Genomic DNA, 111,596 nt, shown 5'->3' on the forward strand with positions numbered 1-111,596 from the left:
CGCCGGGTCGAGGGCGCCTTCAGCGTCATCGCCATGACCCGCACCAAGCTGATCGGCGTGCGCGACCCGCTGGGCGTGCGCCCGCTGGTGTTGGGCCGCATCGGCGACGAGGGTTTCGTGCTTGCCTCCGAAACCTGCGCGCTCGACATCATCGGCGCCGAGTTCCTGCGCGAGATTGAGCCGGGCGAAATGGTGGTGATCTCCAAGGGCGAGATCGAGTCCTCGCGCCCCTTCGGTCCCTCGACGGGGCGCTTCTGCATCTTCGAGCATGTGTATTTCTCGCGTCCCGATTCGATCATCGGCGGCCGTTCCGTCTATGAGACCCGGCGCCAGATCGGCGTGGAACTGGCCCGCGAGGCGCCGGTCGAAGCCGACCTGGTCTGCCCGGTGCCCGACAGCGGCACGCCGGCCGCCATCGGTTATGCGCATGAAAGCGGCATCCCCTTCGGCATGGGCATCATCCGCAACCAGTATATGGGCCGGACCTTCATCGAACCGACCGAGCAGATCCGAAACATGGGCGTGCGGCTGAAGCTCAACGTCAACCGCGCGCTGGTCAAGGGCAAGCGCGTGGTGCTGGTGGACGATTCGGTGGTGCGCGGAACGACCTCGCGCAAGATCAAGGACATGATCCTGGATGCCGGCGCGGCCGAGGTGCATTTCCGCATCGCCTCGCCGCCGACTGCCTGGCCCTGCTTCTACGGCGTGGACACGCCCGACCGCGAAAAGCTGCTGGCCGCGCAGATGTCCGAGGAAGAGATGCGCGAATGGATCGGCGTCGACAGCCTGGCCTTCGTGTCGCTTGACGGGCTTTATCGCGCCGTGGGCGAGGCGCGGGGCCGCAACAGCGCCTGCCCGCAATATTGCGATGCCTGTTTCTCGGGCGAATATCCGGTGGCGCCCTTCGACCAGCTTGAACGCGGCTTCCGCATGAAATCCGATTGCGCCGCGCATCCGGTCACCGACCACGCGGCAGAGTGATCCGTCCGCGGCCGGGACGCGGGGCCATAAAAAAGCCGGGGGCTCGATGCTCCCGGCTTTTTTCGCTTTCGCGACCTGCGGCCTGCCGGTTCAGATGCGGCCGATCTGTTCGGGCAGGATGACGGTGAAGCGGCTGCCCTTTCCGCGCTCGCTTTCGATGCGCAGGCGGCCGCGATGCCGGTTCACGATATGCTTGACGATGGCCAGGCCCAGCCCGGTGCCGCCCTGCTCGCGCGAGCGATGCGTGTCGACGCGATAGAACCGCTCGGTCAGGCGCGGCAGGTGCTGCTGATCGATGCCCTCGCCCTGGTCGGCGACGGAAACCGCCCAGGCCGGGCCGCGCAGCACCGGCTCATGCGCCAGCCGTTCCAGCGTCACCGTCGCCACGCCGCCACCGCCGCCGTATTTCAGCGCGTTCTCGACCAGGTTGTGAAACACCTGAACCAGTTGGTCGGCGTCGCCCGGCACCGGCACCTTGCCGGCTGCGCCCTGCAATTCCAGCCGCACCCCGGCCGCGGCGGCGGCGGGCGTCAGCGTTGCCACGACGCTGCGCAGCAGCCCGGCCAGGTCCAGGTTCTGCGCCGGGCGGCGGCGCTCGTCCTGCTCGACGCGGCTCAGCGACAAGAGGTCGGCAACCAGCCGGTTCATCCGCCCCGCTTCGCGCTCCATGATGTCGAGAAAGCGCGCACGCGCGGCGGGATCGTTGCGGGCCGGACCGCGCAAGGTCTCGATAAAGCCCATCAGCGCGGTCAGCGGCGTGCGCAGTTCATGGCTGACATTGGCGACGAAGTCGCGGCGCATCTGCTCGGTTTCCTCATCGCGCGAGCGGTCCTCGATCACCACGGCCGCACCCAGCAGCCCCGGCGCCTGCAAGGCCGTCACCGTCACCTCGCAAAACACGCGTCGGTCGGCCGCGCCCAGGGTGACGTTCAGCCGCGCCCGTTCCTGCCCGGCCAGCACGGCATCCAGCGCGGCATTGACCTCGGGGTGGCGCAGCACGGTGACGAAGGGTCGCCCGCCCGGCACCGCACCCAGAAGCGCCTCGGCCGGCTCGTTGGCGCCCAGGATGCGCGCCTGCCGGTCGACGACCAGCATCGCCACCGGCACGGCCCGCAAAAGCGCATGCAGCCGCGCCTCGATCATCCCCGGCCGGCCTGCACCAGCCCCTGCCGAAAGCGGGCGGCGTTGCGGTTATAGCCTTCGGCCGATTTCAGCAGTTGCGCCCGCGCCGCCTCGTCCAGCTCGCGCACGATCTTTCCGGGCGCGCCCATGACCAGAGAGCCGGGCGGGATCACCTTGTTCTCGGCAATCAGGGCTCCGGCGCCGATCAGCGAGCCGGCGCCGATCCTCGCCCCGTTCAGGATGATCGCGCCCATGCCGATCAGCGCGCCTTCCTCGATGGTGCAGCCGTGCAGGATGGCGCGGTGACCGATGGTGCAGTTCGCGCCGATGCTCAGCGGATAGCCGATATCGGTATGGCAGACCGTCAGGTCCTGCACGTTCGCATTCCGGCCGACGCGGATTTCCTCGTTGTCGCCGCGCAGCACGGCGCCGAACCAGACGCTGGCGCCCGGCTCCAGCACGACCTTGCCCATCAGCTGCGCATCCGGCGCCACCCAGGCGTCCTCGGCGATTTGCGGCGCGATACCGTCCAGTTCCCAGATCATGCGCTTTCCTCCTCCATGAGCGCCCGAACGAAGGGGCCAAGCCCCACCTGCCGGGCGCGGCGCATCCGCTCGGCCCGCAGGATGGTCTTCAGCGCCTCGGCGCTGCGGTCCAGGTCGTCGTTGACGATGACATAATCGTATTCCGCCCAATGGCTGATTTCGTCGCGGCTTTTGCGCATGCGGCCGGCGATCACCTCCGGCGCGTCCTGCTGGCGCGAGATCAGCCGGCGCTCCAGCTCGGCCAGGCTGGGCGGCAGCACGAAGATCGAGATGACATGTCCGCCAAGGCCGGACGCGCGGATCTGCTGGCCGCCCTGCCAGTCCACGTCGAACAGCGTGTCGCGGCCGGCGCGCATCGCCTCCTCGACCGGGCCGCGCGGGGTGCCGTAGAAATTGCCGAAGACCTCGGCATGTTCCAGCATCTCGCCCGCCGCGACCATGGCGCGGAACTGCTCGGCGGTGCGGAAATAGTAATGCTCGCCCTCGACCTCGCCGGGGCGCGGCCTGCGGGTGGTGGCCGAGACGGAAAAGCGCAGGCCCGGATCCCAGTCCATCAGCTGCCGCGCCAGCGTCGATTTGCCCGCCCCCGAGGGCGAGGACAGGATCACCAGAAGTCCGCTGCGCTCCATCTCCATCCGCCTTGTCCCCTGCCGTTCCAGCGCCGCCTGAATGGCCCTGCCCGCCAGCAGGGTCAAGCCCCGCCCGGCGGCGGGCGGGGTTTTAACCATTGGTCAAGAAATCGCTCGGCAGCCGGAAAGGAAAGGTCTAGGTTTCCGCCAGGGGTTTGCTTCGCGAGTGACAGGTAAGGCCGGGACGGATGTCGGACGATCACGGACAGGACGGGGATTCCCCGCGCAGGCCCGATTTTCCCCGGAACCGGCCGGGAAAACTGCTGCATCTCGCCGATTATGAGCCCGTGCAGATGGACCGTATCCTGGGCGAATTGCGCGGTTACTGGGAGGGGTTGCGCCATGGCCGCGCCATTCCCGACCGCGCCGATGTCGAGCCGCGTGGCATCCGTCGGGCGCTGGATTACGCCTTTATCCTGGAGCGCATCGCACCGGGTGCGGCCCGGTTCCGCCTGGCCGGACGCCATCTGGTCGACCTGATGGGGATGGAGGTGCGCGGCATGCCGCTTTGCGCCCTGCTGCACACCAGTTCGCGTGGCCGGTTGTCGGATGTGCTGGAAAGCGTGTTTCGCGGCCCGCAGATCGCCGAGATCGTACTCGACTCCCCCGCCGGCTATGGCCGGCCGGCGCTGAGCGGCCGGATGCTGCTTTTGCCGCTGCGCTCGGACCTGGGGGACGTGACGCGGGCGCTTGGCTGCCTGATCGCCGAGGGCCGGATCGGCGAAGCCCCGCGGCGCTTCGACCTGCGGTCGGACGCGGAATTCCCGGTCATTCCCGGCGCCAGGGTGCTGGAGCCTTCGCCTTCGTCGCCGGGATTCGCCGAGCCTCCGCCGCGCTGGGGCGGCACCCCGCCGGCCGAACCGCCGTCCAAGGACGCAAGCCCCGAGGAACGCCGTGCCCGCTTTCATGTCGTCAGCAGCGACAAGCCGCCTGGCATCGGCTTCTGACCCGGCGTGGCAAGGCGCGCGCCGGATCGCCGGCATTCCCCGGCCGGCGCGCATGAAAAAGGGCGGCCGGGTCCAAGCCCAGCCGCCCGCTTCTCCGGCTTGCAGGCGGTCAGCCCGCCTTGGCCTGCTTGCTCGCGCCGTTGACGCGGCGGTTGCGCAACTCCTCGGCCACCAGGAAGGCCAGTTCCAGCGACTGGCTGGCGTTCAGCCGCGGATCGCAGGCCGTGTGATAGCGGTTCGACAGATCCTCGTCGGTGACGGCGCGCACGCCGCCGATGCATTCGGTCACGTCCTGGCCGGTCATCTCGAAATGCACGCCACCGGGGATGGTGCCCTCGGCGCGGTGGACGGCAAAGAATTCGCACACCTCGCGCAGCACCGAATCGAAGGGCCGGGTCTTGTAGCCCGAAGCCGACTTGATGGTGTTGCCATGCATCGGATCGCAGGACCACACGACATTCGCGCCCTCTTCGCGCACGGCACGGATCAGCCGCGGCAGATGGTCGCCGACCGAACCGGCGCCGAAGCGCGCGATCAGCGTCAGCCGGCCCGGCTCGTTTTCCGGGTTCAGCTTGGCGATCAGCGCCTTGAGGTCGCTGTCGCTGATCGAGGGGCCGCATTTCAGCCCGATCGGGTTCTGCACGCCGCGGCAGAACTCGACATGGGCACCGTCCACCTGGCGGGTGCGGTCGCCGATCCAGATCATGTGGCCCGAGCCCGCGACCGGCAGGCCGGTGGTCGAATCGATCCGTGCCAGAGCCTCTTCGTATTCCAGCAGCAGGGCCTCGTGGCTTGTGTAGAAATCGACCTTGCCGAGGTCATGCGCGGTTTCCGAGGTCACGCCCGCCGCCGCCATGAAGGCCATCGCGTCGCTGATGCGCTCGGCGATATCGCGATAGCGCGCCGCCTCCTCGCCGCCGGTGAAATCGCTGATCCAGCTTTGCACCCGGTGGATGTCGGCATAGCCCCCGGTCGAGAAGGCGCGCAGCAGGTTCAGCGAGGCCGCCGCCTGGGTATAGGCCGCAAGCATGCGCTGCGGATCGGGGATGCGCGCCTCGGGCGTGAAATCGAAGCCGTTGATGATGTCGCCGCGATAGCTGGGCAGTTCCTGCTCGCCCATCTTCTCGGTCGGGGCCGAGCGCGGCTTGGCGAACTGGCCCGCCATGCGGCCGACCTTGACCACCGGAAGCTGCGCGCCCCAGGTCAGCACGACTGCCATTTGCAGCATGACCTTGAACGTGTCGCGGATGTTGTCGGCCGAGAATTCGGCAAAGCTTTCCGCGCAATCGCCGCCCTGCAGCAGGAAGGCGCGGCCGGCCGCGACCTCGCCCAGCGAGGCTTTCAGGCGGCGCGCCTCGCCGGCAAAGACCAGCGGCGGGTATTTGGCCAGCTGCGCCTCGACGGCGGCGACACCGGGCTGGTCGGGATAGTCAGGCATCTGGACGCGCGGATAGGCGCGCCAGCCACGCTTGTCCCATGCCTGTGCCGGGGTCGCGGAACTGGAATTCGTCGGTGCCATGATCCTATCCTTCATGCAATCTGTGCCTGCCATATAGAGGTTGTATGCCCAAAGGAAAAGCCTTGCGCGCGCCACGATTGCCTGCTGATCTGCCGCGGATTCCAGACGCGCGACCGACATGCCAGACCTCGATCCAGCAACGCCCCCCGTCCCGGGGCAGATCACGGCGCCTTCCGGGGCCCAGGCGCTGCGCTATGTCTTCCTGTTGCTGGACCGTTTCACCATGGTTTCCTTTGCCGCCGCCATCGAGCCTTTGCGGCTGGCGAACCGGCTGGCCGGGCGCGAACTTTACCAGTGGCGGCTGATCGGCGAACAGGGCGAGACCGCGCTTTGCTCGAACGGTGCGCGCATCCTGCTGGACGGCCCGCTGTTTGAAACCCGGCGCGACGACACGGTGCTGGTCTGCGGCGGGCTCGACGTGGCGCGGGCCGCGACGAGGCCGGTTCTGGCCTGGCTTCGGCGCGAGGCGCGGCGCGGCACCCGGATCGGCGCGCTGTGCACCGGCGCCTGGGTCCTGGCCGAGGCCGGGCTGCTCGACGGGCGCCGCGCCACCATCCATTGGGAAAACCAGGACGGTTTCGCCGAGAAATTCCCCGATGTCACCCTGATCCGCACCGTCTTCGTCGAGGACGGCAGCCGGCTGACCGCCGCCGGGGGCACCGCCGCCATCGACCTGATGCTGCGCCAGATCGCCCGCGACCACGGCGCCGAACTGGCGGGGCGGGTGGCCGACCAGATGATCCATACCGCGATCCGCTCGGAAGAGGACCAGCAGCGCCTGTCCAGCCCGACCCGCATGGGCGCGCGCCATCCCCGGCTGGCGCAGGTCCTGGCCCGGATGGAGGCCAATATCGAAGAGCCGGTCAGCCCGGCGCGGCTGGCCGCCGAGGCGGGCCTGTCGCCGCGCCAGCTTGAACGGCTGTTCGCGCGCTATCTCGGCCGCTCGCCCAAGCGCTACTATATGGAACTGCGGCTGGAACGCGCCCGCCACCTGCTCTTGCAGACCGGGATGAGCGTGATGGAGATCGCGCTGGCCTGCGGCTTCGCCTCGACCGCGCATTTCTCGAAATGCTACCGTGCGACCTATGGCTGCACCCCGTATCGCGAACGCGGCGCGGCGGGCGCCGGCTAAGGCATCTTCCGCTGCGGCAAGCGGCGGATCCGACGCCTTCTCCGGTCGCCAAAACGCTTTTCTTTTCAATCGCGCGCTTATAACCTGTCAGACAGGACAATGTTCCACTCAGGGAGACGACTGATGAAAAAGCTTCTTCTGGCCAGCGCCGCCGGAGCCTTGCTTGCCGGTGCCGCCGGTGCCGAGGAAATCAAGATGGGTATTTCGCTGGGCCTGACCGGCCCCTTGGAATCCATTGCGCCGGCCATGCAGAAAGGCGCGGAACTGGCGATGAAGGAGGTCTCGGACAGCGGCAAGCTACTGGACGGCTCGACCGTGACCCCCGTGGTCGCCGACAACACCTGCATCGATGCGGCCGCCTCGGTCGCCGCGGTCACCCGCCTGGTCACGGCCGAGGGCGTCAAGGGCGTCATGGGCGGCATGTGCTCGGGCGAAACCATCGCCTCGCTCGAACAGGTCGGCGTGCCGCAGGGCGTCGTGATGATCTCGCCCTCGGCCACCTCGCCGGCGCTTTCGACCATCGACGACAAGGGCTTCTTCTTCCGCACCTCGCCTTCGGATGCGCGCCAGGGCGAAGTGATGGCCGATATCGTGCTGGAGCGCGGCATCAACAGCGTCGCCGTCACCTATACCAACAACGATTACGGCAAGGGCCTGGCCGACAGCTTCGCCGATGCCTACAAGCAGAAGGGTGGCGCCGTGACCGTGGTTTCGGCCCATGACGACGGCAAGGCCGACTATTCGGCCGAGGTCGCCGCGCTGGCCGCCGCCGGTGGCGATGCGCTGGTGGTGGCGGGCTATGCCGACCAGGGCGGCTCGGGCATTATCCAGGGCTCGCTGGATACCGGCGCCTTCGAAACCTTCGTGCTGCCCGACGGCATGGTGAACCAGACTCTGGTCGGAAAGTTCGGCGCGCAGCTGGAAACCTCGTTCGGCCAGAACCCCTCGGCCGAGGGCGAAGGGCAGGAGAAGTTCGACGCGCTCGCCAAGGAAGCCGGCTTCGACGGCACCTCGGCCTATGCCGGCGAATCCTATGATGCGTCCGCGCTGATGCTGCTGGCCATGCAGGCCGCCAAGTCCTCGGATCCCACGGTCTACAAGGACAAGGTGATGGAAGTCGCCAACGAGCCGGGCGAGAAGATCTATCCCGGTGAACTGGCCAAGGGGCTGGAGCTTCTGGCCGCAGGCCAGGACATCGACTATGTCGGCGCCACCTCGGTCGAGTTGATCGAGCCCGGCGAAAGCGCCGGTGTCTATCGCGAGGTCGATTTCAAGGGCGGCACGCTGAACGTGGTGGGCTATCGCTGAAGCCCGCAAGCCGGGGAAAGGGTCCGATTTTTCGGGCCCTTTTCATAATTAAAAACAATCCCGAAAGGGAAATTCTTCATGCAACGCATGAAGCAGGGGAGCGCTATGATCCAGGTCCACGACCTGCACAAGCATTTCGGAGGCTTCCGCGCCGTCGATGGCGCCAGCCTGACGATCGAGAAAGGCTCGATCACCGGGTTGATCGGCCCAAACGGAGCCGGGAAATCCACTCTTTTCAACGTGATCGCCGGGGTTTTGAAACCGACTTCCGGCCACGTCACCATGGCGGGCGAGGATATCACCGGCCTGCCGCCGCATGAGCTGTTCCACAAGGGGCTCCTGCGCACCTTCCAACTGGCGCACGAGTTTTCGTCGATGACCGTGCGCGAGAACCTGATGATGGTGCCGGGCGCGCAATGCGGCGAGACGCTGGTCAACACCTGGTTCCGCCGCGGCCGCATCCGCGAGGAGGAACGCGTGCTTCGCAAGAAGGCCGACGAAGTGCTTGAGTTCCTGACCATTTCCCATGTCGCCGACGAAAAGGCCGGCAACCTCTCCGGTGGCCAGAAGAAGCTTCTGGAACTGGGCCGCACAATGATGGTGGACGCCAGGATCGTCTTTCTGGACGAGGTCGGCGCCGGGGTGAACCGCACGCTTCTGGGCACCATCGGCGATGCCATCGTGCGGCTGAACAAGGAGCGCGGCTATACCTTCTGCGTGATCGAGCACGACATGGACTTCATCGGCCGGCTTTGCGACCCGGTGATCGTCATGGCGGCAGGCAAGGTGCTGGCCCAGGGCTCGGCCGACAGCATCATGAAGAACGAGGCGGTGATCGAAGCCTATCTGGGCACCGGGCTCAAGAACAAGGTCGCCGCCGAAGTGGCCGAGGAAGCCGCCTTCGGCGAAAGCCACGGCGCCCAGCCCGGTCTTGGCGCCGAGGCCGGCCGCGGCGGCGACGGCAAGCCAGCGGGGGATATGTGATGGCAGGGCCCTATCTTTCCGCCACCGCCATGCGCGGCGGCTATGGCAAGGCCGACATCCTGAACGGCTGCACCCTGACGGTCGAACGCGGCCAGATCGCCGTGATCGTCGGCCCGAACGGCGCCGGCAAGTCGACGGCGATGAAGGCCGTCTTCGGCATGCTGCACCTGCGCGAAGGCCAGGTGGCGCTGGCGGGCGAGGACATCACCCATCTCAGCCCGCAGGAGCGGGTGCGCAAGGGCATGGGCTTCGTGCCGCAGACCCACAACATCTTCCCGACCATGACGGTCGAGGAAAACCTGGAAATGGGCGCCTTCATCCGCGAGGACGACTACCGCGACACCATGGCCCAGGTCTATGAACTGTTCCCCGCCGTGGCCGACAAGCGCAAGCAGAACGCCGGCGAGCTCTCGGGCGGCCAGCGCCAGCAGGTCGCCGTCGGCCGGGCGCTGATGACCAAGCCCAGCCTCTTGATGCTGGACGAGCCGACCGCCGGGGTCAGCCCCATCGTCATGGACGAGCTTTTCGACCGCATCATCGAGGTCGCCCGCACCGGGATTTCCATCCTGATGGTCGAGCAGAACGCCCGGCAGGCGCTGGAGATCGCCGATATCGGCTATGTCCTGGTGCAGGGCGCCAACCGTTACACCGACAGCGGGCAGGCGTTGCTGGCCGATCCCGAAGTCCGCCGCACCTTCCTGGGGGGCTGAAGATGGATATCCTGAACGCCCTTGTGGCCATCCTGAACTTCGTGGTGATCCCCGCCGCCTCCTACGGCGCGCAGTTGGCGCTTGGCGCGCTGGGGGTGACGCTGATCTATGGCATCCTGCGCTTTTCCAACTTCGCCCATGGCGACACCATGGCCTTCGGCGCCGCGCTGGTGATCCTGATCACCTGGGGGCTGCAATCCATCGGCGTCAGTCTGGGCCCGCTGCCGACCGCCCTGCTCGCCCTGCCCTTCGGCATCGCGCTGACCGCGGTCTTCATCCTGGGCACCGACCGCGTGGTCTATCGCTTCTATCGCAGCAAGCGCTCGGCGCCGATCATCCTGGTCATGGCCTCGGTCGGGGTCATGTTCATCATGAACGGGCTGACCCGGCTGATCATCGGCGTCGACGAGATCCGCTTCGACGACGGCGCGCGCTTCCTGATCACCGTGCAGCAGTTCCGCGCCTGGACCGGGCTGTCCGAGGGCCTGTCGCTGCGCGTCAGCCAGGCGCTGACGCTGGTGGTGACGGCGCTGGCCTGCTGGGCGCTGTTCCGCTTCCTGAACCGCTCGCGCGCTGGCAAGGCGATGCGGGCCTATTCCGACAACGAGGATCTGGCGCTGCTCTCGGGCATCGACCCCGAACGTGTGGTGCGCCTGACCTGGATCATCGCCACCGCGCTGGCGGTGACGGCGGGCACGCTTTACGGGCTGGACAAGTCCTTCAAGGTCTTCAACTACTTCCAGATCCTGCTGCCGATCTTTGCCGCTGCCATCGTCGGCGGGCTGGGCAATCCCCTGGGCGCGGTGGCGGGCGGCTTCATCGTCGCCTTCTCCGAGGTGGCCGTCACCTATCCCTGGCGCAAGATCGCCACCTATCTGGGCTTTCAGCCCGAGGGGCTGCTGCAACTGCTGTCCACCGAATACAAGTTCGCAGTCAGCTTCGTGATCCTGATCGTGGTCCTGCTGTTCCGGCCGACCGGCCTGTTCCGCGGCAAATCCGTCTGAGGAGGGCGTTTATCCATGTCGAATACACGTCAAGCCGAAGCGGTCAGCCCCTGGCGCGCGCCGATCCTGTTCCTGATCCTGGCCGCGCTGTTCCTGGCCGAGGGCAGCTTTCGCAACGCGCTGTTCTCGGGCAGCTGGAACACGGCGCTGGCCATCCTGAACATGGGGCTGATCTCGGCCGTCATGGCCCTGGGCGTCAACATGCAATGGGGCTATGCCGGGCTTTTCAATGCCGGCGTCGTGGGTTTCCTGGCGCTTGGCGGGCTGGCGCCGGTGCTGGTCTCGACCGCGCCGGTGCAAGGCGCCTGGGCGGCGGGCGGGCCGCGGGTGATCCTGGCCCTGCTGGTGGGCCTTGGCACGCTGGTGCTGGCGGCGCAGGTCTGGAAGCGGGTCTCGGGCCTGATGCGGGTGCCGGCGCTGATCGCGGTGCTGGTGCTGGGATTCGTGCTCTACCGCTGGCTGTTCGATCCGGCGGTCATGGCGATCGAGGCGAACAATTCCGCGCGCGCCGGCAATATCGGCGGCCTGGGCTGGCCGGTGCTGCTGTCCTGGCCGGTTGGTGCGCTCTTTGCCGCGGCGGCGGCTTGGGGCGTGGGCAAGGTGGCGCTGGGGCTGCGCTCGGATTACCTGGCCATCGCCACGCTGGGCATCGGCGAGATCATCGTCGCGGTAATGCGCAACGAGGAATGGCTGTCGCGCGGGGTCAAGAACGTCTCGGGCATCCCGCGTCCGGTGCCTTATGAGCTGGAATTGCAGAGCAGTCCCGATTTCGTGGCGCGGGCCGCCGAATGGGGGCTGAGCCCCGCCGTCGCCTCGGGGATCTGGGTCAAGCTGCTTTATGCGGGCCTGTTCGGTGCCGTGCTGCTGGGGTTGATCCTGCTGGCCGAACTGGCGCTGAAATCGCCCTGGGGCCGGATGATGCGCGCGATCCGCGACAACGAGACCGCAGCCGAGGCCATGGGCAAGGACGTCACCCGCCGGCATTTGCAGATCTTCGTCATCGGCAGTGCGGTGATCGGCCTTGCCGGCGCGATGATGGTCACGCTGGACGGGCTTCTGTCGCCGAACAGCTTCAACCCCCTGCGCTATACCTTCCTGATCTGGGTCATGGTGATCGTCGGCGGCTCGGGCAACAACTGGGGCGCGGCGTTGGGGGCGATCCTGATCTGGTTCCTGTGGATCAAGGCCGAAGTCTGGGGCCCCGAGTTCATGCGGCTGGTCACCGGGCCATTGCCCGCAGGCGCATTGCGCGACCATCTGCTGGGCAGCGCACCGCATATGCGCTTTATCGCGCTTGGGGTGGTGTTGCTTCTGATGCTGCGATTCGCCCCACGCGGGCTGGTGCCCGAGAAATAACCAGGCGAAGTCGCGGGGGCTTTGCCCCCGCACCCCCAGAGTATTTGGAAAACGGAGAAAGGCGCATGTCCGCGCCTTTTTTCACGCCGCGGTGAGGGTGATCGGCGTCAGGTCGCCCTGCGCGAAACGGCGCAGCACCTGGGGATAGAGCCGGTGTTCCTGGGTCAGCACGCGGGCGGCCAGCGTCTCGGCCGTCTCGCCGGGCAGGATCGGCACCCGGGCCTGGCCGAGGATCGGGCCGGCGTCGAGTTCCGGCGTGACCAGGTGCACGCTGGCCCCGGCCTCGGCATCACCGGCGTCGATGGCGCGCTGATGCGTATGCAAGCCCGGATATTTCGGCAGGAGCGAGGGGTGGATGTTCAGCATCCGGCCCTCGAACCGCTGCACGAAGTCCGGGGTCAGGATACGCATGAAGCCGGCAAGGCACAGGATGTCGGGCTGCGCGGCCAGCAGGGGTTCCAGCAGCGCTGCCTCGAAGCCCGCGCGGTCTCCGGGATAGGCCCGGTGGTCGATGGCGAAGCTCGGCACGCCCATGGCTTGCGCCCGGGCAAGGCCCGCTGCCTGCGGATCGTTCGAGCCGACGACGACCGGCCGCGCGGGATGCGTGCCGGTCATGGATTCGACCAGCTTGACCATGTTCGAGCCGCCGCCCGAGATCAGGATGGCGACGCGTTTCACCGCAGCCGGCCGCTGTAGCCCACGCCTGCGCCGGGGCTGACCTGGCCGAGGCGGAACACGGTCTCGCCCTCGGCCTTCAGTAGCGCCTCGATTGCGGCGGCACGATCGGCGGCGACGGCCAGGATCATGCCGATGCCGCAGTTGAAGGTCTTGAGCATCTCGGCCTCGGCGATCCCGCCGGCCTCGGCCAGCCAGTCGAATACCGGCGGCAGGCTGAAGCTGTCGAGGTCGACCTGGGCCCCCAGCCCCTTGGGCAGGACGCGCGGCAGGTTTTCCGTGATGCCGCCGCCGGTGATATGGGCCGCCGCATGCACGCCGCCGGCACGGATCGCAGCCAGCACCGGACGCACATAAAGCCGGGTCGGGACCAGAAGCGCCTGACCCAGCGTGCCCATGCCGAAGGGCGCAGGCGCGTTCCAGTCGAGCCCGGCATGGTCTGCCACCCTGCGCACCAGCGAGAAGCCGTTGGAATGCACCCCGTCCGAGGCAAGGCCCAGCAGGACGTCGCCGTCCGCGACGCCCGCCGGCAGGGCCGTGCCGCGCTCCATCGCGCCGACGGCAAAGCCGGCAAGGTCGAAGTCGCCGCGGGCATACATGCCGGGCATCTCGGCCGTCTCGCCGCCGATCAGTGCGCAACCGGAACGGCGGCAGCCCTCGGCAATGCCGTTGATGACCCGCGCCGCCTCATCGACCGACAGCTTGCCGGTGGCGAAATAGTCGAGGAAGAACAGCGGCTCGGCGCCCTGGCAGACCAGGTCGTTCACGCACATGGCGACAAGGTCGATGCCCAGCCCGTCAAGCTCGCCCGTATCGATGCCGATGCGCAGCTTGGTGCCGACACCGTCGGTCGCGGCCACCAGCACCGGATCGCGGTAACCCGCGGCCCGCGGATCAAACAGCGCGCCGAAACCGCCGAGCCCCTCCATCACGCCCGGGCGGCGGGTGGCGGCAGCGGCGGGCTTGATCCGCTCGACCAGCGCATTGCCCGCGTCGATATCCACTCCGGCCTCGGCATAGGACAGGCCGCTCTTGCGCTCGGTCATCTTCGGGATCCCCTTTGCTTTGACGCTCCGATAGCGCAGGCGCGGCGCGCAGGCAATGTATCGGCTGCAGGCGGGATCCGATTCCAGCCGCTCCAGCACCGCGCCCCTGCACGGCGGCGGCTGTTCGCCCGCACCCTGGCGCATTAAGATCAATATGCGACCATAACGAAGCCATGCGGCGAATCAAATGCCTGCCACGCTGAGTCTGATGGGATCCGTGCGCCTGCGCGGCGCCGGCGGGGCGGATCTGACCCCCCGCAGCCAGAAGGCGCGTGGCGCGCTGGCACTGCTGGGCACGGCGCCCGACCTGCGCCTGAGCCGCGCCCGGCTGCAAGACCTGCTGTGGAGCGAGCGGGGCCGGCAGCGCGGTTCGGACAGCCTGCGGCAGATGCTGCGCGAGCTGCGCGCGGCCCTGGGTGCGGAAAAGGACATCCTGCTGGCCGGCGTGGGCTGGGTGGGGCTGGACCCCGAGCGGCTGCGCATCGACCTGACGCCGGTCTATGACGCCGGCGGCGTGCCGATCGAGTTCGCCGCCGATATCGACATTCCCGACCCCGAGTTCGAGACATGGCTGCGCGACATGCGCCTGCGGCTGACGCCGGAAAGCGACGGCCCCAGCGCCCTGCAACGGCCCTTAGCGCCAGTGGCCGCAGCCTGGCATGACACCAGCCCCGCGCCCGGCGACTATGTCGTGGCCTTGCGTCCGGTCGAAAGCAACGACAGCCGCGCCCATGTCATCGGCGAGATGATCGTGAACGAGGCCGCCGCCCGCGCCTGCGAGATGATCCCGGCGGTGCTGGCCGACCGGCCGGACGCACAGGCGCCGCCGACCGGCACGCAGGTCAGCGCGATCTGCTATTCGGCGGGGATCGACTGCTCGCTGATGGTGGTGATGCGCAACATCGCCACGGGCGCGCGCGGCTGGACGCGGCGCTTCACCATCCGCGCCGCCGACGAAACCGCGACCATGCGCCATGCCGTGGCACAGATCGCGGTGGCGCTGCTCGACCGGGCGCGGCGGACCGCGCCGCCGGCGCAGGGGCTGACCTTCCCGGTCTGGGACGTGTTCAGCTACTCCCGCGACCGCCTGGAATCCGCCGACCGCATCCTTGCGTCGCTGCCGCAGGAGCGGCAGAGCGGCGTCGCGCTGGCGCTGCGTTCCTACCTGCGCAACACGCTGATCAGCGAGCGGCTGACCGAGGATCCGGCGCGCTGCTCGGACGAGGCCGAAGCCTTTGCGCAACTGGCCCGCGACCTGGCGCCCGCCAATCCGGCGGTGCTGGCGGTGGCCTCGCTTTCGGCCTCGTGGCGGCGGGATGCGGTGGGGGCGCTGGAACTGGCGCAGGCCGCTTGCCGCAACGATCCCGACAACGAACTGGCTTGCCATGCACTGTCGCAGGCGCTGACCGATGTCGGTCGCGATCTCGAGGCGCTCGAGGCGACCGAACGCGGCGCGCGTGGCGCCCTGGCCGAGCTTGGTCCCGCCTCGTGGCTGATGCGCCGCGCCGTCGTGCAGTTGCGGCTGGGTCGCCTGGGTGATGCCGAGAACTCGGCCGCCGCGGCCTTTGCCTTCGCCCCGGACAACCGGCCCTCGCTGCGTTTCCTGGCGGCGCTGCGCTATCACCGGGGCGACGTGGCCGCTGCCGCCGATGCGCTGCGCCATCTGCGCCGGATCGAGCCAGATTTCTCGCTGGAGCTGATGGCCGACCCGGATTACCCGGTCGCACCGCTGCGCATGGCCAGGTTGATGGGGATCACGCGCTCGGGGCTGTAAGCCCGGCGGCCGTCACGGCGAAACCAGCACCTCCAGCACGACGGGCGCCCTGCCCTCGCCCGGCTCCAGCACCAGCCGCGCACGGCCCGGGGCGATGGCGCAAAAGACCAGCACGCAGGGCGGACCCGCGACCTGTGCCGGCCGTTCGGGGCCGGAAAGGATCGGCGCGCCTACGAGCCGGGCTAACCCGGACGGATGCGGGACCGCTTCGGGAAAGCTTTTCAGGTGCATCTCCAGCCGGTCGCCGCAGCGCAGGGCCACGGGTTCGGAGACATGTTCTTCGTGCAGGATGCAGGTGGTGGGCCGGTGCCGTGCCGGATAACGTAGCGGCGGTGCCCCGGTCGCCATCGCCCGCTGCATGCTGTCGAGCCAGGCCCCGCGCAGCAGCGCCGCCGTCAGGTCGGCACGGTCCAGCCGGGCGCCGGTCAGGTCGGCACGCTCCAGCACCGCGCCCCGCAGGTCGGCATCCGACAGGTCGGCCAGCCCAAGGCTCGCCCGCGACAGGTTGGCGTTGCGAAACCGCGCCCGCGCCGCGCATGCCGACCAGAGGCTGGCATCCGAAAGCTGCGCATCGGTCAGGTCGGCCTCGGTCAGGTCGGCATAGGACAGATCGGCCCCCACCAGCGTCATGCCGGACAGATCCAGCCCGGCCAGGTCGGACCCGGCCAGGTGCAGGCGTCCCATCGTCGCGATGCGCCGGACGATTTCGGCGCGGGTGTATTCCGCCATGCTCCCCCTCTCGGGAATTCCTCCCCATGGCCTTGCCGCCAGTCAAGTGCCCGGAGGCGGCTGCCTCCGCCCCCGGGCTACCGGATCGTCAGTCACCCAGGTCAGACTGGATCCAGTAACGCTTGCGAAAGCCGCGCACGCATTCGATCTCGATGCCCTGGCGGGCGACGAGACGCGCCGTGTTGCTGCGGATTCCGTATCCGATTTCCGTCGTGCCCGGCAGGATGCGCAGGCTGAGCGGCGCCGCCCCGCGCGCCGCCAGATCGCGCATCAGCCGCGCCGAATGCTGCGCCAGGATGCGGGCGATCGTCTGCGGCTCGGGCGTGGGCGGGCCCTCGGGCCGCAGGGGCGCCGGCGGATCGTCGGGCATGCCATGGGGATGGGCGCGGGCCGGCATGCGCTCGGCCACCCGGCGCAGGGTCGATTCGATGCGCAGCACGCTGCCGTCCGGCCGCATCGCCAGCCGCAGGCTGCCGGCATCCGGGGTCAGCACCGGGATACCGTCGATGGACTGGCGGAATTGCACGATGATTTCGTCCAGGCTTTCGGCAGGAGGCTCGTCCAGCCGGCGCAGGCTGGCCGTCGCGGACATGGCCAGCGAGACGCGGTCGAAGACCAGCTCGGTCCCCGGCAGCAGGAAGCCATGGCTGCGCAACGCATTCTGGGCCCGGCTGACAAGCGTGCGGCGCGGCGGCATCTCGCGCAGGCCCCGCCCCGGCGCACCGGGCTCGAACTCCAGCAGGATGCGCCCGTCGGGCCGGCGCTGGAAGCGGACGGGGCCGTGGCTGACCGAGATCGCGCCCTGCGCATCGGCCGCAACCAGGGCCGGGTCCAGTCCCAGGCGCGACAGCACCGCCCTGGCCAGCGCGCGATCCTCGGCCGCCGGGACCAGCCGCACCGCCGCGAACTCGGCCGGCGGCTCGGTCAGCGCCGCCTCGCGCCTGTAAAGCGCCACGGGCGCGTGCCAGCGCCAGGCCCAATATTGCGCCGCACCGCGCTGCGCCCGGAATTGCCGTTCGCCAAAAAGCATGGCCAGCGCCACGTCGCGATCCGGCGCGCAGGCGCAGGCGACCGGGCTCTGATCGGGTGCGATGTCCCAGGCCCCGTCCAGCCATGCCTGTGCGAAGGGCTTGCCCATCTGCCAATGGTGCCAGAAATTCGTGCCATAGCGGCCGGAATCCCAGCAGATCGAGTCGAAGCCGAACAGCATGCGCAAACCCTGGTTGGCCCGCACCCAACTGTGCAGCGGGCTGTAGCCGGGCCCGATCCGCAGCGACTGGCTGGTGGACCAGAACAGGTAGCGCAGCGCACCCGAGCCAAGCCGCATCCGGTCGGAGGTCAGGCAGGCATCCGCCCCGGTCCACAGCGACCCCATCGGCAGGTGGAAGATCCCGTCCTCGTCCATCCGGCCATGCCCGGCATGATAGAACACCCGCACCGAATCCATGTCCCGGCCCGGCGCATGCTCCACCGCCTGCCGGTCATAGATCCAGGATTTCACCGCCCCGTCCCGGCGCCAGAAATCCGGCGTGGCGAAACGATCCACCGCATCCAGAAAACCGCCGGCATCGCGATGGGCGGCATGCAGCGCCCCGGCAGCACGATAGGTCTCGACGCTGCATGCGCCATAGATGCGGCGGCCCCGGCCGGTGCCATCCGCCGTGTCGCCGATTACCGCCTCGGCCGGGTCCAGCGGTGCTTCGGTTTCCAGAGCCTGCCCGGCGCGGACCTGCCGCGCCGCGTCCAGTCCGGGATCCAGTCTGGGAACGAAGTCTTCCATGCCGTCGGCTCCTTGCAGGACACGCGCCGGGCCTTCTGGGGCCAGGCAGGCGGATGCGGTCATATGCTGAACCGAAGCTAGGATGGGCGGCGTGAACTGAACGTGAATCTGCGGTTAATATACAAATCACCCGCGAATCCCGGCAATCTCCCCTGAATAGCCGGGCATGTCCTGGTCAAGTTTAGACGAATCAGGCTCTTTCGCCGGCATCCTCGCGCGGCGCCATGCCGAAGGACAGCTCCCGCGCGGCCTCGATCACCGCATCGGACATGGCGGAAAGCCGGGCATCCGACATGCGCAATGTCGGCCCCGAAACCGAGATCCCCGCCGCCGCCTCGCCGGCAAGGTCGAAGATCGGCGCGGCGATGCAGCGCATGCCGGGCGTGCGCTCCTCGTTGTCCAGCGCATAGCCGCGGGCGCGGATCTGCACGAGATCCTCGACCAGTGCTGCGGGATCGGTCAGGGTCATGTCGGTGAACCGCTCCAGCCGCATCTCGCGCAGCATCCGCTTCAGGTCCAGGGGCCGGGCATGGGCCAGCAACGCCTTGCCGATCCCAGAGGCATGCAGCGCCGAGCGCGTGCCGGGCGGAAAGAAGGCGCGGATCGTCTCATGCGTCTCGGCCTGGCTCAGGAACAGGACCGCATCGCCGTTCAGGATGCCCAGGTTCGCCGTCTCGCCCGTCACCTCCATCAGCCGGCGCAAAAGCGGCCGCGCCCGCTCGACCAGGCCCGAGCGGCGCATGAAGGCCGAGCCGTGCCGGAACGCCGTCGGCCCGACATGCCATGCCTGCGTCTGGCTGTCGCTTTCCGCCACGCCGCGCGCCGCCAGCGTCACCAGCACCCGGTGCACGGTCGAAGGCGCCATGTCCAGCCGCTGCGCGATCTCGGTCAGGGTCAACCCGCTGGAGACCGCGATCAGGTCAAGGATGTCCAGCGCCCGGTCCAGCGCCCGGATGCCGCCCGAATCCTCGGCGCCAAGGCCGCCGGCACGTCCCCTCGGACGGCCCCTTTTGCGGATTTGAACCGACATTCAATTTTTCCTTTCGACAACTTTCTGAGTTTGTTGAAAATCGCTCTTTGGCTTTGGAAAAGAGCAACGATCTGATTCCACGACACTTTAGGTCATTTTTCCGCGATTGCGAAATATTTTTCAGAAAAATTGCATCAATGGACAGCAAAACGTAGCTTGGTCCACAAGCGCAGGAGGAATTGCCATGACCAGCCAGAACCCGATCTTCATTCCCGGCCCGACCAACATCCCCGAGGAGATGCGCAAGGCCGTCGACATGCCCACCATCGACCACCGCTCGCCGGTGTTCGGGCGTATGCTGCACCCGGCGCTCGAGGGCGTGAAGAAAGTCCTCAAGACCACGCAGGCGCAGGTCTTCCTGTTCCCCTCGACCGGCACCGGCGGCTGGGAAACGGCGATCACCAACACGCTGTCGCCCGGCGACAAGGTGCTGGCAGCCCGTAACGGCATGTTCAGCCATCGCTGGATCGACATGTGCCAGCGCCACGGCCTTGACGTGACCTTCGTCGAGACCCCCTGGGGCGAGGGCGTCCCGGCCGACCGTTTCGAAGAGATCCTGACCGCCGACAAGGGCCACGAGATCCGCGTCGTCCTGGCCACGCATAACGAGACCGCGACCGGGGTCAAATCGGACATCGCCGCCGTCCGCCGCGCGCTGGACGCCGCGAAACACCCGGCGCTGCTGTTCGTGGACGGGGTCTCCTCCATCGGTTCGATGGATTTCCGCATGGACGAATGGGGCGTCGACATCGCCGTCACCGGGTCGCAAAAGGGCTTCATGTTGCCGCCGGGCCTGGCCATCGTCGGCTTCTCGCCCAAGGCGATGGAGGCGGTCGAGACCGCGCGCCTGCCGCGCACCTTCTTCGACATCCGCGACATGGCGACCGGCTATGCCCGCAACGGCTATCCCTATACGCCGCCGGTCGGGCTGATCAACGGCCTGAACGCCAGCTGCGAGCGCATCCTGGCCGAGGGGCTGGAGAATGTCTTTGCCCGCCACCACCGCATCGCCAGCGGCGTGCGCGCCGCGGTCGAGGCCTGGGGGCTGAAGCTCTGCGCCGTCCGCCCCGAGCTTTACTCGGACAGCGTCAGCGCCATCCGCGTGCCCGAGGGCTTCGACGCCAACCTGATCGTCAGCCACGCGCTGGAAACCTATGACATGGCCTTCGGCACCGGCCTGGGCCAGGTCGCGGGCAAGGTGTTCCGCATCGGCCACCTGGGCAGCCTGACCGACGCCATGGCGCTGTCCGGCATCGCCACCGCCGAGATGGTGATGGCCGATCTGGGCCTGCCGATCCAGCTGGGCTCGGGCGTCGCCGCCGCGCAGGAACATTACCGCCAGACCACTGCCGCCGCGCAGAAGAAAGCCGCCTGAGGATGAAGGACGCCATGTATATCCCGACCTATGAGGACATGCTGGCCGCGCATGAGCGGATCAAGCCGCATATCCGCCGCACGCCGATCCGCACCTCGGACTATCTGAACGAGTTGACCGGCGCGCAGCTGTTCTTCAAATGCGAGAACTTCCAGGAGCCGGGGGCCTTCAAGGTCCGCGGCGCCACCAACGCGGTCTTTGGCCTGGACGATGCGCAGGCGGCCAAGGGCGTCGCGACGCACAGCTCGGGCAACCATGCCTCTTGCCTGTCCTACGCGGCGATGTTGCGCGGCATTCCCTGCAACGTGGTCATGCCGCGCACCGCGCCGCAGGCCAAGAAGGACACGGTGCGCCGCTATGGCGGTGTCATCACCGAATGCGAGCCCTCGACCAGCTCGCGCGAAGAGACCTTCGCCAAGGTGCAGGCCGAGACCGGCGGCGACTTCGTCCACCCCTACAACGACCCGCGCGTGATCGCCGGCCAGGGCACCTGCGCCAAGGAACTGGTCGAGCAGGTGGACGGGCTCGACGCGGTCGTGGCCCCCATCGGCGGCGGCGGCATGATCTCGGGCACCTGCCTGACGCTCTCGACGCTGGCGCCCGAGACCAGGGTGATCGCGGCCGAGCCCGAGCAGGCCGACGACGCCTATCGCAGCTTCAAGGCCGGCTACATCATCGCCGACGACGCGCCCAAGACCGTCGCCGACGGGCTGCTGGTGCCGCTGAAGGATCTGACCTGGCATTTCGTCAAGAACCACGTCAGCGAGATCTACACCGCCTCGGACGCCGAGATCGTGGACGCGATGAAGCTGATCTGGAAGCATCTGCGCATCGTGATGGAGCCCTCCAGCGCCGTGCCGCTGGCCACCATCCTGAAGAACCCCGAAGCCTTTGCCGGCAAGCGCGTCGGCGTCATCGTCACCGGCGGCAATGTCGATCTCGACAAGCTGCCGTGGAACTGAACCAGAATTGAGGAGAGCCCCATGAACGCGAAAACGGATTTCTCCGGCTACGAGGTCGGCTATGACATCCCCGCCCTGCCCGGCATGGACGAGAGCGAGATCCAGACGCCCTGCCTGATCCTCGACCTGGACGCGTTGGAGCGCAACATCAGGAAGATGGGCGACTACGCCAAGGCCCACGGCATGCGCCACCGCAGCCACGGCAAGATGCACAAGTCGGTCGACGTGCAGAAGCTGCAGGAGTCGCTGGGCGGCTCGGTCGGCGTCTGCTGCCAGAAGGTCAGCGAGGCCGAAGCCTTTGCCCGCGGCGGCATCAAGGACGTGCTGGTCACCAACGAGGTGCGCGAGCCGGCCAAGATCGACCGCCTGGCCCGGCTGCCCAAGACCGGCGCCACGGTGACGGTCTGCGTCGACGACGTGCAGAACATCGCCGACCTGTCGGCCGCCGCGCAGAAGCACGGCACCGAGCTGGGCATCTTCGTCGAGATCGATTGCGGCGCCGGCCGCTGCGGCGTGACCACCAAGGAAGCCGTGGTCGAGATCGCCAAGGCCGCCGATGCCGCTCCGAACCTGACCTTCAAGGGCATCCAGGCCTATCAGGGCGCGATGCAGCACATGGACAGCTTCGAGGACCGCAAGGCCAAGCTGGACGCCGCCATCGCCCAGGTGAAAGAGGCCGTGGACGCGCTGGAGGCCGAGGGCCTGGCCCCCGAATTCGTCTCGGGCGGCGGCACGGGTTCCTATTATTTCGAAAGCAATTCTGGTATTTACAACGAATTGCAATGCGGCTCCTACGCCTTCATGGATGCCGATTACGGCCGCATCCACGATGCCGAGGGCAAGCGCATCGACCAGGGCGAATGGGAAAACGCGCTGTTCATCCTGACCTCGGTCATGTCGCATGCCAAGCCGCACCTGGCGGTGGTCGATGCCGGCCTCAAGGCGCAGTCGGTCGATAGCGGCCTGCCCTTCGTCTATGGCCGCGACGATGTGAAATACATCAAGTGCAGCGACGAGCATGGCGTGGTCGAGGACAAGGACGGCGTGCTCAAGGTCAACGACAAGCTGCGGCTGGTGCCGGGCCATTGCGACCCGACCTGCAACGTCCACGACTGGTATGTCGGCGTGCGGAACGGCAAGGTCGAGACGGTCTGGCCGGTCTCGGCGCGCGGAAAGGGCTACTGATGCTCGTCGTCGCCGAAAAGGAAATCGCGGGTCTGATGACCCCCGAGGCGGCCTTCGAGGCCATCGAGGCGGTCTTCGCCTCGATGGCCCGGCGCAAGGCATACAATTTTCCCGTGGTGCGCGAGGCCATCGGCCATGAGGACGCGCTCTACGGCTTCAAGGGCGGCTTCGACGCCTCGGCGCTGGTGCTGGGGCTGAAGGCCGGCGGCTACTGGCCCAACAACCAGAAGCACAACCTGATCAACCACCAGTCCACCGTGTTCCTGTTCGACCCGGATACCGGCCGGGTCTCGGCGGCGGTGGGCGGCAACCTGCTGACGGCGCTGCGCACCGCGGCGGCCTCGGCGGTGTCGATCAAGTATCTGGCGCCCAAGGGCGCCAGGGTGCTGGGCATGATCGGCGCCGGCCACCAGTCCGCGTTCCAGATGCGGGCGGCGGCCAATGTGCATCGGTTCGAAAAGGTCATCGGCTGGAACCCGCATCCCGAGATGCTGTCGCGCCTTGCCGATACCGCGGCCGAGCTGGGCGTGCCCTTCGAGGCGGTCAAACTGGACCGCCTGGGGGCCGAGGCCGATGTGATCGTCTCGATCACCTCGTCCTTCTCGCCCCTGCTGATGAACGAGCATGTCAAGGGCCCGACGCATATCGCGGCCATGGGCACCGATACCAAGGGCAAGCAAGAGCTGGATCCGGCGCTGGTCGCGCGCGCCCGGATCTTCACCGACGAGGTCGCGCAGTCGGTCAGCATCGGCGAATGCCAGCACGCCATCGCGGCGGGTCTGATCCGCGAGGATCAGGTCGGCGAGCTTGGCGCGGTGGTCGCGGGCGACGACCCGGGCCGCGGGGATGCCGAGGTCACGATCTTCGACGGCACCGGCGTCGGGTTGCAGGACCTGGCGGTCGCGCAAGCGGTCGTCGAACTCGCCAAACACAAGGGGGTGGCGCAAGAGGTCGAGATCTGACCCGTGCCGCTCGCGTCCTGAACAAGGGAGGATAAGGACGTATGCAAGCAGTAGATACCAACCCCGGCTTCGATCCGGTCGAGGAGCGCATCGCCGCCCCTCGACTGCTCGCCTTGGGTTTCCAGCATGTTCTGGTCATGTATGCCGGCGCCATCGCGGTGCCGCTGATCGTCGGCCGCGCCCTGCAGCTTTCGCCGCAAGACGTGGCCTTTCTGATTTCCGCCGACCTTTTCGTCTGCGGGATCGTCACCATCATCCAGTCCTTCGGCGCCACGCAATGGTTCGGCATCAAGCTGCCGGTCATGATGGGCGTGACCTTCGCCGCCGTCGGCCCCATGGTCGCCATCGCCTCGTCGAACCCCGGCCAGGAAGGCGCGCGGATGATGTTCGGCGCCATCATGGCGGCGGGGATCATCTCGATCTTCTTCGCACCGCTGGTCAGCCGGCTCCTGCGCTTTTTCCCCAGCGTGGTCACCGGCACGGTGATCCTGGTGATCGGCGTCAGCCTGATGCCGGTGGGCATCAACTGGATCTTCGGCCTGCCGGTCGGCCCCACGGCGCCGCAACTGGTCGACCCCGCCGCCCAAGCCTGGCTGGAGGCTGCACGCGCCACCGGCGACGTCCCCGAGAGCGTCAAGCTGATGCCCACCGTGGCCAACCCCGAATATGCCTCGCTGTCGCGCATCCTGATCGGCATCACCGTGCTGGCGGCGATCCTGGTGATCGCACGCTATGCCAAGGGCTTCGTCGCCAATATCGCGGTGCTTCTGGGCATCGTCATCGGCGGGCTGCTGGCCGCGGTCATGGGCATGATGCATTTCGACGGCATCGCCGAGGCTGCCTGGTTCGCACCGATCAAGCCCCTGCATTTCGGCATGCCGATCTTTGACCCGGTGATGATCCTGACCATGCTGCTGGTCATGTTCGTGACCATGATCGAGTCCACCGGCATGTTCCTGGCGCTCAGCGACATCTGCGGCCGCAGGATGACGCCCAAGGCGCTCAGCGCCGGGTTGCGCGTGGACGGCCTGGGCACTGCCATCGGCGGGCTCTTCAACACCTTCCCCTATACGTCCTTCAGCCAGAACGTCGGCCTGGTGGGCGTGACCGGCGTGCGCTCGCGCTTCGTCTGCGTGGCGGGCGGCGCGATCATGATCGTGCTCGGCCTGATCCCCAAGATGGGCGCGCTGGTCGAATCGCTGCCGACCACGGTGCTGGGCGGCGCGGGGCTGGTGATGTTCGGCATGGTCGCCGCGACGGGCATCCGCATCCTCTCGACGGTGGACTTCAAGGGCAACAAGCACAACCTGTTCATCGTCGCCGTCTCGCTGGGCCTCGGCATGGTCCCGATGATCGCGCCCGACTTCAACCAGTGGCTGCCGCATTCGCTGCATACGCTGATCCATTCGGGCATCCTGCTGGCCGCGGTCGCCGCCGTTCTGCTGAACTGGTTCTTCAACGGCGCCCCGCATGCGAGCGACGAGGAAATCGCCGCAGCAGCCCACGCAGCCGAGGCGCATTGATGACGAAACGCCTGCTCATCAGGGGCGCCGAGGTGGTGGTCACCATGGACGGCGCCCGGCGCGAGATCGCAGGCGGGGACATCCTGATCGACGGCGGGGTCATCTCCGCCGTCGGTCCGGGTCTTTCCGCCGAAGGCGCCGAGATCGTCGAGGCCGGGGGCTGCGTCGTCACCCCCGGCTTCGTCAACACCCACCACCACCTGTTCCAGACGCTCACCCGCGCCGTGCCTGCCGCGCAGGATGCGGCGTTGTTCGGCTGGCTGCGCACCCTCTATCCGATTTGGGGCCGCATGGGTCCCGAGGATATCCGGCTGTCCACGCAGATCGGCCTGGCCGAACTGGCGCTGTCGGGCTGCACCTGCTCTTCGGATCACCTCTACCTGTTCCCGAACGGCGCCCGGCTCGACGACAGCATCGAGGCAGCCTCGGAAATCGGCATCCGCTTCACCGCCACCCGCGGCGCCATGTCGATCGGCGAAAGCAAGGGCGGCCTGCCCCCCGACGCGCTGGTCGAGGACGAGGCCGCGATCCTCAAGGACAGCGAGCGCCTGGTCGCCGCCTTCCACGACCCGAACCCCGGCGCCATGGTGCAGGTCGGCCTCGCGCCCTGCTCGCCCTTCTCGGTCAGCCGGGAACTCATGCGCGACGCCGCCATCCTCGCCCGCGAAAAGGGCGTGCGGCTGCACACCCACCTGGCGGAAAACGACGAGGACATCGCCTATTCGCTGGAAAACTTCGGCATGCTGCCCGGCGATTACGCCGAAAGCCTGGGCTGGACCGGGGACGATGTCTGGCACGCGCATTGCGTGAAGCTGTCGGACAAGGAGATCGACCTCTTCGCCCGCACCGGCACCGGGGTCGCGCATTGCCCCTGCTCGAACGCGCGCCTCGCCTCGGGCATAGCCCCGGTGCGCCGGATGCGCGACGCGGGCGTGCCGGTCGGCCTGGGCGTCGACGGCTCGGCCAGCAACGATTGCAGCCATCTGGGGCTCGAGGCGCGGCAGGCCATGCTGGTCGCCCGCCTCAAGGACGGCCCCGCCGCCATGGGTGCCCGCGAAGCGCTGGAGATCGCTACGCTCGGCGGCGCCCGCGTGCTGGGCCGCAGCGACATCGGCGCGCTGGAACCCGGCAAACGCGCCGACCTGGTGCTCTGGGACGTCTCGGAACTGCCGGCTGCCGGCCAATGGGACCCGGTCGCGGCGCTGGTCTTCTGCGCGCCGATCCGCCCGCGTGCGGTCTATGTGGAAGGCCGCGCCGTGGTGCAGGATCACCGCCTGCTGACCGCCGATGCGAATCGCCTGAACGAACAGGCCCGCGCCGCCATCGCCCGGCTCGCGGATTGACAAGGAAAGGACGAAAATGCCCGGCTATCTCACCACCCATGTGCTCGACACCGCCAATGGCACGCCCGCACAGGGCATGCGGATCGAGCTCTACCGCCTCGACCCCGAACGCCGGCTGATCGCCGAGACCGTCACCAACCACGACGGCCGCACCGACAGCCACATCCTGCCCGAGGCCGCGTTCCAGACCGGCGAATACGAGCTCGTCTTCCATGTCGGCGCATGGCTCGACGCCCAGGGACACCAGGCCGCGAAGCCCCGCTTTCTCGACCAGGTGCCCTTGCGCTTCGGCATGTCGGAACAGGACCATTACCATGTGCCGCTGCTGATCTCGCCCTACGGCTTCTCGACCTATCGCGGCAGCTGAGCCCCGGCTTTTTTCCGTTTTCCAAATACCCTGGGGGTGAAAGGCCCCTGGGGCCTGAGGGGGCAAGGCCCCCTCTTTTTCATTCCTGCAAGGCTTGGCGAAAGATTTTCAACGCATCGTTAAGACAGCAAGGGGAAATGCGTGAATACTCGCAACCCCGCGAAGCGGCTAGTCTTTCCCCAGCTAGACAGGAGACAAAGTATGTCCGATTTCGCCGTCATCTGGGATTGGCTCGCCTTTGCCATCCGATGGACGCATGTCGTCACCGCCATCTGCTGGATCGGTTCGTCCTTCTATTTCGTCGCCCTCGACCTCGGGTTGCGCAAGGTGCCCGGCCTGCCCCCCGGCGCGCATGGCGAGGAATGGCAGGTCCATGGCGGCGGCTTCTACCATATCCAGAAATACCTGGTCGCGCCCGAGCGGATGCCCGAGCACCTGATCTGGTTCAAATGGGAAAGCTACATGACCTGGATCTCGGGGGCGGCGCTCCTGATGGTCACCTATTGGGTCGGCTCCGAACTGTTCCTGATCGACCCCGCCAAGATGGAGCTGGCGCCCTGGCAGGCGATCCTGATCTCGGCCGGCTCGCTGTCGATCGGCTGGCTGATCTATACCAACCTGTGCCAGTCGAAGCTGGGCGAGACCCCGACCCTGCTGATGCTGATCCTGTTCGGGCTGCTGATGGTCATGGGCTGGGCCTATAACCAGGTCTTCACCGGCCGCGCGGTCATGCTGCACCTGGGCGCCTTCACCGCTACGATCATGACGGCGAACGTGTTCTTCGTCATCATGCCGAACCAGCGCATCGTCGTCGCCGACCTCAAGGCCGGGCGTCCCGCCGATCCGAAATACGGCAAGATCGCCAAGCTGCGCTCGACGCATAACAACTACCTGACCCTGCCGGTCGTGTTCCTGATGCTGTCGAACCACTATCCGCTGGCCTTCGCGACGGAATACAACTGGGTGATCGCCGGGCTGATCTTCCTGATGGGCGTGACCATCCGGCATTTCTTCAACACCATGCATGCCGGCGGCGGTATGCGCTGGTGGACCTGGGCCGTGACCACCATCCTGTTCGTCATCGTCATGTGGCTCTCGACCGCGCCGATGTTCCGCCAGACGCTGGAGGAGGCCGAGGCGCGTGTCCTGACGCCCACGCAGCAGGCCATGGTCGACGTGGCCGGCTGGGACGACGCCTACAACGCCGTCATGGGCCGCTGCTCGATGTGCCATGCCAGGGAGCCCTCTTACGAGGGCATCCACACCGCGCCCAAGGGCGTCCTGCTGGAGACCCCCGACGACATCACCCGCGCCGCGCGCGAGATCTATATCCAGGCCGGCGTGACCGACGCCATGCCGCCCGCCAATGTCAGCTTCATGGAGCCGCAGGAACGGCAGGCGATCATCGACTGGTATCGCAGCCTGCCCAGGACCTTTGCCCTGAACTGACCGATTTGCCCCCGCCCGCCGGATAGGCTAGCAAACCGCCCGGCACCATCGGGGGAGGCAAGCATGGATCGCGGGAATGGCTGGGACGATTCCGCCGAGGCCTGGATCGCCGACATGGGCGAGGAAGGCGATTTCTCGCGCCGCCATGTGCTCGACGCCCCGATGCTGGCCCGCATCCGCGGCCGCGGCTTCCGCAATGCGCTGGACGTGGGCTGCGGCGAGGGACGCTTCTGCCGGATGCTTGCCGCCGAAGGCATCGCCGCGACCGGCATCGATCCCACGCAGAAGCTCATCGAAACCGCCCGCAGCCGCGACGACAAGGGCAGCTACGTGCAGGCGCGCGCCGAGGCCCTGCCCCTGCCCGATGCCGGTTTCGACCTGGTGGTCAGCTACCTGACGCTCATCGACATCGACGATATCCGGGCCGCCATCGCCGAGATGGTGCGCGTCCTGCGTCCCGGCGGCAGCCTGCTCGTCGCCAACCTGAACTCGTTCAGCACGGCGGGCGGCTGGAAGGGCGATCCCGGCTCGGGCTACCTGATCGACAACTATCTGGACGAGCGTGCGGAATGGGTCAGCTGGCGCGGCATCCTGATCCGCAACTGGCACCGCCCCTTCCACGCCTATATGCAGCCGCTTCTGGCACATGGGCTGCGGCTGGTGCATTTCGACGAGCCGGCACCGCAAGGCGGCGATCCCCGGCAGGCCGCGCGCTATCGCCGCGCGCCCTATCTGCATGTCATGGAATGGGTTCGGGGCTGAGGGCCCCTCCGTCCCCGAACGGCGGCTTTCCGAAGCGCCTCGCCCGCGGCGGGCCTGGCTTCGCCGTCCCGATCCGTCCCCTGCGCATCCGGTCGGCAATCCCACCGGTGAAGCCGGCCCGGTTCAGGGGCCGGTCTCGCCTGCCTAATCGCTGAATCCCTCAATCGTCGTCATCGTCGTCGTCGTCATCATCGTCGCGACCACGGCGGCGGCGGCGCCGGGGGCGGTCGTCGTCATCGTCGCCCCAGGAGCGATAGCGGACGGACCGGCGGTCGTCGTCATCCCCGCGCCAGCCGCGATAGGTCCAGCCGTCCAGGCCCGGCAGCAGCAGCCTCTCGATCCCGCCGCGATGGAAATAGCGGGGGAAATCGTCGTCATCGGCCAGGGCCGCACCCGGAAGGATTGCCGTCGAGAAGGTCGCGGCCGTCAGAATCATGCGAAAAGGTGCCATGCGCTTCATCCTTTGATCCAAGGCAACGCCAGAAGGTTGCAAGGGGGTTACGGAACGCCGCGCGGTTTATTCCCGCCGATTTGCGATTTTCGGGAACTCCATCCTCGGCGGGCGGTGGCGGCACGGGAACCAACCCGGCCGGGTCGCGTTCCGCTGACGACCAGAAAGGGAGAGAACAACGATGAAGGGTATCGTCGCCTGGCTCCTGGGCGTTCCGATCTTCGTGATCATCCTGCTTTATCTGACCGGCATCTTCTGACCGGAATTCGATTGCAAGCCATGCGCCCGGGGGCCGCCTCCGGGCGCATCCATGTCCGGGCCATGCAAGGCTGGACGCCCCCGGGCCGCAAGGCTAAGCATGGGCGCCCTGCCACGATCCGGAGCCGCCCCGCATGACCGACACCCTGCTGATGCTCGCCGCCGGATTCTTGGGCGGGATGCTGAACGCCGTCGCCGGGGGCGGCACCTTCATCACCTTCCCCGCCCTCGTCGCCAGCGGCGTGCCGGTGGTCTCGGCCAATGCCACCAGCACGGTCGCCGCCCTGCCGGGCTACCTGTCCGCCGCGCTGGGGTTCCGCCACGAGATCGCGCAGATCGAGCGTGCATTGGTGCTGCGGCTGACCTTCTGGACGCTGACCGGCGGCATCGTCGGCTCCTGCCTGCTGCTGGTCTCGTCGAACCAGGCCTTCGCGGTGCTGGTGCCCTTCCTGCTGCTGGCGGCGACCTCGGTCTTCATCTGGGGCGCGCAGGTGCGGGAATGGGCGGCGCAGCACCGCAACGCCGCGGCACCCTTCGGCGCCGGGACCATGGTGCCGGTCGCGATCTACGGCGGCTATTTCAACGGCGGGCTGGGGATCGTGCTGCTGGCGCTCTTCGCGCTTTGGGGCATGACGCAGCTGAACCAGATGAACGGGCTGAAGAACTGGCTGTCCTTCGCGCTGTCGGTGATCTCCTTCGCGATCTTCGCGGCGGGCGGGCAGGTCGCCTGGTGGCCGGCGGCGGTAATGAGCCTGGGCACTGTCCTCGGCGGCTATCTGGGCGCGCCAGTGGCGCGGCGAATCCCGATCCCGGTGTTGCGGGCATTGATCGCGGCCATCGGCTTTGGCATGACGGCGCTGTTCCTCTGGCGGCTTTTCTGACGCCGGCCCAACCCGAAAGGATTTTCCATGTCCGAGATCAAGCGCATCGAGACCGGCCCCCGCATGAGCCAGGCGGTCGTCCATAACGGCACCATCTACCTGGCCGGCCAGGTCGGCAAACCCGGCGAATCGGTGGCCGAGCAAACCCGCGAGGTGCTGGCCCAGATCGACCGGCTGCTGGCGGAATGCGGCTCGGACAAGACCCGCATCCTGTCGGCGCAAATCTGGCTGGCCGACATGGCCGATTTCGCCGAGATGAACGCCGTCTGGGACGGTTGGGTCGCCCCCGGCCACGCCCCGGCCCGCGCCACCGGCGAATCGGCCCTGGCGACTCCCGACTACAAGGTCGAGATCATCGTGGTCGCGGCGCAGAACTGATCGCCGCCATGACCGAACGCGCGGCGCGCAGGCCGGGAGGCTCGCCGCCGCGCCCCAGCCGCTGCATGGTCAGCGCCATGGCGGCCAGTTGCTCGCTCCGTTCCTCGCCGTTTTCGATCAGCCGGTAAAGCGCCTGCGACATGGGGCCGGGCTGGCAGTTGCGGCCCAGATACTCCGGCACGGCGCGGGTCTCGCTGACCAGGTTGACCAGCGTCACCGTATCGGTCCTGAGCAGGAACCCGATGATCAGCCGGCTGAGCGGCGCCACGTCATAGCCGATCACCATGGGCACGTCGTTCGCTGCCAGATCCAGGCTGACCGTGCCCGAGGCCGCCAGCGCCAGGTCGGCGGCGGCAAAGGCGGCGCGCCTTTCCTCGGGGCTCTCGACCACGACCGGGGCGGTGGGCCAGCGCCGAGCCATGTCGCGCACCAGCCCCGAAACGCCCCGCACGGTCGGAATCACCACGCGAATCTCGGGCACCCGGTCGCGTAGCCGGATCAGCGCCTCGTCGAAGCGGGGGCCGAGCCGGCCCACCTCGGTCCGGCGCGAACCCGGCAGGCACAAGACCAGCGGCGCATCCGGCGCGATGCCGTTCGCGGCACGAAACGCCGCTGCCTCGGCCTCGCCCGCCACCGGCTCGGCGACGATGGGATGGCCGACGAAATCGCAACTCATGCCGGCGGCCTGCATCAGCGGCGGCTCGAAGGGCAGGATCGCCAGCACATGGTCGATCACCTCGGCCATCTTCCTGGCCCGCCCCGGCCGCCAGGCCCAGACCGAGGGCGCGACGTAATGGATGGTGCGCAAATCGGGGTTCAACGCCCGGGCCTGGCGCGCCACGCGCAGGCAGAAATCCGGGCTGTCGATGGTGATCAGCGCATCGGGCCGGGCCTCGGCGACGGCGCGGGCGGTCTCGGCGATCCGGGCCTTGAGCGCGCGGTATTTCGGCAGCACCTCCCAGATGCCCATCAGGCTCAGCTCTTCCATGGGAAAGCGGCTCTCCAGCCCCTGGGCCGCCATGGCCGGACCGCCGACACCCAGGAACGCGGCATCCGGATCAAGCTGCTTCAAGCCGGCCATCAGGGCGCCGCCCAGATTGTCGCCCGAAGGCTCGCCCGCGATCAGGAAGAATTTCATCGCGCCGCTCCGCTTGCCATGCCCCGACATGAGTATTTGAAGAACAGAGAAGCACCCCGGCATTCTTCGTCGGTCAAATACCCTGCTGCCACTCTCGCGGCACCGTCACTTGAGTATTTGGGGAACGGCGAAGCAAGCCTCTTTTCCGTTTTCCAAATACCCGTTCAACCGCGCGCCCAGAGAAACAGCCCCGCCGCCTGGGCGCGGCGCAGCGCCTCGGCCCGGTCCAGCAGGATGACGCTGCCCGCCTCCCAGGCGATGCCGGCCAGCCCGGCCTTGGCAGCCTGGGTCACGGTGTCGGGGCCGATGGTCGGCAGGTCGATGCGGCGATCCTGGCCGGGTTTCGGCGCCTTGTAGAGCACGCCGCCCGCTCCCTTGGGGTCGGGTTTCAGACCCGCATGCAGCTTGGCGAATTCCAGCATGGCCTGGGTGCCCGGCAGCGCTTCCACGGCGAGGCAGAGCCCCTGCGCAACCACCGCGCCCTGGCCGATATCCAGCGCGCCAAGGCCGGCGACGATCTCGGCGGCGCGGGCGGCGTCCTTCTGGTCGCGCTGGCTTGGCTCACCCGACAGCACACCTTCTCCGGGCACCAGTTCCGGCAGGATCTGATCGACAGAACAGATGGATATTCCGGCTTCCTCGAAAACGTCGAGAACTGCGCGCAGCGCCGCGTCGTCGCCCGACTGCATCCCCATCAGGATGCGCGGCACGATGGTCAGGGTGCGCGCGTCGAAAAGCTCCGGCTCGATCTTCGGGCGGCGGATGGCACCGGCAAAGACCGCCTGGGTCACGCCTTGGTCGGCCAACTCGTCCAGAAAGGGCACCAGGCGTTCCAGGCGGAAAGGCTTGGCCTCGACCTGCGGTTTCAGGTTGTCCAGCGCATAGACCAGCGGCTGGTCCAGCGCGGCGGCGATTGCGGGGGCAAGGCTGCCCTCGCCGGCGATCAGGGCGATGCGGCTCATGGATGGGGCGCCAGGAAGCTGCGGTCCGAGGGACCGAGGATGAAGTCCAGAACCTCGCGCACCATCGGGCCATTCTCGGCCTCGGCCAGGTGCCGGGCGGTATCGCGAAAGCTGCCCTGGCCCAGTTGCGCCAGCATGTCGCGCAGCGCATGGATTTCCTCGCGCGAGGCGCCGCGGCGCTTCAGCCCCACCAGGTTCAGCCCGTCCAGATGGCCGCGCGGCCCCTGCACCAGGCCGAAGGGGATCACATCCGCCGTCACCATGGTCACCGCCCCGATCATCGCGCCGCGGCCGATGCGCACGAACTGGTGCACGCCCGACAGCCCGCCGACGATCACGTCGTCCTCGAGCACGCAATGGCCGGCGACCGAAGCGTTGTTGACCAGGATCACCCGGTTGCCGATCTGGCAGTCATGCGCGACATGGCTGCCCGCCATGAAAAGGCCGTCGTCGCCGATCCGGGTGACGCCGCCGCCGCCCTCGGTGCCGGGGTTCATGGTGACATATTCGCGGATGCGGTTGCGGGCGCCGATTTCCAGCCGCGTGCGCTCGCCCCGGAACTTCAGGTCCTGCGGCACCTCGCCCAGCGAGGCGAAGGGAAAGACCACGGTCTCGTCGCCGATCAGGGTCTCGCCCGCCACGACGACATGGGATTTCAGCACCACGCCCCGGCCGAGGCCGACCTCGGGACCGATCACGCAGAACGGGCCGATCTCGCATCCCTCGCCGACCTGCGCGGCGGGGTCCACGACGGCCGAGGGGTGGATGCGGGTTTCAGCCATTGTCGCCACGGTTCAGCATGGCCATGACCTCGGCCTCGGCGGCCAACTGGCCGTTGACGATGGCGCGGCCCTCGAACTTCCAGATCTTGCCGCCGCCGCGCAGGGTCTTCATGTGCAGCTCCAGCACGTCGCCCGGCACCACCTTCTGGCGGAAGCGGCATTTGTCGATGGACATGAAATAGGTGCCCATGCCCTTGTCGGCGAGATTCAGGCTGACGCCGACCAGCACCGCCGCCGATTGCGCCATGGCCTCGATGATCAGCACGCCGGGCATGACCGGCTCCTGCGGGAAATGCCCTTCGAAATGCGGCTCGTTCGAGGTCACGTTCTTGACGCCGACGCAGCTTTCGGCCGGGACGATGTCGCGAACGCGGTCCACCAGCAGGAAGGGATAGCGATGCGGCAGGATGCGCTTGATCATCGCCAGATCGACTTCGGTCGGCGGGATATAGGCGGTCTGGTCATCGTTGGGGGCGGCGGCCATGCGGTCCTCTTGGAATGTTTTCATTTGCCTAGCAACGGGGCGCGGACTTGGCAAGTTTCGCCGTGTCAGGTGCTGCGCAGCCGACCGCGGCCCTCGGCCAGCCAGCCCGCCACCGCCAGCCCGGCGATCAGCGCGAGCCAGGCCCAACCCGGCAGCAGCGGACGATGCGTCATGCCGCTGACCGAGGCCGCTTCGCGCGGGGTGATGGCGATCCAGGGCCCGCCGACACCCTGGCCATGCGCCGGCCGTCCCTCGCGCACGGTGCGCAGGCCGGGCATGCCTTCGGAAAGCCGCAGCACCGCGCCCTGCGTTGCCTCGGCCAGCGGACCCAGCACGGCGCCCGAGGCGACGGTCTGCTCGAATTCGCGCAGCGCCGCGGGGCCGAGCGCCAGCACGCGGCCGATATCGCCCTCTTCCAGCCGGTAGAGCCCCGGCCCGGGCGCCGTCCAGCGTGCGGTGAAGCGGCCCGGCCCGGCTTCGGTCAGCGCGACCTCCTCGGTCTGGCCATCGGGGCGCGTGATGCGCACCGGGCCAGCAGTCACCTTCATCGTGCGGCGGGTGATCGTGACCGCCAGTTCGCCGCTGACATCGGCCAGCAGCGCCTCTTCCTCAAGTTCGGGCTCCTGCATCGACCAATGCGCGATGCGGCGCAGCAGTTCCAACTGCGGCCCGCCGCCCTCGAAGCCGCGACCCCAGAGCCAGACCTGGTCCGAGGTCAGCATCGCCACCCGCCCCTCGCCCACGCGGCTGAACAGCAAAAGCGGCTCGTCGTGCGCGCCGCTCAGCACCACCTGGGCATCGGGATCGGGGATCACCTGCGACATGCGCAGCCAGCGGCCCCAATGGCTTGCCGCATCCTCTGCCGGGGCGCCGGGCAGACCTGCGGTGACCGGATGACGCTCGCCGTCCTCGGTCAGGCGCGGCAGGAAGGGCTCGGCATAGACCCGGCCGGTGGGCCGCGCGGGCAGGATCGCCCCCAGGGGCGACAGGTTCAGGCTTTCCACCGTGGACATCTCGGGCCCCGCCGAGACCAGGATCGCGCCGCCCTCTTCGACATAGCGCCGGATGTTGTCGTAATATTGCGGCAGCAGGATGCCGCGCACCCGGTAGCGGTCGAAGATGATCAGGTCGAAATCCCGGATCCGCTCCATGAACAGTTCCTGGGTCGGAAAGGCGATCAGCGACATCTCATCGACGGGAACCGCATCCATCTTGTCCGGCGGCCGCAGGATGGTGAAGTGGATCAGGTCCACGTTTGCATCCGATTTCAACAGGTTGCGCCAGGTCCTTTCGCCCGCGTGCGGCGCGCCCGAGACCAGCAGCACCCGCAGCCGGTCGCGCACGCCCTGGATCTGCACGGCGGCCGAGTTGTTGCGGTCGGTCAGTTCCGGCACCTCGGCCTGAGGCGCGTCGAACCCGATCGAGACCACGTTCTGCCCGGCATGTTCCGGCACCACCGGCAGGTCCAGCGTCACCCCCGGCGGCAGGTCCAGGCTGCGCATCTCCTCTCCGTCCAGCAGGATGCGAAGCCGGGCGGGGGTCTGCGCCACCTGCGCGGGGACGGCGCCCTGATCCTCGACGCGCAGGCGGATGGTGACGGGCTTGCCGATCAGCCCATAGGCCGAGGCCTCCTCGATCACCAGCCGGCGGTCCCAGTCCTGCGCCTGCCCGGTCAGCAGCACATGCACCGGCGCGGGCGCCGAGGCGGGCAGCATCGGCGCATCATGGGCCAGCCCGTCGGTCACGGCGATGACGCCTGCGACGCGGGCCTGCGGCTCGGCGGCCAGCGCCCGGGTCAGCGCCGTGCCGATCTGGGTGCCGTCCGGGTCGTCGGCAACGGTCACGCGGCGAATCTCGGTATCGGGCAATGCGGAGAGCTGGCGGGTCAGTTCCTCGATCGTGGCATCGGTCTGCTCCGCCCGCCCCGGCAGGGACTGGCTGGCGCTGCGGTCGTCGAGCAGGATCACGATATCCGACAGCTTGTGACGGATGCCCGATTCCAGCGCAGGCCCGGCAAGGGCCGCCGCCGCGGCCAGCCCGGCGATGCCGCGCCAAGCCCAGCCGCGCAAGCCGCGCCACAGCGACCACAGCGCCACCAGCACGCCGAGCAAGGCCAGGGCGCCGACCAGCGGCCAGGACAGCAGCGGATCGAAGGTCAGGCCGCTCATTGCACGACCTCCTCCTGCCGCAGCCGCTCCAGCAGGGCCGGCACATGCACCTGGTCGGATTTGTAGTTCCCGGTCAGCACATACATGATCAGGTTGACGCCGAAACGATAGGTCATCTCGCGCTGGCGCTCGCCCTCGAAGCCCGAGCCGATGCTGAACATGGGCAGGCCATTCTCATCCACCGCCCAGGCCTCGGCCCAGGCATTGCCGCCGATGATGACCGGAGAGACGCCGTCGTTGAGATTGCGAAACGGCACGCCCTCGGCCGCCTGGGCATCGGCCGGGGGCGCCTCGGCCCATATCTCGCGGCCCTGGTAGCGGCCGGGGAAATCCCTGAGCAGGTAGAAGCTGCGGGTCAGCACATGGTCGGCCGGGACCGGCGCCAGCGGCGGGATGTCCAGCGGCGCGGCCAGCGCCTGCAGCGCCGCCGCGCCATCCGGCCCGCCCAGACCGGCGATATCGCCGTCGCGGGTATCGAAGAGGATCATCCCGCCCGAGCGCAGGAAATGGTTCAGCCGCACATAGGCTTGCGGCGAGGGCGGCGCCTGCGCCTCGGTCACCGGCCAGTAAAGGAAGGTCAGCAGCGACAGGTCGTCCTGTTCGGGGTCGATGCCGATGGGCTCGCCCGGCTCGACGGTGGTGCGGGCAGTCAGGACCTGGGACAGCCCGCGCAGCCCGGCTTCCGAGGCGGCATCGACCTCGGAATCGCCGGTGATGACATAGGCCAGCGCCACCTCGTCGGCCGCGCGCACCAGCCGGGGGTCGGGCTCGTCCTGCGCCGAAAGGGCCGTGGCCCAGAACAGCAGGGCAAGGGGGGCAAGCCATCTTCTCATCATGCCATCGCCCTCTGCCTGCCGCGAGCCAGCCAGGCGCTGCCGAGCGCGTCCAGCGCCAGAAGCGCTGCGGCCAGCGCGATCAACCAGCCGCGCAGGTCGAAGCCCGGCGCCTGTGCCCCGCGCTCAATATAGGCGCCGGGCCAGTCGGCCGTCGCGATCGGCCCGCCCGCATTCAGGGCCGCCACCCGCTCGCCGCCGCGATAAAGCCCGGCCGGAGCGCCCGGGGCGGGACCGCGCGCGAAATCGGCGGCGGCGACCGGGACGGTGTCCTGCGGCTCGGTCGTGCGGCCGAAGCCGTCCAGCACCAGTTCGGGCAGCCAGAAGGGCTGTTCGGCGCGATCCGCCTCGGGCGCGCCGGCGCCGACCCGGGCGCTGCGCACCAGCCGGTCCAGCATCTCGACGAACAGGCCCGAGATCGCCAGGTTCGACCATTCCGCGTTGGCCGTGGTGTGAAACAGCACCAGTTGCCCCTGCCCCAGGGCCGCGCGCGTCACCAGCGGCGTGCCGTCCGAAAGCCGGGCGATGCTGCGGTCGGCCAGGTCCGGCGCCGGCTCGGCCAGGAGTTGCGCGCGCACGGTCGTATCGTCCGGTACCGAGAGCCCCGCGAAGGGCCCGTCGGGGGCAAAGGCCGAGATGCCGCGCGGCTCGCCCCAGGCAAGCGCCCCGCCGATGTCGCGCCCGCCGGCGCGCAGCCGCACGGGCAAGAGCGGCTCCTCGGCCAGCCGCTCCGACGCGGCCATGCGCGGCCCGGCAAAGCGGATCAGCAGCCCGCCGCCCTCGACCCATTCGCGCAGGGCCGGCTCATCGGCCAGTCCGAACTGGTCGGCCAGCACGACCACGTCGGGTGAGGCTTGCAGCACATCGCCCAGGCCCCCCTCGATCAGGTCGGTCGAGGGCGCCAGCGCCCGGCGCAGGTAATGCAGCGGCGAGAGCAGCCGCTGGCCCTCGCTGGCGCGGTCGTCGCCGACCAGCGCGACCTTGCGCCGGCGCAGGCTGTCATCGGCCAGCACCACCGCGCCGGCCGAGGCATGGCCCTCGATCTCGAAGCGCGTGATGCGGTTGCGCAATTCGGAGGGCAGGTCGATGGGAACCGGCCAACTGGTCACGCCCGCATCGGCAGAACCCTCGCCGGGCTTCAGCCGCGCCAGCTCTCGCGGCGTGCCCTGCGGGTCGAGGCCGATGGCCAGCACCTCGGCGACCGCGGTCCCGGTCGAGCGCATCCGCAGCGCCGGCTGGTCGCCCGGCACCAGTTCCAGCGCTTGGCGCGGGCCTTCCGGCGGCACCACGGTCACGTTGCCGCGCCCCGAAAGCGCAGCCAGCCATTCCGCCCGCCCCGGATGGTCCAGCCCATCGCTGAGCCACAGCACCGAAAGACCCGCCGGCGCCTCGGCCAGCACCGCCTGAGGATCGGGGGGATAGCGCGTCTCCCATGCCGCGGGGCGCAGGGCCCGCAACTGCGCGGCAAGCTCGGTCGCGGGCAGGAAGGGCAGCACGCCCTCGGCCCGGCCGTCGGCGACCAGCAGCGCCGCCGGCTGTCCCGCCGCCGCCGCGCGATCCAGAGCGCGCAGGGCGCGGGCCTGACGCTGCGGCCAGTCGGGCGCCGCGGCCCAGCCGGCATCCATCACGATCAGCAAAGGCCCCTGCCCGACCTGATCCGGCGCCGGCTTCCAGACCGGCCCGGCAAAGCCCAGGATCAAGGCCGCGATCGCCAGCACCCGCAAGAGCAGCAGCCACCAGGGCGTGTGACGCGCCACCGGATGCGGGTCCCTGAGCCCCAGCAGCAGCCGCGTGCCGGGAAAGCGCACCAGCTTTGGCGAAGGCGGCATGGCGCGCAGGATCAGCCACAGCACCGGCAGCGCGGCCAGCGCCGCGAGGATCCAGGGCGTCAGGAAGCCGAGGGGACCAATGAGCAGCATCAGCCCTCCAGCACCGACCAGAGCCAGAGCAGCGCCTGCGACGGCGGCGCCCCGGTGTCATGCATGCCGAAATGCCAGCCCGCGGTCGCGGCGGCGCGCGACAGCACCTCGCGCCGCTCGGCCAGCCGCGCCAGATAGGCCGTGCGCAGCCCGGCCGCGTCGCGCGTGTCGTGGCGCAGCGCGCCCGAGGCCGAGCGGAACAACACCGCGCCCCGCCAGGGAAAGCCGTCCTCGTCCGGGTCCAGGACCTGCATCAGCACGCCCTGCACGCCCAGGCCGGCGGCGCGGGAAAGGTAGTCCAGCACCGGCTGCGGATCGCCCAGGAAATCGTCGAACAGGATCACCCGCTGGCCGGGACGCAAGGCCTCGGCCGGCGGCGCATCCTCGTCGCGGTCCAGCGCCGGGCGGGCGACCAGCGCCTGGGCCATGCGCTCGGCCTGCAGGCGGCCAGGGCGCGGCGGCTGGCCGGCCAGCGCCACGCGCTCGCCCCCGGCCAGCAGCGCCATGGCCAACGCCAGCGCCAGCAGGTCGGCACGGTCGCGCTTGCCGGGCCGGTCCGTGCCGCCGGTATAGTCCATGCCCGCCGCGGCCGAGACCCAGATCGCCGCCGATTGCGCCACCTGCGCCTCGCGGTCGCGGACGAATTGCGCATCCGAGCGGGCCGAGCGGCGCCAGTCGATGCTGCGCGCCGTGTCGCCGGTGGTGGCGGGACGGTATTGCCAGAAATCCTCGCCCATGCCGGCGCGGCGCTGGCCATGCGCGCCCGGCACCAGCGCCGCCGCCAGCCGCTCGGCCGACAGCATCAGCGCCGGCAACGCCGCCGAGGCGGCCTCGGCCCGGGCGCGAAGCTGATCGGCCGAGGGTCTCACGCCGCCGCCCGCATCCGGTCGTCGAGCAGGCGCGCGATCACGCCCTCGATGGTCTCGCCGCGGGCACGGGCGGCAAAGCTCAGCGCCATGCGATGGCGCAGCACCGGGGCCGCCATGGCCTCGACATCGTCGAGCGTCGGCGCAAAGCGGCCGTTCAGCGCCGCACGGGCGCGCGTGACCAGTGTGAGCGCCTGCGCGGCACGCGGCCCCGGCCCCCAGACCAGCGTATCGGCCATCCAGCCCGGCGCCTCGGGCGCGCCTGGACGGGCCGCGCGCACCAGATCGAGAATTGCATTCAGCACCGTCTCGCCCACCGGCATGCGCCGGATCAGCGCCTGCGCCGCAACCAGCCCGGCCGCGTCGAAGACCGCATGCGCCCGGCCCTCCTCGACCCCGGTGGTGGCCAGCAGGATGGCGCGTTCGGTGTCGCGGTCGGGATAGTCCACGTCGACCTGCAAAAGGAAACGGTCGAGCTGCGCCTCGGGCAAGGGATAGGTGCCCTCCTGCTCGATCGGGTTCTGGGTGGCGAGGACGTGGAAGGGCCGGCCCAGCGGCCGATGCTCGCCGCCGATGGTGACCTCGCCCTCCTGCATGGCCTGGAGCAGCGCGGATTGCGTGCGCGGGCTGGCCCGGTTGATCTCGTCGGCCATCAGGAGCTGGGTAAAGACCGGCCCCTCGATGAAGCGAAAGGCGCGGGTGCCGTCGGGCCGGATGTCCAGCACCTCGGAGCCCAGGATGTCGGCCGGCATCAGGTCGGGGGTGAACTGGATGCGCGCGGTGTCGAGGCCCAGCACGGTGGCCAGCGTATCGACCAGCATGGTCTTGCCCAGCCCCGGCTGGCCGACCAGCAGCGCATGCCCGCCCGACAGGATCGCGGCCAGCACCTGCTCGACCACGGCATGCTGGCCGACGAAGCGGTGCTCGACGCTGGCGCGGGCCTGCGCAAGGCGATCGGTCAGCGTCAAGACTTCGGAAACCAGTTTCTCATTCTCGGCCATGACAATGCCCCGTTTCTGTTCTAGGACAACATAAAGGCAGGTGTGACGGGGTCCACAGGGAATGGAGGAAAAGACTGACAATGCCGTGAGCGATGCGGCCGGAATCGCCGCTGCCGCCAGCCGTGCCTCGAAGAAGGGGCCGCCGCCTGTGCATCTGTGGAACCCGCCTTTTTGCGGCGACCTGGACATGGAGATCCGCGCCGACGGCAGTTGGTTCTACAACGGCACGCCCATCGGCCGGCCCGAGATGGTGCGGCTTTTCGCCTCGATCCTGAAGCGCGAGGGGGATGATTACTTCCTGGTCACCCCCGTCGAAAAGGTCGGCATCCGCGTGGTCGATGCGCCCTTCATCGCCGTCGATGCTGAAATCGGCGAGGACATCGTCTTTACCACCAATGTGGGCGACCGGGTGAGCGCAGGTCCCGGGCATGAGATAGAAATGCGCGGGACGCCGGAAGAGCCCCGGCCCTATGTCCATATCCGCCGCGGTCTTTGGGCGCTGATCGACCGCAAGACGTTCTACCGACTGGCCGATGCGGCTATGCCCGGCGACAACGGGCGTATGGAAGTGCGATCGGGAGGGACGGTCTTTCCCCTGGAGCCCTGACCATGGCGCGATTTGCCGCCAACCTGACCTATCTGTTCACCGAGATGCCCATGTTGCAACGCTTTGCCGCTGCAAGGCGTGCGGGCTTTCACGGGGTCGAGATCCTGTTTCCCTATGACCTTGCCGTCAAGGAGCTGGCCCAGGCCGCACAGGCGGCGGGGGTGGAGTTCGTGCTGATGAACACGCCGCCGCCGAACTGGGCCGGCGGGCCGCGCGGCTTTGCCGCCGAACCGGGCAACGAATCGCGCTTTCGCGACGATTTCGACCGCGCGCTGCGCTTTGGCCGCGCGCTGGGGGTCAAGCATCTGCATGTGATGGCCGGCAAGGCCCGGGGCGGATTGGCGCGACGCACCTTCGTCGCAAACCTGAAATGGGCCTGCGCCCGCGATGCCCGGACCAGCCTGACCATCGAGCCGATGAACCGCCACGACATGCCGGGCTATTTCCTCGACAGCTTCGATCTGGCGGCTGAGATCATGGACGAGGTCGGGGCGCCGAACCTGGGGCTGCAATTCGACGTCTATCAGGCGCAGATGATCCATGGCGATGCGCTGGCGGTCTGGCAGCGCCATGCCGGGCGGATACGGCATGTCCAGATCGCCGACTGGCCCAGCCGGCACGAGCCGCGGCAGGGCGACATCGACTTCGCCGAACTGTTCCGCGCCATCGACGCTTCGGGATATCGCGGCTGGGTCGGCGCGGAATACACCCCCCGCAACTCGACCGAGGCCGGGCTGCGCTGGCTAAGCCTGGCCTGACGCGGGGACACGGGAGGGGCCACGGGTCCGGGGCGCTCGATGGCCCCAGCGACCTCGTGGAAATGTCGCGCCGGACTTCGCGTCAATAGGCCGAACTGCCGGTGCCCGCAGGCAAGGCGCCATAGGGCAGCCAGATGGTCTTGGTGCGGCTGGCCGCGCGCAAGAACTCGCGGCCCTGCGCCTGCGGGCCGCTCCAGTCGCGAGGCTGGGGCGTCCAGACCGGGATCAGGGTTTCGGCCGCGACCCGCTGCACTTCGGCCAGCCCCTCGCCCTGCCCGGCATGCCAGATCGCCGAGACGCCGTCATGGCCCGCCAGCGCCCGGGCAAGGTCGTCGCGCGGGCCGGTGACGATGTTGACCACGCCGCCCGGCACGTCCGAACAGGCCAGCACCTGCGCCAGCGTCAGGGCCGCCATCGGCCGGTCCTGCGACGGGATGGCCACCACCGCATTGCCCATGGCGATGGCCGGCAGCACCAGCGCCATGAAGCCGGCCAGCGGCGCGGCCACGGGCGCGATCAACCCCATCACGCCATGCGGCTCGGGCTGGACGTGGCACAGATGGCCGGGCTTGGCCGAGACCGTCGCTCCATCGTATTTGTCGGCGAAACCGGCATAGAAAAAGCAGCGGCGGATGGCGGCATCGACCTCGGCCGGGCTGGCGAAGCCGGCGAATTCCGCGCGGCGCTGCGCCAGGTTCTCGGCCAGGAAATACAGCACCTGCGCCCGGCCATGGCCGCCCAGGCCCTGCCATTTCGCCAAGCCGCCCTGCGCCGCCTCGACCGCGTTGCGGATGTCCTTGCGGTTGCCCAGCGGGATCAGTTCGTCCTGCGCCGCATAGCTGGCGCCGCCGTCGGGACGCTTCTGCGCGCCGCCGATGTAAAGCTTGACCGTGCGGTCGATCCCGGCGCTTTCCTCGGGCGCCTCGGCCGGGACGATTTCGGACGGCGCCGGATCGCGCTGCGGGGCAACGGGCGCGGCGAGATAGTCCAGCATCCCCTCGCGCCCGCCCTCGCGGCCATAGCCGGAATCGCGCATGCCGCCGAAAGGGGCTGCGGCGTCGAAGAGGTTCGCGCAATTGACCCAGACCACGCCGGCCTTGATCCGTGCGGCGAGATCCGTCGCCACGGTCGCGCTTTCCGACCAGACCGAGGCCGCGAGGCCATAGCGGGTATTGTTCGCCAGATCCACCGCCTCGTCCGGGGTGCGAAAGGTCGAAAGCGTGGCGATGGGGCCGAAGATCTCCTCGATCATGCCGGGGTTGGCGGGCGCGACATTCTTCAGATAGCCCGGCGCGATGAAGCAGCCCGGCGCCGCCGCGCCGCCGACCAGTTCCGCCCCGGCGGCGGTCGCCCGGTCGATCAGCCGCAGGATGCGGTCCTTTTGCACGGGATCGACGATGGCGCCGATATCGGTGGACTTGTCGAGCGGTGCGCCCAGACGCAGCTTCTGCATCCGCGCCCGCAAGAGCGCCTCGAACCGCGCGGCGACCGACTCGGCGACCAGGATGCGCGAGCCGGCGCAGCAGACCTCGCCCTGGTTGAACCAGATCGAATCAACCACGCCCTCGACCGCAGCGTCCAGGTCGGCGTCCTCCATGACGACAAAGGGCGACTTGCCGCCCAGTTCCAGCGCCAGCCGCTTGCCCGAACCCGCGACGGCACGGGCAATGCCGCGCCCGACCTCGGTCGAGCCGGTGAAGGCGATCTTGTCCACCGGCGCCCGCACCAGCGCCGCCCCGGTCTCGCCATCGCCGGTGACGATGTTCACCACCCCGGCAGGCAGGCCGACATGGGCGCAGATCTCGGCGAATGCCAGCGCGGTCAGCGGCGTGTATTCGGCGGGCTTCAGCACCACCGTATTGCCGGCGGCAAGGGCCGGCGCGACCTTCCAGGCCAGCATCAGCAGCGGAAAGTTCCAGGGGATGACCTGGCCGCAGACGCCCAGCGGGCGATGGCCGGGAAACTCGGTCTCGGCCAGTTCGGCCCAGCCGGCATGGTGGTAGAAATGCCGCACCACCAGCGGGACGTCGATGTCGCGGCTTTCGCGGATCGGCTTGCCGTTGTCCAGGCTCTCCAGCACCGACAGGAAACGCTCGCGCTTCTGGATGGTCCGGGCAATGGCATAGAGGAACCGCGCCCGGTCGTGTCCCGGCATGGCGCCCCAGCCGCGCTGCGCCCGGCGGGCGGCACGCACCGCCTTCATCACGTCGCGGGCCGTGCCTTGCGTGACCTGCGCCAGTTCATCGCCGGTCGAGGGATCGCGGCTGGCGAATGTCACGCCCGGCCGGGTAAAGCGCCCGGCGATGAAATGGCCGAAGCTGCCGCGTTCGCGCAGCCAGTCGCGGACGGCAGAGGCATCCTCGGGCGCAGGGCCGTATTCCATGCTTTCCATGATCTCGCTTACCTTCGGCATGTTCACCCCGCGGCCAGACGATGGGCGCCGGCATAGCGCCCGGTGACGTGATGGGAAATCTGCCGCTCGATATCGGCCAGCAGCGAACTGGCGCCGATGCGGAACAGATCGGGCCGCAGCCAGTCGCGGCCCAGCTCCTCGGCCATCAGCACCTGCCAGTTCAGCGCATCCTTGGCGGTGCGCAACCCGCCGGCCGGCTTGAAGCCCACGGCAAAGCCGGTCTGGTCGCGATAGTCGCGGATGGCGCACAACATGACCAGCGACACCGGCAGCGTGGCGTTCACCGGCTCTTTTCCGGTCGAGGTCTTGATGAAATCGGCGCCGGCCTGCATGGCGACATGGCTGGCCCTGGCGACATTGGTCAGGGTCTTGAGCTCGCCCGTCGCCAGGATCGCCTTCATCCGCGCCGAGCCGCAAGCCTCGCGCATCTCGCATATCTCGTCGTAAAGCGCCGCCCATTCGCCGCGCAGCACCAGCGCACGGGAAATCACGATGTCGATTTCGTCCGCGCCCTGGTCCAGCGCATAGCGGATCTCGGCCAGCCGCAGGTCCAGCGGCATCAGCCCGGCGGGAAAGCCGGTCGCGACCGAGGCGACGGGGATCGCGGTGCCCCGCAGCGCCCGCTTTGCCGCCGCGACCATGGTCGGATAGACGCAGACCGCGCCGGTGGTCAGATGCTCGACCCCCAGCGCGGCAAGCTGGCCGGCATCGACGGGCTGGCTCGCCTTGGCGCAAAGCCGCGCCACGCGGTCGGGCGTGTCGTCGCCCGAAAGCGTGGTCAGGTCGATGCAGCGCACCGCGTTCAGAAGCCAGGCCGCCTGCCATTCCTTCTTGAGACTGCGTCGCGCGGCCAGGCTCGTGGCGCGGCGCTCGGCGGCCGGGGTGTTGACCTGGATGTTCTCGAACCAGTCGAGGCGGAAATCGGTGCCGGGGTTCTTGCGCTCCATCGCTCAGCGTCCCCGCAGCCCGTCCCACCAGCGCCGCATGCGGCCGCGTGCCCGGTCGCGGGCCGCGTCGGCGCGGGCGTCCAGCCGGTCCCATGCTTCGTCGGCGGAACGCATGGCGGGGTCGATGGTGCGTTCGCGGAACTGGTTCCACATGCGCCAGAGCAGGAACAGCAGCCCGCCCAGGATCACCAGGATGATCTGCGCCGCCCAGTTGAAGGGCCGCACCTCGGGCCCCGCCACCGGCTTGATCGAGATGGCGTTCGGATAGACCGAGAGCCAGGCGATGCGCCAGCCGTATGAGGTCACGCTGACCCATTCCGGGCTGGCCGCGGTCGAGCGCAGGTCGGTCGCCTGCGCATGCAGGTTCGAGCTGTCGTATTTGAAATAGGGCGGCCAGATCCAGCCGGTATCCTCGTTGCGATAGACATAGGGCTTGCCGTTCGGGCGCACCGTGTCGATGAAGCGCACGTCGCGCTGGCCCTGCGCGTTCTGGACCGTGCCGGTGTCGGGCGAGGCGTAGAAGACCGCATTGGCACCGATGTCGGTCAGCCGGTTATAAGTGTTGGTGATGCGGACCGTCTGCTTCGAGGGCAGCGTGTAATCCAGGAACAGAAAGACCACGATCCCGAAGATCACCCCAAGGACGGTCAGGAACCAGCGCATCGGCGCCCCCTCAATTGTAGTTCACGATCACGATGATCACGACGATCGCGACCACCGGCAGGACCAGCACCAGCCCGACGAGCCGCGCCCGCAGGGTGTTGCTGAACCCCACCATCGAACGCCGCACGAACTCGGCGCGTTCCGGCGAAGCGCCCGCGCGTTCGGGATGGCGGCGATCCCATTCCTTTTCAAGCTCTTCGCGGCGCAGGCTGCGGATATAGATCCAGATCAGCACGTAAAAGATCAGCTCGACGACCAGGACCATGCCGATCAGGCGAAGAAAGGCGATCATCGGGCGGAACCTTCGTTGCAAAGCCTGCCCCATGGAAGGCCCGCGCGTCCCGACTGTCAATGACCCCATTGCCGCGCGGGACGCCGCGGCCTAGCCTTGGGCCATGGACGCGCTTGCCCTCGAGATCGAAAACCGCCGCGACGATCTGATCCGCCTGACGCAGGATCTGATCCGCATTCCGACGCTGAACCCGCCGGGCCGCAACTATCGCGAGATCTGCGAATATCTTCAGGCGCGGCTGGCGCCCCGGGGCTGGGCCTGCGAGCTGATCCGCGCCCACGGTGCCCCGGGCGACAGCGAGGCCTTTCCGCGCTGGAACCTGGTCGCCCGCCATCGGGGCGGCCCGCGCGGCGAATGCGTGCATTTCAACAGCCATCACGACGTGGTCGAGGTCGGCCATGGCTGGAGCCGCGATCCCTTTGCCGCGGAACTGGACGACGGGCGGATCTATGGCCGCGGCGCCTGCGACATGAAGGGCGGGCTGGCCGCCAGCATCATCGCCGCCGAAGCCTTTACCGCGCTTTACCCCGACCATCCGGGCCAGATCGAGATCAGCGCCACGGCGGACGAGGAATCGGGCGGCTTCGGCGGCGTGGCCTATCTGGCAGGCCAGGGCGCCTTTGCCCATGTCGGCCATGTCATCATCCCCGAGCCCCTGCACAAGGACCGCATCTGCCTGGGCCATCGCGGTGTATGGTGGGCCGAGATCGAGACGCACGGCCGCATCGCCCATGGCTCGATGCCCTTCCTGGGCGACAGCGCTATCCGCCACATGGGCGCGGTGCTGGAAGAGATGGAGCGCACGCTGTTCCCGCTGCTCATGACCAAACGGACCCAGATGCCGGTGATCCCCGAAGGCGCGCGCAATTCGACGCTGAACATCAACTCGATCCATGGCGGCGAGCCGGATCTCGGCCCGGATTTCACCGGCCTGCCAGCGCCCTGCGTCGCCGACCGCTGCCGCATCATCATCGACCGCCGCTTCCTGATCGAAGAGGAACTGTCGGAAGTAAAGCGCGAGGTCGCCGCGCTCCTGGAAAAGGTCAAGGCGCAAAGGCCCGGTTTCACCTATGAAATCCGCGACCTGTTCGAGGTGATCCCCAGCATGACCGACCGCGAGGCGCCGGTGGTGCGCTCGACCGCCGCCGCCATCGAGCGAGTGCTGGGCCGCGAGGCCGGCTATGTGGTCAGCCCCGGCACCTATGACCAGAAGCATATCGACCGCATCGGCAAGCTGAAGAACTGCATCGCCTACGGGCCGGGCGTGCTGGACCTGGCGCATCAGCCCGACGAATGGGTCGGCGTGCAGGATATGCAGGATTCCGCTCGTGTCATGGCCCTGGTGCTCGACGACATCCTGCACGGCGCATCGGGGGATTCCCCCGGCCGGCCGCCTGTGGCATGATCGCGCGAAACAACCGAGCAGCCCATGACCCAACGCCTGTCGATCAGCGCCCTCATCTTCTTTATCGTGATGATCCTCCTGGGCGTCTATTTCGCCTATGCGGCGGTGCAGGGCCCCTCGGGCATCCTGCGACGGGTGCAGTTGCAGGCCGAGACGCAGGAACTGATCCAGCAGCGCGACAGGCTGCAGGCCGAGGTCGACCGCATGCGCAACCTGACCCGGCGGCTGTCGGACGAATATCTGGACCTCGACCTTCTGGACGAACGCGCCCGCGACGTGCTGGGCCTGGTGCGCGCGGACGAAATCATCATCCGCTGAGCCTTTCTCGGCTCGTCCCGAATTTCACCGCTCCCCAAATACTCATGCGACCGCGCCGCCGGGCGCCGCGCCCGCGTCTGAGGCGCCCGATCCCCGGTGCCGCCGGCATTGCCCGTGCAAGCGGCTTTTCGCATCAGCCCTCTGGACGGATGCACGAGTCCGGTTTACTTCCCCCGAAAGCTTCGCCTAGAATTAGTTTAACGCTGAACTATCCCCGCCCCGAGGAGGAGGCCCATGGTCAGAAAGCCCGCAGCCAAGCAAAGCACGCCCAACGTGTCCAAGGATGAGCTGCTCAAATACTACCGCGACATGCTGCTTATCCGGCGATTCGAGGAAAAGGCCGGCCAGCTTTACGGCATGGGCCTGATCGGCGGCTTCTGCCACCTCTACATCGGGCAGGAAGCCGTGGTCGTCGGCCTGGAATCCATCGCCAAGGAAGGTGACAAGCGCATCACCAGCTATCGCGACCACGGCCACATGCTGGCCTGCGGCATGGAAGCCCGCGGCGTGATGGCCGAGCTGACCGGACGGATCGGCGGCTATTCCAAGGGCAAGGGCGGCTCGATGCACATGTTCAGCCGCGAGAAGCATTTCTACGGCGGCCATGGCATCGTCGCGGCCCAGGTGCCGCTGGGCGCCGGCCTGGCCTTTGCCGACAAGTATCTGGGCAACGACAACGTCACCTTCGTCTATTTCGGCGACGGCGCCTCGAACCAGGGCCAGGTCTACGAGACCTACAACATGGCCGAGCTGTGGGAACTGCCGGTCGTCTTCGTCATCGAGAACAACCAGTATGCCATGGGCACCTCGATGAAGCGCTCGACCAAATCGACCACGCTTTTCGGCCGCGGCGAAAGCTTCGGCATCAAGGGCGAACAGGTCGACGGCATGGACGTGCTGGCTGTCAGGGCCGCGGGCGAAAAGGCCGTGGCGCATTGCCGCGCCGGCAAGGGGCCATACATCCTGGAAGTCATGACCTATCGCTATCGCGGCCACTCGATGTCCGACCCGGCGAAATACCGCACCCGCGAGGAAGTGCAGAAGATGCGCGACGAACGCGACGCCATCGAACATGTGCGCGAGTTGCTGTTGCAGGGCCAGCACGCCTCCGAAGAGGATCTGAAGGCCATCGACAAGGAGATCAAGGATATCGTGAACGACTCCGCCGAGTTCGCCAAGGAAAGCCCCGAGCCGCCGCTGGAAGAGCTGTGGACCGACATCTATGCCAAAGAAGTGCCGCAGGGCGGCGCCGAAGCGAACGCCTGAGGGGAGGGAACCATGGCAACCGAAATCCTGATGCCCGCCCTGTCGCCGACCATGGAGGAAGGCACGCTGGCCAAATGGCTGGTCAAGGAAGGCGATAACGTGAAATCCGGCGACATCATCGCCGAAATCGAAACCGACAAGGCCACGATGGAGTTCGAGGCCGTCGACGAGGGCATCCTCGGCAAGATCCTGATCGCCGAGGGCAGCCAGGGGGTCAAGGTCAACACCCCCATCGCGGTGCTGGTCGAGGAAGGCGAATCCGTCGATGCCGCCCCGGCGCCCAAGGCCGAGGCCGCACCCGCCGAGGCCAGGGCAGAGGCCCCGGCCGCTCCGGCGCAGGCCGCCGCGCCTGCCCCCGCCCCGGTCGCGGACCTCTCGCCCGACTGGCCGGAAGGCACGCCGATGAAGACCATGACCGTGCGCGAAGCCCTGCGCGAGGCCATGGAAGAGGAAATGAACCGCGACGAGACCGTCTTCCTGATGGGCGAGGAAGTCGGCGAATACCAGGGTGCCTACAAGATCAGCCAGGGCCTCCTGGACAAGTTCGGCCCGCGCCGCGTGGTCGATACGCCGATCTCGGAAATCGGCTTTGCCGGCATCGGCACCGGCGCCGCCATGGCCGGGCTGCGCCCCATCGTCGAGTTCATGACCTTCAACTTCGCCATGCAGGCCATCGACCACATCATCAACTCGGCCGCCAAGACGCTTTACATGTCCGGCGGCCAGATGGGCTGCCCCATCGTCTTCCGCGGTCCGAACGGCGCCGCCGCCCGCGTGGCGGCCCAGCACAGCCAGGACTACGCCGCCTGGTATGCCCAGATCCCCGGCCTCAAGGTGGTGATGCCCTATTCGGCCGCCGATGCGAAGGGCCTGCTGAAACAGGCGATCCGCGACCCGAACCCGGTAATCTTCCTGGAGAACGAGATCCTCTACGGCCGCAGCTTCGAGGTGCCGGATCTCGAGGATTTCACCATCCCCTTCGGCAAGGCCAGGATCGTGCGCCCCGGCAAGGACGTGACGCTGGTCAGCTTCGGCATCGGCATGGCCCACGCGCTGGAAGCGGCCGAGAAGCTGGCCGCCGAGGGCATCGAGGCCGAGGTGATCGACCTGCGTACCCTGCGCCCCATCGATTACGGCACGCTGATCGAATCGGTAAAGCGCACCAACCGCTGCGTCACGGTGGAAGAGGGCTTCCCGGTCGCCTCGATCGGCAACCACCTCTCGGCCTATATCATGGAGAACGCCTTCGACTATCTCGACGCGCCGGTGATCAACTGCACCGGCAAGGACGTGCCCATGCCCTATGCCGCGAACCTTGAAAAGCACGCGCTGATCACCGCCGACGAGGTGGTGGCGGCGGTCAAGAAAGTCACCTACCGCTAAGGAGCGAGCGAGATGCCGACAGAAATCCTGATGCCCGCGCTTTCTCCGACCATGGAAGAGGGCACGCTGGCCAAATGGCTGGTGAAAGAGGGCGACGAGGTCAAATCCGGCGACATCCTGGCCGAGATCGAGACCGACAAGGCCACGATGGAATTCGAGGCCGTGGACGAAGGCAAGCTGGGCAAGATCCTGATCGCCGAGGGCACGGCGGGGGTCAAGGTCAACACCCCCATCGCCGTGCTGCTGGAAGAAGGCGAATCCGCCGACGACATCGGCGCGGCGCCGGCGCCCAAACCCGAAGCCAAGGCCGAGGCCGATGCCCCGAAGGCCGAGGCCGCCGCGGCACCGGCGGCAGCCGCAGCCCCTGCCCCGGCCGCGCCGAAATCGGCCGATGGCGGGCGCATCTTCGCCTCGCCGCTGGCCCGGCGCATCGCGGCCGAAAAGGGCATCGACCTCGCCTCGGTCGCCGGCTCGGGTCCGCATGGCCGCATCGTCAAGGCGGATGTCGAGGGCGCCAAGCCCGGCGCGGCCAAGCCCGCCGCCGAGGCTCCGAAAGCCGCCCCTGCCCCGGCGGCCGCCGCACCCGCCGGCCCCTCCGCGGAAACCATCCTCAAGATGTATGCCGACCGCGAGACCGAAGAAGTGGCGCTGGACGGCATGCGCCGCACCATCGCCGCACGCCTGTCGGAAGCCAAGCAGACCATCCCGCATTTCTACCTGCGCCGGTCCGCAAAGCTCGACGAGTTGATGAAGTTCCGCGCCATGCTGAACAAGCAGCTGGAATCACGCGGCGTGAAGCTGTCGGTCAATGACTTCATCATCAAGGCCTGCGCGCTGGCACTGCAAGAGGTGCCGGATGCCAACGCGGTCTGGGCCGGCGACCGCATCCTCAAGCTTAAGCCTTCGGACGTGGCCGTCGCCGTGGCGATCGAGGGCGGGCTCTTCACCCCGGTGCTCAAGGACGCGCAGCAAAAGACCCTGTCGGCGCTGTCCGCCGAGATGAAGGACCTGGCCAACCGCGCCAAGACCAAGAAGCTGGCGCCGCATGAATACCAGGGCGGCAGCTTCGCTATCTCGAACCTCGGCATGTTCGGGATCGAGAACTTCGACGCGGTGATCAACCCGCCGCATGGCGCGATCCTTGCCGTCGGCGCCGGCATCCAGACCCCGGTGGTCGAGAATGGCGAGGTGGTGGTCCGCAACGTCATGTCGATGACACTCTCGGTCGACCACCGCGTGATCGACGGCGCGCTTGGCGCCCGGTTGCTGGAAGCCATCGTCAAGCACCTGGAAAACCCCATGGGCATGCTGGCCTGATCGCCGGCAAGGACGGACGGACAAGGGGGCCTTCGCGGCCCCCTTTTTTTCGTTTTCCAAATACCCCGCGGGGGTCCGGGGGCGCGAAGCCCCCGGTGCGGCCTCACTCGCCCGCCGCCTCCGGTGCCGCATTCAGCCCGATCCGCCGCCGCAGCCAGCGCGCCACCCGCACCTGCCCGCCATGGATGACCGAGAACAGCGAGGGCACGAACAGCAGCGACAGCAGCGTGGACAGCAGCAGCCCGCCGATCACCGCGATGGCCATGGGCGAGCTGAACTCGGCCCCCTCGCCCGTGCCAAGCGCCGAGGGCACCATGCCCGCGGTCATGGCGATGGTGGTCATCACGATGGGCCGGGCGCGCTTGTGCACCGCATCCAGGATCGCCGCCCGCTTTTCGGTGCCCTGATCCATGGAACTGACCGCGAATTCCACCAGCATGATGGCGTTCTTGGTCACGATCCCCATCAGCATCAGGAAGCCGATCACCACCGCCATGCTGATCGAGTTGCCGGTCAGGAACAGCGCCAGGATCGCGCCGCCGATGGCCAGCGGCAGCGACATCAGGATCGAGACCGGGGTGACGAAATTGTGGAACAAGAGCACCAGCACCACATAGGTCAGGAGCACGCCCGAGATCATCGCCACGGTGAAGGCCTGGAACACCTCGGCCATGATCTCGGCATCGCCCGAGGCCTGGATCTCTGTCCCCGCCGGCAGTTCCACCTGGCCCTGCAAGGCCGTCACCTGCGCGTTCACCGGCCCCAGCAGCGCACCGCCCGCCAGATTCGCCGATACCGTGGTGCGATAGCGCCGGTCATAGCGGCCGATCTCGGTCGCCCCGGCCGAGATCGACACATCCGCCACCACCTCCAGCGGCACCTGCCCGGCCGAGCTTGGCACCCGCAGGTTGCGCACCGTCATCAGGTCGCGCCGGGCGGATTCGTCCAGCCGCACCATGATCGGGATCTGCTTGTCGCCGGTATTGAACTTGGCAAGGTTCGATTCCGTGTCGCCCAGCGTCGCCACCCGCAGCGTCGTCGCCAGCGCGCTTGCGGTCACGCCAAGCTGGGCCGCGACCTCGGGCCGGGGATGGATCTGGATCTCGGGGCGCTGCAGGCTGGCCGAGGATGTCACCCCCTCCAGCGTGGGCAGCGTCTTCATCGCCGCCATCAGCCGCTCGGCCGCATCGGCCGCGCCCTCCTCGCTGTCGCCCAGGACCGAGATCGACAGATCGGCATTGCCCTCCTCATTCTGGAAATTGATCCGCATGTCGGGGATCTGCGACAGGTCGCGCTTCAATTCATCCTCGATCACGAAGCTGGACCGCTCGCGCTCTTCCTTGGGGCCGTAATTGACCATCAGCTTGGCTTTGGTCACGTCGTCCTCGCCGCCATTGACGAAGACCGAGCGCACCTCGGGCACCGCCTTGATGCGCTGCGAGATCATCCGCGCCGCCGCCTCGGTTTCGGAAACCGTCGCGCCGGGCGGCAGTTCGATGCTGATCTGGCTGCGGCCGACATCCGAGGCCGGGATGAACTCGGTCGGCAGCAGCGTGGCGGAATAGATCGAGCCGGCAAAGACCCCCAGCCCCATCAGCAGCGTCAGGCCGCGATGGCGCAGCGTCCAGGCCAGAACCGCCATCAGGTTGCGCAGCACCGGCCCGTCGCGCTCTTCGGGCAGGCGGGTGTTGTCGCGCAGGAAATAGGCCGCCAGCATCGGCGTGATCAGCCGCGCCACCAGCAACGAGAACAGGACCGAGACCGCGACGGTCAGCCCGAACTGCTTGAAATACTGCCCCGGAATCCCGCCCATGAAGCTGACCGGAGCAAACACCGCCACGATGGAAAAGCTGATGGCGATGACGGTCAGGCCGATCTCGTTCGCGGCCTCCATGCTGGCCTCGTAGGCCGGAACGCCCATGTTGATGTGCCGGACGATATTCTCGATCTCGACGATGGCGTCGTCGACCAGGATGCCGGTGACCAGCGTGATGGCAAGAAGGCTGATGCCGTTCAGCGTGAAGCCCAGCCAGTGCATGACGAAGAAGGTCGGGATGATCGACAGGGGCAGCGCCACGGCGGCGATCAGGGTCGCACGCCAGTTCCTCAGGAACAGGAACACCACCACCACCGCCAGCGCCGCGCCCTCGTAGAGCGTCTCCATGGTCGAGTGATAGCTGCCCGAGGTATAGGTCGTCGCATCGTCGATCAGGGTGATCCGGGTGCCGGGATTGCGCGCCTCGATCTCGGCGATGCGGGCCTTGGCGCCGTCGCCCGCCTCCAGGTCGGATTCGCCGCTGGCGCGGAAGACGCCGAAGGCCACCACCGGCTGGCCGTCGAGCAGCGCGAACTTGCGTTCCTCGCTGGCGCCGTCGGTCACGCTGCCCAACTGGTCCAGCCGCACCGTGCGCCCGCCGCCGATCAGGATCGGCGTCGCACCCAGCCGGGCCACGTCGCCCGCCGATCCCAGCGCGCGGATGGAATATTCCGTGCCGGCCAGATCGCCGCGCCCGCCGCCCATGTCGATGTTCTTGGCCCGAAGCTGGTCCGAGATTTCGGCCGCCGTCAGCCCGAAGGCCATGATGCGGTCGGGGTCCAGCTCGACATTGATCTGCCGGTCGGCACCGCCGATGCGGGTGATGCTGGCCACGCCCGGCACTGTGGACAGGTCGCGCGACACCACGTCGTCGACGAAATCCGACAGCCCCTCGATGCTCATGCCGGGGTTGCTGACGGCATAGGTCAGGATCGCCATGCCGCTGACATCGATGCGGTGGATCAGCGGTTCGACGATGGATTCGGGCAGGTCGGCGCGGACATTGGCCACCGCGTCCTTCACGTCGTTCACGGCGCGGTCGGTATCGGTCTCCAGCTCGAACTCGACATAGATCCGCGCCGAACTGTCGGTCGCAGACGAGGTGATGTGCCGGACGCCGGTGATCGAGGCGATGGAATCCTCGATCGGCTGGATCACCTGCCGGGTCAACTCGCTGGGCGCGGCGCCGGGCTGGCTGACCACCACGCTGACCAGCGGCAGGTCGATGTTCGGCATGGCCGTGACCGCCAGCCGGCTGAAGCTGTAGAACCCCATCAGCATCAGCACGAGGAAGATCGCGATGGGCGGCACCGGATGGCGTATGGACCAGGCCGAGAAGTTCATGGCGCCGCCCGCACCTGGTCGCCGCTGCGGAAGAAGGCACCGGCGCGGGCCACGACCGTCTCGCCCGGGGCCAGCCCGTCGAGGATCTCGCGGCGGCCCTGCCAGACAAGCCCGCCGCGGACCTCGCGCGTCTCGATCTGGCCGTCCTTGACCACCTGTACCCGCTCGCCCGAGGCATCGGCAAGGATGGCCGAGGCGGGCACGGTCACCGCCTCGCGGCGGTCGGTGATGATCCATCCGCTGGCGAAAAGCCCCGGCCGCAAGCGCGGGTCGGGGTCCAGCGCGATTCGCGCCGGGCCAAGCCGCGTGACCGGGTCGACGGCGGCCGGCACCAGCCGCAGCTTGCCCTGGACGCGACCAAGGCCGGCGACCTGGATTTCGGCAGCATCGCCGGCTTTCAGCTGGCTCAGCGCGGTTTCGATCACATCGGCCTCAAGCTCGACCTCGCCGCCGGCAATCAGGGTGAACAGCGGCTCGCCGCCACTGCCGGGAATGGCACCCAGCCGGGCGGTCCGCGCCACGACCACGCCGTTGACCGGCGCCGTGACGCTGGCATGGCCCAGGTTCAGTTGCGCGATGCGCCGCGCCGCCGCAGCCTGCGCAAGCGCGGCCCGCGCCACCCCCAGCCCGTCCGAGGCCGAGGCCGCCGCCGCCCGCGCCGAAGCCTCGGCCGCGATGGCCTGGTCCAGCACCGCCTGGCTGGCATTGCCGCTTTGCCGCAGGCTGCGGGTGCGCTCCAACGTCGCCACCGCCTGCGTCAGGCTGGCCTCGGCGCTGGCGATCTGGCTTTCGGCCTGACTGATTCCCGCCTCGGCGCGCTGATATTCGGCCTCGGCCTGAGCCAGTTGCGCCGACAGCACATCCTCGGACAGCCGCGCCAGCACCGCGCCGGCCTCGACGCGGTCGCCGACCTCGGCCTCGAGCCGGGTGATCTCGTGACCCGAGACCAGGGCATGGACCTGCACCTCCTGCCGGGCGACCAGAGAGCCCGAGACCGGCACGCGCGCCTCGATCCAGCCGCGCTCGGCATCGGCCAGCGTCACCACGGGCAATTCGGCTTGCTCGACTGCGCCTGCCGTCTCGGCCATGGCGGCCAGACCCGATCCCGACAGGGACAAGGCAAGCGCCAGAATCGCGATCCGGGTGATCCGGCAGGTTGCCGTCATCGTCCCCTCCAAACCAATCTGCGGCGCAACATAATGGCGCCAGTCGCCGGCAACAATGCCAGCCGGGTTTCAGAAGGAAACGCTGACGCCGGGTAGGTTCAACTCGCCGATCAGCTCACGCAGTTCCTGGCGGGCGGCGATATTCGACATGCTGAGCTGTTCCGTGCCGATATCCTTGAGGTCCAGGAGCGTCAATCCGCGCGGAAACAGCTCGCGAAAGATCACCCGCTCGGAAAAACCGGGCGCGACGCGAAAGCCGATGCGCTTGGACAGCGTGGTCAATGCGCCGCCGACCTTGCGCTTGTTGTGCATCGCCTGCGTGCCCAGCCGGTTGCGCAGCACCAGCCAGTCGATCGGCCCGGCACCGGCCTCGCCGCGCAACTGGCGGGCGGACCAGACCATCTCGGCATAGATCGAGGGGCCGAGGATCCTGCCCTCGGGCGACATGCGGGCCAAGAGGTCGAAATCGACGAAACTGTCGTTCATCGGCGTGATCAGCGTGTCGGCCAGCGTATGCGCCATCTGGCTGAGCCGCGTATGCGAGCCGGGGCAGTCCAGCAGGATGAAATCGCATTCCCGGTCCAGCGCGTCCACCGCCTGCGACAAGGGGTCGGGGCCGCCGGGGCTTTCGGGCTCCAGATGCCCCAGCAGCGGCGTCGGCAGGTCCAGCCCCTCGCGTTGGGCAAAGGCGGCGCGGTTCTCCAGATAACGGCCGAAGCTGCGCTGGCGCACGTCCAGGTCCAGCGCGCCGACCTTATGGCCCATGCGCGCCAGCGCGGTCGCCACATGCATCGAGGTCGTGGACTTGCCCGAACCGCCCTTTTCGTTCCCGACGACGATGATATGCGCCACGAATCCCCCTGCGATGCCCGCCCGCGTCGCGCCGGACCATAGGCCGCGCCCGCCACGATGAAAAGCGCCGAGACCGGCCGAATCGCAACGGGGGGCGTGCTTTTCGCGACGGAACGCCGCCGCCCGTCCGGCTGCTCAACCTTTTGTTCCGGCTTCATTCTTTCATCACGACGGGACGAGTCGATATTTATCTTGTAAAACACGATCAAACATGTCGTTATATAGCCATGCCGGAGCCCCCGGCCGGATCAGCCAAGGGAAGGAGCCAGAGATGACCATGTTGAACCATCTGACGGCCTTTGCCGGTCGCACGCGGCGGATCAACCCTGCCCCGCCCCGCTATGCCGTCAGCCTGATCGACCGGCGCACCGGCAAGCCGCATCGCATTTCCGACATTCCGCTGCGGCTGATCACCTGCGAACCCTTCGAGACAGCACGCGAATTGATGCGCGACCGCGATCCGGCGCGCTGGGACACCGCCATCTTTCGCCTCGACCGGAAAGGAACGATCCAATGATCCGCGCCATCTTCTCCAAGCCGAGCTGCGACTATGCCACCATCGCGCTGTCGCCCTATCAAAGCGCGCAAGGCCCGGTATTGCGCGAATATCACGACGGCCGGGTGGTGATCGATACCGGCCGGGGCCAGTTGGCCGGCCATGCCCTGAACCGCAGCCCCGGCATGCCGGTCTGGATGCCGCTGTTCGGCCTGGCCTATTGAGCCTGCAATCCGGCGCGGCCCGACCTGTCGCGACCGCGCCGCCTCCGGGCCGCCCACCGCCCGCCGCAACGAAAAACGCCGCCCTTCGGGGCGGCGTTCGTATTTCCGGCAGGCGACTGGATCAAAAACCCAGGCCGGCGTATTTGTTCTTGAACTTCGACACGCGGCCGCCGGTGTCCATCAGCTTGGCCGAGCCGCCGGTCCAGGCGGGATGCGAGTTCGGATCGATGTCCAGCGACATGGTGTCGCCTTCCTTGCCCCAGGTCGAACGCACCTGATAGGTGGTGCCGTCGGTCATCTTGACCTCGATCAGGTGGTAATCGGGATGGATGTCTGCTTTCATGGCGCGTCTCCTCAGGCCTTGGCGTCGGCTTTGGGCTTGTAGTTGCTGACCTCGGCGATCCGGGCCGACTTGCCGCGGCGATCGCGCAGGTAATACAGCTTGGCGCGGCGAACGCGGCCACGGCGCACGACGGTGATCGAGTCGATGTTGGTCGAATAGAGCGGGAAGACGCGCTCGACGCCCTCGCCGAACGAGATCTTGCGCACGGTGAACGAGGCGCCGATGCCGCCGCCCTTGCGCGAAATGACCACGCCTTCGTACATCTGCACGCGGGTACGGGTGCCTTCGGTCACCTTGTAGCCGACGCGCACGGTGTCGCCGGCCTTGAAATCGGGGATGTCCTTGCCGAGCGCGGCGATCTGCTCGGCTTCCAACTGGGCGATCAGGTTCATCGCTTTGGTTCCTCTTGATGCTCGCGGTAGTCCCGCGATTGGTCTGATGCGCCCGAGAGCTGTCGGTCCTTTGCCGGGTCCATATGGGCTTGCCCATATGCCCGCCACAGGTCGGGGCGGCGTTCCTTGGTCAGCCTTTCGGCCATGTCGCGCCGCCAGCTGGCAATAGCCGCGTGATTGCCGGACAAAAGCACTTCCGGGATCGCGCGGCCTTCCCAAAGGGCGGGCTTCGTATACTGCGGATGTTCCAGCAGGCCGCCATGGTCCGGGGAAAAGGATTCCTCGGCCAGAGAGTCCTGATTCCCCAGCACGCGCGGTATAAGGCGAACCGTCGCGTCGATCAAGACCTGAGCCGCCAGTTCCCCGCCGGTCAGGACATAATCGCCGATGCTGATCTCTTCGACGCCATGGGCGTCCAGCACGCGCTGGTCCACGCCCTCGAACCGGCCGCAGATCAGCGTCATGCCGGGGCCCCGCGCCAACTCCCTGGCCCGGCCTTGGGTGAAAGGCTTGCCGCGCGGCGAAAGATAGATCACCGGCAAATCGCCGCCCGCCTCGCGCAGCGCCGCATCCATCACGTCGGGACGGATCACCATGCCGGCGCCGCCGCCGGCGGGCGTGTCGTCGACGTTGCGATGCTTGCCGATGCCAAAGGGGCGCAGGTCGATGCTGCGCAGGTTCCACAGCCCCTCGGCCAGCGCCCTTCCCGTCAAGGAAAGGCCCAGAACCCCCGGAAAAGCCTCGGGGAAAAGCGTGACGACCTGTGCGGTCCAGGCGCCCTTGACCTGCGGCTCGGCCATGAGGTCGCGCGGCTGCGTGCTGGCGCGGATGGACAGCCGGCCGTGGGATTTCGGAGCCTCGCTCATTCCTGCTCTTCCGGCGGGTCGGCGACGATGCGGCCGGCGGCCAGATCGACCGTGGGCACGAAGGCGCGGGTAAAGGGCAAGAGCAGCACCTGCCGGCGACCGGGTCCGAATATCTCCAGGATGTCGCCGGCGCCATGGTCGTAGATCGCGCGGACCTTGCCGAGAAGCGCCCCGCCGGTGTCATAGACCGACAGGCCGATCAGGTCGGCATGATAGAATTCGTCGTCCGGCAGGGCCGGAAGCTTGTCGCGGTCGGCCCAAAGCGTCACGCCCTTCAGCGCCTCGGCCTGTTCGCGCGTCTCGACGCCCGATAGCCGGGCGCCAAGCCCGCCCGTCACCGGCCGCGTCAGGCGGATGGTGAACGAGCGGTTTCCGTCTTCGGTGTAAAGCGGGGAATATCCGGCAATATCGTTTGGTTGCGAGGTAAAGCTCTTCAGCCTCACCTCGCCCCGGACGCCGAAGGCGCCCGCGATCGCACCGACACAGACCCGCTCGGTCATTATTCCGAAGCGGCTTCTTCGGCCGGGGCGTTGGCGGCGGCCTCACGGGCGGCACGCTTCTCGGCGCGCTCTTTCGCGGCCTTGCCGGGTTCGCCTTTCTTCAGGTTCTTGCGCTCGGCCTTCTCCTTGACGCCGGCGGCTTCCAGGAAGCGGGCGACGCGGTCGGTCGGCTGCGCGCCCTGGCCCAGCCAGTACTGCACGCGCTCGAGGTTCATCTTGATGCGATCCTCGGAATCCTTCGGCAGCAGCGGGTTGTAGGTGCCCAGCTTCTCGATGAAGCGGCCGTCGCGCGGCATGCGCGAATCGGACGCGACGATGGCGTAATGGGGGCGTTTCTTCGAGCCACCACGGGCCAGGCGGATTTTCATTGCCATTGGGTTTTCTCCTTTGAAATGGCGTGATTGCGGCGGGGCGATGCCCTGCCTACGATTGGAAGGTCTCGTGATGCCGGATCACTTCGGCGATCACGAAGTTCAGGAATTTGCGCGCGAATTCCGGGTCCAGATCGGCCTCGCGCGCGAGGCGTTCCAGCCGCTCGATCTGCTGCGCCTCGCGGGCGGGATCGGACGGAGGAAGGTCGTGTTCGGCCTTCAGGCGGCCGACGGATTGGGTGTGCTTGAAGCGTTCGGCCAGCGTATAGACCAGGATCGCATCCAGCCGGTCGATGCTGGCGCGATGCTCCTTGAGCAGGGCAGCGGCGCGGGCGGTCGGGTCACTCATCGGGGTCTCCGCTGGCTGGAATTCTGGCTGCACGGGGCATGGGTGGTCGCTCATGCGGCAGCCCCCATGGGATGGCGATAGACGAGGCAGGGCTCCTTGCCGGGATGCGCGGCATCCGGGTCGCGCTGCGCGCCCAGCCTTTCGGCCAGCGCGGCCGAGCGGGTATTGCCGGGCAGGATGTAGCTGACGGCATTGGTCCAGCCCAGTTCGCGGGCGGCGAAGTCGCGGGTGGCCAGCGCCGCCTCATGGGCGATGCCCCTGCCCTCGGCCTCGGCGGTCCACAGCGTCCAGCCCAGCTCATGCTCGGGCCAGCCATCCGGAAACCAGGGGCCGACCGAGCCGAGCGGCGCGCCGCTGTCGCGATCCGTCACGACAAAGGAACCAAAGCCGCGCAGCACCCAATGCCCGACGATATGGCCGAAGGCGCGCCAGGCCTGTCCCGGCTCGACCATCGGGCCGCCGATCCAGCGCGCCCGCTCGCTGGTCGCGAAATCGCGCCATGCCGGCCAGTCGCTGGCCTGCGGCGCGCGCAGGACCAGACGCTCGGTCGCAATCAGCGGAGTGTCGGCAAGCCGGATCATGCGCTCACTTCTTTCCGAACAGGCCCGAGAGCCCGCCGGGCAGGTTCATGCCGCCCAACTGACCGCCCAGCCCCTTGGGGTCCTGCAGCATCTTGGTCGCCTCGGCCATCTTTTCGGGATCGACATTGCCCATGTCGGGCAGCCCGCCGCCCTTGCCGGTCATGGCGCGCATGGCTTGCTTCAGCAGCCCGCCCTTGCCCATCTTGCCCAGCTTCTTCATCGTGTCGGCCATCTGCTTCTGCATCTTCAGAAGCTTGTTCAGCTCGGACACTTCCATGCCGGCGCCGGCCGCGATGCGCTTCTTGCGGCTGGCCTGCAGCAGGTCGGGATTGGCGCGTTCCTTTTTCGTCATCGAGTTGATCAGCGCGATCTGGCGCTTGATCGCCTTGTCGTCGAAGCCGGCGGCCTCGGCCTGCTTGGCCATCTTGCCCATGCCGGGCATCATGCCCATGATCGACTGCATGCCGCCCATCTTGAGCATCTGCTCAAGCTGGCCCCGCAGGTCGTTCATGTTGAACATGCCCTTCTGGAAGCGCTTCATCATGCGCTCGGCCTGCTCGACCTCCAGCACCTCCTGCGCCTTCTCGACCAGGGCCACGATGTCGCCCATGCCGAGGATGCGGCCGGCGATGCGCTGCGCGTCGAAGGCCTCCAGCGCATCCATCTTTTCGCCCAGGCCCACGAAGCGGATCGGCTTGCCGGTGACGGCGCGCATCGACAGCGCCGCACCGCCGCGGCCGTCGCCGTCCATCCGGGTCAGCACCACGCCCGAGATGCCGACCTTGCCGTCGAACTCGGCCGCGACGTTCACCGCGTCCTGGCCGGTCAACCCGTCGACGACCAGCAGCGTCTCGCGCGGGCTGGCCACGTCGCGGACCGCCTGCACCTCGTCCATCAGCACTTCGTCGATATGCAGCCGGCCGGCGGTGTCGAGCATATAGACGTCATAGCCGCCCAGCGTCGCCTGCTGCTTGGCGCGTTTCGCGATCTGCACCGCATTCTCGCCCGGCACGATGGGCAGGGTATCGACGCCGATCTGCTGGCCCAGGATCGCCAGCTGCTCCATGGCGGCCGGGCGGTTGGTGTCCAGCGACGCCATCAGCACCCGCTTCTTCTCGCGGTCCTTGAGGCGCTTGGCCAGCTTCGCCGTGGTGGTGGTCTTGCCCGAGCCCTGCAGACCGACCATCAGGATCGGCGCAGGCGGGTTGTCGATGCGCAGCGCATCGGGCGCACCCTCGCCCTGCAGGACCTTGATCAGCTCGTCATGGACGATCTTCACGACCTGCTGGCCGGGGGTGATCGACTTGGTGACGGCGGCGCCCGTGGCCTTCTGCGTCACCGCCTTGACGAAATTGCGCGCGACGGGCAGCGAGACATCGGCCTCGAGCAGCGCGACGCGCACCTCGCGCATGGCGGCGGCGACGTCGTCCTCGGACAGCGCGCCCTGCTTGGTCAGCCGGTCGAAGACGCCGCCAAGGCGGTCGGACAGGTTTTCAAACATCGGCGGCCCTCCAATGGTTGCCGTTGCCCGGATGGGCGCGAATAAACAGTAACGCCCCCGTGGGCGCAACGCGCTGACGGGGGGCGATCCCCGGCAAGGTGCGGGGACCGGAAGGGCAGACCTTCCGGGAATCCGGGCGTGGATAGGCCGGACGGCCGCCAAAGTCAAGCGCGGGCCGGTTGACCCTGCCCCGGCTTTGGTGAAAACCTCGCGCCCGGAGGACCGAACCATGACCCATCCCATCAGCCGCTTTCCCGTGCCCTCGCTGGACGAAATGCCCGAGGACATCGCCCTGCGCATCCGCAAGGTGGCCGAGAAATCGGGATTCGTCCCGAACGTCTTCCTGGCCTTAGCACATCGCCCGGACGAATTCCGCGCCTTCTTCGCCTATCACGACGCGCTGATGGAGCGCGAGGGCGGGCTGAGCAAGGCCGAGCGCGAGCTGATCGTGGTCGCCACCTCGGGTCTGAACCAGTGCCAGTATTGCGTGGTGGCGCATGGCGCGATCCTGCGCATCCGGGCCAGGAACGCCTTCATCGCCGATCAGGTGGCGGTGAACTGGCGCAAGGCCGACCTGAGCGCGCGCGAACGCGCCATGCTGGCCTATGCCGAAAAGGTGGCGCTGAACGCGCAAGAGATCGGCGATGCGGATCACCAGGCGCTGCACGAGGCCGGATTCAGCCAGGACGAGATCTGGGACATCGGCGCCATCGCCGCCTTCTTCGGCATGTCGAACCGACTGGTGAATGCCGGCGACATCCGGCCGAACGACGAATTCTACATGCTGGGCCGCAACTGATGGCCGAGCTTTCCGCCGTGCCCGAGGCGCGCCGCGAGGCGCTGCAAGGCCATGCGGCGATGCTGCTGTTCTCGGCGGCGATCGCCGGCTCGTTTTCGCTGGGCGCGCGGGCGGCGAACCTGATCGACCCCGCGGCGATCTCGGCGGCCCGCTTCGCCATCGCCGCGGGCGTCGTCGGCGGCATCGCCATGGCCGGCCCCGGCATCCCGCGCGCAAGCTTTCGTGCACCCTGGCGCTACCTGCTGCTCGGCGGACTCTTCGCCGCCTATTTCGTGCTGATGTTCGAGGGGCTCAAGACCGCGCTGCCGGTCTCGGCGGCGGCAGTATTCACGCTCACGCCGCTGATGTCGGCGGGATTCGGCTGGCTCCTGATGCGGCAACGCATGACCGGGCGCATCGCCGGGGCGCTGGCGCTGGGGGCGGCGGGATCGCTCTGGGTGATCTTCCGCGGCGATGTCGCGGCGCTGATGCGGCTGGAATTCGGCCGCGGCGAGGCGATCTACCTGATCGGCTGCGCGGCCCATGCGCTCTACACGCCGATGGTGCGCCGGCTGAACCGGGGCGAGACACCGATCGTATCGACCTTCGCCACGCTCTGCGCCGGCGGGCTGATCCTGCTGGTCTGGGGCGGACAGGCGATCCTGCACACGGATTGGGCGCATCTGCCGGCCATCGTCTGGGTGACACTGCTCTATGTGGCGATCTTCGCCAGCGCATTGACCACGGCGCTGGTGCAATTCGCAACCATGCGCCTGCCCTCGTCCAAGGTGATGGCCTATACCTATCTGACGCCGGCCTGGGTCATCGGGCTGGAGGCCGCGCTGACCCATGGCATGCCGCCGCTGGCGGTGCTGCCTGGCGTGCTGGCGACCATCGCCGCGCTTCTGCTGCTGTTGAAGGACTAACGGCGCGGTTGCGCTTGGGGTATTTGCAAAACGGAAAGAACCGGGCGCCTCCCAGGTGCTTTCCGTTTCTTAAATACCCATCCGGCCTTGCCGCCGGATCAGGCGGCGGCCTCCTCGGGCTCGACCAGGGCCACGATGTCCATCATGATGCGGTTGAGCTCGAAATCCTTGGGCGTGTAGACGCGTGCCACGCCCATCTTCAGCAGCCTGGCCGCGTCCTCGTCGGGGATGATGCCGCCGACCACGACCGGGACATGTGCAAGGCCCGCGGCACGGATGCGCTCCATCAGTTCCTCGATCAGCGGCAGGTGGCTGCCCGAGAGGATCGACAGGCCGACGACATGGGCATTGTCCTCGGCGGCGCGGGCGACGATCTGCTCGGGGGTCAGGCGGATGCCCTCATAGGTGATGTCCATGCCGCAGTCCCGGGCGCGGAAGGCGATCTGCTCGGCGCCGTTGGAATGGCCGTCGAGGCCGGGCTTGCCGACCAGGAATTTCAGCCGCCGGCCCAAACGGCGGCTGACAGCGTCCACCGCCTCGCGGATCGGCTCCAGGCCCTCGGTGCGGTTCGAGGGACTGCTGGAGACGCCGGTCGGGCCGCGATATTCGCCATGGACCTGCCGCATCACCGCCGCCCATTCGCCGGTGGTGGCGCCGGCTTTGGCCGCGGCAATCGAGGGCGGCATCACGTTCCGTCCCGCCTGCGCGGCATCGCGCAACGCGGCGAGGGCGGCCTCGACGGCCGCCTCGTCGCGCGCCTCGCGCCAAGAGCGCAGCCGGGCGATCTGGTCCTGCTCGACCGCCGGGTCGACGACCATGATGCCGCCGTCGCCCGCGGTCAGCGGCGAGGGCTCGCCCTGCTGCCAGCGGTTGACGCCCACGACCACCGTTTCGTTCGCCTCGATGCGATTCAGCCGCTCGGCATTCGATTCGACCAGTCGCGACTTCATGTATTCGATGGCGGCGATGGCGCCGCCCATCTCGTCCAGCGTCGCCAGTTCCGCTCGGGCCCCGGATTTCAGTTCCTCGACCTTGGCGGCGATGACGGGGTTGCCGTCGAAGAGGTCGCCATATTCCAGCAGGTCCGTCTCGTAGGCGACGATCTGCTGCATGCGCAGCGACCATTGCTGGTCCCAGGGCCGCGGCAGGCCCAGGGCCTCGTTCCAGGCCGGCAGTTGCACGGCGCGGGCGCGGGCGTTCCTGGACAGCGTGACCGCCAGCATCTCCAGCAGGATGCGATAGACGTTGTTTTCCGGCTGCTGCTCGGTCAGGCCCAGGCTGTTCACCTGCACGCCATAGCGGAAGCGGCGGAATTTCTCTTCCTCGATTCCGTAGCGCTCGCGGCAGATCTCGTCCCACAGCTCAGTGAAGGCGCGCATCTTGCACAGCTCGGTCACGAAGCGGATACCGGCGTTCACGAAGAAGCTGATGCGGCCGACCATGGCCGGAAAGTCCTGCGGCTCGACCTTGTCCTTGAGGTCGTCCAGCACCGCGATGCCGGTGGCCAGCGCATAGGCCAGTTCCTGCTCGGGCGTCGCCCCCGCCTCTTGCAGGTGGTAGGAGCAGACGTTCATCGGGTTCCACTTCGGCAGATGCTTCGCCGTATAGGCCGCGACGTCGGTGATCATGCGCAGCGAGGGCTTGGGCGGGCAGATATAGGTCCCGCGCGACAGGTATTCCTTGATGATGTCGTTCTGCACCGTGCCTTGCAACCTGGCGATGTCGGCCCCCTGCTCCTCGGCCACGGCGATATAGAGCGACAAGAGCCAGGGCGCCGTCGCATTGATGGTCATCGAGGTGTTCATCTGTTCAAGCGGGATCCGGTCGAAGAGCATCCGCATGTCGCCCAGATGGCAGACCGGCACCCCGACCTTGCCGACCTCGCCCCGCGCCAGCACATGGTCGCTATCATAGCCGGTCTGGGTCGGCAGGTCGAAGGCCACCGACAGGCCGGTCTGCCCCTTGGCGAGGTTGCCCCGATAAAGTGCGTTGGATTTCTCGGCGGTCGAATGGCCCGCATAGGTGCGGAAAAGCCAGGGTTTGTCTTTCTCGGCCACGATTTGTCCTCGCAACAATATTACGACTGACAAACCGATAGCGTAACAATCATGCCCGGTCAATTCGCCGCATCGCAGAGAGGCCGCGAGGTGACGGCCGCGCGCCATTCATGGGCAATGCCCTGGAAACCAGCAGAACCGCCGGGGAAAGGCCGGCTGAGGCCCGGCAATGCATATGCAGCATTGGCGCAGGGCGGGACGAATGTTAGCCTTGGCGCAACCGACAAGGATACGGACCGTCCGCATGGCGCTGACCCGTCGCTCGACCCTTGCGATCCTGGCCGCGCTGGCCGCCGGACCGGCGGTGGCGCGGCAGGAACTGCTGGATCTGGCCTATTCGGACAGCTCGCCCCGCAACCTGCTGGACATCCACCTCCCGCGGGGCGACGGGCCGTTTCCCTGGCTGCTCGACCTGCATGGCGGCGGATTCCGCGCCGGCGACAAGCGGCTGCTGCCGGTGCCGCCGCAGCTTGGCGAAAGCGGCATCGCCGTGGTGCGGATGAATTACCGGCTGTCGAATCAGGCACGCTGGCCCGCGCAGGAGCAGGACGTTCTGGCCGCCGCGGCCTTTCTGAACCGCCACGGGCCGGATCTGGGCCTGGCGCCGGGCCGGATGGCCCTTGGCGGTCGTTCGGCCGGGGCGTTCATGGCTGTATCCGCGGCACTGACGCTGGTGCAGGACGGCAGGCCGCCGCGAGCGGTGGTCGATTTCTATGGGCCGATGGATTTCGGCAGCATGGATGCGGATATGGCGCGCATGGACGGCAAGCCGACGCGGCTGCCGGCCGATTCGCCGAAAAGCGCCGAATCGCTGCTGGTCGGCTATGCCGTGGGCCAACGCCGCGCCGAGGCGACGGCGCTGTCGCCCGTGGGCCGGCTGCGCGCCATGCGCCCCGGCACCGCCCTGCCGCCGCTGTTGATCCGGCATGGCGCGCGCGACCGCATCGTGCCCCCGGGACAGGCGCGCCGCCTGCGCGAGGCCTGGCAGGAGATCGACCCCGAGGCGCCGGTGGATTTTGCCCTGCTGCCGGATGAAGGTCATGGCAGCGCCGGCTTTGCCAGCACAAGGATGCGGGGGCAACTCGCCGCCTTCCTGGCGCGGCATCTGGCGGGATAGGCGGCGCTGCCGGCAAGCTTGCGCTGCATCGCGGCGCTCGCAAATCCGTTACGACAGATTATTACAATTTCTGCATCTGTAATATTGCAATGTTGCGCAAGCGATCTTACAACCGGCTCAGCAACCCGCGCTGATTCTGCGCTGCGGCGGAAACCCCGGGCGCAAGAAACGCGGCAAGAGAGGAATGTGACATGGCCCTGGATCAACCGACCCCGATCGCGCCCTATGACGCGCCGGAAAAGGATCTCTACGAGATCGGCGAGATGCCGCCTCTGGGCTATGTGCCCCAGCAGATGTACGCTTGGGCCATCCGCCGCGAACGCCATGGCGAGCCGGACAAGGCCATGCAGGTCGAGGTGGTCGAGACGCCGCCGATCGACAGCAACGAGGTGCTGGTCCTGGTGATGGCGGCGGGCGTCAACTACAACGGCATCTGGGCGGGCCTGGGCGTGCCGATCAGCCCCTTCGACGGCCACGGTGCGCCCTATCACATCGCCGGCTCGGACGCCTCGGGCATCGTCTGGGCGGTGGGCGACAAGGTCAAGAACTGGAAGGTCGGCGACGAGGTCGTCATCCATTGCAACCAGGACGACGGCAACGACGAGGAATGCAACGGCGGCGACCCGATGTATTCGCCCAGCCAGCGCATCTGGGGCTATGAGACGCCGGACGGCAGCTTTGCCCAGTTCACCCGCGTGCAGGCCCAGCAGCTGATGAAGCGCCCGCGCCACCTGACCTGGGAGGAATCGGCCTGCTACACGCTGACATTGGCCACCGCCTACCGGATGCTGTTCGGACACGAGCCGCATGAGCTGAAGCCGGGCATGAACGTGCTGGTCTGGGGCGCCTCGGGCGGGCTGGGCAGCTTTGCGATCCAGCTGATCAACGCGGCGGGCGCCAATGCCATCGGCGTCATCAGCGACGAGGACAAGCGCGAATTCGTCATGAGCCTGGGCGCCAAGGGCGTGATCAACCGCAAGGACTTCAAGTGCTGGGGGCAATTGCCCAGGGTGAACACCCCCGAATACAAGGAGTGGTTCACCGAGGCGCGCAAGTTCGGCAAGGCGATCTGGGACATCACCGGCAAGGGCGTGAATGTCGACATCGTCTTCGAGCACCCGGGCGAGGCCACCTTCCCCGTCTCGACGCTGGTCTGCAAGAAGGGCGGCATGGTGGTGATCTGCGCCGGCACCTCGGGCTTCAACTGCACCTTCGACGTGCGCTACATGTGGATGCACCAGAAGCGCCTGCAAGGCAGCCATTTCGCACATCTGAAACAGGCCAGCGCCGCCAACAAGCTGATGCTGGAACGCCGCATCGACCCCTGCATGTCCGAGGTCTTTCCCTGGGCCGAAATCCCGCAGGCGCATCTGAAGATGCTGCGCAACGAACACAAGCCCGGCAACATGGCGGTGCTGGTCCAGGCGCCGGTCACGGGCCTGCGCACCTTCGAGGACGCGCTGGAGGCGGGGCGCCGCTGACCCCGGCCCCGGCGCATGCGGACCGCCCGGCGCGAGGAGGCGCCGGGCGGTCTTTTTTGTCGCAGCACCGCCCGCTGCCTTGGGATCGGGCAGAAAAAGATCGCACTATCCGCTGATTTTCATGGATTTTCGCGGCCTTGGCCCCGACATTCCGCCAAAAACTGCGGCATTTTGCCCAAATATTGCTCTTTGCCCATTCAAACTGCCTGAACCTTGGGCTAAGGAGCCGTCCGACCCCAAGGGAAGGATTCCGCGACATGCCGCAGATCGATGACAAACTTGCCCCCATCTATGAGGAGGTGGTCCGCCGCAACGCAGGCGAGCCCGAGTTCCATCAGGCCGTGCGCGAGGTGCTGGAAAGCCTTGGCCGCGTCGTCGCCAAGCGCCCGGACTACCTTGAGGACGCGCTGATCGAACGCATCTGCGAACCCGAGCGCCAGATCATCTTCCGCGTGCCGTGGACCGACGACAAGGGCCGCGTGCAGATCAACCGCGGCTTCCGGGTGCAGTTCTCTTCGGCCATGGGCCCCTACAAGGGCGGGCTGCGCTTCCACCCGTCGGTGAACGTGGGCATCATCAAGTTCCTCGGCTTCGAGCAGATCTTCAAGAACGCGCTGACCGGCCTGCCCATCGGCGGCGGCAAGGGCGGCTCGGACTTCGATCCCAAGGGGCGCTCGGACGGCGAGATCATGCGCTTTTGCCAAAGCTTCATGACCGAGCTCTACCGTCACCTGGGCGAATATACCGACGTGCCCGCGGGCGACATCGGCGTCGGCGCGCGCGAGATCGGCTACATGTTCGGCCAATACAAGCGCCTGACCAACCGCTACGAGGCGGGCGTGCTGACCGGCAAGGGGCTGTTCTACGGCGGCTCGCTGGCCCGCAAGGAGGCCACCGGCTACGGCAACACCTATTTCACCCAGGCCATGCTCAAGACCGGCGGCACCGATTTCGACGGCAAGACGGTCGTGGTCTCGGGCTCGGGCAACGTCGCCATCTACACCATCGAGAAGGTGCAGGAATTCGGCGGCAAGGTCATCGCCTGCTCGGACAGCTCGGGCTATATCGTGGACGAGGCCGGCATCGACCTGGCGCTGGTCAAGGAAATCAAGGAAGTGCGCCGCGGCCGCATTTCGCAATATGTCCGCATGAAGGGCGAAGGCAACGGCGCCTATTTCGTCAAATCGGGCGAGGGCTCGATCTGGGACGTGGCCTGCGAGGTCGCCATGCCCTCGGCCACGCAGAACGAGCTGACCGGCAAGGATGCCGCGAAACTGGTCAAGAACGGCGTCACGGCGGTCGGCGAGGGCGCGAACATGCCCTGCACCCCCGAGGCGATTCGCGCCTTCCAGCAGGCCGGCGTCAAGTTCGGCCCCGGCAAGGCGGCAAATGCGGGCGGCGTCGCCACCTCGGCGCTGGAGATGCAGCAGAACGCCTCGCGCGACCGCTGGAGCTTCGAAAAGACCGAGGCCAAGCTGGCCGAGATCATGCGCGACATCCATGACAGCTGCTACAGCACGGCCGAGGAATTCGGCGCTCCGGGCGACTATGTCATCGGCGCCAACATCGCCGGCTTCATCCGCGTGGCCGAACCGATGCGCGCCTTCGGCGTGATCTGATGCCGCAGCAGGCGGGCCGGACCGCGGCCCGCCTTGCCAGCCCGGATGCGGACCGCTAATCGGCAGGCATGCCGCCGCATCCAGGGCCCGCTCATGCTGATCTTTCTCCAACCCCGCATCGTGCTTCTGTCGGTGCCCAAGACCGGGACCACGGCGCTGGAGCAGGCTCTGGCGCCCAGGGCCGAGATCGTCTTTCGCACCCGGCCCGAGATCAAGCACCTGAACCTGCGGCAATATCAGAACCGCATCCGGCCGCTGCTCGCCCCGCTGGGCGGGCCCGAATTCGAAACGGTAGCGGTGATCCGCGAGCCGCTGGACTGGCTGCGCAGCTGGTATCGCTTCCGGGCCCGCGACGAGCTGATCGGCCATCCGAACAGCACCGCCCGGGTCAGCTTCGCGCGTTTCGTGGATGACTACCTGCACCCCGGCGACCGCCCGGCCTATGCCCGGCTGGGCCGGCAATCCGAGTTCCTGGCCGGCCATGACGGCAAGATCGCCGTCGATCACCTCTTCCGCTACGAGGCGATGCCGGCATTGATCGACTTCCTGTCGCAACGGCTGGGAACCGCGATCAGGCTGCAGCGCAGCAACGTCTCGCCGCCCGCCGCGACGGACCTGCCGCCAGAGGCCGAGGCGCGGCTGCGCGACGCGCTGGCCACCGATCAGGCGATCTGGCAGGCCGCGCGTCAGGCGCCGTAAAGCGCCCTCGCCCGGTCCTCGAAGGCGCGGACGATGCGCATCATCGCCTCGCCGAAGACCACGCCGATCACCTTGCCCAGGATGGCGTTGCGAAATTCGAAATCGACGAAGAAATCGACCTTGCAGCCGCCCTCCGGCAGGTCGGCGAAACTCCAGCCGCTGCGCAGATACTTGAAGGGACCGTCCAGATATTCGGTATCGATGCGCTTCGTCTCGGGCCACAGCGTCACGCGCGAGCCAAAGCGTTCGCGAAAGACCTTGAAGCTAATGACCAGATCGGCCTCGACCACCTCGCTGCCCGTGGCGCCCGGCCGGCGCGAGCGGATGCGGGCGGCGGTGTTCCAGGGCAGGAACTCGGGGTATCTTTCGATATCGGCCACCAGCGCATACATCTGGTCGGCGGTATAGGGCAGGATTCGGCTGTCGCTGTGCTGAGGCAAGAGGTCGTCGTCCCGGGGCGTGTTCGGTTTCGGGGCAGCACTAGCAAAGGAACGGGCGCATGAACAACCTCATCTGGCTGATCCGGGCCTCTCGCTGGGCGCGCAACCCGCCAAGCGCCAGGATGGTCAAGCTGGTGCTCGGCATCATCGCGCTGGGGCTGCTGCTCGCCGGGCTCGAACATTTCGGCCTCTGGCCCGACTGGGCCACGACCGAACGCCCGCAAGGCCTGCGGCTGCAACGCCCCTGAACCGCGACGGGCCGGCGAATCGTTCCGGGCGCCGCCCCACCCATTCACCGTTTCCCAAATACTCCCGCGCCCGCAACCGCTCGCGCCGGCCGGTCCGATTCGGGCACCCCCGCGCTTCTTCGTTCTGCAAATACTCATGCGACCGCGCCACACGCGCCACCGTAGCCGCCCTACATCCCCGCGGCCCCGAACGTGTCGCATTGCCCCATCTGCCCCGAGGCGAAGCCGCGCTTGAACCAGGTCTGGCGCTCGGTGGCCGAGCCATGGGTAAAGGCGTCGGGCACCACCGCCCGGCCGGCGCTTTCCATCAGCGTGTCGTCGCCCACCGCAGCAGCCGCGTTGATCGCCTCGTCGATATCGCCCTCCTCGATGCTGCCGAACTGCTCGCTCGCCTGCCTTGCCCAGATCCCGGCATAGCAATCCGCCTGCAATTCGGTCAGCACCGACAGCCGGTTCGAATCGCGCTGGCTGACGCGGGCGCGCAGCCCGTTCACCTCGGAAAGCGTGCCCAGCAGGTTCTGCACATGATGCCCGACCTCATGGGCAATGACATAAGCATAGGCGAAATCGCCCCCTGCCCCCATCTTGCCGGCCATGGTGCGGAAGAAATCCGTGTCCAGGTAGATCTTGCGGTCGTTCGGACAATAGAACGGCCCCATCGCCGCCGAAGCACCGCCGCAGGCCGATTGCACCGCGCCCGAGAACAGCACCAGCCCCGGATCCTGATAGCGCGTCCCGGCCTGGCCGGGCAGCACGCCGGCCCAGACCTCCTCGGTATCGGCCAGCACGACCGAAACGAACTGGCCGATCTCCTGCTCTTCCTGCGTAAGCGCCCGCGGTTCTCCCTGCCGGCCGCCATCGTCGATGGCGCCGACGATGGGCGAGATGTCGATGCCGAAGAAATAACCCACCGCCAGAACCACCAGCACGCCGACGACACCCATGCCGCCCGCGCCGGCCGCCCGGCCCATGCCGCGCCGGTCCTCGACATTCCGGCTGCCCCGTCTGCCCCGCCACTCCATCCGCCACCCCCTCCGCCATGATCCGGCCTTTCACGCCAAGGTTACCGCAACCCCGGCAGGGCGCAACACCTGCGCAGGGTTGACAGTTCCGGCCCCAGCCCGCAGCACGTCGCGAAACGAAAGGGGCGGACATGTTCGACTGGGTGGTTTCGACGATCGAGAGCTGGGGCTATCTGGGCGTGCTGATGCTCATGGTGGCCGAGAACGTCTTTCCCCCCATCCCCTCCGAGGTGATCATGCCGCTGGCCGGCTTTCTTGCCGGCAGCGGGCGGCTGTCGCTGACCCTGACCATCGTCGTGGGCACCATCGGCTCGGTGCTGGGCACGCTGATGTGGTATTACATCGGCCTGTGGTTCGGCGAGGAGCGGCTGAAGCGTTTCGCCGCCCGGCATGGCCGGCTGCTCACGCTTTCGCCCTCGGACATCGACGCGGCGCATGAATGGTTCCAGCGCCACGGTGCCATGGCGGTGTTCTTCGGCCGCATGATTCCGGCCATTCGCACGCTGATCTCGGTTCCCGCCGGGCTCGCCCGCATGCCGATGTGGAAGTTCCTGCTTTACACGGTGATCGGCAGCGCGCTCTGGACCGGGGTGCTGACCTTTGCCGGGCTGATGCTGCATGAAAACTATGCGCTGGTCGCGGATTACGTCGATCCGCTGTCCAAGCTGGTGGTGATTGCGGTGGTGGCGATCTATCTCTACCGCGTCGTCACCTGGAAGCCGCATTGAGTTCACGCGATTGGCACTTGCCCGCCGCCATGCGCGGTCCTAACCGGAAGCCATGAACGGATTTTCGAGCAAGCATATCGCCGTGACCGCCGGCGCGGGTTCCGCCGCGCTGCTGGTCGCCGCGCTGACCTTCCAGAGCCTCGGCTATGCGCCCTGCGAGCTCTGCATCCTGCAACGCTGGCCGCATCTCGTGGCCGCGATCATCGGCGGGCTGATCTGGTTTTTCGGCTGGAAGCGCTGGCTGGCGGCGCTGGGGCTGATCGCCGCGCTTTGCGCCACCGGCCTTGCCATCTATCACGCCGGGGTCGAGTTGAAGCTGTGGCTGGGGCCGCAGCATTGCTCGGGCGGGGTCTCGGGGCTTGCCACCATGTCCACGCAGGACCTGATGGCGGCGCTGGAAAAGGCGCCGGTCGTGCGCTGCGACGAGGTGGCCTGGAGCCTGTTCGGCATTTCCATGGCGGGCTGGAACGCGATCCTCTCTGCCGGGCTCTCGGCGCTGTGGCTGGCCTCGGTCCGCGGCCGCAGGCGCGAGGCCGGTCTGGCCTGAGGCCGGATTTCCCGCCACGCACCGGCCCGTCAAGATTGCACCCAAGGCGGGTATGGGATAGACCCATGCCCAACAAGATCTTGAGGTTTCCCCCGTGGCTGACATCCCTGAAAACGACGACGATACCCCCGAGAACGGCGGATCGGAGCGCGCCGTGATGCATCACGACGGCCCGGTGATCGACATCGCGCACGAGATGCGCTCGTCCTATCTGGACTATGCCATGTCGGTCATCGTCAGCCGGGCGATTCCCGACCTGCGCGACGGGCTGAAGCCGGTGCATCGCCGCGTGCTCTTCGCCATGCACGAAACCGGCAACACGCATGACAAGCCCTATCGCAAGTCGGCCCGCCCGGTCGGCGACACCATGGGTAAGTATCACCCGCATGGCGACGCCTCGATCTACGACGCGCTGGTGCGGATGGCGCAGGATTTTTCCATGTCCCTGCCGCTTCTGGACGGCCAGGGCAACTTCGGCAGCATGGACGGCGACAGCCCGGCGGCCATGCGCTATACCGAGGTGCGGATGGACAAGCCCTCGGCCTATCTGCTGATGGACATCGACAAGGACACCGTCGAATTCCAGGACAACTACGACGGCAAGGACCGCGAGCCGACCGTATTGCCGGCACGCTTCCCGAACATGCTGGTCAACGGCGCCGGCGGCATCGCCGTCGGCATGGCGACCAACATCCCGCCGCACAACCTGGGCGAGGTGGTGGACGCCACGCTGGCGCTGATCGAGGACCCGGACCTGCCGACCGAACGGCTGCTGGAGATCGTGCCCGGCCCGGATTTCCCCACCGGCGGCATCATCCTGGGCCGCTCGGGGGCGCGCAAGGCCTACCTGGAAGGGCGCGGCAGCATCATCGTGCGGGCCAAGACCCGGATCGAGGAGACCCGCGCCGGCCGCCAGGCCATCATCCTGGACGAGATCCCCTTTCAGGTGAACAAGGCCAGCCTGATAGAGAAGATCGCGGAACTGGCCAAGGAAAAGCGCATCGAGGGCATCGCCCATGTGCAGGACGAATCCGACCGCGTTGGCGTGCGGGTGGTGATCGAGCTGAAACGCGACGCCACCGCCGAGGTGGTGCTGAACCAGCTGTTCCGCTTTACCCCCATGCAGACCAGCTTCGGCGCCAACATGCTGGCGCTGAACGGCGGCCGGCCCGAGCAGCTGACGCTGCGCGACTTCCTGACCCATTTCCTGACCTTCCGCGAGGAAGTCGTCGCCCGCCGCACCGCTTACGAATTGCGCAAGGCGCGTGAGCGCGCGCATGTGCTGTGCGGCCTCGCCGTGGCGGTCTCGAATGTCGACGAGGTAGTGGCGACCATCCGCTCCTCGGCAGACGCCGCCGAGGCGCGTGAGCGGCTGATGACCCGGCGCTGGCCGGCGCATGAGATCGTGGAATATCTGAAGCTGATCGACGATCCGCTGCATCCGGTGAACGAGGACGGCACCTACAACCTGTCCGAGACCCAGGCCCGCGCCATCCTGGAACTGCGCCTGCAGCGCCTGACCCAGCTGGGCGTGCAGGAGGTCACCGACGAGCTGAAATCGCTGGCCGAGGCGATCCGGGAATTCCTGGCGATCCTTGCCTCGCGCGAGCGGATCATGGGCATCATCTCGGACGAACTGCGCGAGGTGAAGAACCTGTTCGCCGTGCCGCGCCGGACCGAAATCACAGACTGGGCCGGCGACCTGGACGACGAGGACCTGATCGAGCGCGAGGACATGGTCGTCACCATCACCTCGGGCGGCTATATCAAGCGCACGGCGCTGGCCGAGTTCCGCGCCCAGCGGCGCGGCGGCAAGGGCCTGTCGGGCATGGCCACGAAAGAGGACGACGTGGTCACCACCCTGTTCGTCGCCAATACCCATACGGAACTGCTGTTCTTCACCACCGACGGCATGGTCTACCGGCTCAAGACCTGGCGGCTGCCGCTGGGCGGGCGCACCGCCAAGGGCAAGGCCATCGTCAACATCCTGCCGATCGGGTCGGGCGTTTCCATCGCCGCACTGATGCCGGTCGATGCGCCGCAAAGCGAGTGGGACGGCTACCAGGTGATCTTCTCGACCTCGGAGGGCGACGTGCGCCGCAACGCGCTGTCCGATTTCGCCAATGTCATGCGTAACGGCAAGATCGCCATGAAGCTGCCCGAAGGGGTCGAACTGATCGGCGCGCGCATGGCGACCGAAAGCGACGACGTGATGCTGTTCACCGCCGCCGGCCGTGCGATCCGCTTCCAGACCACCGATGTGCGGGTGTTCAAGGGTCGCGATTCGACCGGCGTGCGCGGCATCCGCCTGGCATCCGGCGACCGCGTGGTCAGCATGTCGATCATCCGGCATTTCGAGGCCGATGCCGGCGAGCGCGCCGCCTATCTGAAGATGCGCCGCGCCGTCGAGGGCGCACTGGACGACGGCGCCGAGGCAGACGAGGACGAAGACAACGTCGTCGAGGCCGCGATCAGCCAGGAGCGCTATGCCGAGATGTCGGCGGCCGAGGATCTGATCCTGACCATCACCGCGCGCGGTGCGGGCAAGATCAGCTCGTCGCACGACTATCCGGTGCGCGGCCGCGGCGGCCAGGGCGTCATGGCCATGGACAAGGCGATGCGCGGCGGGCCGCTGGTCGCCAGCTTCCCGGTGGACCGCGACGACCAGATCATGCTGGCCACCTCGACCGGCCAGTCGATCCGGGTGCCGGTCGACGGCATCAGCTTCCGCTCGCGTTCCGCCGGCGGCGTGCGCGTCTTCAACACGGCGCCGGGCGAAGAGGTGGTTTCTGTTGCCCGCATCGCCGAGAATGGCGAGGATGAGGCCGAAGCCTGAGCCGGGACCGGGGTGCGCATGACGCACCCCGCCGCCCGCACGGGCAGCAGCATGAGGGTACGCGATTGGACGGGCGGGACTCGCATCTGAGCGAGCGGTTGCAGACCGGCTTTCTGGGCGTGATCGCCTTTGGCCTGATCCTGTTCCTGCTGGTACAGGCGCGCTTCATCCTGATCTGCCTGGTGCTGGCCATCATCATCTTCTCGCTGACCAGCGACGCGATTTCGGCCTTTGCCCGGCTGAAGGTGCCGAACTGGCTGGCGACGACGCTGGCGCTGATCGCCATCGCAGTCGGCCTGCTTTGGGCCGCGACGGCGTTGGTGGCGCAGGTGAACGAGGTGGTCTCGACCTCGATCGCCTATGCCGACCGGGCGCAGGCGGCCTTGGCGCGGCTCAGCCAACGCTGGGGGCCGAACGTGCAGGAGGCGATCGGCACCTTCATGGCCAGCATAGATTTCGCCGGCTGGATACGCTCGGCGGCGGCGCAGGCGTCGAACCTGATCTCGGGCTCGGTGCTGATCCTGACCTTCGTCGGTTTCATGTTCAGCGAACGGATCTGGTTCCCGATCAAGATCGAGCGCCTGACCGGCGACCCGGACCAGGCCCGGCAGGTGCTGGAGACGGTCCACAAGATCATGCGCCGGGTGAACCGCTATCTGGTGGTCAAGGCGGCGATCAGCGCGGTCACGGCGGGGCTGATCTGGACGATTTTTCGGGTGCAGGGGCTGGAACTGGCCGGGGCGGTGGCCATGCTGACCTTCATCCTGAACTTCATCCCGACGCTGGGCTCGATCGCGGCCACGGTCATCACCATCGCCATGGTGCTGGCGCAGACCGGCGATCCGACGGTGACGCTGACCGTGGGCGGGCTGACCGTGGCAGTGCAGTTCATCATCGGCAATGTGTTCGACCCGATGCTGCTGGGCCAGACGCTGCGGCTGTCCTCGTTCGGGATCGTGCTGTCGCTGGCGTTCTGGGGCGTGGTCTGGGGCATCGCCGGCACGTTCCTGGCCGTGCCGATCATGGTGGCGATCATGATCGTCTGCGCCCAGATCCCCTGGCTGCGCCCGGTCGCGATCATGCTGTCGCAAGAGGGCCTGCCCGAGCAGGAGCCGGCCAGCGGCCTGCGCCGCTAGCCTTCGCCCGGCCTTTCGCAAAAGCGGATCCTGTTGCCGAACGGGTCGATCACCTCGACCTGCATGCCCCAGGGCAGCTCTTCAAGGCCCGGCCGATTGAAGGCGTAGCGCCGCGCGCTCAGCTCGGCATGGAAGGCCGCAACACCCCGCATCGGCACGAAGACCGTGGCGCCCGGGCAGGCATCGCCGTGATGCTCGGACAGGTGCAACCTTAGCCCGGCGCGCTCGACTTCGAAGTAAAGCGGCAGGCCGGGTGCGAAACGGTGCTGGAACGTGACCGAGAAGCCCAGGAAGCCGCAGTAGAATTCCCGCGCCTTGCCCTCGTCGAAGCTGCGCAGGACGGGGATGGCGGCCAGGAAGCGCGGTTCCTCGGGTGAGGTCATGCGCGGCCTCCGTCGTCGTCCTGCATGCCGGAGGGACCGAATTCGCCGCTGTCATGCGCCTCGGCCTCCTGCGGCGTGGTCTTGCGCGGATCAGCTGCCGCGGCGGGCGCGGGTTTCGGCGCCGGCGCGGGCCCCTCGGCCTCGCCATGCAGGAAGATGTCGCGCGAGGGGCGGGTGCTGCCCGGCAGGACGATGCCGGCCGCCGCAAAGCGTTCGAGGATCTGGTGGTTGATCTCGGACGAAACCCCGGACCCGCCGTTGATGTCCGACAGCACGGCGCGCAGTTCGAAGTTCAGCCCGTCGGCGGTGATGCTGCGCAACAGCACGGCGGGCGCCGGGTTGATCAGCACCGTGGGCTGATCCTCGGCGATCTCGCGCAGCAGCTCGGCGACATTGCGGCTGTCCGAACCATGCGAGACGGTGACCGGCACGATGATCCGGCCCGACAGGCTGCCGCGCGTCCAGTTCGTGACCGGCTGGGTGATCAGGTTCGAGTTCGGCACGATCACCTGGGTGCGGTCGAAGGTCTGGATCTGCGTGGCGCGCACCGCCATCTTCTTGACGACGCCCTGCTGGCCGCCGACCTCGATCCAATCGCCGACGGCGATGGGACGCTCGACCAGCAGGATGATGCCCGAGACGAAGTTCGACACCACCTGCTGCATGCCGAAACCGATGCCGACGGAAAGCGCACCGGCGACGAAGGCCAGCGAGGTCAGGTCGATCCCGGCCGAGGTGACGGCAAAGACCGCCGCCAGCGCCAGCCCGACATAACCGATCATCGAGGCGACCGCATTCTGCCCGCCCGAGTCCAGTTTCGTCTTGGGCAGGATCGAGCTGCGGAATGCGCCCTGCACGAAATTGGTCAGGAAATAGCCGGCGGCAAAGACGATCAGGAAAGTCAGCATCGCCATGGGCGACAGCCGCACGCCGCCGAAGGAAAAGCCCTGCTGCGCCTTGGTCCAGGCCTCGGCCAGGTCGCTGGCGCGCGCGCCCCAGATCAGCGCGAAAAGCGGCAGCGACAGCAGGATCAGCGCGAATCCGATCAGCACCGGCATCAGCGCATCCCGCGCCGACTGGTCGCCGCCCTTGGCCAGGGCGTAAAGATCGGCGATGAAATCCTGCAGGATGACCAGCAGCCCGACCAGCGCCAGCGTCAGCACCAGCGCCCAGAGCAGCGCATTGCCCGCCGTGACATAGCCCGCCGCCGCCAGCACCGGCGCGACAAGCGCCGCCAGCCGCCCCGTCATGGCCAGAAAGCTTACCACGCGGACGCGGTAATCGGGCGTATCAGCCGCTTCGGCGGGGCGCAGCCCGCGCAGCAGGTTGCACAGCCTAAACAGGCAGAAGGCCCCGAACAGGATCAGCAGGAAGTGCCAGACCCCGGCCGAAGCCTCGCTGAGGCGCTGGGGCACGGTGCCGCTGTCGTTCTGGCTGTTGAAGCCGGAAAGCGGCAGGATCGAGCGGGCGAAAAGCTGGTGCAGCGCCAACGCCGAAGCCAGCAGCGTGACGCGGAAACGTGCCTTGGCACGGCGCTCCTCGTCCATCGGCAGGGGCGGCTGGACGGCGGTATCGGCGGCCGGGAACAGCTGCCGCCCAAGCCAGATGCCGCCAAAGAAGGACAGCCCCGCCGCCGGCACCGAGCGCAGAAGCGGCAGGCCCCAGTCGTCGAGCAGGTCGGTCGAGGCCAGCGCCGCCGCGAACAGGATCACGCCGATCAGCGGGATGGCGATCTGGCCCAGCGAGACGCCGAAGATCAGCGCCGCGCGCGACCGCTCGCTGGCCCGCGCCGACAGCCGAGAGGGCAGCGAATCGATCCAGTGCCGGCCCCGCGACAGCAGGATCAGCGCCACCAGCAGGAAACCCCCGATCAGCGGCAGGCGCTGGGTAAAGCCGGACATGCCGCCGGTGCCGTCCCAGCGCGCCCGCGCCTCGGCATAGATCTGTCCGGCGACATGGCCCGCTTCGGCCATGGCCGGTCCCCAGTTCGCCGGGTTCAGCGGCGTGGGCGTCTTGCGGATCAGCGCAAAGGTCTGGCGGGCGCGCAGCGTCTGGTCGATCTGGGCGACGATGCCGTCGGCGCGGCCATAGGCTTCGACCGCCTGCAAGCCCGGTGCCTGCAACGTGGCAAGCTGCTCGTTCAGTTCCTTGCGGCGGGCGGCGATCTCCTCGGGCTCGGTCTGGCCCTCGGCAGGGGGTGTCCCCAGCGCGGCGATCTGGTCCTTGAGCGTGGCGATGCGGGTGGCGTTGATACCCTGCCCCGCCTTCAGCCGCTCGCGCCATTTCACCACCTCTTCGCGGATGGCCTGCAAGCGGACATCGTTGGCCGAGCCCGATGCCACGATCTGCTCGGCCTGCTCGGCCTGCTTGTCCCAGGCGGCAAGATCCGGCGCCTCCTGCTCTTGCTGGGCAAGGGCGGGCAGGTTCAGCGCCAGAAACAGCACCAGGATCAGCGATGCGAGCCGGGACAGCGCGGCGAGGCGGGGCATGGTTCGGATCAGTCCTCGTAAACCTCGGGCAGGTCCGCCGGCTTGCGCGTCATCCATTCCGGCACCGGCAGGCCCTTGGCCCGCAGGAAGTCGGGGTTGAAGAGCTTGGTCTGGTAACGCGTGCCATAGTCGCAAAGCACCGTCACGATGGTGTGACCGGGGCCCATGTCCCTTGCCATGCGGATCGCGCCGGCGACGTTCACCCCCGACGAGCCGCCAAGGCACAGCCCCTCGTATTCCAGCAGGTCGAAGATCACCGGCAGCGCCTCGGCATCCGAAATGCGATAGGCGAAATCCGGGGTGAAGCCTTCCAGGTTGGCGGTGATCCGGCCCTGGCCGATGCCCTCGGTGATGGAGGAGCCGGGCGATTCGAACTTGCCTTCGGTATAGAAGCTGTAAAGCGCCGCGCCCTCGGGATCGGCCAGCCCCATCTTCACGCCCTTGGGCTGCAGCGCCATGGCGACGCCCGCCAGCGTCCCGCCCGAGCCGACGGCGCAGATGAAGCCGTCCACGCGGCCGCCGGTCTGTTCCCAGATCTCGGGGCCGGTGGTGTGCAGATGCGCCTCGCGGTTGGCGACATTGTCGAACTGGTTGGCCCAGATGGCGCCGTTCGGCTCGGTCCTGGCCAGTTCCTCGGCCAGGCGGCCGGAATAGCGCACATAGTTGTTGGGGTTCTTGTAGGGCTGCGCCGGCACCTCGACCAGTTCGGCCCCCGCGAGGCGCAGCATGTCCTTTTTCTCCTGGCTCTGCGTCTCGGGGATGACGATGACCGAGCGGAAGCCCATCGAGGCGCCGACCAGCGCCAGGCCGATGCCGGTATTGCCCGCCGTGCCCTCGACGATGGTGCCGCCCGGCTTCAGCTCGCCCCGCGCCACCGCGTCCTTGATGATGTAGAGCGCGGCGCGATCCTTGACCGACTGGCCCGGATTCATGAACTCGGCCTTGCCCAGGATCTCGCAGCCGGTCTCTTCCGAGGCGCGGCGCAGCCGGATCAGGGGGGTATTGCCGATGGCAGAGGCGAGGTCGGGGCAGATGCGCATGGGCTTGGCCTTTCGCAGGATGTTCCCGCCCGGTTTACACGCCGCCGACCGATGGCGGCAACCCCGCCAGGGCGGTCTCGGTCCCCTGCCCCAGTTCGCGGCGGATTTCGTGGTGGCGCAATTCCAGCCACAGCGCGAGATTCAGAAGCGGCCCGTTGCGGATCTCGCCCGCCAGCGCCATGCGGGTCAGTTCGGCCCGCGGGACCAGATGCGAGCGGATGTCCTCGTCCTCGGTCGCAAGCCCGCCAAGCCCGGCGCTGTCGTCCGGCAGGTCGGCGATGCCGACATAAAGATAGAGGTATTCCGCCACGGCCCCGGGGCTGGGATAGTTGTGCGGCGCCGGGAAGAGTTGCAAAAGGGCGATGCCCGTCTCCTCGACCGCCTCGCGCCGGGCGGCCTGTTCCGGGGTTTCGCCGGCATCGACGCGGCCGGCCACGGTCTCGTAGAGCCAGGGCTGCGCATCGCCGCGCGCCAGCGGCCCGGCCCGCATCTGGTCGATCAGCATCACCCGGTCGCGCACCGGATCCCAGGGCAGCACCACCGTCGCGTCGCCCGAGACGAAGACCGCGCGCGCAAGCGGCTCGGTCCAGCCGCCGTCGTTGCGGTGCTGGCTCAACCGGATCGCCTCGACCGAGAAATACTCGGCATGGGGTTCCTCGACCGAATCGATCCTGACCCGGTCGATGGCCGCGGGCCCGACATGCGGCAGGTTTGCCGTCTCGATTTCGGCGCGCAGACGCGAGGCCACCCAGCTTGCGATCATCGGCAGGCGCTTGCGGATCGCCTCCGCCGGGCGATTCCCGGGCAGCCCCAGCAACCAGTCGGCGATCGCGGCGGCCAGTTCCGGCTGCCATTGCGGCGCATCGCTCGCGGGCTCGCCCAGGCCCAGCAACTCCTGCCCCTGGTGATGCTGCGGGGCGAGCCCGAAGATCTCGGCATAGCGGCGCAGGGCGGGCGTCCAGTCGGCCTGCCAGAGCGGCAGGCGATCATCGCCCGCAGCAAGCCGTGGCCAGCCATCGGGCGCGATCCCGGCCAGCCCGCCGCCAATCAGCGCAGCTTGCAGCGACCCGGCCTCGGTCGCCTGGGGGGCAAGCCGGGCACGGATAAGCGGATGGGCAAGCGGTCCGATCAGCAGCGGCATGGTTGCAGCCTCCTGGAGTTCGCGATCCGGCTGGTGCTGCGTTTTCTGACCATGATTCACCCGTAAGAGAAATTTTTCGCGGTTTTGGCGCGAAGCCCCTTGCGCTTCAACCCCCGCCCGTCTACATCGCCGCCACCACCCGAAAAGCGCGGAGAGGTGCCGGAGTGGTCGAACGGGGCGGTCTCGAAAACCGTTGAGCCTTCACGGGTTCCGTGGGTTCGAATCCCACCCTCTCCGCCATTTCCAATTGATTTCATTTGGAAAATTCGATGGCGAGCAATTCGGGCTCCAATTCCCGGAACAAATCGATCCATCCGGAAATTCGCGAAAACGGGCGCTTGGCTGGTGCCGTGGCGCCCGCTGGCTTGTCGGCGGCATTTGCATGTTGAACCGGGCTCGGTTCGAAGGGCCCGTTCAGGCTCCTGCCGGAACTTCGCCCGTCGGGCCGGACGGGCAAGGTTGATCCCGGGGCATGCCGCCCTATCCACGGCCCACGCCAGCGCCGGGGGAATCAGCGACCATCCCCCATTGTCGGCGAGGGCGCATGATGCGGGCTGGCCTCAGTCGTCGCTCGCCGCATCCGCCGGGTTGACCATCGCCTCCAGGATGGCCGGCAGATCGATGGTGCCGACCAGAACCTCCCCGTCGCGGACCTGCGCCTCGGACATGCCGGCCTTGGTCATGCGGCGCGCGACCAGATCCAGCTTCGAGCGCGCCTTGACGGTGAAGTCCGGCAACGCGCGGCCCTGAGTGGCGGGCGTGGCGATGGTCCGCGCCTCGATGATGCGACCCCGATTCACCTCGCGCACGAATTCAGCAATATAGGCATTGGCGGGGCGCAGGACGATTTCCTGCCCGTTGCCCACCTGCTCCATCGCGCCGTCGCGCAGGATCGCGATCTTGTCGCCCAGCCGCAGCGCCTCGTCCAGGTCGTGGGTGATGAAGATGATGGTCTTGCGCAACTCCTGCTGCAATTCCAGCAGGATCGACTGCATGTCCATGCGGATCAGCGGGTCCAGCGCCGAAAACGCCTCGTCCATCAGCAGGATCTCGGCATCGTTGGCCAGCGCCCGTGCCAGGCCCACGCGCTGCTGCATGCCGCCGGAAAGCTGGCGGGGATAATAGTCCTCGTAACCCTGCAATCCGACGCGGTCGATCCAGTGCCGCGCGCGTTCCTCGGCCTCGGCGATGCCGCGGATGTCCAGCCCATAGGCCACGTTGCGCAGCACCGTGCGATGCGGCAACAGCGCGAATTTCTGGAACACCATCGCCGTCTTTTGCCGGCGGAAATCGCGCAGCTGCGCCGGGGTCATGGTCACCACGTCCATGCCGTCATAGAGCACCTGCCCCGCCGTCGGCCGGATCAGCCCGTTGATATGCCGGATCAGCGTCGACTTGCCCGAGCCGGACAGCCCCATGACGACCGTGATGCGGCCATGCGGGATGGTCAGGTTGATGTCTTGCAACCCCAGGACATGGTTGTGGCGGTCGTTCAACTCGGCCTTGGTCAGCCCGGCCTTGACCGCCTCGACATGCTGCCCGGCCTCGGGGCCGAAGATCTTGTAGAGATCGCGGATCTCGATGTCATGCGTGCCCGCCTTGTTCATTTGCCGGCCTCCGTGTGCTTTTGCAGCCGCTTGCCGTAGGCCTGCGTGGTGCGGTCCATGATGATGGCGATGGCGACGATGGCCAGGCCGTTCATCACCCCCATGGTGAAATATTGCTGGTTGATCGCTTGCAGCACCGGCTGGCCCAACCCGCGCACCCCGATCATCGAGGCGACGACGACCATGGCGAGGCTCATCATGATGGTCTGGTTGATCCCGGCCATGATCGTCGGCAAGGCCAGCGGCAATTGCACGTCGCGCAGCTTTTGCCAACTGGACGAGCCGAAGGCCTCGGCCGCCTCCAGCACGTCGGGCGCCACCTGCCGGATGCCCAGGTTGGTCAGCCGGATCACCGGCGGGATGGCATAGATCACCACCGCGATCAGCCCCGGCACCTTGCCCAAGCCAAAGATCATCACCACCGGGATCAGGTAGACGAAGCTGGGCATGGTCTGCATCATGTCCAGGATCGGCGTCACCATGGCATTCATCCGGTTCGACTGCGCCATGAGGATGCCGACGGGGATGCCCAGCACCACGGCGATCAGGGTGCAGACCGCGACCATGGCAATGGTGCGCATCGTGTCCTCCCACATGCCGAAATAGCCGACCACCAGCAGCGCCAGCACCGATCCCAGCGCGATCTTCCAGCTTCGGCTGACCAGCCAGATGCCTGCCGCCAGCACCGCAAGCACCGCGATCCAGGGCGATCGGATCAACAGGTTCTCGATAAAGGTCAGCAGGCTTTGCAGCGGCGCAAAGATCGCCTCCAGCGTATCCCCCCAGGCGCGGGTGAAGTCGCGGAAGGCGCCGTCGACGGTCTGGCGCATCGCGCGCAGGTTTCCGCGGCTCATTTCCGGGAAACGGATCAGGTCCATGTCTTTTCGTCCTTTGGAAACGGAAATGGGCAAGGCCGCGACCCGCGACCTTGCCCGTCAGGCGCGATGGCGCGGATTAAAGGGCGGCCCTGACCTTGTCGGCCACTTCGGCGGGAACCCATTCGGTCCAGATGTCCTCGTGCCGTTCGAGGAACTCATAGGCGGCATCCTCGTTGCTGGCCTGGTTCTCGACCATCCAGGCCAGCATAGCGTTGACGGTCTCGTTGCTCCAGGCCCGGGTCTTGACGTAATCCATGGCCACGCCGGCCTTGTCGGCGAACTCCTTGGTCACGGCGGTATAGACGTCCGAGACCGGCCATTCCGTCACCTGCGGATCGACGCAGTCGGGCTTGACCATGCAATTGTCCCAGCGCTCGCGGTCGAATTCGGCCTCGAGTTCCAGCCGGGTCATGTCATACTGGCCCAGGATGGCGGTGGGTGCCCAGTAATAGCCCAGCCAGCCCTCCTTGCGGTTCGCCGCCCGCGCGATCGAGCCGTCCAGCGCGGCGGCCGAGCCGGAATCGACCAGTTCGAACCCTTTGTCCGCAGCGCCCGAGCCGACGAACTGGTTGCGGTTGATCGCCTGGCAGGCCCAGCCCGAGGGACAGCCGAACCAGGCGCCCTTGCTGCTGTCCTCGGCGCCGGGGAACAGTTCTGGATGTTCCAGCGCGTCCTTGAGCGTGTGGATGTTGTGCTCTTCGGCCAACCATGTCGGCACCCAGATGCCCTCGACCCCGCCATCGGACAGGATCTGCGAGGCGATCACGATCCGCCCTTCCGCGACCGCCTGGTCCAGCGGCTCCTTGACCGCGTTGACCCACAACTCGGGGGCCATGTCCGGCTGGGCCTTTTCGTTCATCGACGCGAAAGTCGGCATCGTATCGCCCGAGACCAGCGCCACGTCGCAGCCATAGCCCTCTTCGAGGATGATCTTGTCGACCCACGCCGCCAGCCCCGCCGAGGCCCAGTTCATCTCTGCCACGGTGATGCTGCCGCATTCCTCGTCAGCGGCGAATGCGGGGACGGCCAGTGCCATGAAGGCAAGCGTAGTCGAAGCAAGAAATTTGCCCATCAAACGTTCTCTCCGGATTTTCAATGCGCGCACATGAAGCGGCGCAGGGGGCGAAACCAACCGGCGCTCAGCGCCGGTCACCTCCGCGGGTCGGATGCGACCCTGTTGCGTGGAATGGGGCAAAGGCCCCGATTTCGGTGGCAGCGATTATACCGTCTTGTGCGAAAACTTCAAATCCGCTTCGGGATTGCGCATGAACAGGGCCTTGCGCCAGCCTCCCGACGCCCGATTCCGGCATGGCAATCCGACAAGATCACTGGCCCATGCCCGCCCCGCCGGCCCCTACGTCTTACCGCGTTTTCATCAATGGCGTCCGCTCACGAAGGCGCGCAAACCCGCCATGGTATCAGCGCTGAGGGGCGCTGAACCCCTCTTAGCGCAGCGCCCTCACGACCATTCTCGCGCCGCCTTCGGCTGGACGAACGCGCGGCACGGGTCGGCTCGCAGGCAATGTCAGGGAGCGATCGGAACGGCCGGGAGGACATGCCATGCCGACCCCGCTCGTTCGATGGGCTGCATGCTTCCGGCTATTTCGCGCGTGCCGAAAACCAGGCGAAAATGATCGGAGTCCCGACGACCAGCCCGACGATGGAAAAGAGCGGGCCGAATATCAGCGCGCCCATAGGGATGTCCCTCAGGCACCCCTTCACGCCGCCGTTGATGCCTCGCAGGCAGAAATGCTCCCAGTCCAGAAGCAGGGTATAGACCGGCACGAAAAGCACGGCAAAGACGATGCTCAGAACAAGGCCGCACGCCACGGAAAGAAGCAGCCGAGCCAGGATCGCCATCACCGTTTCCCGGCCATGGCCCGGCGGCACCGTTCCTCAGGACTGATGCGGATCATTCCGGGCCGGCTCATCGGCGCTTCCCTTTACCTGTCACCCTCGCATCGCGACCTGACGCGCTTGCATCCCGCCGGTCGCATGGAAGCGGGCCGGGTGAAAACCCGGCCTTCCGTTCGGTGCCGACAGAAGTCACTCTCTGCGAGAGTCGCGAATGACCGTTCACGACCAGAACGGACGTTTCGTCTGTCAGCCGGATTCGCGAGATCCGCGACTGCGCATCCGCAATCCGGTCGCGAGTCCCCACGATGCATGGCTACATGGCAGGCCGTTGCGATGACCGTCTGCCAATCGCCGCGTCCCGACGCACCTGTCGCGCACCATCACCGATCGGCTGGCGGATCAGGAAAGCGCCACCGGAAAACACAGGGATAATATTGGATTACAGGGTTTAATGGTGGGCGACCCTGGAATCGAACCAGGCATGGGTCTCCCCGGCGGAGTTACAGTCCGCTGCCGCACCTTGCAGCACGTCGCCCGCCGAACGCTCTCGGCGTGAGGCGGTGATTATCCCGCCCGGCAGGGGGCGTCAAGCAGGGATCAGCGGAAAAGTCGCACTTCCTTGCAGCCCCTGCCGCACCGTCGCGACGGTTGCATTCGGCGGCATTTTCTGCGCAGTCGGAGGGGCAACCGGGAATGCGACATGGCCGAGAAACCACAGAAATCCAAGAAACCCACCTGGGTCATCGACAAGGAGCGCGCGCGCCGCGCCGCCGCGGCCGAAACCGTCTGGCTCTTCGGCCTGCATGCGGTGCGCGACGCCCTGGCCAATCCCAGGCGCGAAAAGCTGCGGCTGGTGGTCACGCGGAACGCGCTGGACCGGCTCGGCCCACTGCCGCCGGACCTGGCGCATGAAATCGTGGACGCCCGCACCTTCGACCGCGCGGTGCCGCTGCCCGCCGAAAGCGTGCATCAAGGCGCCGCGCTGGAGGTCAGGCCGCTGAAATGGGGCAGCTTGGCCGATCTGGCGCTGTCCGGGCCGGGCCGCCCGCTGCTGGTGGCGCTGGACCGGGTGACCGACCCGCATAATGTCGGTGCCATCCTGCGTTCGGCCGAAGTCTTTGGCGCGCGCGCGGTCATCGCGCCGGCGCGGCATTCCGCGCCCGAGACCGGCGCGCTGGCCAAGACCGCCTCGGGCGCGTTGGAACGCCAGCCCTATCTGCGGGTCACCAACCTGGCCGATACGCTGATCGAGCTGCAATCCATGGGTTATACCGTGCTGGGCCTCGACGGCACCGGGGACGAGCTCTTGCCCGAGGCGCTGCGCGACCTGTCGGGCCGGGCGATCTGCCTGGTGCTCGGCGCCGAGGGGCCGGGCCTGCGCGAACGCACGCGCGAGACCTGCGACCGCATCCTGCGCATTCCCTTTGCTGCGGATTTCGGCTCGCTCAACGTCTCGAACGCGGCCGCGGTGGCGCTTTACGCCGCTTCACAGATCTGAGCCGAGGCTTCACATCGGCGCTAGAAACCGCCCGTCCCGGTTGAGAATCCTCGGCCGATTTGCCAGATCGGTAACACAGCTCCCTCATCCGCGCACCGCCATGATTCGACCGATTCTCGCCAGCATGATCCTTGCCCTGCCCTTTGGCGGGGCAATGGCGCAGGATTGGGCACTGGATGGCATGGATCCGGTCTCTTACGGGACCGAGCACGCCGCCGTGCCCGGGCGTACCGATCTGGTCACGGTGTGGCGCGGACAGGCCTGGCATTTCGCCAGCGAGCAGAACCGCAATCTTTTCGAGGCCAATCCACGGGCCTACGCCCCCGGCCTGGGCGGGCTTTGCGTCCTCGCCCTGTCCGAAGGCCGCTCGGAACCCGGGAATCCGCGCTATTTCGTGGTGATCGGCCAGCGCACGTATTTTGTGCGCTCGGAACAGGCGCGTGAGCGGCTTCTTGCCGATCCGCAGCGCATTCTGATGCGCGCCAAGGCCGCCTGGACCCGGATGAACCCCTGAATTTCACTTTTTTGCGATCAAGGTGGAACTTTTTGGCCACGGTTCCCATTTATTTACCGAACATGGCCACGGAACGGTCATGTTCAGATCACTGTCCCTCGTTCCGCGACTTGCGCCCGGCCAGACCTCTGGACCGGGCGCTTTTTCCATGCCACTTTCGGTTGAGATCTGGGGGAGGATCACATGAACCTGGCAGTACTTCGCGATATCGGCTCCTCGCCGGTCGATGATGACATTGCGCGCATCGCCCGGACGACGCGCTGCATCGCCATCGTCGGCCTGTCGCCGAACGAGGCTCGACCATCCTGGGGCGTCGCCCGCTACCTGAAATCCCAGGGCTACCGCATCATCCCGGTCAATCCGGGCCATGCGGGCGGCACCATCCTGGACGAACGGGTCTATCCCGACCTGCGTGCGCTTCCGCCCGATGTGGTGGTGGACATGGTGGACATCTTTCGTCGGGCCGAGGTCGTGCCCGCCATCGTCGAGCAGGCCATGGGGCACCTGCCCCGGCTGGGCACGATCTGGATGCAGCTTGGCATCCGCCATGCCCATGCGGCCAGCCGTGCCCGCGCGCGCGGCCTGACGGTGATCGAGGATCGTTGCCCGAAGATCGAGTTCCCGCGCTTTCTTTGAGCTGCGAAAGCCGCATGAAAAAGGCCCCGGTTCCATTCGGACCGGGGCCTTTTTTGCGGCAAGGGCGATCAGACGCCCGAATAGAGCCCTTCGTAGATCGGACCCAGCGTGTCCACCTCGAACAGCGAGCTGACCGAAGTGCCGTTCCAGATGTTCAGGATCGCCTGCGCAAACATCGGCGCGGTCGGCACGATGCGGATGTTCGAGGCCGATTTCACCTTTTCGGTCGGCTCGATGGAATCGGTGATGACCAGCGATTTCATCACCGAGCCCTGCACCCGCTCGACCGCCGGGCCGGACAGGACGCCATGGGTGATATAGGCGTGGACCTCGGTCGCGCCGTGCTCGGTCAGGACCTGCGCCGCCTTGCACAGCGTGCCGGCCGTGTCGCAGATGTCGTCGACGATGATGCAGGTCTTGCCGGTCACGTCGCCGATCACGGTCATCTCGGCCACCTCGCCCGGCTTCTCGCGGCGCTTGTCCACGATGGCCAGCGGTGCGCCGATGCGCTGCGCCAGTTCGCGCGCCCGCGCCACGCCGCCCACGTCGGGCGAGATCACCATCAGGTCCGAGAGCCGCTCGCGGAAATGATGCTTGATGTCCAGCGCAAAGACCGGCGCGGCATAGAGGTTGTCCACCGGAATGTCGAAAAAGCCCTGGATCTGCGCGGCATGCAGGTCCAGCGTCAGCACGCGGTCCACGCCCGCCTCGGTCAACAGGTTCGCCACCAGCTTGGCGCTGATCGGCGTGCGGGCCTTGGCGCGGCGGTCCTGCCGGGCATAGCCGAAATAGGGGATCACCGCCGTGATGCGCGCCGCCGACGAGCGCTTCAGCGCATCCGTCATGATCAGCAGTTCCATCAGGTTGTCATTGGCCGGGTTCGAGGTCGGCTGGATGATAAACATGTCCTCGCCGCGGACGTTCTCATAGACTTCGACGAAGATTTCCTGATCGTTGAAGCGCTCGACCCGCGCCTCGATGGGGGCGACGTTCATCCCGCGATGCATCGACATGCGCCGGGCGATGGCATTGGCCAGAGGCCGGTTCGCATTCCCCGCGATAAGCTTCGGTTCGGTCATGGCCGGCATGGGCTTTCCCTGTCTGGATTCGTGCGATTGCACCCCGCTTAGCACCGGGCTAGCTTGCCCGCAAACCCCGGAGGCACACTGATGGCGCATATCGACTATTACTTCGGCACACCCAGCCCCTGGAGCTATCTCGCCGGCAACCGGCTGGAGGAGATCGCGGGCCGGCACGGCGCGACGATCACCTACAAGCCCGTCGATCTGCTGCAGCTTTTCGACCGCACCGGCGGCGTCCGCCCCGCGAACCGCCACCCGTCGCGCCTGGAATACCGCGCCCAGGAGCTGCAACGCTGGTCCCGGCATCTGGGCATGGCGCTGAACCCGAAGCCTGCCTTCTGGCCGGTGAACCCCGCGCCCTCGTCCTATGCCATCATCGCCGCGCAAGAGGCGGGCGGCGGCAACCTGCCCGGCCTCGTGCAGGGCTTTCTGCGCGCCGTCTGGGCCGAGGATGCGGACATCGCCGATGATGCGGTGATCCGTGAGAAGCTGGCGGCTGCGGGCTTCGACCCCGACCTGGCCGACAAGGGCCTGTTCGTCGGCGCCGAGACCTTCGGCCGCAATCTGGAGCAGGCGGTCGAGGCCGGGGTCTTCGGTGCGCCGTTCTATGTGGTGCGCGAGACCGGCGAGCGGTTCTGGGGCCAGGACCGGCTGGATTTCCTCGACCGCCACCTGGCAAGCCTGTGAGCGCGCTGCATCTGAGACGCTGGCCGGGCAACGAGGACCGCCCGGCGCTGGCGCTGCATTGCATGATGGGCAACGGCGTCTATTGGGGGCCGATCGCCGAGACGCTGCGCGAGCGGGCGCGGATCAGCGCCCCCGACCTGCCCGGTCATGGGCAAAGCCCGGACTGGGAAGGCCCGGACTGGGAAGGCACAATGCCGGACTACCATACCTTCGTCACGCGCGAGGCCGCCGCGCTGATCGACCGGCCGCTGGACCTGATCGGCCACAGCATGGGCGCGACCGTGGCGCTGCGCATCGCCGTCGCCGCCCCCGAGGCCGTGCGCAGCCTGACCCTGATCGAGCCGGTGCTGTTCGCAGCGGCGCCCGAAGCCTTCAACGACGCGCTGCTGGACGATGTCGCGGCCCGTCTCGCCGCCGGAGAGGATGCCGAGGCGGCCCGCGCCTTCCTTGGTGTCTGGGGCGGGCTCGACTGGGATTCGCAAACGCCGTCCGGCAAGGCGCGGCTGGCGCGGCAGATCCATCTGGTCCAGGCCAGCAACGATGCGCTGCGCCGGGATACCGCCAATATCCTGCGGCCGGACGGGCTTGAAGCCATCGACGCGCCGGTGCTGATCGTCATGGGCGAGGATTCGCCCCCCGTCATTCCGGCGATTGCCGATGCGCTGGCGGCACGGCTGCCCGATGTCGGACGCGCCCGCGTTCCCGGTGCGGGCCACATGCTGCCGATCACCCACCCCCGGCAGGTGGCTGAATTGATCGGGCTGAACCTGGACCGCGCCTGAGCGGATCAATCCGGGTCCCAGTCATCCTCGTGCCGCAAGGGGCCGATCGCCATCCAACTGGCGCGCACCCGCGCGACGCGGGTATCGCCCCAGGTGCGGAATTGCAGATCGAACCCCTGTGGGGTGATGTTCACCGCCTGGATATCGGCCCGTTGATTGGCGTGCCGATCCAGGTCCCACATGCTCAGCGAAACATGGACCACCGGAGGTTCGACGAAACTTTCGTCGAATAGGATCGCCTGCGACTCGACCCGGGGGCCCTGCCCGGTCCACATCGGCCCGCCATCCTCGAAGGCCGAAAACATCTCGGCCGAGCCACTGGCGACGCCGACCGCGAAATGTTCAAAACGTCGCAATTCACGCTCCTCCCGCGCATCACGAAATGCCACGACGGCGAATGAATAAAGCCCCGGAAAAACCGGGGCTTTCTATCTTCTGGACAGATCCCGCCTAATGCGGGAAATTCGCATGGTTCGGATCGAGCCCGATATGCGTGCCAAGCGCCTCCATGTCGGCCAGCAGCTTGACCGCGGCGGCGACCAGCTCCTCTCCGGCGGATTCGCGCTCCTTGGCGGCTTCGACGCGACGACGGGCCTGGGCCATCATCTCGTTGAAGACCTCTTGCGTCATCTCGGCGCGGGGATGTCCGCGTTCGGCCAGCAGGGTGACGGATTCGTTGTTGATCTCGGCGAAACCGCCGGTCACCGCGAATTCCGTCTCGGACCCGTCCCCAGCCACCACGGTCACCAGACCGGGGCGCAGGTTGACGATGGCCGGCGCATGGCCGGGCATCGCCGTCAGGTCGCCATCGGCGCCGGGCAGGCGCACCTCGCGCACCGGGACGGAAACCAGGTTCCGTTCCGGCGAGACGAGGTCGAACTGCATCGTGTCGGCCATGTCGCCCCCTTACGCCGCGTCAGCGGCGAGACGCTGAGCCTTGGCTTTCACATCCTCGATGCCGCCGACCATGTAGAAGGCCGCTTCCGGCAGGTGGTCGTATTCGCCGGCCACGACCGCCTTGAACGACTTGATCGTGTCCTCCAGCGGCACCTGCACGCCGTCCGAGCCGGTAAAGACCTTGGCGACGTCGAAGGGCTGCGACAGGAAACGCTGGATCTTCCGGGCGCGGGCCACGGTCAGCTTGTCCTCTTCCGACAGTTCGTCCATGCCGAGAATGGCGATGATGTCCTGGAGCGACTTGTATTTCTGCAAGATGCCCTGGACGTCGCGGGCGACCTGGTAATGCTCTTCGCCGACAACCGCCGGATCAAGGATCCGCGAGTTCGAGTCGAGCGGGTCCACGGCCGGGTAGATGCCCAGTTCCGAGATCGCGCGCGACAGCACGGTCGTGGCGTCGAGGTGCGCAAAGGTCGTGGCCGGGGCCGGGTCGGTAAGGTCGTCGGCCGGGACGTAGACGGCCTGGATCGAGGTGATCGAGCCGTTCTTGGTCGAGGTGATGCGTTCCTGCATCGCACCCATGTCGGTGGCCAGCGTCGGCTGGTAGCCCACGGCCGAGGGGATGCGGCCCAGAAGCGCCGACACTTCCGAACCCGCCTGGGTGAAGCGGAAGATGTTGTCGACGAAGAACAGAACGTCGGTCCCAGTGGCGTCGCGGAACTGCTCGGCCACGGTCAGGCCGGTCAGCGCAACGCGCATCCGCGCCCCCGGAGGCTCGTTCATCTGGCCATAGACCAGCGCCACCTGGGATTTCGACAGGTCGTCCGGCTTGATGACGCCCGATTCCACCATCTCGTGGTAAAGGTCGTTGCCCTCGCGGGTCCGTTCACCGACGCCCGCGAACACCGAATAGCCCGAGTGCACCTTGGCGATGTTGTTGATCAGTTCCATGATCAGAACCGTCTTGCCCACGCCGGCGCCGCCGAACAGGCCGATCTTGCCGCCCTTGGAATAGGGAGCCAGCAGGTCGATGACCTTGATGCCGGTGACCAGGATCTCGGACGCGGTCGCCTGGGCGGCGAAATCCGGGGCCTGCTGGTGGATGGCGCGGGTCTGGGTCGCTTCGACGGGGCCGCCTTCGTCGACGGGCTCGCCGACGACGTTCAGGATGCGGCCCAGCGTCGCGTCGCCGACCGGAACCATGATCGGGCCGCCGGTATCCTTGACCGGCAGGCCACGGACCAGACCTTCGGTCGCGTCCATGGCGATGGTGCGGACGGTGTTCTCGCCCAGGTGCTGGGCCACTTCCAGCACCAGGCGCTTGCCGTTGTTCTCGGTTTCCAGAGCGTTCAGAATCGCAGGAAGCTGACCGTCGAACTGCACGTCGACGACGGCGCCGATCACCTGCGTGATTTTTCCATTGGCCTCTGCCATGTCTCTACCTCTACGTGTCAGAGCGCCTCTGCGCCCGAGATGATTTCAATCAGTTCCTTGGTGATCGCGGCCTGACGCGAGCGGTTGTAGACCGTCGTCAGCCTGTCGATCATGTCGCCGGCGTTGCGCGTGGCGTTGTCCATGGCGGTCATCCGCGCGCCCTGCTCGGACGCCGCGTTCTCCAGCAGCGCCGCAAAGACCTGCGTCGCCACCGAGCGCGGCAGCAAGTCGTTCAGGATCGCGTTCTCGTCCGGTTCGTAGTCGTAGAGCGACGAAGCACCCGCCTCGCCTTCTTCGATCACGGCGGGGATCACCTGCCGCGCGGTCGGAACCTGGCTGATGACGGACTCGAAGCGGTTGTAGAACAGCGTCGCCACGTCGAACTCGCCGTTGTCGAACCGATCCAGGATCTCGTCCGCGATGGCGCGCGCGTTGTCATAGCCGATGCGCTTCACTTCGCTCAGATCGACGTGATTGACGAAAAGGTCGCCATATTCGCGCTTGAGCTGCTCGCGGCCCTTCTTGCCCACGGTCAGGATCGACACCTGCTTGCCCTGTGCCTGCAGCTCTTGCAGGCGCAGGCGGGCGAGCTTGACGATGGACGAGTTGAACCCGCCCGCAAGCCCGCGCTCCGAAGTCATCACCACCAGCAGGTGGCGGCGGTCTTCGCCGGTCCCCGCCAGCAGCCGCGGCGCCATGTCCGAGCCCGCCGCCGCAGCGGTCAGCCCGGCCATGACAGCGGCCATCCGGTCGGCATAGGGACGCGCGGCTTCCGCCGCTTCCTGCGCACGGCGCAGTTTCGCGGCGGCGACCATCTGCATCGCCTTGGTGATCTTGCGCGTGTTCTTGACGCTGCCGATCCGGTTCTTGAGGTCCTTGAGGCTGGGCATCTATCCCTCCCCTCAGGCGTAGGTCTTGGCGTAACCGTCCAGCGCTGCCTTGATCGCATCTTCAAGCTCGCCCGCCACCTTGCGGTCGTTCTTGGTCATGTCCTCAAGCAGATCGGCCTTCTGGTTGCGCAGATACTGGAGCAGCCCATGCTCCCATTTGGTCACGTCGCGAACCGGGATGCCGTCCAGGTAGCCCTTGGTGCCGGCATAGATGACGATGACGATCTCGGCATTGGTCAGCGGCGAGTATTGCGGCTGCTTCATCAACTCGGTCAGGCGCGCACCGCGGTTCAGCAGTTTCTGCGTCGCGGCGTCGAGGTCCGAGCCGAACTGCGCGAAGGCCGCCATCTCGCGATACTGGGCCAGTTCCAGCTTGACCGGGCCGGCGACGGATTTCATCGCCTTGGTCTGCGCCGCGGAACCCACGCGCGACACCGAAAGGCCGGTGTTCACGGCCGGGCGGATGCCCTGGAAGAACAGTTCGGTTTCCAGGAAGATCTGGCCGTCGGTGATCGAGATCACGTTGGTCGGGATGTAGGCCGACACGTCGCCCGCCTGCGTCTCGATGATCGGCAGCGCGGTCAGCGAGCCGGCGCCATTGGCCTCGTTCAGCTTGGCCGAACGCTCCAGCAGGCGCGAATGCAGGTAGAACACGTCGCCCGGATAGGCTTCGCGCCCCGGCGGGCGGCGCAGCAGCAGCGACATCTGGCGATAGGCCACGGCCTGTTTCGACAGGTCGTCATAGATGATCAGCGCATCCATGCCGTTGTCGCGGAAATATTCGCCCATCGCGGTGGCCGAATAGGGCGCCAGATACTGCATCGGCGCCGGGTCCGAGGCGGTCGCGGCCACGACGGTCGTGTAGGCCATGGCGCCGGTCTCTTCCAGCTTCTTCACCAGCTGGGCCACGGTCGAGCGCTTCTGGCCGACGGCGACATAGATGCAGTGCAGGGTCTTCATGCCATCGGCCTCGCGGCCGTTGTAGTTCGCCTGGTTCAGGATGGTGTCCAGCGCGATGGCGGTCTTGCCGGTCTGGCGGTCGCCGATGATCAGCTCGCGCTGGCCGCGGCCGACCGGGATCATGGCGTCCACCGATTTCAGGCCGGTCGCCATCGGCTCGTGCACCGATTTGCGCGGCATGATGCCGGGGGCCTTGACGTCGGCGATGCGGCGCTCGGAGGCGTTCAGCGGGCCCTTGCCGTCGATCGGGTTGCCAAGCGCGTCGACGACGCGGCCCAGCAGTTCCTTGCCGGCGGGGACTTCCACGATGGCGCCGGTGCGCTTGACGGTGTCGCCTTCCTTGATGTCGCGGTCGTCGCCGAAGATCACGACGCCGACGTTGTCGGTTTCAAGGTTCAGCACCATGCCGCGGATGCCGCCCGGGAATTCGACCATCTCGCCGGCCTGAACCTTGTCCAGGCCATAGACGCGGGCGATGCCGTCACCGACGGACAGCACCTGCCCGACCTCGGCCACCTCGGCGTCCTGACCGAAATTCTTGATCTGATCCTTGAGGATGGCCGAGATTTCGGCTGCCTGGATTCCCATTATCCGACCTCTTTCATAGCATTCTGGAGGGAGGCGAGCTTCGAGCGGATCGAACTGTCGATCATCTGCGAGCCCAGTTTGACGATCATGCCGCCGATGAGGCTTTCATCGACGCGCGCGTTCAGTTTCACCGTCTTGCCCGATTTCGCGGCCAGCGTATCGGCAAGCCGGGCCTTCTGTTCGTCCGTCAGCGCCTGGGCGCTGACCACGTCGGCGGTGACTTCGCCCTTCGCATCCGCGATCAGGTTGCGCAGCTTGGCCACGAATTGCGGCAGCGTGAACAGCCGGCGGTTGCGGGCCAGCAGGCGCAGGGTGTTGGCCAGCTCGGCCGACAGGCCCATGCGCTCGGACAGCGCGCCGACCGCGGCCTCTTGCTGCTGGCGGTCGTAAAGGGGCGAGAGGGTCAGGTCGCGCAGGTCCTGGCTGGCGTCATAGGCCGAGGCCAGGTCGTCGATCTGGGAGGACAGGGCGTCGATGCCGCCCGAGTCCCTGACCAGATCGAACAGGGCCTGCGCGTAACGCCCGGCGATATCAGCGGAAATCGAAGCGGAATTGGCCACGGTCATCCTTCCGGTTAGCGCAAGCTCCGCTGGCGGGCCGGCTGGCGGGCCGGTCTGTCGCGGAGCGCGGGTCAAGGGCGGGCCCTGGCATAATTCGGCTAGAGCCTTCCCGAAATCTGCGGCGTCTCTAGCAGGTGATTTTCCCTGCCGCAACCGCCTTGAACACGGAAAAATGAGCGTTTGCGACCCTTGGCCGAGGCCCGGCCGCAACCGATTGCGCAAACACCTCGCCCGGCAGGCCGCTCGCGCGCGGAAAGATTTCGCCGCGGCCGCCCCACGCGAGGGGATTCGCCGCGGGCGACCGGCCTCGCGCCTCAGCCCGGATCGCGCGCCGTCCGCCCCGCGCCCTGCCCCGCCGGGCGCGGCCGGGCGATACCCTCCAGCACGTCGAGCGGGCTCGGCACGCTGACGCGCCGCCCCGGCCCGACCGGCGCCTGCACCTGCTTGCTGAACTCGGTCAGCACCACGCCGGCAACCAGCACCTGGCTGATGCGCAGCCCCGCGCGTTCCCACATCTGCGCGCTTTTCAGCCAGAACCGCCGATCCGAGGGCGGGATGTAGAGCGCCGCCCCCGTGCGCTCGGTCACGAAGCCCGCCGCGCGGGCCTGCACCTCCAGCTGGCCTGCGGTATAGCTGCGGCCGAAGCCGAAGGGCGTGGTCTCGGATCGGGCCCAGAGCCCGGCCCGGTTCGGCACCATCACCAGCAGCCGCCCGCCCGGTCCCAGGACGCGCCACGCCTCGTCCATCAGCGCGGCCGGATGGTCCGCCGTCTCCAGCGCGTGCAGCAGCACCAGCCGGTCGACGCTGCCCGTATCCAGCGGCCAGGCCGTCTCTTCGCACAGGACCGAGCAGTTCGGCAGCCCGGCCGGCCAGGCCATCACCCCCTGCGGCCCCGGCATCAGCGAGATCACCCGCCGCGCCCGCGTCAGCCAGGGCCGCAGCAGCGGCGCGGCGAATCCATAGCCGGCAACGGTCATGCCCTGCGCCTGGTCGGGCGGCCATAGCCCGGTGAGCCGGTCGCGCAGCACGCGCTGCACCACCCGGCCAAGGGCGCGGGTATAATAGAATTTTCGCAGCTCGAATACGTCGTGATGCATTGCGCCTCCCGCCTCGCAAGGCCAGACTGCGGCAAAGAAAGGAATTTGCCAATGCCGCTGGAACTCGTTCCCGTCCGCTGCCTGACCGACAACTATGCCTGGCTCCTGCACGGGAACGGACGGACCGCGCTGGTCGATGCGCCGGAAGCGGCACCCATCCTGGCAGAATTGGCCGCGCGCGGATGGTCGCTGGACCAGATCGCGCTGACCCATCACCACGCCGACCATATCCAGGCCGTGCCCGAGTTGGTGGACAGGACCGGGGCCTGGGTCGTAGGCAATGCCGGCGACGCCACCCGGCTGCCGCCCCTGGACCAGCCCGTCCGCCCTGGCGAACGCTTCACCCTTTGCGGAGAGGACGCCGAGGTCATCGACGTGCCGGGCCACACCATCGGCCATGTCGCCTTTCACCTGCCCGCCTCGGCCATGGTGTTCACCGCCGACAGCCTGATGGCGCTTGGCTGCGGCCGGCTGTTCGAGGGCGATGCCGACATGATGTGGGCCAGCCTCTCGCGCCTGAACGCCCTGCCTGCGGAAACGCTGGTTTGCTCGGGACATGATTATTGCCGCGGCAACGGCGCCTTCGCCCTGTCGGTGGAGCCCGGCAACGCCGCATTGCAGAAACGACTGGCCGAGACGGCGGCGGGCCAACGCCCCTGCGCCCCCTCCACCCTGGCCGAGGAGCGGGCCACGAATCCTTTCCTGCGGGTCAGGGAACTGGCGGATTCCCTGGGCCTGCAAGGGGCTTCCGATGCCGCGGTCTTTGCCGAGCTTCGCGCCAGGAAGGATCGCTTCTGACGTGTTTCCGCAACGCAGCAAGGAAAATCGGCACGATGCGGCAGTCCATTTCGCAAGGGCCATTCCGCAAGGCCGCATGCTTGAAATCCGGCCGGCCTGCTATCACATCTGCCTCAACCGCGGAGAATCCGCAGGCGTGGACGCAAATACCGCTTGAATTGCGCGCCAATCCACCAAATCTTAACTGTATCGTGACAGTCTGGTCAGGTGGACCGCTAAATCTGGCGGCCCATACCGCCAGCCGACTGACAGGAGCTTGAAGTGCCGTCCTTTTCGACCTCGTTGGAACAGGCCATCCATGCCGCGCTCGCGCTGGCCAACGAACATCGCCATGAGCTTGCCACGCTCGAGCACCTGTTGCTCGCGCTGACGGAAGAGCCCGATGCCGTGAAGGTGATGCGGGCTTGCAATGTCGATCTGGACGAGTTGCGCCGGATGCTGGTCGAGTTCATCGAGGACGACCTTTCGACCCTCATCACCGATGTCGAGGGTTCCGAGGCCGTCCCCACCGCCGCATTCCAGCGCGTGATCCAGCGCGCTGCGATCCATGTCCAAAGCTCGGGCCGGACCGAGGTGACGGGGGCGAACGTCCTGGTCGCCATCTTCGCCGAGCGGGAATCGAACGCCGCCTTCTTCCTGCAGGAACTGGACATGACGCGCTACGACGCGGTGAATTTCATCGCCCATGGCGTCGCCAAGAACCCGTCCTTCTCGGAAAACCGCCCGGTCCAGGGCGCCGAACAGCAGGACCAGGCCCAGGCGGAAACCGCCCAGGCCAAGGACGAATCCGCGCTGGCGAAATATTGCGTCGACCTCAACAAGAAGGCCGCCAAGGGCGATGTCGATCCCCTGATCGGCCGCGCCGACGAGGTGGAGCGCTGCATCCAGGTGCTCTGCCGCCGGCGCAAGAACAACCCGCTGCTGGTCGGCGATCCCGGCGTCGGCAAGACCGCCATCGCCGAAGGGCTGGCATTGAAGATCACCCGGGGCGAGACGCCGGACGTGCTGGCGGGCTCGACCATCTTCTCGCTCGACATGGGCGCGCTTCTGGCCGGCACCCGCTATCGCGGCGATTTCGAGGAGCGGCTGAAAGCCGTCGTCAAGGAGTTGGAGGACCACCCCGACGCCATCCTCTTCATCGACGAGATCCATACGGTGATCGGCGCCGGCGCCACGTCCGGGGGCGCGATGGACGCCTCGAACCTGCTGAAGCCCGCATTGGCCGGCGGCAAGCTGCGCTGCATGGGCTCGACCACCTACAAGGAATTCCGCCAGCATTTCGAAAAGGACCGCGCGCTGTCGCGCCGCTTCCAGAAGATCGACGTGAACGAGCCGACCGTGCCCGACACGATCAAGATCCTGATGGGGCTGAAGCCCAGCTTCGAAAAGCATCACGACCTGCGCTACACCAATGACGCGATCAAGATGGCGGTCGAGTTGTCGGCACGCTACATCCACGACCGCAAGCTGCCCGACAAGGCCATCGACGTGATCGACGAGGCCGGCGCCGCGCAGCATCTGGTCGCGGAAAGCAAGCGCCGCAAGACCATCGGCCCCAAGGAGATCGAGGCAGTGGTGGCCAAGATCGCCCGCATCCCCCCGAAAAGCGTCTCCAAGGACGATGCGGCGGTGCTCAAGGACCTGGACGCAACGCTCAAGCGCCTGGTCTTCGGCCAGGATGCGGCGATCGAGGCACTGTCCTCGGCCATCAAGCTGGCACGGGCCGGGCTGCGCGAACCTGAAAAGCCGATCGGCAACTATCTCTTCGCGGGCCCGACCGGCGTCGGCAAGACCGAGGTCGCCAAGCAGCTCGCTTCGACGCTCGGCGTGGAGCTGCTGCGCTTCGACATGTCGGAATATATGGAGAAGCATGCGGTCAGCCGGCTGATCGGCGCGCCTCCGGGCTATGTCGGCTTCGACCAAGGCGGGCTTCTGACCGATGGCGTGGACCAGCATCCGCATTGCGTGCTGCTGCTCGACGAGATCGAAAAGGCGCATCCGGATGTCTACAACATCCTGCTGCAGGTCATGGATCACGGCAAGCTGACGGACCATAACGGCCGCCAGGTGGATTTCCGCAATGTGATCCTGATCATGACCTCGAACGCCGGTGCGGCGGACCAGGCCAAGGCCGCCTTCGGCTTCGGCCGCGAGCGGCGCGAGGGCGAGGATACCGCCGCCATCGAGCGCACCTTCACGCCCGAATTCCGCAATCGCCTGGATGCGGTCATCAGCTTCGCGCCGCTCTCGCGCGAGATCATCGTGCAGGTGGTCGAGAAATTCGTCCTCCAGCTCGAGGCCCAGCTGATCGACCGTGGCGTCCATATCGAACTGACCGCCGAGGCCGCCGACTGGCTGGCCGAACGCGGCTATGATGAAAAGATGGGCGCCCGCCCGTTGGGCCGCGTGATCCAGGAAACGATCAAGAAGCCCCTGGCCGAAGAGTTGCTGTTCGGCCGATTGACCAAGGGCGGGGTGGTCCGGGTGCGGATCGAGGACGACAAGCCGGTCTTCGACATCACCGGCCCCGAAACGCCCAGGATCAGCAACTCCAAGCCGCCGCTGCTGACCGCGGATTGATCCAGACCCAAGGGCGATGCCAACCGGCGTCGCCCTTTTCGGTTCAGGCAGCCAGAAAAGCGGTTCACCGTCTCATGACCACCGCCCCCCCCGAATGCCGCAAACGATCCCGCCGCGGGCTTAACCGGCACCCGCTACTCGCGGACCTTCGGCACAACGGTGCCAGAACTCCAAACAGCCCCGCCGCACATCACACACGCACTCTCCCGCTCCCGATCCTGTCTTTCCGTTGTCCAAATACCCCGGGGGTCCGGGGGCAGCGCCCCCGGTCCGGCCATGCGGCGATCACCGGCCTCAACCCTTGGCCTTGCCTTCCTTGATCTTCGCTGCCAGTTCCTTGGCGATGGCGAAGCTGCCCTTGATGCGGTCGGCATCGGTCGGCCAGTCGCGCAGGATGACGATCCGGTTGTCGGTGACCTTGGCCTGGCCGCGCTGCTCGTGGATGAACTCAACCAGCCCTGCCGGGTTCGGGAACTTGTCGCCGTGGAACTGGATGGTCGCGCCCTTCGGACCCGCATCCAGCTTGGCGATATTCGCCCGCTTGGCCATGGCCTTGATGCGGATGACCAGCAAGAGCGTGTTCACCTCGCGCGGCAAGGGACCGAAGCGGTCGATCAGCTCGGCGGCAAAACCCTCCAGCTCGACCTTGGTCGTCAACTCGGCCAACCGGCGGTAAAGGCCCAGCCGCACGTCCAGATCCGGCACATAGCCTTCCGGAATCGTCACCGGCACGCCCAGGTTCAGCTGCGGCGCCCATTCGTCCTCGGGCGTGCCCTCGATCTCGCCGGATTTCAGCTTGGCGATGGTCTCCTCCAGCATCTGCTGGTAAAGTTCGAAGCCGACCTCCTTGATATGGCCCGACTGCTCTTCGCCCAGAAGGTTTCCCGCACCGCGCAGGTCCAGATCCTGCGAGGCCAGGTTGAACCCTGCCCCCAGGCTGTCGATGGCGCCCAGGAACTTCAGCCGCCGCATCGCCTGCGGCGTCAAGGGCACCCGCGGCTTGGTGGTCAGGTAGCAATAGGCTCGGGTCTTCGAACGCCCGACCCGGCCGCGGATCTGGTATAGCTGCGCCAGGCCGAACATGTCGGCGCGCCAGACCACCATGGTATTCGCGGTCGGTATGTCCAGCCCCGATTCGACGATGGTCGTCGCCAGCAGCACATCCGCCCCGCGGTCGTAAAAGGCGTTCATGCGGCGGTCCAGGTCGCCCGCCGCCAACTGGCCATGGGCAACGATGGTGCTGACCTCAGGCACATGCTCGCGCAGCCATTCCTCGACCTCCGGCAGGTCGGCCAGGCGCGGGACGACGAAAAAGCTCTGCCCGCCGCGATATTTCTCGCGCAAGAGCGCCTCGCGGATGGTCACGCCGTCGAATTCGCTGACATAGGTGCGGATCGACAGCCGGTCGACCGGCGGCGTGCCGATGATCGACAGGTCGCGCACGCCCGTCAGCGACAGTTGCAAGGTGCGCGGGATCGGCGTCGCGGTCAGGGTCAGGACATGGATGTCGCTGCGCAGCTCCTTCAGCCGCTCCTTGTGAGCGACGCCGAAATGCTGTTCCTCGTCCACGATCAAGAGGCCCAGGTTCTTGAAGCGCACCTGCTTCGACAGCACGGCATGGGTGCCGACGACGATATCGACCGTGCCCTCGGCAAGGCCCTTGCGGGTCTCGGTGGCATCCTTGGCCGAAACGAAGCGCGACAACGGCCGGACATTGATGGCCGTGCCGCGGAAGCGTTCGGCGAAGGTGCGGAAATGCTGCCGCGCCAGCAGCGTCGTCGGCGCCACCACCGCCACCTGCCGCCCCTGCGAGGCGGCGATGAAGGCGGCGCGCATGGCGACCTCGGTCTTGCCGAAGCCGACGTCGCCCACGACCAGCCGGTCCATGGGCCGGCCGGCGGCCAGATCCTCGGCCACGTCGGCGATGGCGCTGGCCTGGTCCTCGGTCTCGGCATAGGGAAAGCGGGCGGCAAAGCTTTCGATCTCGTGATGCTCGGGCTCCAGCACCGGGGCGGGGCGCAGCATACGCTCGGCCGCGACGCGCATCAGCTTGTCGGCGATCAGCTTGATGCGTTCCTTCAGCCGGGCCTTGCGCGCCTGCCAGGCGCCGCCGCCCAGCTTGTCGAGCAAGCCCTCCTCGTGCCCATAGCGGCTGAGCAACTCGATATTCTCGACCGGCAGGTAAAGCCGGTCGCCGCCGGCATATTCCAGCGCCACGCAATCATGCGGCACGCCGAGCGCCTTGACGGTTTCCAGCCCGGTATAGCGGCCGATGCCGTGCTCGACATGCACGACCAGGTCGCCGGGGGTCAGCGTGGTGGTGTCGCGCAGGAAATTCTCGGCCTTGCGGCGCCGTTTCGCGCCCCGGATCAGCCGGTCGCCCAGCACGTCCTGTTCCGAGATTACCGCCAGTGCGCCGGTGGCCGAGCCGTCCGAGGTAAAGCCCTCTTCCAGCGGCCAGACCGCCAGACCCAACGCACCGGGCTGGTCCGGCAGGTCGCGCAGGTCGGCAATGGGCTTGGCGCCCTTGATCCCCTCATCGGCAATCAGCCCGGCAAGCCGCTCGCGCGCGCCTTCCGAGAAGCTGGCGATCACCACGCGGCGCGAGGCTTGAATGTTTCGAATATGATCGACAAGTGCCTTGAAAAGATTTCCCTTCTCGGCTTGCCGTTCGGGTGCGAAGTTGCGACCGACGCGGCCTCCGGCATCCAGAATCCCCGGTCCCGGGGGCTGGGGCAGGACCGAAAGCCGCAGCATGCGATGCGCGGCCAGCCAGCGCGCCCATTCCGCCTCGTCGGGGAACATCTGGCCGGGCGGGACCGGGCGATAGACCGCGTCGGCGCTGCTCTTGCGGGCCAGCGCCTCGCGCCGGGCCTCGAACTGTTCGGTGATGGTGTGCCAGCGCGCATCGCGGACCTGGTCCAGATGGTCGTCCGCGACCACCGAGGCGCCGGGCAGATAGTCGAACAGGCTTTCCAGCCGCACGTGGAACCAGGGCAGCCAATGTTCCATGCCGGCCATCTTGCGGCCGGCGCTGATGCCTTCGTAAAGCGGATCGTTGGCGCCGCCGCCGTATTCGGCACGGTAGTTCTGGCGAAAACGGGTGATGGCGGCTTCGTCCAGGATCACCTCGGACATGGGCGCAAGCTCGATCCGGTCTAGCTTTTCGATGGAACGCTGTGTTTCCGCATCGAATCTGCGCGCGCCGTCCAAGACGTCGCCGAACATGTCCAGCCGGATCGGGCCGGTGTCGCCGGGAGGAAAGATGTCGATGATGCCGCCCCGGACGGCGAAATCGCCAGGCTCGGTCACGGTCGGCGCCTGCACGAAGCCCATGCGGGCAAGAAAGGCGCGCAAGGCCCCCTCGTCCATGCGGTCGCCGACGGCGGCCGAGAAGCCGGCATCGCGCAGCGCCTCGCGCGCAGGCACGCGCTGCATGGCGGCCGACAGCGTGGTCAGCAGCACGAACGGCCCCTTCAGCGCGCCATGCGCCAGCGCCGTCAGCACCGCCATGCGCGCCGCCATCACGCCGGGGGCGGGCGAGACGCGGTCATAGGGCGTCGTGTCCCAGGCCGGAAACTCCAGCACCGCGGCCGAGGGCGCGAAGAACCCCAACGCAGCCCGCATCGCGGCCATGCGCCGGTCGTCGCGGGCGATATGGATGACGGGATTGCCGCGGGACAGTTCGCGCGCGATCAGCGCGGCGTCCATGCCCTCGGGCGCGCCGGACAGGGTCAGGTGTTCGGGAAGCGGTGCCATGCGCCCCGAGGTAAAGCCGGCATCGGCGAAGTCAAGGCCGAGTCAATAGCCGAAGGGATGCACGATCATCCAGATCGCGCCGTAAAAGGCCGTCAGCGCCACCGCCAGGATCGACATCGCCACGATCACCACCCGGTGACGGCGCATCAGCCGCGCCGCCCGGAGCCCGGCCTCGTTCACCGGCATGCCCACCTCGGCCTGGGCCAGCACGGCGCGCAGCCGCCGCGCCAGCCGCAATTCCAGCGCGAAAAGCAGCGCGAAGGGCAGGATCAGCAACACCAACGCCTGCGCCATCTCCAGCCCGTAGCCGAAGCCCAGGATGGCCAGCGTGGTCAGCAGGAAAGCGCCCAGTCCCATGAGGACCGGCCCCTCGCGCCGGTCGACGCGCCAGCGCGGCAGGGTCAGCGACAGCCAGTCGAGCAGGGTCAGCGCCGCCGGATCGTCCCGGGGGCCGGGCTCGGCGCGGATCGCGCCGGCGATCACGTCCGCGGGCACGCCCAGGATGCGCCGCCCCGCCAGGGTCCAGGCCAGGGTCAGGATCACCCAGAACCAGATCGAGCCGAAGGACCGGCTGTCCAGCAGGGCGAGGATTCCCTCGGGTCGGGGCACGTCTTCTCCTTGCAGCGGTTGCGTCAGGCAAACTAACCTTGGCCGGCGCAAAGGAAAACCGTGATTTTCCGCCCCCGCCGCCAAGGGGTTGCACCCTGCCGGCCCAGGGTGCAGTTTCAGGCCCAGTCTACCCCAGTCACAGGCCCCGCCCATGTCCCCGAACCCGATCGTCGCCCCCTTTCCCGCCGCGCGCCTGCGCCGGCTGCGCCGCACCCCCGCCCTGCGCGCGATGGTGACCGAGGTGGACCTGACCCCCGCGAACCTGATCTGGCCGATCTTCGTGACCGAGATCGCCGGCGGCGAGGGCGAGATCCCCTCGATGCCCGGGGTCGAGCGGCTGACGCTGGAGGGCGCGAAACGCGCGGCGGAAACCGCGATGCGGCTGGGCATCCCGGCGATCTGCATCTTTCCGCATTCCGACCCGGACCTGAAGACCGAAGGCTGCGAACGCGCCTGGGACCCCCAGAACATCGGCAACCGCGCCATCCGCGCCATCAAGGAGGTGGCGCCCGAACTGGCGGTGATGACCGACATCGCGCTGGACCCCTATAACGCCAACGGCCATGACGGGCTGGTGCGCGACGGCGTGATCCTGAACGACGAGACGGTCGAGGCGCTTGGCCGCATGGCGCTGGTGCAGGCCGAGGCGGGGGCGGATATCCTGGGCCCCTCGGACATGATGGACGGGCGCATCGGCGCATTGCGCGGGCTGCTGGAGGCGAACGGCCACAAGGACGTGGCGATCCTGTCCTATGCGGCGAAATTCGCCAGCGGGTTCTATGGCCCGTTCCGCGACGCGGTGGGCGCCTCGGGGCGGCTCGTCGGCGACAAGAAGACCTATCAGGTGAACCCGGCGAACCGCGAGGAGGCGATGCGCTGCGTCGCCCGCGACCTGGCCGAGGGTGCCGACATGGTCATGGTCAAGCCGGGAATGCCCTATCTGGACATCTGCCGCATGGTGAGGGACCAATTCGCGGCACCGACCTTCGCCTATCAGGTCAGCGGCGAATACGCGATGATCGAGGGCGCGATCCGCAACGGCTGGCTGACGCGCGAGGTGGTGGTCGAAAGCCTGCTGGCCTTCCGCCGCGCCGGCTGCGACGGCATCCTGACCTATTACGCGCCGCAGGTGGCCGAAAGGCTGGCATGAGGCCGCCCGGTCCTTTATCATCGCCGCCTTACAGGCGGGCCAGCCGCCGATCAGGGAACGAGGGCGAAAGATGATGTATTCCAAGCGGATGAGCCGGCGCCTGGTGCTGCTGGGCGGTGCGGCGCTGGGGCTGGCGGGCTGCTCGAACGCGGTCGGGCAGGATGCGCCCTCGCGGCTGGACGCGCGGGTCGATGCGACGCGGGATTTCCTGCGGCGCAGCTATCCCAACGTGGCGCCCATGGTGCAGAACGCCAAGGGCGTGCTCTACATGCCGCTGATGACCGAGGCGGGATTCGGCGTCGGCGGCGCCTATGGCCAGGGCGCGCTGCGCATCAACGACGTGACGGTGGACTACTACTCGGCGACGCAGGCCAGCGTCGGCTTCCAGATCGGCGCACAGCAATATGCGCATGTGCTGATCTTCCAGACCGATGCCGCGCTGGCCGATTTCCGCAGGGCGCCGGGCTGGGTGGCCGAGGCCGGGGCCTATTACGCCCTGCCCGCCGGCGGCGTCTCGATGGGCACCGACACCATCACCTCGCAGCAGCCGGTGGTGGCGATGGTATTCGGCCAGTCCGGGCTGATGGCCGGCGCCTCGATCGCGGGGACGAAATACACCCGCATCATCCCCTCGACCTTCTGAGGTTCGACCTTCCGAGGGACGAAAATCGAAAAGGCCGGGCGCCCTGCCCGGCCTTTTTCGTTTCAGCTGCCGTGGATGATGCGGACGTAGTTGCGCGTCTCGCGATAGGGCGGCACGCCGCCGTATTTCGCCACCGCCCCCGGCCCGGCATTATAGGCCGCCAGCGCCAGCCGCCAGTTGCCGAAGGTGTTGTACATCATGCGCAGATAGCGCGCGCCGCCTTCCAGGTTCTGGATCGGGTCGTTCGGATCGACGCCCAGCTTGGCAGCGGTGCCAGGCATCAGCTGCGCCAGCCCGCGCGCGCCCTTGTGCGAGCGTGCCGACGGGTTCCAGCCCGATTCCTGCTGCACGAGGCGCAGGAACAGATCCTCGGGGACGCCATGCTTGCGGGCCATGGCGCGGGCATGGGGCAGATACTGGCTGCGCCGGTTGCCGTTATAGGCGGGAACGGCTGTGGGCAGGTCGAGCTCGACCACGCTCTTGGTCGAAGTGCCGCCCGGGCGCAGCCGGGCCGATTGCTGGTATTGCCCGGCCAGGCGCGAATCCATCAGCCGGGTCTGGCGCTCGAACTGCGCCTGTCGCGACTTGCCGCTTTTCACCTGCAGCCGCAGCCCTTCGGCCGCAGCGGGCGCAGCCAGCCCAGCCGAAAGCGTCAGGGCCATTACGGCCCGGCCCAACCGGCGCAGCATCGCCTGATCGCGTGAAAGCATTACTGGTCCCTCATGCATGGCGTTGTCTTTTTTGTGCGGCACTATAGCGCAAAGCCGGGCCGGCGCCGCAAGAGGATTTCACGGCGCGCGCAGCAACGGAATCTTCGGCGGATTTCCGCCGATCATCGGCGCGACGTCATTCCATTGGCCCCCGACGCCATTCCGCTTGCCCCTGCGGCCCATCACGCGCTACACCCGCGCGGGAACGAAGACAACGAAAGGGACCGCGGCATGGCAGGCAGCGTGAACAAGGTGATCCTGGTCGGCAACCTGGGCCAAGACCCGGAGGTCCGCAGCTTCCAGAACGGCGGCAAGGTCGCCAACCTGCGGATCGCCACCAGCGAGCAGTGGAAGGACCGCAACACCGGCGAGCGTCGCGAGCGCACGGAATGGCACACGGTGGTGATCTATTCCGAACCGCTGGTCCGCGTGGCCGAGCAATTCCTGAAAAAGGGCTCCAAGGTCTATGTCGAAGGCCAGCTGGAAACCCGCAAATGGCAGGACCAGAGCGGCAACGACCGCTATTCGACCGAGGTCGCGCTGCGCCCCTTCCGCAGCGAGTTGCATATGCTCGACAGCCGCGGCGGCGCGGGCGGCGGCGGTGGCCGCGATGAAGGCTATGGCGGCGGCAGTTACGGCGGTGGCTCTTCCGGCGGCAGCTCGTCCGGGGGCGGATATTCCTCGGGCGGCGGTGGCGGCCAGTCGCAGAGCCGCCCCGATTTCGACGACGACATCCCGTTCTAAAGCGGCCGGGCGGCCATTTCGGCCGCCACGGCATCGTCGATCGGCGTGCCGTAGGTCATCAGGATATAGCCCAGGACCGAATAGAAGCCGACGGTGGCGATCAGGTCCATGACCGCCTCGCGCCCAAGGGCCTGCGCCAGTTCGGCCTCCAGCGTCTCGGGCAGGCGGCGCTGGTCGAAAAGCGCATCGACCGCCGCCGCGATCAGCCCGTCCTCGCCCCCCGGCATGCCTTCGCCCTCGCCGCGCATGGCAAGGATGCGCTCGTCCGCCATGCCAAGCGCCCGCGCACGGCTGACGTGATGTGCCCATTCATAGGCCGAGCCCATGCGATGGGCCGCCCGCAGGATCACCAGTTCCGAGCGGATCGGGCCAAGCGCGGTATCCTTGACGACATGCTGGCGCAGCGGCGCCCAGGCCCGCAACAGCGCGGGGTGATGGGCCATGGTGCGATAGACGTTC

The 111,596-nt window shown here is 67.6% G+C and carries 107 protein-coding genes and 2 tRNA genes (2 of these 109 only partly in view); 51 read left to right on the forward strand and 58 right to left on the reverse strand.

The features are described 5' to 3' along the window. Positions 1-981: the 3' portion of an amidophosphoribosyltransferase gene (gene purF, locus QPR87_RS08245; protein ID WP_086000175.1), read on the forward strand. The gene continues 516 nt to the left of window position 1, outside the view; 981 of the gene's 1,497 nt are visible here — the last part of the coding sequence; its start codon lies beyond the left edge, outside the window; its stop codon occupies positions 979-981. A gap of 90 nt (positions 982-1,071) precedes the next feature. Here purF and QPR87_RS08250 read toward each other — a convergent pair whose 3' ends face one another. The 3 genes from QPR87_RS08250 to gmk are packed head-to-tail and all read right to left on the reverse strand — an operon-like array spanning position 1,072 to position 3,277. Further along, a complete protein-coding gene (locus tag QPR87_RS08250; protein WP_011750171.1) occupies positions 1,072-2,124 on the reverse strand; it encodes an ATP-binding protein in 1,053 nt (350 codons plus the stop codon). Further along, the gene (locus QPR87_RS08255) at positions 2,121-2,648 is read right to left on the reverse strand and encodes a gamma carbonic anhydrase family protein (RefSeq protein WP_230999763.1); all 528 of its coding nucleotides are present in this window, start codon (positions 2,646-2,648) and stop codon (positions 2,121-2,123) included. Before QPR87_RS08255 ends, QPR87_RS08250 begins: the two co-directional genes overlap by 4 nt. Continuing rightward, positions 2,645-3,277, reverse strand: a complete 633-nt coding sequence (gene gmk, locus QPR87_RS08260) for a guanylate kinase (RefSeq protein WP_285049291.1) — start codon at positions 3,275-3,277, stop codon at positions 2,645-2,647. The genes QPR87_RS08255 and gmk overlap by 4 nt, the downstream gene beginning before the upstream one ends. Before the next feature lie 188 nt (positions 3,278-3,465). Here gmk and QPR87_RS08265 point away from each other — a divergent pair, with 188 nt between their 5' ends. Beyond that, on the forward strand, positions 3,466-4,224 hold the full coding sequence (locus QPR87_RS08265) for a PAS domain-containing protein (RefSeq protein ID WP_285049101.1): 759 nt from the start codon (positions 3,466-3,468) through the stop codon (positions 4,222-4,224). A gap of 109 nt (positions 4,225-4,333) precedes the next feature. Here QPR87_RS08265 and QPR87_RS08270 read toward each other — a convergent pair whose 3' ends face one another. Next, positions 4,334-5,743 (reverse strand): class II 3-deoxy-7-phosphoheptulonate synthase, encoded by a 1,410-nt coding sequence (locus QPR87_RS08270; RefSeq protein WP_285049102.1) that lies wholly within the window; start codon positions 5,741-5,743, stop codon positions 4,334-4,336. 118 nt (positions 5,744-5,861) lie between these two features. On the opposite strand from QPR87_RS08270, the gene QPR87_RS08275 reads away from it, so the two are divergent. From QPR87_RS08275 to QPR87_RS08300, 6 genes are all read left to right on the forward strand, one after another. After that, a complete protein-coding gene (locus QPR87_RS08275) occupies positions 5,862-6,875 on the forward strand; it encodes a GlxA family transcriptional regulator (RefSeq protein WP_011750166.1) in 1,014 nt (337 codons plus the stop codon). 123 nt (positions 6,876-6,998) lie between these two features. Continuing rightward, positions 6,999-8,183, forward strand: coding sequence for an ABC transporter substrate-binding protein (locus QPR87_RS08280; protein WP_011750165.1), 1,185 nt, complete (start codon positions 6,999-7,001; stop codon positions 8,181-8,183). A gap of 105 nt (positions 8,184-8,288) precedes the next feature. Next, positions 8,289-9,167: an ABC transporter ATP-binding protein gene (locus QPR87_RS08285; RefSeq protein ID WP_285049104.1), complete on the forward strand. Its 879-nt coding sequence runs from the start codon at positions 8,289-8,291 to the stop codon at positions 9,165-9,167. Next, complete coding sequence (locus QPR87_RS08290) at positions 9,167-9,877, forward strand: ABC transporter ATP-binding protein (RefSeq protein WP_011750163.1); 711 nt, start codon at positions 9,167-9,169, stop codon at positions 9,875-9,877. Before QPR87_RS08285 ends, QPR87_RS08290 begins: the two co-directional genes overlap by 1 nt. A 2-nt stretch (positions 9,878-9,879) precedes the next feature. Then, positions 9,880-10,881, forward strand: a complete 1,002-nt coding sequence (locus QPR87_RS08295; RefSeq protein ID WP_104490948.1) for a branched-chain amino acid ABC transporter permease — start codon at positions 9,880-9,882, stop codon at positions 10,879-10,881. Positions 10,882-10,896: 15 nt separating this feature from the next. Continuing rightward, entirely contained in the window at positions 10,897-12,237 is a 1,341-nt protein-coding gene (locus tag QPR87_RS08300; protein WP_011750161.1) for a branched-chain amino acid ABC transporter permease, read from the forward strand. Positions 12,238-12,318: 81 nt separating this feature from the next. On the opposite strand, the gene purN is transcribed toward QPR87_RS08300, so the two are convergent. Together purN and purM are read right to left on the reverse strand one after the other, a co-directional pair. Then, complete coding sequence (gene purN, locus QPR87_RS08305; protein WP_285049105.1) at positions 12,319-12,915, reverse strand: phosphoribosylglycinamide formyltransferase; 597 nt, start codon at positions 12,913-12,915, stop codon at positions 12,319-12,321. Beyond that, positions 12,912-13,958, reverse strand: a complete 1,047-nt coding sequence (gene purM / locus QPR87_RS08310) for a phosphoribosylformylglycinamidine cyclo-ligase (protein ID WP_285049106.1) — start codon at positions 13,956-13,958, stop codon at positions 12,912-12,914. The genes purN and purM overlap by 4 nt, the downstream gene beginning before the upstream one ends. A gap of 208 nt (positions 13,959-14,166) precedes the next feature. Here purM and QPR87_RS08315 point away from each other — a divergent pair, with 208 nt between their 5' ends. Further along, on the forward strand, positions 14,167-15,732 hold the full coding sequence (locus QPR87_RS08315) for an SARP family transcriptional regulator (protein ID WP_285049107.1): 1,566 nt from the start codon (positions 14,167-14,169) through the stop codon (positions 15,730-15,732). Between the two features lie 12 nt (positions 15,733-15,744). Here the strand turns inward: QPR87_RS08315 and QPR87_RS08320 are convergent, their stop codons facing one another. The 3 genes from QPR87_RS08320 to bhcR all read right to left on the reverse strand — a co-directional run bounded on the left by QPR87_RS08320 (position 15,745) and on the right by bhcR (position 19,271). Next, a complete protein-coding gene (locus QPR87_RS08320) occupies positions 15,745-16,461 on the reverse strand; it encodes a pentapeptide repeat-containing protein (protein ID WP_285049109.1) in 717 nt (238 codons plus the stop codon). Positions 16,462-16,549: 88 nt separating this feature from the next. Beyond that, complete coding sequence (locus tag QPR87_RS08325; protein WP_285049110.1) at positions 16,550-18,241, reverse strand: DUF6345 domain-containing protein; 1,692 nt, start codon at positions 18,239-18,241, stop codon at positions 16,550-16,552. 190 nt (positions 18,242-18,431) lie between these two features. Next, positions 18,432-19,271 carry an HTH-type transcriptional regulator BhcR gene (gene bhcR, locus QPR87_RS08330; RefSeq protein WP_104490943.1) on the reverse strand — a complete coding sequence of 280 codons (840 nt, stop codon included), beginning with the start codon at positions 19,269-19,271 and terminating at the stop codon, positions 18,432-18,434. Positions 19,272-19,455: 184 nt separating this feature from the next. Here bhcR and bhcA point away from each other — a divergent pair, with 184 nt between their 5' ends. The 9 genes from bhcA (at position 19,456) to QPR87_RS08375 (ending at position 29,199) form a co-directional block, all read left to right on the forward strand. Continuing rightward, positions 19,456-20,646 (forward strand): L-aspartate--glyoxylate aminotransferase BhcA, encoded by a 1,191-nt coding sequence (gene bhcA, locus QPR87_RS08335; protein ID WP_285049111.1) that lies wholly within the window; start codon positions 19,456-19,458, stop codon positions 20,644-20,646. Between the two features lie 2 nt (positions 20,647-20,648). Next, complete coding sequence (bhcB, locus tag QPR87_RS08340; protein ID WP_041530430.1) at positions 20,649-21,608, forward strand: beta-hydroxyaspartate dehydratase BhcB; 960 nt, start codon at positions 20,649-20,651, stop codon at positions 21,606-21,608. A 21-nt stretch (positions 21,609-21,629) separates the two neighbouring features. Beyond that, positions 21,630-22,793 (forward strand): 3-hydroxy-D-aspartate aldolase BhcC, encoded by a 1,164-nt coding sequence (gene bhcC / locus QPR87_RS08345; protein ID WP_285049112.1) that lies wholly within the window; start codon positions 21,630-21,632, stop codon positions 22,791-22,793. After that, entirely contained in the window at positions 22,793-23,755 is a 963-nt protein-coding gene (gene bhcD / locus QPR87_RS08350; RefSeq protein WP_285049113.1) for an iminosuccinate reductase BhcD, read from the forward strand. Before bhcC ends, bhcD begins: the two co-directional genes overlap by 1 nt. A 41-nt stretch (positions 23,756-23,796) precedes the next feature. Next, the gene (locus QPR87_RS08355) at positions 23,797-25,278 is read left to right on the forward strand and encodes a nucleobase:cation symporter-2 family protein (RefSeq protein WP_230999756.1); all 1,482 of its coding nucleotides are present in this window, start codon (positions 23,797-23,799) and stop codon (positions 25,276-25,278) included. Beyond that, positions 25,278-26,621: an 8-oxoguanine deaminase gene (locus QPR87_RS08360; RefSeq protein WP_011750149.1), complete on the forward strand. Its 1,344-nt coding sequence runs from the start codon at positions 25,278-25,280 to the stop codon at positions 26,619-26,621. The genes QPR87_RS08355 and QPR87_RS08360 overlap by 1 nt, the downstream gene beginning before the upstream one ends. Positions 26,622-26,637: 16 nt before the next feature. Beyond that, positions 26,638-26,988 carry a hydroxyisourate hydrolase gene (gene uraH / locus QPR87_RS08365; protein ID WP_011750148.1) on the forward strand — a complete coding sequence of 117 codons (351 nt, stop codon included), beginning with the start codon at positions 26,638-26,640 and terminating at the stop codon, positions 26,986-26,988. Between the two features lie 201 nt (positions 26,989-27,189). Then, entirely contained in the window at positions 27,190-28,437 is a 1,248-nt protein-coding gene (locus QPR87_RS08370) for a urate hydroxylase PuuD (RefSeq protein WP_285049115.1), read from the forward strand. Positions 28,438-28,500: 63 nt separating this feature from the next. Next, positions 28,501-29,199, forward strand: coding sequence for a class I SAM-dependent methyltransferase (locus tag QPR87_RS08375; protein WP_285049117.1), 699 nt, complete (start codon positions 28,501-28,503; stop codon positions 29,197-29,199). Between the two features lie 160 nt (positions 29,200-29,359). Here the strand turns inward: QPR87_RS08375 and QPR87_RS08380 are convergent, their stop codons facing one another. Continuing rightward, positions 29,360-29,650, reverse strand: coding sequence for a hypothetical protein (locus tag QPR87_RS08380; RefSeq protein WP_011750145.1), 291 nt, complete (start codon positions 29,648-29,650; stop codon positions 29,360-29,362). A 392-nt stretch (positions 29,651-30,042) separates the two neighbouring features. Between QPR87_RS08380 and QPR87_RS08385 the strand changes: the two genes are divergently transcribed. After that, positions 30,043-30,789 carry a sulfite exporter TauE/SafE family protein gene (locus tag QPR87_RS08385; RefSeq protein ID WP_285049120.1) on the forward strand — a complete coding sequence of 249 codons (747 nt, stop codon included), beginning with the start codon at positions 30,043-30,045 and terminating at the stop codon, positions 30,787-30,789. 27 nt (positions 30,790-30,816) lie between these two features. After that, positions 30,817-31,167, forward strand: a complete 351-nt coding sequence (locus QPR87_RS08390) for a RidA family protein (protein ID WP_285049121.1) — start codon at positions 30,817-30,819, stop codon at positions 31,165-31,167. Here QPR87_RS08390 and lpxB read toward each other — a convergent pair. From lpxB to QPR87_RS08430, 9 genes are all read right to left on the reverse strand, one after another. Next, positions 31,142-32,305, reverse strand: coding sequence for a lipid-A-disaccharide synthase (gene lpxB / locus QPR87_RS08395; protein ID WP_285049123.1), 1,164 nt, complete (start codon positions 32,303-32,305; stop codon positions 31,142-31,144). The genes QPR87_RS08390 and lpxB overlap by 26 nt on opposite strands. 164 nt (positions 32,306-32,469) lie before the next feature. Further along, the gene (locus QPR87_RS08400; RefSeq protein ID WP_285049124.1) at positions 32,470-33,267 is read right to left on the reverse strand and encodes an LpxI family protein; all 798 of its coding nucleotides are present in this window, start codon (positions 33,265-33,267) and stop codon (positions 32,470-32,472) included. Beyond that, the gene (gene lpxA, locus QPR87_RS08405; RefSeq protein WP_011750140.1) at positions 33,264-34,049 is read right to left on the reverse strand and encodes an acyl-ACP--UDP-N-acetylglucosamine O-acyltransferase; all 786 of its coding nucleotides are present in this window, start codon (positions 34,047-34,049) and stop codon (positions 33,264-33,266) included. Before lpxA ends, QPR87_RS08400 begins: the two co-directional genes overlap by 4 nt. After that, positions 34,042-34,533 carry a 3-hydroxyacyl-ACP dehydratase FabZ gene (fabZ, locus tag QPR87_RS08410; protein ID WP_049792409.1) on the reverse strand — a complete coding sequence of 164 codons (492 nt, stop codon included), beginning with the start codon at positions 34,531-34,533 and terminating at the stop codon, positions 34,042-34,044. Before fabZ ends, lpxA begins: the two co-directional genes overlap by 8 nt. Before the next feature lie 65 nt (positions 34,534-34,598). Further along, on the reverse strand, positions 34,599-36,701 hold the full coding sequence (locus QPR87_RS08415) for a hypothetical protein (protein WP_285049125.1): 2,103 nt from the start codon (positions 36,699-36,701) through the stop codon (positions 34,599-34,601). Further along, positions 36,698-37,534 (reverse strand): DUF4159 domain-containing protein, encoded by an 837-nt coding sequence (locus tag QPR87_RS23615; protein ID WP_350310448.1) that lies wholly within the window; start codon positions 37,532-37,534, stop codon positions 36,698-36,700. Before QPR87_RS23615 ends, QPR87_RS08415 begins: the two co-directional genes overlap by 4 nt. Then, a complete protein-coding gene (locus QPR87_RS08420; RefSeq protein WP_350310449.1) occupies positions 37,534-39,453 on the reverse strand; it encodes a BatA domain-containing protein in 1,920 nt (639 codons plus the stop codon). The genes QPR87_RS23615 and QPR87_RS08420 overlap by 1 nt, the downstream gene beginning before the upstream one ends. Next, complete coding sequence (locus tag QPR87_RS08425) at positions 39,453-40,322, reverse strand: DUF58 domain-containing protein (protein WP_011750135.1); 870 nt, start codon at positions 40,320-40,322, stop codon at positions 39,453-39,455. The genes QPR87_RS08420 and QPR87_RS08425 overlap by 1 nt, the downstream gene beginning before the upstream one ends. After that, positions 40,319-41,320 carry an AAA family ATPase gene (locus QPR87_RS08430; RefSeq protein WP_011750134.1) on the reverse strand — a complete coding sequence of 334 codons (1,002 nt, stop codon included), beginning with the start codon at positions 41,318-41,320 and terminating at the stop codon, positions 40,319-40,321. Before QPR87_RS08430 ends, QPR87_RS08425 begins: the two co-directional genes overlap by 4 nt. Before the next feature lie 61 nt (positions 41,321-41,381). On the opposite strand from QPR87_RS08430, the gene QPR87_RS08435 reads away from it, so the two are divergent. Both QPR87_RS08435 and QPR87_RS08440 read left to right on the forward strand, forming a co-directional pair. Next, positions 41,382-41,927, forward strand: a complete 546-nt coding sequence (locus tag QPR87_RS08435; protein ID WP_011750133.1) for a DUF1285 domain-containing protein — start codon at positions 41,382-41,384, stop codon at positions 41,925-41,927. 2 nt (positions 41,928-41,929) lie between these two features. Continuing rightward, positions 41,930-42,685, forward strand: a complete 756-nt coding sequence (locus QPR87_RS08440) for a hydroxypyruvate isomerase family protein (RefSeq protein ID WP_285049127.1) — start codon at positions 41,930-41,932, stop codon at positions 42,683-42,685. A gap of 82 nt (positions 42,686-42,767) precedes the next feature. Here QPR87_RS08440 and QPR87_RS08445 read toward each other — a convergent pair whose 3' ends face one another. Genes QPR87_RS08445 through QPR87_RS08460 form a run of 4 tightly spaced genes read right to left on the reverse strand, consistent with a single transcriptional unit; the run spans position 42,768 to position 47,000 of the window. Next, on the reverse strand, positions 42,768-45,098 hold the full coding sequence (locus QPR87_RS08445; protein ID WP_285049128.1) for an aldehyde dehydrogenase family protein: 2,331 nt from the start codon (positions 45,096-45,098) through the stop codon (positions 42,768-42,770). 2 nt (positions 45,099-45,100) lie between these two features. Then, positions 45,101-46,045, reverse strand: coding sequence for a deoxyribose-phosphate aldolase (gene deoC, locus QPR87_RS08450; protein WP_285049130.1), 945 nt, complete (start codon positions 46,043-46,045; stop codon positions 45,101-45,103). 3 nt (positions 46,046-46,048) lie between these two features. Further along, entirely contained in the window at positions 46,049-46,708 is a 660-nt protein-coding gene (locus tag QPR87_RS08455; RefSeq protein ID WP_104490932.1) for a DUF1523 family protein, read from the reverse strand. A 10-nt stretch (positions 46,709-46,718) separates the two neighbouring features. Continuing rightward, positions 46,719-47,000, reverse strand: a complete 282-nt coding sequence (locus QPR87_RS08460; protein ID WP_011750128.1) for a hypothetical protein — start codon at positions 46,998-47,000, stop codon at positions 46,719-46,721. A gap of 103 nt (positions 47,001-47,103) precedes the next feature. Here QPR87_RS08460 and QPR87_RS08465 point away from each other — a divergent pair, with 103 nt between their 5' ends. The 5 genes from QPR87_RS08465 (at position 47,104) to QPR87_RS08485 (ending at position 52,689) form a co-directional block, all read left to right on the forward strand. Next, entirely contained in the window at positions 47,104-48,405 is a 1,302-nt protein-coding gene (locus tag QPR87_RS08465; RefSeq protein ID WP_285049133.1) for an acetylornithine deacetylase/succinyl-diaminopimelate desuccinylase family protein, read from the forward strand. A 24-nt stretch (positions 48,406-48,429) separates the two neighbouring features. Then, positions 48,430-48,723 carry an FtsB family cell division protein gene (locus tag QPR87_RS08470; RefSeq protein WP_011750126.1) on the forward strand — a complete coding sequence of 98 codons (294 nt, stop codon included), beginning with the start codon at positions 48,430-48,432 and terminating at the stop codon, positions 48,721-48,723. A gap of 234 nt (positions 48,724-48,957) precedes the next feature. Next, complete coding sequence (gene pdhA / locus QPR87_RS08475) at positions 48,958-49,989, forward strand: pyruvate dehydrogenase (acetyl-transferring) E1 component subunit alpha (RefSeq protein WP_011750125.1); 1,032 nt, start codon at positions 48,958-48,960, stop codon at positions 49,987-49,989. Positions 49,990-50,001: 12 nt separating this feature from the next. Then, positions 50,002-51,372 carry a pyruvate dehydrogenase complex E1 component subunit beta gene (locus QPR87_RS08480; RefSeq protein WP_230999748.1) on the forward strand — a complete coding sequence of 457 codons (1,371 nt, stop codon included), beginning with the start codon at positions 50,002-50,004 and terminating at the stop codon, positions 51,370-51,372. Positions 51,373-51,384: 12 nt separating this feature from the next. Continuing rightward, positions 51,385-52,689, forward strand: coding sequence for a pyruvate dehydrogenase complex dihydrolipoamide acetyltransferase (locus tag QPR87_RS08485; RefSeq protein ID WP_285049136.1), 1,305 nt, complete (start codon positions 51,385-51,387; stop codon positions 52,687-52,689). Between the two features lie 103 nt (positions 52,690-52,792). On the opposite strand, the gene QPR87_RS08490 is transcribed toward QPR87_RS08485, so the two are convergent. The 3 genes from QPR87_RS08490 to QPR87_RS08500 all read right to left on the reverse strand — a co-directional run bounded on the left by QPR87_RS08490 (position 52,793) and on the right by QPR87_RS08500 (position 57,867). Next, on the reverse strand, positions 52,793-55,849 hold the full coding sequence (locus QPR87_RS08490) for an efflux RND transporter permease subunit (RefSeq protein WP_285049137.1): 3,057 nt from the start codon (positions 55,847-55,849) through the stop codon (positions 52,793-52,795). Next, complete coding sequence (locus QPR87_RS08495; protein WP_285049138.1) at positions 55,846-57,015, reverse strand: efflux RND transporter periplasmic adaptor subunit; 1,170 nt, start codon at positions 57,013-57,015, stop codon at positions 55,846-55,848. The genes QPR87_RS08490 and QPR87_RS08495 overlap by 4 nt, the downstream gene beginning before the upstream one ends. A gap of 69 nt (positions 57,016-57,084) precedes the next feature. Continuing rightward, positions 57,085-57,867, reverse strand: coding sequence for a division plane positioning ATPase MipZ (locus QPR87_RS08500; RefSeq protein ID WP_011750120.1), 783 nt, complete (start codon positions 57,865-57,867; stop codon positions 57,085-57,087). 271 nt (positions 57,868-58,138) lie between these two features. On the opposite strand from QPR87_RS08500, the gene QPR87_RS08505 reads away from it, so the two are divergent. Both QPR87_RS08505 and QPR87_RS08510 read left to right on the forward strand, forming a co-directional pair. After that, entirely contained in the window at positions 58,139-58,384 is a 246-nt protein-coding gene (locus tag QPR87_RS08505) for a hypothetical protein (RefSeq protein WP_285049142.1), read from the forward strand. Beyond that, on the forward strand, positions 58,381-58,587 hold the full coding sequence (locus QPR87_RS08510; protein WP_041530428.1) for a hypothetical protein: 207 nt from the start codon (positions 58,381-58,383) through the stop codon (positions 58,585-58,587). The genes QPR87_RS08505 and QPR87_RS08510 overlap by 4 nt, the downstream gene beginning before the upstream one ends. 121 nt (positions 58,588-58,708) lie before the next feature. On the opposite strand, the gene rpmE is transcribed toward QPR87_RS08510, so the two are convergent. From rpmE to ffh, 8 genes are read right to left on the reverse strand one after another with little or no spacing between them, the layout of a single operon-like run. Further along, complete coding sequence (gene rpmE / locus QPR87_RS08515; RefSeq protein ID WP_011750118.1) at positions 58,709-58,930, reverse strand: 50S ribosomal protein L31; 222 nt, start codon at positions 58,928-58,930, stop codon at positions 58,709-58,711. A gap of 11 nt (positions 58,931-58,941) precedes the next feature. Next, the gene (gene rplS, locus QPR87_RS08520) at positions 58,942-59,322 is read right to left on the reverse strand and encodes a 50S ribosomal protein L19 (RefSeq protein WP_011750117.1); all 381 of its coding nucleotides are present in this window, start codon (positions 59,320-59,322) and stop codon (positions 58,942-58,944) included. Then, positions 59,319-60,188, reverse strand: a complete 870-nt coding sequence (gene trmD, locus QPR87_RS08525) for a tRNA (guanosine(37)-N1)-methyltransferase TrmD (protein ID WP_285049146.1) — start codon at positions 60,186-60,188, stop codon at positions 59,319-59,321. The genes rplS and trmD overlap by 4 nt, the downstream gene beginning before the upstream one ends. Next, positions 60,185-60,688: a ribosome maturation factor RimM gene (gene rimM / locus QPR87_RS08530; RefSeq protein WP_011750115.1), complete on the reverse strand. Its 504-nt coding sequence runs from the start codon at positions 60,686-60,688 to the stop codon at positions 60,185-60,187. The genes trmD and rimM overlap by 4 nt, the downstream gene beginning before the upstream one ends. Further along, positions 60,688-61,062: a 30S ribosomal protein S16 gene (gene rpsP / locus QPR87_RS08535; protein ID WP_011750114.1), complete on the reverse strand. Its 375-nt coding sequence runs from the start codon at positions 61,060-61,062 to the stop codon at positions 60,688-60,690. Before rpsP ends, rimM begins: the two co-directional genes overlap by 1 nt. A gap of 49 nt (positions 61,063-61,111) precedes the next feature. Then, complete coding sequence (locus tag QPR87_RS08540) at positions 61,112-61,408, reverse strand: chorismate mutase (protein ID WP_041530427.1); 297 nt, start codon at positions 61,406-61,408, stop codon at positions 61,112-61,114. Between the two features lie 50 nt (positions 61,409-61,458). Further along, entirely contained in the window at positions 61,459-61,989 is a 531-nt protein-coding gene (locus tag QPR87_RS08545) for a GNAT family N-acetyltransferase (RefSeq protein ID WP_230999744.1), read from the reverse strand. Between the two features lie 4 nt (positions 61,990-61,993). Further along, positions 61,994-63,490 (reverse strand): signal recognition particle protein, encoded by a 1,497-nt coding sequence (ffh, locus tag QPR87_RS08550; RefSeq protein ID WP_011750111.1) that lies wholly within the window; start codon positions 63,488-63,490, stop codon positions 61,994-61,996. A 229-nt stretch (positions 63,491-63,719) separates the two neighbouring features. Here ffh and QPR87_RS08555 point away from each other — a divergent pair, with 229 nt between their 5' ends. Both QPR87_RS08555 and QPR87_RS08560 read left to right on the forward strand, forming a co-directional pair. Next, on the forward strand, positions 63,720-64,289 hold the full coding sequence (locus QPR87_RS08555; RefSeq protein WP_230999743.1) for a peroxidase-related enzyme: 570 nt from the start codon (positions 63,720-63,722) through the stop codon (positions 64,287-64,289). Continuing rightward, positions 64,289-65,194 carry a DMT family transporter gene (locus tag QPR87_RS08560; RefSeq protein WP_285049147.1) on the forward strand — a complete coding sequence of 302 codons (906 nt, stop codon included), beginning with the start codon at positions 64,289-64,291 and terminating at the stop codon, positions 65,192-65,194. The genes QPR87_RS08555 and QPR87_RS08560 overlap by 1 nt, the downstream gene beginning before the upstream one ends. A 98-nt stretch (positions 65,195-65,292) precedes the next feature. On the opposite strand, the gene QPR87_RS08565 is transcribed toward QPR87_RS08560, so the two are convergent. Beyond that, the gene (locus tag QPR87_RS08565) at positions 65,293-67,251 is read right to left on the reverse strand and encodes an ethylmalonyl-CoA mutase (protein ID WP_285049148.1); all 1,959 of its coding nucleotides are present in this window, start codon (positions 67,249-67,251) and stop codon (positions 65,293-65,295) included. 244 nt (positions 67,252-67,495) lie between these two features. On the opposite strand from QPR87_RS08565, the gene QPR87_RS08570 reads away from it, so the two are divergent. The 4 genes from QPR87_RS08570 to QPR87_RS08585 all read left to right on the forward strand — a co-directional run bounded on the left by QPR87_RS08570 (position 67,496) and on the right by QPR87_RS08585 (position 72,167). After that, positions 67,496-68,368, forward strand: coding sequence for an alpha/beta hydrolase (locus tag QPR87_RS08570; protein WP_285049149.1), 873 nt, complete (start codon positions 67,496-67,498; stop codon positions 68,366-68,368). Between the two features lie 191 nt (positions 68,369-68,559). After that, positions 68,560-69,849 carry a crotonyl-CoA carboxylase/reductase gene (gene ccrA, locus QPR87_RS08575; protein ID WP_285049150.1) on the forward strand — a complete coding sequence of 430 codons (1,290 nt, stop codon included), beginning with the start codon at positions 68,560-68,562 and terminating at the stop codon, positions 69,847-69,849. 257 nt (positions 69,850-70,106) lie between these two features. After that, positions 70,107-71,468, forward strand: coding sequence for an NADP-specific glutamate dehydrogenase (gene gdhA, locus QPR87_RS08580; RefSeq protein WP_011750105.1), 1,362 nt, complete (start codon positions 70,107-70,109; stop codon positions 71,466-71,468). Between the two features lie 93 nt (positions 71,469-71,561). Then, complete coding sequence (locus QPR87_RS08585) at positions 71,562-72,167, forward strand: hypothetical protein (RefSeq protein ID WP_011750104.1); 606 nt, start codon at positions 71,562-71,564, stop codon at positions 72,165-72,167. On the opposite strand, the gene QPR87_RS08590 is transcribed toward QPR87_RS08585, so the two are convergent. Beyond that, positions 72,155-72,607, reverse strand: a complete 453-nt coding sequence (locus QPR87_RS08590) for a type II toxin-antitoxin system RatA family toxin (RefSeq protein WP_104490918.1) — start codon at positions 72,605-72,607, stop codon at positions 72,155-72,157. The two genes, QPR87_RS08585 and QPR87_RS08590, sit on opposite strands and share 13 nt — an antisense overlap. A 59-nt stretch (positions 72,608-72,666) precedes the next feature. Here QPR87_RS08590 and QPR87_RS08595 point away from each other — a divergent pair, with 59 nt between their 5' ends. Continuing rightward, entirely contained in the window at positions 72,667-72,855 is a 189-nt protein-coding gene (locus QPR87_RS08595; RefSeq protein WP_011750102.1) for a hypothetical protein, read from the forward strand. Positions 72,856-73,025: 170 nt separating this feature from the next. Here the strand turns inward: QPR87_RS08595 and ypfJ are convergent, their stop codons facing one another. Beyond that, positions 73,026-73,877, reverse strand: a complete 852-nt coding sequence (gene ypfJ / locus QPR87_RS08600) for a KPN_02809 family neutral zinc metallopeptidase (RefSeq protein WP_285049152.1) — start codon at positions 73,875-73,877, stop codon at positions 73,026-73,028. 131 nt (positions 73,878-74,008) lie between these two features. Here ypfJ and QPR87_RS08605 point away from each other — a divergent pair, with 131 nt between their 5' ends. The 4 genes from QPR87_RS08605 to QPR87_RS08620 all read left to right on the forward strand — a co-directional run bounded on the left by QPR87_RS08605 (position 74,009) and on the right by QPR87_RS08620 (position 79,124). Then, complete coding sequence (locus QPR87_RS08605; protein WP_104490916.1) at positions 74,009-74,605, forward strand: DedA family protein; 597 nt, start codon at positions 74,009-74,011, stop codon at positions 74,603-74,605. A 52-nt stretch (positions 74,606-74,657) separates the two neighbouring features. Further along, the gene (locus QPR87_RS08610) at positions 74,658-75,152 is read left to right on the forward strand and encodes a disulfide bond formation protein B (RefSeq protein WP_011750099.1); all 495 of its coding nucleotides are present in this window, start codon (positions 74,658-74,660) and stop codon (positions 75,150-75,152) included. Between the two features lie 94 nt (positions 75,153-75,246). Beyond that, positions 75,247-77,988, forward strand: coding sequence for a DNA gyrase subunit A (gene gyrA, locus QPR87_RS08615; protein WP_011750098.1), 2,742 nt, complete (start codon positions 75,247-75,249; stop codon positions 77,986-77,988). A gap of 65 nt (positions 77,989-78,053) precedes the next feature. Continuing rightward, positions 78,054-79,124, forward strand: a complete 1,071-nt coding sequence (locus QPR87_RS08620) for an AI-2E family transporter (protein WP_285049153.1) — start codon at positions 78,054-78,056, stop codon at positions 79,122-79,124. Here QPR87_RS08620 and QPR87_RS08625 read toward each other — a convergent pair. Genes QPR87_RS08625 through QPR87_RS08640 form a run of 4 tightly spaced genes read right to left on the reverse strand, consistent with a single transcriptional unit; the run spans position 79,121 to position 84,177 of the window. After that, positions 79,121-79,507 carry a glyoxalase superfamily protein gene (locus QPR87_RS08625; protein WP_230999737.1) on the reverse strand — a complete coding sequence of 129 codons (387 nt, stop codon included), beginning with the start codon at positions 79,505-79,507 and terminating at the stop codon, positions 79,121-79,123. The genes QPR87_RS08620 and QPR87_RS08625 overlap by 4 nt on opposite strands. Further along, positions 79,504-81,996, reverse strand: coding sequence for a DUF3772 domain-containing protein (locus QPR87_RS08630; RefSeq protein ID WP_285049157.1), 2,493 nt, complete (start codon positions 81,994-81,996; stop codon positions 79,504-79,506). The genes QPR87_RS08625 and QPR87_RS08630 overlap by 4 nt, the downstream gene beginning before the upstream one ends. A gap of 8 nt (positions 81,997-82,004) precedes the next feature. Continuing rightward, positions 82,005-83,036, reverse strand: coding sequence for a cysteine synthase A (locus tag QPR87_RS08635; RefSeq protein WP_011750094.1), 1,032 nt, complete (start codon positions 83,034-83,036; stop codon positions 82,005-82,007). Between the two features lie 34 nt (positions 83,037-83,070). Beyond that, complete coding sequence (locus QPR87_RS08640) at positions 83,071-84,177, reverse strand: NUDIX domain-containing protein (RefSeq protein ID WP_285049160.1); 1,107 nt, start codon at positions 84,175-84,177, stop codon at positions 83,071-83,073. A 150-nt stretch (positions 84,178-84,327) separates the two neighbouring features. Between QPR87_RS08640 and QPR87_RS08645 the strand changes: the two genes are divergently transcribed. Next, positions 84,328-84,417, forward strand: a tRNA-Ser gene (locus QPR87_RS08645). A gap of 320 nt (positions 84,418-84,737) precedes the next feature. Here the strand turns inward: QPR87_RS08645 and QPR87_RS08650 are convergent. The 5 genes from QPR87_RS08650 to QPR87_RS08670 form a co-directional block, all read right to left on the reverse strand. Beyond that, positions 84,738-85,784: a quaternary amine ABC transporter ATP-binding protein gene (locus QPR87_RS08650; RefSeq protein ID WP_285049162.1), complete on the reverse strand. Its 1,047-nt coding sequence runs from the start codon at positions 85,782-85,784 to the stop codon at positions 84,738-84,740. After that, positions 85,781-86,662, reverse strand: a complete 882-nt coding sequence (locus tag QPR87_RS08655) for an ABC transporter permease (protein WP_011750090.1) — start codon at positions 86,660-86,662, stop codon at positions 85,781-85,783. Before QPR87_RS08655 ends, QPR87_RS08650 begins: the two co-directional genes overlap by 4 nt. Before the next feature lie 76 nt (positions 86,663-86,738). Beyond that, positions 86,739-87,734, reverse strand: a complete 996-nt coding sequence (locus QPR87_RS08660) for an ABC transporter substrate-binding protein (RefSeq protein ID WP_230999733.1) — start codon at positions 87,732-87,734, stop codon at positions 86,739-86,741. Between the two features lie 527 nt (positions 87,735-88,261). Next, entirely contained in the window at positions 88,262-88,522 is a 261-nt protein-coding gene (locus QPR87_RS08665; protein ID WP_285049165.1) for a hypothetical protein, read from the reverse strand. 449 nt (positions 88,523-88,971) lie between these two features. Continuing rightward, positions 88,972-89,055: transfer RNA gene (locus tag QPR87_RS08670), tRNA-Tyr, on the reverse strand. A 164-nt stretch (positions 89,056-89,219) separates the two neighbouring features. Between QPR87_RS08670 and rlmB the strand changes: the two genes are divergently transcribed. From rlmB to QPR87_RS08685, 3 genes are all read left to right on the forward strand, one after another. Next, entirely contained in the window at positions 89,220-90,017 is a 798-nt protein-coding gene (rlmB, locus tag QPR87_RS08675) for a 23S rRNA (guanosine(2251)-2'-O)-methyltransferase RlmB (protein WP_104490909.1), read from the forward strand. 124 nt (positions 90,018-90,141) lie between these two features. Further along, positions 90,142-90,531 carry a YHS domain-containing (seleno)protein gene (locus QPR87_RS08680; protein WP_231000582.1) on the forward strand — a complete coding sequence of 130 codons (390 nt, stop codon included), beginning with the start codon at positions 90,142-90,144 and terminating at the stop codon, positions 90,529-90,531. Positions 90,532-90,714: 183 nt separating this feature from the next. Next, positions 90,715-91,167, forward strand: coding sequence for a CoA-binding protein (locus QPR87_RS08685; RefSeq protein WP_285049169.1), 453 nt, complete (start codon positions 90,715-90,717; stop codon positions 91,165-91,167). Positions 91,168-91,235: 68 nt separating this feature from the next. Here QPR87_RS08685 and QPR87_RS08690 read toward each other — a convergent pair whose 3' ends face one another. Then, complete coding sequence (locus QPR87_RS08690; RefSeq protein ID WP_011750058.1) at positions 91,236-92,255, reverse strand: ribose-phosphate pyrophosphokinase; 1,020 nt, start codon at positions 92,253-92,255, stop codon at positions 91,236-91,238. A gap of 81 nt (positions 92,256-92,336) precedes the next feature. On the opposite strand from QPR87_RS08690, the gene QPR87_RS08695 reads away from it, so the two are divergent. Together QPR87_RS08695 and QPR87_RS08700 are read left to right on the forward strand one after the other, a co-directional pair. Beyond that, complete coding sequence (locus QPR87_RS08695) at positions 92,337-92,936, forward strand: 2-hydroxychromene-2-carboxylate isomerase (RefSeq protein ID WP_285049172.1); 600 nt, start codon at positions 92,337-92,339, stop codon at positions 92,934-92,936. Continuing rightward, positions 92,933-93,718 (forward strand): alpha/beta fold hydrolase, encoded by a 786-nt coding sequence (locus QPR87_RS08700; RefSeq protein WP_104490905.1) that lies wholly within the window; start codon positions 92,933-92,935, stop codon positions 93,716-93,718. Before QPR87_RS08695 ends, QPR87_RS08700 begins: the two co-directional genes overlap by 4 nt. A gap of 5 nt (positions 93,719-93,723) precedes the next feature. On the opposite strand, the gene QPR87_RS08705 is transcribed toward QPR87_RS08700, so the two are convergent. The 7 genes from QPR87_RS08705 to QPR87_RS08735 all read right to left on the reverse strand — a co-directional run bounded on the left by QPR87_RS08705 (position 93,724) and on the right by QPR87_RS08735 (position 100,144). Next, a complete protein-coding gene (locus tag QPR87_RS08705) occupies positions 93,724-94,074 on the reverse strand; it encodes an H-type lectin domain-containing protein (protein ID WP_285049174.1) in 351 nt (116 codons plus the stop codon). Between the two features lie 94 nt (positions 94,075-94,168). Continuing rightward, positions 94,169-94,615 (reverse strand): F0F1 ATP synthase subunit epsilon, encoded by a 447-nt coding sequence (locus QPR87_RS08710; protein WP_011750054.1) that lies wholly within the window; start codon positions 94,613-94,615, stop codon positions 94,169-94,171. A gap of 9 nt (positions 94,616-94,624) precedes the next feature. After that, positions 94,625-96,049 (reverse strand): F0F1 ATP synthase subunit beta, encoded by a 1,425-nt coding sequence (gene atpD / locus QPR87_RS08715; protein ID WP_011750053.1) that lies wholly within the window; start codon positions 96,047-96,049, stop codon positions 94,625-94,627. A 17-nt stretch (positions 96,050-96,066) separates the two neighbouring features. Continuing rightward, positions 96,067-96,939, reverse strand: coding sequence for a F0F1 ATP synthase subunit gamma (locus QPR87_RS08720; protein ID WP_011750052.1), 873 nt, complete (start codon positions 96,937-96,939; stop codon positions 96,067-96,069). Positions 96,940-96,951: 12 nt separating this feature from the next. Next, positions 96,952-98,487, reverse strand: coding sequence for a F0F1 ATP synthase subunit alpha (gene atpA, locus QPR87_RS08725; RefSeq protein WP_011750051.1), 1,536 nt, complete (start codon positions 98,485-98,487; stop codon positions 96,952-96,954). Further along, positions 98,487-99,047, reverse strand: coding sequence for a F0F1 ATP synthase subunit delta (locus tag QPR87_RS08730; RefSeq protein WP_175474417.1), 561 nt, complete (start codon positions 99,045-99,047; stop codon positions 98,487-98,489). Before QPR87_RS08730 ends, atpA begins: the two co-directional genes overlap by 1 nt. Positions 99,048-99,361: 314 nt before the next feature. Continuing rightward, positions 99,362-100,144, reverse strand: coding sequence for a class I SAM-dependent methyltransferase (locus QPR87_RS08735; protein WP_011750049.1), 783 nt, complete (start codon positions 100,142-100,144; stop codon positions 99,362-99,364). A 51-nt stretch (positions 100,145-100,195) separates the two neighbouring features. Between QPR87_RS08735 and gloB the strand changes: the two genes are divergently transcribed. Further along, positions 100,196-100,942, forward strand: a complete 747-nt coding sequence (gloB, locus tag QPR87_RS08740; protein ID WP_104490902.1) for a hydroxyacylglutathione hydrolase — start codon at positions 100,196-100,198, stop codon at positions 100,940-100,942. 261 nt (positions 100,943-101,203) lie between these two features. After that, the gene (clpA, locus tag QPR87_RS08745; RefSeq protein WP_011750047.1) at positions 101,204-103,522 is read left to right on the forward strand and encodes an ATP-dependent Clp protease ATP-binding subunit ClpA; all 2,319 of its coding nucleotides are present in this window, start codon (positions 101,204-101,206) and stop codon (positions 103,520-103,522) included. A 294-nt stretch (positions 103,523-103,816) separates the two neighbouring features. Here the strand turns inward: clpA and mfd are convergent, their stop codons facing one another. After that, positions 103,817-107,281: a transcription-repair coupling factor gene (mfd, locus tag QPR87_RS08750; protein ID WP_285049180.1), complete on the reverse strand. Its 3,465-nt coding sequence runs from the start codon at positions 107,279-107,281 to the stop codon at positions 103,817-103,819. A gap of 42 nt (positions 107,282-107,323) precedes the next feature. After that, the gene (locus QPR87_RS08755; protein ID WP_285049181.1) at positions 107,324-107,890 is read right to left on the reverse strand and encodes a hypothetical protein; all 567 of its coding nucleotides are present in this window, start codon (positions 107,888-107,890) and stop codon (positions 107,324-107,326) included. Positions 107,891-108,041: 151 nt separating this feature from the next. On the opposite strand from QPR87_RS08755, the gene hemB reads away from it, so the two are divergent. Together hemB and QPR87_RS08765 are read left to right on the forward strand one after the other, a co-directional pair. Continuing rightward, positions 108,042-109,040, forward strand: coding sequence for a porphobilinogen synthase (gene hemB / locus QPR87_RS08760; RefSeq protein WP_041530413.1), 999 nt, complete (start codon positions 108,042-108,044; stop codon positions 109,038-109,040). A gap of 70 nt (positions 109,041-109,110) precedes the next feature. After that, positions 109,111-109,683 carry a lipid-binding SYLF domain-containing protein gene (locus QPR87_RS08765; RefSeq protein WP_011750043.1) on the forward strand — a complete coding sequence of 191 codons (573 nt, stop codon included), beginning with the start codon at positions 109,111-109,113 and terminating at the stop codon, positions 109,681-109,683. Positions 109,684-109,745: 62 nt separating this feature from the next. On the opposite strand, the gene QPR87_RS08770 is transcribed toward QPR87_RS08765, so the two are convergent. Next, entirely contained in the window at positions 109,746-110,393 is a 648-nt protein-coding gene (locus tag QPR87_RS08770) for a lytic transglycosylase domain-containing protein (protein WP_011750042.1), read from the reverse strand. A 231-nt stretch (positions 110,394-110,624) separates the two neighbouring features. On the opposite strand from QPR87_RS08770, the gene ssb reads away from it, so the two are divergent. Further along, entirely contained in the window at positions 110,625-111,137 is a 513-nt protein-coding gene (ssb, locus tag QPR87_RS08775) for a single-stranded DNA-binding protein (protein ID WP_011750041.1), read from the forward strand. Here ssb and QPR87_RS08780 read toward each other — a convergent pair. Continuing rightward, positions 111,134-111,596, reverse strand: partial view of a carboxymuconolactone decarboxylase family protein gene (locus QPR87_RS08780; protein WP_104490900.1) — the 3' portion only. It continues 83 nt past the right edge of the window; the window shows 463 of its 546 coding nt (coding positions 84-546); its start codon lies off the right edge, out of view — the gene reads right to left on this strand; it ends in the stop codon at positions 111,134-111,136. The genes ssb and QPR87_RS08780 overlap by 4 nt on opposite strands.

The organism is Paracoccus sp. SSJ (assembly GCF_030234105.1).
GTDB lineage: Bacteria > Pseudomonadota > Alphaproteobacteria > Rhodobacterales > Rhodobacteraceae > Paracoccus > Paracoccus denitrificans.

Bases quoted from the DNA above. Each gene is read 5' to 3' on its own strand.
- bhcA (WP_285049111.1), top strand. From the start codon at position 19,456: ATGACCAGCCAGAACCCGATCTTCATTCCCGGCCCGACCAACATCCCC.
- QPR87_RS08625 (WP_230999737.1), bottom strand. From the start codon at position 79,507: ATGACCTCACCCGAGGAACCGCGCTTCCTGGCCGCCATCCCCGTCCTG.
- trmD (WP_285049146.1), bottom strand. From the start codon at position 60,188: ATGAGCGAGGCTCCGAAATCCCACGGCCGGCTGTCCATCCGCGCCAGC.
- atpD (WP_011750053.1), bottom strand. From the start codon at position 96,049: ATGGCAGAGGCCAATGGAAAAATCACGCAGGTGATCGGCGCCGTCGTC.
- bhcR (WP_104490943.1), bottom strand. From the start codon at position 19,271: ATGTCGGTTCAAATCCGCAAAAGGGGCCGTCCGAGGGGACGTGCCGGC.
- QPR87_RS08605 (WP_104490916.1), top strand. From the start codon at position 74,009: ATGTTCGACTGGGTGGTTTCGACGATCGAGAGCTGGGGCTATCTGGGC.
- QPR87_RS08610 (WP_011750099.1), top strand. From the start codon at position 74,658: ATGAACGGATTTTCGAGCAAGCATATCGCCGTGACCGCCGGCGCGGGT.
- QPR87_RS08735 (WP_011750049.1), bottom strand. From the start codon at position 100,144: ATGCATCACGACGTATTCGAGCTGCGAAAATTCTATTATACCCGCGCC.
- QPR87_RS08290 (WP_011750163.1), top strand. From the start codon at position 9,167: ATGGCAGGGCCCTATCTTTCCGCCACCGCCATGCGCGGCGGCTATGGC.
- ssb (WP_011750041.1), top strand. From the start codon at position 110,625: ATGGCAGGCAGCGTGAACAAGGTGATCCTGGTCGGCAACCTGGGCCAA.
- uraH (WP_011750148.1), top strand. From the start codon at position 26,638: ATGCCCGGCTATCTCACCACCCATGTGCTCGACACCGCCAATGGCACG.
- QPR87_RS08440 (WP_285049127.1), top strand. From the start codon at position 41,930: ATGGCGCGATTTGCCGCCAACCTGACCTATCTGTTCACCGAGATGCCC.
- QPR87_RS08375 (WP_285049117.1), top strand. From the start codon at position 28,501: ATGGATCGCGGGAATGGCTGGGACGATTCCGCCGAGGCCTGGATCGCC.
- atpA (WP_011750051.1), bottom strand. From the start codon at position 98,487: ATGGGAATCCAGGCAGCCGAAATCTCGGCCATCCTCAAGGATCAGATC.
- QPR87_RS08300 (WP_011750161.1), top strand. From the start codon at position 10,897: ATGTCGAATACACGTCAAGCCGAAGCGGTCAGCCCCTGGCGCGCGCCG.
- QPR87_RS08545 (WP_230999744.1), bottom strand. From the start codon at position 61,989: ATGATCCGGCTTGCCGACACTCCGCTGATTGCGACCGAGCGTCTGGTC.
- QPR87_RS08445 (WP_285049128.1), bottom strand. From the start codon at position 45,098: ATGCCGAAGGTAAGCGAGATCATGGAAAGCATGGAATACGGCCCTGCG.
- QPR87_RS08555 (WP_230999743.1), top strand. From the start codon at position 63,720: ATGACCCATCCCATCAGCCGCTTTCCCGTGCCCTCGCTGGACGAAATG.
- QPR87_RS08650 (WP_285049162.1), bottom strand. From the start codon at position 85,784: ATGAACAAGGCGGGCACGCATGACATCGAGATCCGCGATCTCTACAAG.
- QPR87_RS08385 (WP_285049120.1), top strand. From the start codon at position 30,043: ATGACCGACACCCTGCTGATGCTCGCCGCCGGATTCTTGGGCGGGATG.
- QPR87_RS08285 (WP_285049104.1), top strand. From the start codon at position 8,289: ATGATCCAGGTCCACGACCTGCACAAGCATTTCGGAGGCTTCCGCGCC.
- pdhA (WP_011750125.1), top strand. From the start codon at position 48,958: ATGGTCAGAAAGCCCGCAGCCAAGCAAAGCACGCCCAACGTGTCCAAG.
- QPR87_RS08325 (WP_285049110.1), bottom strand. From the start codon at position 18,241: ATGGAAGACTTCGTTCCCAGACTGGATCCCGGACTGGACGCGGCGCGG.
- purM (WP_285049106.1), bottom strand. From the start codon at position 13,958: ATGACCGAGCGCAAGAGCGGCCTGTCCTATGCCGAGGCCGGAGTGGAT.
- QPR87_RS08485 (WP_285049136.1), top strand. From the start codon at position 51,385: ATGCCGACAGAAATCCTGATGCCCGCGCTTTCTCCGACCATGGAAGAG.
- QPR87_RS08640 (WP_285049160.1), bottom strand. From the start codon at position 84,177: ATGCCGCTGCTGATCGGACCGCTTGCCCATCCGCTTATCCGTGCCCGG.
- QPR87_RS08710 (WP_011750054.1), bottom strand. From the start codon at position 94,615: ATGGCCGACACGATGCAGTTCGACCTCGTCTCGCCGGAACGGAACCTG.
- QPR87_RS08540 (WP_041530427.1), bottom strand. From the start codon at position 61,408: ATGAGTGACCCGACCGCCCGCGCCGCTGCCCTGCTCAAGGAGCATCGC.
- QPR87_RS08270 (WP_285049102.1), bottom strand. From the start codon at position 5,743: ATGGCACCGACGAATTCCAGTTCCGCGACCCCGGCACAGGCATGGGAC.
- QPR87_RS08690 (WP_011750058.1), bottom strand. From the start codon at position 92,255: ATGCCGGCCATGACCGAACCGAAGCTTATCGCGGGGAATGCGAACCGG.
- QPR87_RS08685 (WP_285049169.1), top strand. From the start codon at position 90,715: ATGAACCTGGCAGTACTTCGCGATATCGGCTCCTCGCCGGTCGATGAT.
- ypfJ (WP_285049152.1), bottom strand. From the start codon at position 73,877: ATGGAGTGGCGGGGCAGACGGGGCAGCCGGAATGTCGAGGACCGGCGC.
- QPR87_RS08510 (WP_041530428.1), top strand. From the start codon at position 58,381: ATGATCCGCGCCATCTTCTCCAAGCCGAGCTGCGACTATGCCACCATC.
- QPR87_RS08635 (WP_011750094.1), bottom strand. From the start codon at position 83,036: ATGCGCATCTGCCCCGACCTCGCCTCTGCCATCGGCAATACCCCCCTG.
- QPR87_RS08720 (WP_011750052.1), bottom strand. From the start codon at position 96,939: ATGCCCAGCCTCAAGGACCTCAAGAACCGGATCGGCAGCGTCAAGAAC.
- hemB (WP_041530413.1), top strand. From the start codon at position 108,042: ATGTCCCCGAACCCGATCGTCGCCCCCTTTCCCGCCGCGCGCCTGCGC.
- QPR87_RS08595 (WP_011750102.1), top strand. From the start codon at position 72,667: ATGAACAACCTCATCTGGCTGATCCGGGCCTCTCGCTGGGCGCGCAAC.
- QPR87_RS08380 (WP_011750145.1), bottom strand. From the start codon at position 29,650: ATGGCACCTTTTCGCATGATTCTGACGGCCGCGACCTTCTCGACGGCA.
- rpmE (WP_011750118.1), bottom strand. From the start codon at position 58,930: ATGAAAGCAGACATCCATCCCGATTACCACCTGATCGAGGTCAAGATG.
- QPR87_RS08455 (WP_104490932.1), bottom strand. From the start codon at position 46,708: ATGCGCTGGTTCCTGACCGTCCTTGGGGTGATCTTCGGGATCGTGGTC.
- QPR87_RS08660 (WP_230999733.1), bottom strand. From the start codon at position 87,734: ATGGGCAAATTTCTTGCTTCGACTACGCTTGCCTTCATGGCACTGGCC.
- QPR87_RS08765 (WP_011750043.1), top strand. From the start codon at position 109,111: ATGATGTATTCCAAGCGGATGAGCCGGCGCCTGGTGCTGCTGGGCGGT.
- QPR87_RS08695 (WP_285049172.1), top strand. From the start codon at position 92,337: ATGGCGCATATCGACTATTACTTCGGCACACCCAGCCCCTGGAGCTAT.
- bhcC (WP_285049112.1), top strand. From the start codon at position 21,630: ATGAACGCGAAAACGGATTTCTCCGGCTACGAGGTCGGCTATGACATC.
- QPR87_RS08280 (WP_011750165.1), top strand. From the start codon at position 6,999: ATGAAAAAGCTTCTTCTGGCCAGCGCCGCCGGAGCCTTGCTTGCCGGT.
- QPR87_RS08680 (WP_231000582.1), top strand. From the start codon at position 90,142: ATGATCCTTGCCCTGCCCTTTGGCGGGGCAATGGCGCAGGATTGGGCA.
- rimM (WP_011750115.1), bottom strand. From the start codon at position 60,688: ATGACCGAGCGGGTCTGTGTCGGTGCGATCGCGGGCGCCTTCGGCGTC.
- QPR87_RS08415 (WP_285049125.1), bottom strand. From the start codon at position 36,701: ATGAGCGGCCTGACCTTCGATCCGCTGCTGTCCTGGCCGCTGGTCGGC.
- ccrA (WP_285049150.1), top strand. From the start codon at position 68,560: ATGGCCCTGGATCAACCGACCCCGATCGCGCCCTATGACGCGCCGGAA.
- QPR87_RS08315 (WP_285049107.1), top strand. From the start codon at position 14,167: ATGGGATCCGTGCGCCTGCGCGGCGCCGGCGGGGCGGATCTGACCCCC.
- QPR87_RS08585 (WP_011750104.1), top strand. From the start codon at position 71,562: ATGCTGATCTTTCTCCAACCCCGCATCGTGCTTCTGTCGGTGCCCAAG.
- QPR87_RS08250 (WP_011750171.1), bottom strand. From the start codon at position 2,124: ATGATCGAGGCGCGGCTGCATGCGCTTTTGCGGGCCGTGCCGGTGGCG.
- QPR87_RS08495 (WP_285049138.1), bottom strand. From the start codon at position 57,015: ATGACGGCAACCTGCCGGATCACCCGGATCGCGATTCTGGCGCTTGCC.
- bhcB (WP_041530430.1), top strand. From the start codon at position 20,649: ATGAAGGACGCCATGTATATCCCGACCTATGAGGACATGCTGGCCGCG.
- QPR87_RS08390 (WP_285049121.1), top strand. From the start codon at position 30,817: ATGTCCGAGATCAAGCGCATCGAGACCGGCCCCCGCATGAGCCAGGCG.
- QPR87_RS08570 (WP_285049149.1), top strand. From the start codon at position 67,496: ATGGCGCTGACCCGTCGCTCGACCCTTGCGATCCTGGCCGCGCTGGCC.
- QPR87_RS08275 (WP_011750166.1), top strand. From the start codon at position 5,862: ATGCCAGACCTCGATCCAGCAACGCCCCCCGTCCCGGGGCAGATCACG.
- mfd (WP_285049180.1), bottom strand. From the start codon at position 107,281: ATGGCACCGCTTCCCGAACACCTGACCCTGTCCGGCGCGCCCGAGGGC.
- QPR87_RS08320 (WP_285049109.1), bottom strand. From the start codon at position 16,461: ATGGCGGAATACACCCGCGCCGAAATCGTCCGGCGCATCGCGACGATG.
- gloB (WP_104490902.1), top strand. From the start codon at position 100,196: ATGCCGCTGGAACTCGTTCCCGTCCGCTGCCTGACCGACAACTATGCC.
- QPR87_RS23615 (WP_350310448.1), bottom strand. From the start codon at position 37,534: ATGAGAAGATGGCTTGCCCCCCTTGCCCTGCTGTTCTGGGCCACGGCC.
- QPR87_RS08630 (WP_285049157.1), bottom strand. From the start codon at position 81,996: ATGCCCCGCCTCGCCGCGCTGTCCCGGCTCGCATCGCTGATCCTGGTG.
- ffh (WP_011750111.1), bottom strand. From the start codon at position 63,490: ATGTTTGAAAACCTGTCCGACCGCCTTGGCGGCGTCTTCGACCGGCTG.
- rpsP (WP_011750114.1), bottom strand. From the start codon at position 61,062: ATGGCAATGAAAATCCGCCTGGCCCGTGGTGGCTCGAAGAAACGCCCC.
- QPR87_RS08370 (WP_285049115.1), top strand. From the start codon at position 27,190: ATGTCCGATTTCGCCGTCATCTGGGATTGGCTCGCCTTTGCCATCCGA.
- lpxB (WP_285049123.1), bottom strand. From the start codon at position 32,305: ATGAAATTCTTCCTGATCGCGGGCGAGCCTTCGGGCGACAATCTGGGC.
- QPR87_RS08505 (WP_285049142.1), top strand. From the start codon at position 58,139: ATGACCATGTTGAACCATCTGACGGCCTTTGCCGGTCGCACGCGGCGG.
- lpxA (WP_011750140.1), bottom strand. From the start codon at position 34,049: ATGGCTGAAACCCGCATCCACCCCTCGGCCGTCGTGGACCCCGCCGCG.
- QPR87_RS08355 (WP_230999756.1), top strand. From the start codon at position 23,797: ATGCAAGCAGTAGATACCAACCCCGGCTTCGATCCGGTCGAGGAGCGC.
- QPR87_RS08435 (WP_011750133.1), top strand. From the start codon at position 41,382: ATGGAGGAAAAGACTGACAATGCCGTGAGCGATGCGGCCGGAATCGCC.
- QPR87_RS08430 (WP_011750134.1), bottom strand. From the start codon at position 41,320: ATGGCCGAGAATGAGAAACTGGTTTCCGAAGTCTTGACGCTGACCGAT.
- gmk (WP_285049291.1), bottom strand. From the start codon at position 3,277: ATGGAGCGCAGCGGACTTCTGGTGATCCTGTCCTCGCCCTCGGGGGCG.
- deoC (WP_285049130.1), bottom strand. From the start codon at position 46,045: ATGGAGCGCAAGAACCCCGGCACCGATTTCCGCCTCGACTGGTTCGAG.
- QPR87_RS08480 (WP_230999748.1), top strand. From the start codon at position 50,002: ATGGCAACCGAAATCCTGATGCCCGCCCTGTCGCCGACCATGGAGGAA.
- QPR87_RS08265 (WP_285049101.1), top strand. From the start codon at position 3,466: ATGTCGGACGATCACGGACAGGACGGGGATTCCCCGCGCAGGCCCGAT.
- QPR87_RS08470 (WP_011750126.1), top strand. From the start codon at position 48,430: ATGACCCAACGCCTGTCGATCAGCGCCCTCATCTTCTTTATCGTGATG.
- QPR87_RS08420 (WP_350310449.1), bottom strand. From the start codon at position 39,453: ATGCTGCTCATTGGTCCCCTCGGCTTCCTGACGCCCTGGATCCTCGCG.
- QPR87_RS08255 (WP_230999763.1), bottom strand. From the start codon at position 2,648: ATGATCTGGGAACTGGACGGTATCGCGCCGCAAATCGCCGAGGACGCC.
- gdhA (WP_011750105.1), top strand. From the start codon at position 70,107: ATGCCGCAGATCGATGACAAACTTGCCCCCATCTATGAGGAGGTGGTC.
- QPR87_RS08400 (WP_285049124.1), bottom strand. From the start codon at position 33,267: ATGAGCCGCATCGCCCTGATCGCCGGCGAGGGCAGCCTTGCCCCCGCA.
- fabZ (WP_049792409.1), bottom strand. From the start codon at position 34,533: ATGGCCGCCGCCCCCAACGATGACCAGACCGCCTATATCCCGCCGACC.
- QPR87_RS08360 (WP_011750149.1), top strand. From the start codon at position 25,278: ATGACGAAACGCCTGCTCATCAGGGGCGCCGAGGTGGTGGTCACCATG.
- QPR87_RS08465 (WP_285049133.1), top strand. From the start codon at position 47,104: ATGGACGCGCTTGCCCTCGAGATCGAAAACCGCCGCGACGATCTGATC.
- QPR87_RS08295 (WP_104490948.1), top strand. From the start codon at position 9,880: ATGGATATCCTGAACGCCCTTGTGGCCATCCTGAACTTCGTGGTGATC.
- QPR87_RS08770 (WP_011750042.1), bottom strand. From the start codon at position 110,393: ATGCTTTCACGCGATCAGGCGATGCTGCGCCGGTTGGGCCGGGCCGTA.
- rlmB (WP_104490909.1), top strand. From the start codon at position 89,220: ATGGCCGAGAAACCACAGAAATCCAAGAAACCCACCTGGGTCATCGAC.
- QPR87_RS08560 (WP_285049147.1), top strand. From the start codon at position 64,289: ATGGCCGAGCTTTCCGCCGTGCCCGAGGCGCGCCGCGAGGCGCTGCAA.
- QPR87_RS08490 (WP_285049137.1), bottom strand. From the start codon at position 55,849: ATGAACTTCTCGGCCTGGTCCATACGCCATCCGGTGCCGCCCATCGCG.
- bhcD (WP_285049113.1), top strand. From the start codon at position 22,793: ATGCTCGTCGTCGCCGAAAAGGAAATCGCGGGTCTGATGACCCCCGAG.
- rplS (WP_011750117.1), bottom strand. From the start codon at position 59,322: ATGAACCTGATCGCCCAGTTGGAAGCCGAGCAGATCGCCGCGCTCGGC.
- QPR87_RS08460 (WP_011750128.1), bottom strand. From the start codon at position 47,000: ATGATCGCCTTTCTTCGCCTGATCGGCATGGTCCTGGTCGTCGAGCTG.
- QPR87_RS08655 (WP_011750090.1), bottom strand. From the start codon at position 86,662: ATGGACCTGATCCGTTTCCCGGAAATGAGCCGCGGAAACCTGCGCGCG.
- QPR87_RS08665 (WP_285049165.1), bottom strand. From the start codon at position 88,522: ATGGCGATCCTGGCTCGGCTGCTTCTTTCCGTGGCGTGCGGCCTTGTT.